This is a genomic window from Algoriphagus marinus, from assembly GCF_001936475.1.
GTDB classification, from domain to species: domain Bacteria; phylum Bacteroidota; class Bacteroidia; order Cytophagales; family Cyclobacteriaceae; genus Algoriphagus; species Algoriphagus marinus.
In genome coordinates, this window is the sequence record NZ_MSPQ01000006.1 from 173,015 (window position 1) to 288,357 (window position 115,343).

General features: G+C 39.7%; 92 protein-coding genes (2 of these 92 running past the window's edge). 29 read left to right on the forward strand and 63 right to left on the reverse strand.

Translation table 11 applies throughout. The features are described from left to right. From BVC88_RS11255 to BVC88_RS11315, 12 genes are all read right to left on the reverse strand, one after another. On the reverse strand, positions 1-559 hold the 5' end (the start) of the coding sequence (locus BVC88_RS11255) for an ABC transporter permease (protein WP_075350784.1). Its footprint begins 1,841 nt before the window's first position; 559 of the gene's 2,400 nt are visible here — the first part of the coding sequence; it begins with the start codon at positions 557-559; its stop codon lies beyond the left edge, outside the window. A gap of 243 nt (positions 560-802) precedes the next feature. Continuing rightward, complete coding sequence (locus BVC88_RS11260; RefSeq protein WP_075350785.1) at positions 803-2,152, reverse strand: Gfo/Idh/MocA family protein; 1,350 nt, start codon at positions 2,150-2,152, stop codon at positions 803-805. Positions 2,153-2,179: 27 nt separating this feature from the next. Next, positions 2,180-2,767: a 3-keto-disaccharide hydrolase gene (locus tag BVC88_RS11265; protein WP_245803633.1), complete on the reverse strand. Its 588-nt coding sequence runs from the start codon at positions 2,765-2,767 to the stop codon at positions 2,180-2,182. Between the two features lie 285 nt (positions 2,768-3,052). Then, positions 3,053-5,464, reverse strand: a complete 2,412-nt coding sequence (locus BVC88_RS11270; RefSeq protein ID WP_075350787.1) for an outer membrane beta-barrel family protein — start codon at positions 5,462-5,464, stop codon at positions 3,053-3,055. A 269-nt stretch (positions 5,465-5,733) separates the two neighbouring features. Beyond that, positions 5,734-8,145: an ABC transporter permease gene (locus BVC88_RS11275; RefSeq protein ID WP_075350788.1), complete on the reverse strand. Its 2,412-nt coding sequence runs from the start codon at positions 8,143-8,145 to the stop codon at positions 5,734-5,736. A 150-nt stretch (positions 8,146-8,295) separates the two neighbouring features. Continuing rightward, on the reverse strand, positions 8,296-10,707 hold the full coding sequence (locus BVC88_RS11280; protein WP_075350789.1) for an ABC transporter permease: 2,412 nt from the start codon (positions 10,705-10,707) through the stop codon (positions 8,296-8,298). 254 nt (positions 10,708-10,961) lie between these two features. Further along, on the reverse strand, positions 10,962-13,406 hold the full coding sequence (locus BVC88_RS11290; RefSeq protein WP_075350791.1) for an FtsX-like permease family protein: 2,445 nt from the start codon (positions 13,404-13,406) through the stop codon (positions 10,962-10,964). A 92-nt stretch (positions 13,407-13,498) separates the two neighbouring features. After that, positions 13,499-15,859 (reverse strand): ABC transporter permease, encoded by a 2,361-nt coding sequence (locus tag BVC88_RS11295; protein WP_075350792.1) that lies wholly within the window; start codon positions 15,857-15,859, stop codon positions 13,499-13,501. 151 nt (positions 15,860-16,010) lie between these two features. Continuing rightward, entirely contained in the window at positions 16,011-18,482 is a 2,472-nt protein-coding gene (locus BVC88_RS11300) for an ABC transporter permease (RefSeq protein WP_075350793.1), read from the reverse strand. 413 nt (positions 18,483-18,895) lie between these two features. Continuing rightward, positions 18,896-21,307 carry an ABC transporter permease gene (locus tag BVC88_RS11305; RefSeq protein WP_075350794.1) on the reverse strand — a complete coding sequence of 804 codons (2,412 nt, stop codon included), beginning with the start codon at positions 21,305-21,307 and terminating at the stop codon, positions 18,896-18,898. 335 nt (positions 21,308-21,642) lie between these two features. Beyond that, positions 21,643-22,218 (reverse strand): hypothetical protein, encoded by a 576-nt coding sequence (locus tag BVC88_RS11310; RefSeq protein ID WP_075350795.1) that lies wholly within the window; start codon positions 22,216-22,218, stop codon positions 21,643-21,645. A gap of 316 nt (positions 22,219-22,534) precedes the next feature. After that, positions 22,535-24,949, reverse strand: a complete 2,415-nt coding sequence (locus tag BVC88_RS11315) for an ABC transporter permease (protein WP_075350796.1) — start codon at positions 24,947-24,949, stop codon at positions 22,535-22,537. Positions 24,950-25,861: 912 nt separating this feature from the next. On the opposite strand from BVC88_RS11315, the gene BVC88_RS21025 reads away from it, so the two are divergent. The 7 genes from BVC88_RS21025 to BVC88_RS11345 all read left to right on the forward strand — a co-directional run bounded on the left by BVC88_RS21025 (position 25,862) and on the right by BVC88_RS11345 (position 29,444). Further along, positions 25,862-26,074, forward strand: coding sequence for an RNA polymerase sigma factor (locus BVC88_RS21025; protein WP_083639076.1), 213 nt, complete (start codon positions 25,862-25,864; stop codon positions 26,072-26,074). A gap of 4 nt (positions 26,075-26,078) precedes the next feature. Beyond that, the gene (locus BVC88_RS11320; protein ID WP_245803639.1) at positions 26,079-26,402 is read left to right on the forward strand and encodes an RNA polymerase sigma factor; all 324 of its coding nucleotides are present in this window, start codon (positions 26,079-26,081) and stop codon (positions 26,400-26,402) included. Positions 26,403-26,513: 111 nt separating this feature from the next. Next, positions 26,514-26,705 (forward strand): hypothetical protein, encoded by a 192-nt coding sequence (locus tag BVC88_RS11325; RefSeq protein ID WP_139316559.1) that lies wholly within the window; start codon positions 26,514-26,516, stop codon positions 26,703-26,705. After that, positions 26,698-27,183, forward strand: coding sequence for a hypothetical protein (locus BVC88_RS11330; protein WP_075350798.1), 486 nt, complete (start codon positions 26,698-26,700; stop codon positions 27,181-27,183). The genes BVC88_RS11325 and BVC88_RS11330 overlap by 8 nt, the downstream gene beginning before the upstream one ends. 189 nt (positions 27,184-27,372) lie before the next feature. Continuing rightward, positions 27,373-28,155 carry a YHYH protein gene (locus BVC88_RS11335; protein ID WP_075350799.1) on the forward strand — a complete coding sequence of 261 codons (783 nt, stop codon included), beginning with the start codon at positions 27,373-27,375 and terminating at the stop codon, positions 28,153-28,155. 115 nt (positions 28,156-28,270) lie between these two features. Next, positions 28,271-28,690: a toxin-antitoxin system YwqK family antitoxin gene (locus BVC88_RS21475; protein WP_217694755.1), complete on the forward strand. Its 420-nt coding sequence runs from the start codon at positions 28,271-28,273 to the stop codon at positions 28,688-28,690. A gap of 118 nt (positions 28,691-28,808) precedes the next feature. Beyond that, on the forward strand, positions 28,809-29,444 hold the full coding sequence (locus BVC88_RS11345; RefSeq protein ID WP_075350950.1) for an SCO family protein: 636 nt from the start codon (positions 28,809-28,811) through the stop codon (positions 29,442-29,444). Positions 29,445-29,856: 412 nt separating this feature from the next. On the opposite strand, the gene BVC88_RS11350 is transcribed toward BVC88_RS11345, so the two are convergent. From BVC88_RS11350 to BVC88_RS21335, 9 genes are all read right to left on the reverse strand, one after another. After that, a complete protein-coding gene (locus BVC88_RS11350) occupies positions 29,857-30,603 on the reverse strand; it encodes a DUF4097 family beta strand repeat-containing protein (protein ID WP_075350800.1) in 747 nt (248 codons plus the stop codon). Then, the gene (locus BVC88_RS11355; RefSeq protein WP_139316560.1) at positions 30,581-30,802 is read right to left on the reverse strand and encodes a hypothetical protein; all 222 of its coding nucleotides are present in this window, start codon (positions 30,800-30,802) and stop codon (positions 30,581-30,583) included. The genes BVC88_RS11350 and BVC88_RS11355 overlap by 23 nt, the downstream gene beginning before the upstream one ends. 233 nt (positions 30,803-31,035) lie before the next feature. Next, positions 31,036-32,022 carry an MlaD family protein gene (locus tag BVC88_RS11360; protein ID WP_075350802.1) on the reverse strand — a complete coding sequence of 329 codons (987 nt, stop codon included), beginning with the start codon at positions 32,020-32,022 and terminating at the stop codon, positions 31,036-31,038. A 1-nt stretch (position 32,023) separates the two neighbouring features. Then, positions 32,024-32,764 carry an ABC transporter ATP-binding protein gene (locus BVC88_RS11365; protein WP_075350803.1) on the reverse strand — a complete coding sequence of 247 codons (741 nt, stop codon included), beginning with the start codon at positions 32,762-32,764 and terminating at the stop codon, positions 32,024-32,026. A gap of 3 nt (positions 32,765-32,767) precedes the next feature. Beyond that, the gene (locus BVC88_RS11370; RefSeq protein ID WP_245803634.1) at positions 32,768-33,532 is read right to left on the reverse strand and encodes an MlaE family ABC transporter permease; all 765 of its coding nucleotides are present in this window, start codon (positions 33,530-33,532) and stop codon (positions 32,768-32,770) included. A gap of 179 nt (positions 33,533-33,711) precedes the next feature. Beyond that, the gene (locus tag BVC88_RS11375) at positions 33,712-36,138 is read right to left on the reverse strand and encodes an FtsX-like permease family protein (RefSeq protein ID WP_075350805.1); all 2,427 of its coding nucleotides are present in this window, start codon (positions 36,136-36,138) and stop codon (positions 33,712-33,714) included. Between the two features lie 104 nt (positions 36,139-36,242). After that, positions 36,243-36,932: a head GIN domain-containing protein gene (locus tag BVC88_RS11380; RefSeq protein ID WP_075350806.1), complete on the reverse strand. Its 690-nt coding sequence runs from the start codon at positions 36,930-36,932 to the stop codon at positions 36,243-36,245. A gap of 440 nt (positions 36,933-37,372) precedes the next feature. Continuing rightward, positions 37,373-39,775, reverse strand: coding sequence for an ABC transporter permease (locus BVC88_RS11390; RefSeq protein ID WP_075350808.1), 2,403 nt, complete (start codon positions 39,773-39,775; stop codon positions 37,373-37,375). Between the two features lie 89 nt (positions 39,776-39,864). After that, on the reverse strand, positions 39,865-40,014 hold the full coding sequence (locus BVC88_RS21335) for a hypothetical protein (RefSeq protein WP_175574407.1): 150 nt from the start codon (positions 40,012-40,014) through the stop codon (positions 39,865-39,867). A gap of 295 nt (positions 40,015-40,309) precedes the next feature. Between BVC88_RS21335 and BVC88_RS11395 the strand changes: the two genes are divergently transcribed. Beyond that, complete coding sequence (locus BVC88_RS11395; protein ID WP_075350809.1) at positions 40,310-41,041, forward strand: hypothetical protein; 732 nt, start codon at positions 40,310-40,312, stop codon at positions 41,039-41,041. A 401-nt stretch (positions 41,042-41,442) separates the two neighbouring features. Here the strand turns inward: BVC88_RS11395 and BVC88_RS11400 are convergent, their stop codons facing one another. The 6 genes from BVC88_RS11400 to BVC88_RS11425 form a co-directional block, all read right to left on the reverse strand. Further along, positions 41,443-43,896 carry an ABC transporter permease gene (locus BVC88_RS11400; protein ID WP_075350810.1) on the reverse strand — a complete coding sequence of 818 codons (2,454 nt, stop codon included), beginning with the start codon at positions 43,894-43,896 and terminating at the stop codon, positions 41,443-41,445. A 401-nt stretch (positions 43,897-44,297) separates the two neighbouring features. After that, positions 44,298-46,619, reverse strand: coding sequence for an ABC transporter permease (locus BVC88_RS11405; RefSeq protein ID WP_245803635.1), 2,322 nt, complete (start codon positions 46,617-46,619; stop codon positions 44,298-44,300). Positions 46,620-46,732: 113 nt separating this feature from the next. After that, entirely contained in the window at positions 46,733-47,098 is a 366-nt protein-coding gene (locus BVC88_RS11410) for a four helix bundle protein (RefSeq protein WP_075350812.1), read from the reverse strand. Positions 47,099-47,193: 95 nt separating this feature from the next. Beyond that, positions 47,194-47,889: an ABC transporter ATP-binding protein gene (locus BVC88_RS11415; protein WP_075350813.1), complete on the reverse strand. Its 696-nt coding sequence runs from the start codon at positions 47,887-47,889 to the stop codon at positions 47,194-47,196. A gap of 95 nt (positions 47,890-47,984) precedes the next feature. Further along, on the reverse strand, positions 47,985-48,353 hold the full coding sequence (locus BVC88_RS11420; protein WP_075350814.1) for a four helix bundle protein: 369 nt from the start codon (positions 48,351-48,353) through the stop codon (positions 47,985-47,987). Positions 48,354-48,482: 129 nt separating this feature from the next. Then, the gene (locus tag BVC88_RS11425) at positions 48,483-49,730 is read right to left on the reverse strand and encodes an efflux RND transporter periplasmic adaptor subunit (RefSeq protein ID WP_075350951.1); all 1,248 of its coding nucleotides are present in this window, start codon (positions 49,728-49,730) and stop codon (positions 48,483-48,485) included. A gap of 327 nt (positions 49,731-50,057) precedes the next feature. On the opposite strand from BVC88_RS11425, the gene BVC88_RS11430 reads away from it, so the two are divergent. Together BVC88_RS11430 and BVC88_RS11435 are read left to right on the forward strand one after the other, a co-directional pair. Then, positions 50,058-51,446, forward strand: coding sequence for a sigma-54-dependent transcriptional regulator (locus BVC88_RS11430; protein ID WP_075350815.1), 1,389 nt, complete (start codon positions 50,058-50,060; stop codon positions 51,444-51,446). Then, complete coding sequence (locus tag BVC88_RS11435) at positions 51,436-52,788, forward strand: sensor histidine kinase (protein WP_075350816.1); 1,353 nt, start codon at positions 51,436-51,438, stop codon at positions 52,786-52,788. The genes BVC88_RS11430 and BVC88_RS11435 overlap by 11 nt, the downstream gene beginning before the upstream one ends. A gap of 29 nt (positions 52,789-52,817) precedes the next feature. Here the strand turns inward: BVC88_RS11435 and BVC88_RS11440 are convergent, their stop codons facing one another. The 8 genes from BVC88_RS11440 to BVC88_RS11475 form a co-directional block, all read right to left on the reverse strand. Beyond that, entirely contained in the window at positions 52,818-54,437 is a 1,620-nt protein-coding gene (locus BVC88_RS11440) for a hypothetical protein (protein ID WP_075350817.1), read from the reverse strand. After that, positions 54,434-56,680, reverse strand: coding sequence for a hypothetical protein (locus BVC88_RS11445; protein ID WP_083639078.1), 2,247 nt, complete (start codon positions 56,678-56,680; stop codon positions 54,434-54,436). Before BVC88_RS11445 ends, BVC88_RS11440 begins: the two co-directional genes overlap by 4 nt. Further along, positions 56,611-57,786 carry a BatA domain-containing protein gene (locus BVC88_RS11450; protein WP_075350818.1) on the reverse strand — a complete coding sequence of 392 codons (1,176 nt, stop codon included), beginning with the start codon at positions 57,784-57,786 and terminating at the stop codon, positions 56,611-56,613. The genes BVC88_RS11445 and BVC88_RS11450 overlap by 70 nt, the downstream gene beginning before the upstream one ends. Continuing rightward, positions 57,783-58,652 (reverse strand): DUF58 domain-containing protein, encoded by an 870-nt coding sequence (locus BVC88_RS11455; protein WP_075350819.1) that lies wholly within the window; start codon positions 58,650-58,652, stop codon positions 57,783-57,785. The genes BVC88_RS11450 and BVC88_RS11455 overlap by 4 nt, the downstream gene beginning before the upstream one ends. Next, positions 58,639-59,637, reverse strand: a complete 999-nt coding sequence (locus BVC88_RS11460) for an AAA family ATPase (RefSeq protein ID WP_075350953.1) — start codon at positions 59,635-59,637, stop codon at positions 58,639-58,641. Before BVC88_RS11460 ends, BVC88_RS11455 begins: the two co-directional genes overlap by 14 nt. A gap of 2 nt (positions 59,638-59,639) precedes the next feature. Continuing rightward, positions 59,640-60,257, reverse strand: a complete 618-nt coding sequence (locus BVC88_RS11465) for a DUF4159 domain-containing protein (protein ID WP_075350820.1) — start codon at positions 60,255-60,257, stop codon at positions 59,640-59,642. Between the two features lie 278 nt (positions 60,258-60,535). Beyond that, positions 60,536-61,852, reverse strand: a complete 1,317-nt coding sequence (locus BVC88_RS11470) for a TldD/PmbA family protein (protein ID WP_075350821.1) — start codon at positions 61,850-61,852, stop codon at positions 60,536-60,538. Between the two features lie 17 nt (positions 61,853-61,869). After that, positions 61,870-63,513, reverse strand: a complete 1,644-nt coding sequence (locus BVC88_RS11475) for a TldD/PmbA family protein (RefSeq protein WP_075350822.1) — start codon at positions 63,511-63,513, stop codon at positions 61,870-61,872. 287 nt (positions 63,514-63,800) lie between these two features. Between BVC88_RS11475 and BVC88_RS11480 the strand changes: the two genes are divergently transcribed. Continuing rightward, complete coding sequence (locus tag BVC88_RS11480; protein WP_075350823.1) at positions 63,801-64,307, forward strand: tellurite resistance TerB family protein; 507 nt, start codon at positions 63,801-63,803, stop codon at positions 64,305-64,307. A 146-nt stretch (positions 64,308-64,453) separates the two neighbouring features. On the opposite strand, the gene BVC88_RS11485 is transcribed toward BVC88_RS11480, so the two are convergent. The 5 genes from BVC88_RS11485 to BVC88_RS11505 all read right to left on the reverse strand — a co-directional run bounded on the left by BVC88_RS11485 (position 64,454) and on the right by BVC88_RS11505 (position 70,777). Beyond that, positions 64,454-66,214 carry an APC family permease gene (locus BVC88_RS11485; RefSeq protein ID WP_075350824.1) on the reverse strand — a complete coding sequence of 587 codons (1,761 nt, stop codon included), beginning with the start codon at positions 66,212-66,214 and terminating at the stop codon, positions 64,454-64,456. A 467-nt stretch (positions 66,215-66,681) separates the two neighbouring features. After that, a complete protein-coding gene (locus tag BVC88_RS11490; protein ID WP_075350954.1) occupies positions 66,682-67,623 on the reverse strand; it encodes a tetratricopeptide repeat protein in 942 nt (313 codons plus the stop codon). A 40-nt stretch (positions 67,624-67,663) separates the two neighbouring features. Further along, on the reverse strand, positions 67,664-68,965 hold the full coding sequence (locus BVC88_RS11495) for an alpha/beta hydrolase family protein (protein WP_075350825.1): 1,302 nt from the start codon (positions 68,963-68,965) through the stop codon (positions 67,664-67,666). Between the two features lie 171 nt (positions 68,966-69,136). Further along, complete coding sequence (locus BVC88_RS11500) at positions 69,137-70,039, reverse strand: NAD-dependent epimerase/dehydratase family protein (protein ID WP_075350826.1); 903 nt, start codon at positions 70,037-70,039, stop codon at positions 69,137-69,139. Between the two features lie 102 nt (positions 70,040-70,141). Beyond that, the gene (locus BVC88_RS11505) at positions 70,142-70,777 is read right to left on the reverse strand and encodes an MOSC domain-containing protein (RefSeq protein ID WP_075350827.1); all 636 of its coding nucleotides are present in this window, start codon (positions 70,775-70,777) and stop codon (positions 70,142-70,144) included. Between the two features lie 258 nt (positions 70,778-71,035). On the opposite strand from BVC88_RS11505, the gene BVC88_RS11510 reads away from it, so the two are divergent. After that, positions 71,036-73,249, forward strand: a complete 2,214-nt coding sequence (locus tag BVC88_RS11510; protein ID WP_075350828.1) for a carbohydrate binding family 9 domain-containing protein — start codon at positions 71,036-71,038, stop codon at positions 73,247-73,249. Positions 73,250-73,393: 144 nt separating this feature from the next. Here the strand turns inward: BVC88_RS11510 and BVC88_RS11515 are convergent, their stop codons facing one another. The 11 genes from BVC88_RS11515 to BVC88_RS11565 form a co-directional block, all read right to left on the reverse strand. Next, positions 73,394-73,960 (reverse strand): class I SAM-dependent methyltransferase, encoded by a 567-nt coding sequence (locus BVC88_RS11515; protein ID WP_075350829.1) that lies wholly within the window; start codon positions 73,958-73,960, stop codon positions 73,394-73,396. 434 nt (positions 73,961-74,394) lie between these two features. After that, on the reverse strand, positions 74,395-75,105 hold the full coding sequence (locus tag BVC88_RS11520) for a DUF6090 family protein (protein WP_075350830.1): 711 nt from the start codon (positions 75,103-75,105) through the stop codon (positions 74,395-74,397). Positions 75,106-75,434: 329 nt separating this feature from the next. Further along, entirely contained in the window at positions 75,435-76,265 is an 831-nt protein-coding gene (locus BVC88_RS11525) for an alpha/beta hydrolase (RefSeq protein WP_075350831.1), read from the reverse strand. A 191-nt stretch (positions 76,266-76,456) separates the two neighbouring features. Beyond that, a complete protein-coding gene (locus tag BVC88_RS11530) occupies positions 76,457-77,710 on the reverse strand; it encodes an alpha/beta hydrolase-fold protein (RefSeq protein ID WP_075350832.1) in 1,254 nt (417 codons plus the stop codon). A 156-nt stretch (positions 77,711-77,866) separates the two neighbouring features. Then, positions 77,867-78,628: a DUF6090 family protein gene (locus BVC88_RS11535; RefSeq protein WP_139316562.1), complete on the reverse strand. Its 762-nt coding sequence runs from the start codon at positions 78,626-78,628 to the stop codon at positions 77,867-77,869. 210 nt (positions 78,629-78,838) lie between these two features. Beyond that, a complete protein-coding gene (locus BVC88_RS11540; RefSeq protein ID WP_075350834.1) occupies positions 78,839-79,234 on the reverse strand; it encodes a hypothetical protein in 396 nt (131 codons plus the stop codon). Positions 79,235-79,932: 698 nt separating this feature from the next. Then, positions 79,933-80,151, reverse strand: a complete 219-nt coding sequence (locus BVC88_RS11545; RefSeq protein ID WP_075350835.1) for a hypothetical protein — start codon at positions 80,149-80,151, stop codon at positions 79,933-79,935. Positions 80,152-80,161: 10 nt separating this feature from the next. Continuing rightward, positions 80,162-83,272, reverse strand: a complete 3,111-nt coding sequence (locus BVC88_RS11550) for a type I restriction endonuclease subunit R (RefSeq protein ID WP_075350836.1) — start codon at positions 83,270-83,272, stop codon at positions 80,162-80,164. After that, positions 83,272-84,321 (reverse strand): hypothetical protein, encoded by a 1,050-nt coding sequence (locus tag BVC88_RS11555; protein WP_075350837.1) that lies wholly within the window; start codon positions 84,319-84,321, stop codon positions 83,272-83,274. The genes BVC88_RS11550 and BVC88_RS11555 overlap by 1 nt, the downstream gene beginning before the upstream one ends. Beyond that, positions 84,314-85,552, reverse strand: a complete 1,239-nt coding sequence (locus tag BVC88_RS11560; RefSeq protein ID WP_075350838.1) for a restriction endonuclease subunit S — start codon at positions 85,550-85,552, stop codon at positions 84,314-84,316. The genes BVC88_RS11555 and BVC88_RS11560 overlap by 8 nt, the downstream gene beginning before the upstream one ends. Beyond that, positions 85,542-87,131: a class I SAM-dependent DNA methyltransferase gene (locus BVC88_RS11565; protein WP_075350839.1), complete on the reverse strand. Its 1,590-nt coding sequence runs from the start codon at positions 87,129-87,131 to the stop codon at positions 85,542-85,544. Before BVC88_RS11565 ends, BVC88_RS11560 begins: the two co-directional genes overlap by 11 nt. Before the next feature lie 320 nt (positions 87,132-87,451). Here BVC88_RS11565 and BVC88_RS11570 point away from each other — a divergent pair, with 320 nt between their 5' ends. After that, positions 87,452-87,976: a single-stranded DNA-binding protein gene (locus BVC88_RS11570; protein ID WP_317044971.1), complete on the forward strand. Its 525-nt coding sequence runs from the start codon at positions 87,452-87,454 to the stop codon at positions 87,974-87,976. Between the two features lie 274 nt (positions 87,977-88,250). Here the strand turns inward: BVC88_RS11570 and BVC88_RS11575 are convergent, their stop codons facing one another. From BVC88_RS11575 to BVC88_RS21340, 4 genes are all read right to left on the reverse strand, one after another. Continuing rightward, a complete protein-coding gene (locus BVC88_RS11575) occupies positions 88,251-89,030 on the reverse strand; it encodes a hypothetical protein (RefSeq protein ID WP_075350840.1) in 780 nt (259 codons plus the stop codon). A gap of 249 nt (positions 89,031-89,279) precedes the next feature. After that, a complete protein-coding gene (locus BVC88_RS11580) occupies positions 89,280-91,454 on the reverse strand; it encodes an acylase (RefSeq protein ID WP_075350841.1) in 2,175 nt (724 codons plus the stop codon). 65 nt (positions 91,455-91,519) lie between these two features. Further along, complete coding sequence (locus tag BVC88_RS11585; protein WP_075350842.1) at positions 91,520-92,410, reverse strand: aldo/keto reductase; 891 nt, start codon at positions 92,408-92,410, stop codon at positions 91,520-91,522. Between the two features lie 94 nt (positions 92,411-92,504). After that, a complete protein-coding gene (locus BVC88_RS21340; RefSeq protein WP_175574408.1) occupies positions 92,505-92,645 on the reverse strand; it encodes a hypothetical protein in 141 nt (46 codons plus the stop codon). A 224-nt stretch (positions 92,646-92,869) separates the two neighbouring features. Between BVC88_RS21340 and pfkA the strand changes: the two genes are divergently transcribed. After that, positions 92,870-93,844, forward strand: a complete 975-nt coding sequence (gene pfkA / locus BVC88_RS11590; protein ID WP_075350843.1) for a 6-phosphofructokinase — start codon at positions 92,870-92,872, stop codon at positions 93,842-93,844. A 2-nt stretch (positions 93,845-93,846) separates the two neighbouring features. Beyond that, the gene (locus BVC88_RS11595; protein ID WP_075350844.1) at positions 93,847-94,182 is read left to right on the forward strand and encodes a hypothetical protein; all 336 of its coding nucleotides are present in this window, start codon (positions 93,847-93,849) and stop codon (positions 94,180-94,182) included. Here the strand turns inward: BVC88_RS11595 and miaA are convergent. Further along, a complete protein-coding gene (gene miaA, locus BVC88_RS11600) occupies positions 94,170-95,078 on the reverse strand; it encodes a tRNA (adenosine(37)-N6)-dimethylallyltransferase MiaA (protein ID WP_075350845.1) in 909 nt (302 codons plus the stop codon). The genes BVC88_RS11595 and miaA overlap by 13 nt on opposite strands. 46 nt (positions 95,079-95,124) lie before the next feature. On the opposite strand from miaA, the gene BVC88_RS11605 reads away from it, so the two are divergent. From BVC88_RS11605 to BVC88_RS11625, 5 genes are read left to right on the forward strand one after another with little or no spacing between them, the layout of a single operon-like run. Further along, on the forward strand, positions 95,125-95,877 hold the full coding sequence (locus tag BVC88_RS11605) for a response regulator (RefSeq protein ID WP_075350846.1): 753 nt from the start codon (positions 95,125-95,127) through the stop codon (positions 95,875-95,877). After that, positions 95,874-96,251: a response regulator gene (locus BVC88_RS11610; protein ID WP_075350847.1), complete on the forward strand. Its 378-nt coding sequence runs from the start codon at positions 95,874-95,876 to the stop codon at positions 96,249-96,251. The genes BVC88_RS11605 and BVC88_RS11610 overlap by 4 nt, the downstream gene beginning before the upstream one ends. Before the next feature lie 3 nt (positions 96,252-96,254). Then, entirely contained in the window at positions 96,255-96,533 is a 279-nt protein-coding gene (locus tag BVC88_RS11615; protein ID WP_075350848.1) for a hypothetical protein, read from the forward strand. Next, positions 96,530-97,294: an MBL fold metallo-hydrolase gene (locus BVC88_RS11620; protein ID WP_075350849.1), complete on the forward strand. Its 765-nt coding sequence runs from the start codon at positions 96,530-96,532 to the stop codon at positions 97,292-97,294. Before BVC88_RS11615 ends, BVC88_RS11620 begins: the two co-directional genes overlap by 4 nt. Further along, positions 97,294-98,877 carry an NFACT RNA binding domain-containing protein gene (locus BVC88_RS11625; RefSeq protein WP_075350850.1) on the forward strand — a complete coding sequence of 528 codons (1,584 nt, stop codon included), beginning with the start codon at positions 97,294-97,296 and terminating at the stop codon, positions 98,875-98,877. Before BVC88_RS11620 ends, BVC88_RS11625 begins: the two co-directional genes overlap by 1 nt. On the opposite strand, the gene BVC88_RS11630 is transcribed toward BVC88_RS11625, so the two are convergent. From BVC88_RS11630 to BVC88_RS11655, 6 genes are all read right to left on the reverse strand, one after another. Next, on the reverse strand, positions 98,871-99,251 hold the full coding sequence (locus tag BVC88_RS11630; protein WP_075350851.1) for a hypothetical protein: 381 nt from the start codon (positions 99,249-99,251) through the stop codon (positions 98,871-98,873). The two genes, BVC88_RS11625 and BVC88_RS11630, sit on opposite strands and share 7 nt — an antisense overlap. Positions 99,252-99,257: 6 nt before the next feature. Then, complete coding sequence (locus BVC88_RS11635; protein WP_075350852.1) at positions 99,258-100,016, reverse strand: LytR/AlgR family response regulator transcription factor; 759 nt, start codon at positions 100,014-100,016, stop codon at positions 99,258-99,260. After that, positions 99,964-101,019, reverse strand: coding sequence for a sensor histidine kinase (locus tag BVC88_RS11640; protein WP_075350853.1), 1,056 nt, complete (start codon positions 101,017-101,019; stop codon positions 99,964-99,966). The genes BVC88_RS11635 and BVC88_RS11640 overlap by 53 nt, the downstream gene beginning before the upstream one ends. 157 nt (positions 101,020-101,176) lie before the next feature. Beyond that, a complete protein-coding gene (locus BVC88_RS11645) occupies positions 101,177-103,042 on the reverse strand; it encodes a fasciclin domain-containing protein (RefSeq protein ID WP_083639080.1) in 1,866 nt (621 codons plus the stop codon). A 175-nt stretch (positions 103,043-103,217) separates the two neighbouring features. Then, entirely contained in the window at positions 103,218-104,642 is a 1,425-nt protein-coding gene (pyk, locus tag BVC88_RS11650; protein ID WP_075350855.1) for a pyruvate kinase, read from the reverse strand. Between the two features lie 7 nt (positions 104,643-104,649). Then, the gene (locus tag BVC88_RS11655; RefSeq protein ID WP_075350856.1) at positions 104,650-105,078 is read right to left on the reverse strand and encodes an IPExxxVDY family protein; all 429 of its coding nucleotides are present in this window, start codon (positions 105,076-105,078) and stop codon (positions 104,650-104,652) included. Positions 105,079-105,230: 152 nt separating this feature from the next. On the opposite strand from BVC88_RS11655, the gene BVC88_RS11660 reads away from it, so the two are divergent. The 5 genes from BVC88_RS11660 to BVC88_RS11680 are packed head-to-tail and all read left to right on the forward strand — an operon-like array spanning position 105,231 to position 110,471. Beyond that, on the forward strand, positions 105,231-105,467 hold the full coding sequence (locus BVC88_RS11660) for an acyl carrier protein (protein ID WP_075350857.1): 237 nt from the start codon (positions 105,231-105,233) through the stop codon (positions 105,465-105,467). Positions 105,468-105,486: 19 nt separating this feature from the next. After that, positions 105,487-106,737, forward strand: coding sequence for a beta-ketoacyl-ACP synthase II (gene fabF / locus BVC88_RS11665; protein WP_075350858.1), 1,251 nt, complete (start codon positions 105,487-105,489; stop codon positions 106,735-106,737). An 8-nt stretch (positions 106,738-106,745) separates the two neighbouring features. Further along, positions 106,746-107,486 carry a ribonuclease III gene (gene rnc, locus BVC88_RS11670; RefSeq protein ID WP_075350859.1) on the forward strand — a complete coding sequence of 247 codons (741 nt, stop codon included), beginning with the start codon at positions 106,746-106,748 and terminating at the stop codon, positions 107,484-107,486. 32 nt (positions 107,487-107,518) lie between these two features. Then, positions 107,519-109,357, forward strand: a complete 1,839-nt coding sequence (gene nadE / locus BVC88_RS11675; RefSeq protein ID WP_075350860.1) for an NAD(+) synthase — start codon at positions 107,519-107,521, stop codon at positions 109,355-109,357. Between the two features lie 10 nt (positions 109,358-109,367). After that, a complete protein-coding gene (locus tag BVC88_RS11680; protein WP_075350861.1) occupies positions 109,368-110,471 on the forward strand; it encodes a prolipoprotein diacylglyceryl transferase in 1,104 nt (367 codons plus the stop codon). Here the strand turns inward: BVC88_RS11680 and yidD are convergent. Further along, a complete protein-coding gene (gene yidD, locus BVC88_RS11685; protein WP_075350862.1) occupies positions 110,468-110,692 on the reverse strand; it encodes a membrane protein insertion efficiency factor YidD in 225 nt (74 codons plus the stop codon). The two genes, BVC88_RS11680 and yidD, sit on opposite strands and share 4 nt — an antisense overlap. A gap of 63 nt (positions 110,693-110,755) precedes the next feature. Between yidD and BVC88_RS11690 the strand changes: the two genes are divergently transcribed. The 4 genes from BVC88_RS11690 to BVC88_RS11705 form a co-directional block, all read left to right on the forward strand. Further along, complete coding sequence (locus BVC88_RS11690) at positions 110,756-112,207, forward strand: hypothetical protein (RefSeq protein ID WP_245803636.1); 1,452 nt, start codon at positions 110,756-110,758, stop codon at positions 112,205-112,207. A 91-nt stretch (positions 112,208-112,298) separates the two neighbouring features. Continuing rightward, positions 112,299-113,114, forward strand: a complete 816-nt coding sequence (locus tag BVC88_RS11695; RefSeq protein WP_075350863.1) for a PorV/PorQ family protein — start codon at positions 112,299-112,301, stop codon at positions 113,112-113,114. Further along, on the forward strand, positions 113,114-115,222 hold the full coding sequence (locus BVC88_RS11700) for a ComEA family DNA-binding protein (protein ID WP_075350864.1): 2,109 nt from the start codon (positions 113,114-113,116) through the stop codon (positions 115,220-115,222). Before BVC88_RS11695 ends, BVC88_RS11700 begins: the two co-directional genes overlap by 1 nt. Before the next feature lie 64 nt (positions 115,223-115,286). After that, on the forward strand, positions 115,287-115,343 hold the beginning of the coding sequence (locus tag BVC88_RS11705) for a zinc-dependent metalloprotease (protein WP_075350957.1). 2,397 nt of this gene lie beyond the right edge of the window; 57 of the gene's 2,454 nt are visible here — the first part of the coding sequence; it begins with the start codon at positions 115,287-115,289; its stop codon lies off the right edge, out of view.

Genomic DNA, 115,343 nt, shown 5'->3' on the forward strand with positions numbered 1-115,343 from the left:
CTTCCATCACACCTGTGATCAAAAAGTCTTTACCATCAACTTTTAAAGATTTTCCCTCTGCATTAAAAGCCGACCCAAAATAGCGCTTAGCCGTTGATTCTGTTAAAACGATTTGATTTGGTTCAGAGAGAATTCCAGTCTTTTGGCCCGCGATCAGATCAAAATCGAAAACCTCAAAGAAATGCTCATCCACCATCGCATAGTGATTTTCTTCCTGACTTCCCTCACCTGCATCAATCATGACCGATGAAAAAATACTCAAATCGAAAATAAGCGTGGCATTTTCAACTTCCGGGAATTCCTCTAAAAGTGTAACAGGAAGTAAAGAAGGCGAAGAACCGACCAACTGAGATTCTCCATTGGAGACGAACTCCTGATTGATTTTATAGATTCGATCGTAGTCAGCATACATCCGATCGTAGCTCCACTCGTGGTTGATGTAAAGGGCTATAACGATAAAACTAACCAGAGCTACTGTCAGACCTAGCAAATTAATCCCAGTGTAAAGCTTCCGCTTTCTAAGGTTTCTGAAGGAAATTTTAAGGTAGTTTTTCCACATAATAAATTGGAAGATTTTAAAATTGAAATTATTTATCCGCCGTGGTGGATTGGAAGATTACCCATTCCTAAAATATCAATTTTACATTTTACATTTTAAATTCTACATTAATCAGTTCCACTTTTATGCCATAAAAAAAGCCCCTGAATTAGCTTCAGAGGCCTTTATTTAGATTTTCACTAGCTGTTTTCTCGAACATTTTTGTTCGGTGGCGGACAAATCAATTTGATTCTTCAGTTCTTTTTAAAACTTTCTGTATTTACCATTCAAAAACTTATTTGCCTTTTTCTCTGCAAACTTAGCTTTTCTACTATCCCAATGAAGGGTCTCATTTGGGAACCGACCAGCAATCACACCTAAGAGGATGGTTTCTGTCAATCGAGCAGAGTAATCAAATGGAGCGGTAGTCTCGGTTTTCCCAAGACAAGCATCCACAAATTGGTGGTAGTGCTTTTTACTCTCTGAAGCGTAATCTTTTACCGGCTTACCCAAGTTGAAAGACTCAATGTCCATTTCAACATATTTCCCATCAACAATTTTTCGAGGCAATTGCTGGAAATGTGGAAGTAATAGTCTTCCATTTTCTCCCAAAAACATAGCTCCTTGATCAGGAAGCTCATCTCCATTTGGCAGAATCAAATCCTCATGGGCTGGTGGAGCTCCTGGTCCATCATACCATACCCACTTCAATGTTTCGGTAGTATATGGCGTTTGAGGAAATTCGTAAGTCACAATATTATTCACCGGATAGCCAAAACCATTGGGCTCCCTGCATTCATTAACAATAGTGCGAGGTACATCAAGCTCAAGTGCGTTGTACGGGGTATCAAAAATATGGACACCCATATCCCCCAAGGTTCCACATCCATAATCAACTAACTGTCTCCAATTTCCAGGGTGATATACATTTTCTTTATACGGTCGCTCAGCCGAAGTTCCTAACCAAAGATTCCAATCCAAAGTCTCAGGGATCGGATCACTTCCAAGAGGCTCAGGACCATCGTAGCCCCAGTTTTTAGGAGACCAAGCACGAACCGTATGCACTTTGCCGATGATTCCAGATTGGATCAAGAGCGTAGCTAATTTATAATCATAAAAGGAGTGAACCTGAATCCCCATTTGGGTAACAAGATTTTTCTTTTTCGCCAAAGCCTTCATCTTTCGAGCTTCAGTCACATAATGAGTCAATGGCTTTTGACAATAAACAGGTTTATCCATCTTCATAGCCATCAATGATGCTGGAGCATGGGTATGGTCTGGAGTAGATACAATTACTGCATCAATTTCATTTTCCATATCCTTTAGCATAGTTCGGTAATCTCCATACGTCCGAGCATTTGGGAAAAGCTTCGATGCAGCAGCAATATTATTGACATCTACATCGCATAGTGCCGTGACATCTACCAATTCGTGTGAAGAAATAGCCTTCAGATCCTCCATCCCCATATTTCCAACTCCAATATGTGCGGTACGAAGTCTACCACCTGCTTTGACATTTGCCAGTGCAGCTGGAGTTAATGCTAATCCAAATAGTCCAAGACCTGTTTTCTTGATGAAATCCCGTCGGTCGATAAATGTGAATTTTTTACTCATATCCTTCTTTTTTTGATTCTTATATGCCTACAATTCCTTAATTCTGATGTTTTTGAAATGAACCACATCTCCATGACCCAAAAAGCCAATATGTCCTCTATCACGCTTGAGACCAGGATGATCCTGTCCATCCAATGTTCCATTTTTACTTGCTTCCAAATAGTCTCCTTCCAAGATCACTGTGCCATTTAGAATCACTGTAATTTTGGGATGCTGTACGATGACTTCTTGTTGATTCCATTCTCCAACAGGCTTTAAGAAGCCTTTTTTTGCCGGGATGACGCCATAGACTGAACCATGAAATTGGTATTCTTTCAGTCCTTTGTATTTGGAAGCGGTATTATCTAAGATCTGAATTTCCTTGCCTACATAGGCCGCATCGCCTTCTAATGGGGCATGAATTCCTAAACCATTATTAGCGCCGGGGGTTAGCTGAAATTCAAAGCGGAGAACAAAGTCTCTATATTCCTTTTCGGTGTAAAGATTTCCACCTCCTTTTCCTTTGGGGTCGATGATGATCAACCCGTTTTCTGATCGGTAGGATTCTTTATTCCCCACCCAACCATCTAGGTTTTTTCCGTTATAGAGTTGAGTAAAGCCTTTTTCATTTTCCATTTTTTGTCCAAATGAAACAAAAGAAAAAACGCAAAAAGTTAAAATGAGAGTGGTTAAAATGGGTTTGTTCATAAGTAAGAGGAATTAACTTCGGGATGTTACTCTTGAATCTTATCTGCAAGATAACTTTTCAGGGGAAATTCTCTTCGAAAAACTTACTTAAAAATATTTATTACACCAGTGGAGGTTTGTTGATTTTTTTGAAAAAGAAAACTTGTGGATTAGCAAAACAGAGCCAAGGGTTTAAACCCTTGGCTAATATTAAATCGAGACTAATGACTCGTCCTAAAACTTCCGGGTATATCCGATTCTTAGCACTTGTGTCTCGTAATAATCCGCACTGGTATAGCTAAAGTCATTTCCTTGAATGGTTCGATTGATCACCAAAGTATTGAATAGATCAGTGGCATTAAAAAAGACTTCACCTTTTCCATTCTGAATAACCCGCTTCAAACCTACATCTACTGAAAACCTGGAATCAATCCTACCTTGAGGAATCAAATCCGGAGCGAGATAAATGACAGAAACCTGTCCACTGAAGTTTTCCGAAAACTTAAACTTAGAATTCCATTTCACATTCCCAGAGAATACCTCCTGCTTCTCAGCCGTGAAAGTATGTGGCTTTGGATATAAGTTTTCTACTGTAAATGCATCAATCTGATTATGATAGCCAGTCAGGTTTAAATCAAAAGTATACCAGTCGTTCACTTCTTGATTCCAGATCAATTCAATTCCACTGTTATAGCTTTTATCTGCATTTTGGAAAATGGCATAGATCAATCGGCTGTCAGGAACTGTAGTGGAAATTCTCGTAATCGTACCATTAACCATCCGATGATAAATGGCGGAATATAAATAGCCGGAGTTCCAACCTGCCTTCCATCCTAACTCAAATGAATTGGTAAACTGGGGCTTTAAAGCTGGATTTCCGACTTTGATAATCTCAGCATCATCATATTTCGGGAAGATTCGAATGTCCACTTCATTAGGTCGATCTACTCTTCGATTATAGGAAAGCGTCAACTTATTGAAATCATTGACTTTATAAGAAATCCGGGTATTGGGGAAAGGTTGGAAATAGTTATAACCATCACTTTTGTAAGTTGGGTGATCTGGATTTACTTCATAATTCAGATTTACATACTCTACCCGAAGTCCGATCTCGGCTTCCAACTTTTTGGTTTCATAAATGTAGTTACCATAGACAGCTGGTATGGTCTCCCTATAGGTAGCAGCACCTCCAGCTAGTGAATCGATAGGCGAATTCAATCCCGGGAAAAACTGCATATTCGTCGGAATCCAACGTCTTCGCAACTTCATCCCCATCTCCAATCGGCCCTGCCTTAATGGTTTCACATAGTCTAGGGTCCAGTCCAAAACATTCTCATCTGACAATAACTTGAATGCGTCTTGGCCTACCGAATTGGGAAGTGTATTGGTGAAGAAATATTGCTCATCCTCTCGATGGAAGGTGTAATTCATCCCTGCTGAAAGTGTATGACCTGGATCAGAAAACTTGTGCTGAAAGGCTGCTGTAGCCATCACAGTCGTTTTCAATTCATCTTCAAGAAACTGCCAAAGTCTCAACTGCTCTGAATAATCAGCATTATAAAAAGGTTGATCCCCTCGATCAATAATTTTTTCGCTTCCAAAAAGTCCTGAAATGGTTAAAGTATTTGCAGAATTAATGGACCAATCCACGCCAGCCCGGGTGGTCAGAAAGTTCGTATTCCGATTCCGCTTAAGTTGCTGATTGATGATAGTACCATCATTATAGGTTCGGACGACAAACTCATTTTTATTTAGTGTCTGCGTGTAAAGATTATCAGCTTGAATGAAAAAATTCAGATCCTTTTTTCTGAAATTCAAAGAAAGCGATGGATTGATTTTTGGAGTATTCTGGTATTGTGGTCGAATACCCGGCAGATTTGCCTTCTTCTCCCACATAGCACCAAGACCGAGTGCTAAACCTACACTGCCATTTACACCTTGCTTTTGCTCTTTTTTCAGGATGATATTGATGATCCCTCCATTTCCATTTGTGTCAAACTTGGCCGAAGGATTATTGATGATTTCGATTTTCTCCACAGCTGAGGCAGGCAGATTATCCAAGCCGGTTTGATTTCCAAATCCAGTTAAGGCTGTTTGCTTGCCATCTATTAAAACAGTAATTCGATCATTGCCTCGGATCTGCACTTTCCCTTCCTGAATCGCCACTCCGGGGAGATTTTGCATGGCTTGAAGCACAGAACCACCTGTTTGGCTAATATTATCAGAAAGGTCGTAAGTCTTTTTATCCAGCTTGGTTCCGACCGCATCTTGCTGACCTACAACTTCCACTTCACCCAACTCCTGAAAAGAAGCCTTCAAACTCAACTCACCCAAATTTAAAAAGGGAGAATTTGACCCAACAAAAACCGGCACTTTCAACGATTCAAATCCGATAAAACTTGCCTCTAAAACATATTCACCAGAGTTCACATCATTGAGAACAAATAACCCAGCATCATCGGAAATTGAGCCCGTCACAAAAGTAGAATCACTAATTTTCTTCAGCAAAACATTCACATAGGGCAAAGGCTCTTGGGTAGTTTCTTCAATGATTTTTCCGGAGAGTTTGACTTTTATGGATTGGCAAAAAAGGTTGTTAAAACCTCCAAGGATTATAAAAATGAAAACCAAAATTGATTTTTTCATGAGGCATTGTATTCAAACATTCCAACAACTCAAAAATCGAAATAATTTAACACGGGTAATCACCTCCTAAATAAATTAAGGAGAAAATAAGACTGAATCGTGAATCATTGTTTCTTAAGCCCACTTAGCTCTCAATTCGAAAATTTAGGATTAGCTCAAACAATTAACCTCCTATCCTAAATCCAAAAAACCAACCTCAAAAATAATAGCTTTTCCATTTCTGGGTTGGTTTTTCAGACTTCTAATTTCAAACTTCTTACTTACATTTCTTACTCGCTTTTCAGCACCTTCGCAGGATTGCTTTGCGAAGCGATATAAGAATGCACTCCAACTATGATCAGGCAGATCGCCATTACTCCAAGTCCTGCTGCAGCAAAGATCAGGTAAGGCATCTCGATTCTGGTATTAAAGCCATTCAGCCAATCATTCAGGAAATAATAGGAAGGATACACCGCAAGTAAAAAAGCGACACCCACCAAAATCAAATAGTCTTTGGAGATCAGAAATAAGATCTGTTGCAAAGTGGCACCGAGTACTTTTCGGATGCTGATTTCCTTGGTACGCTGCGCTATGGTAAAGGAAGAAAGTCCAAACAATCCCATACAGCTAATCAAGATTGCCAAGCCACAGGCAAAGCCTAAAACATTCCTGATTTTGAGATCTTCAGCATAAAACTTCTCAATCTGCGAATCGAGAAAGCTAAAAGAAGCTTCTTCATTTGGATAGATCGATTGATAGATACTCTCAAGATTTTGCTTGGCTTCAGCCAAATTTTGATCACTAGAAAGCTTCACGCTTACCGTTTGGAAGTAAGTCGGTTCCCGCTTCATCAGCATCGGCCGGATTCCCTCGCGTAGTGTTCTCGAATGAAAATTCCCGATCACGCCTATGATTTTAAATTCTTTCCCTCCATGTCCGATCTGTAATCCAATCGCTTCCTCAATAGAATTAATTCCAGCTTCTTTCAGGAAATTTTCATTCACGATCAGCTCGTCATCACTTTTGATCGAGGCAGTTCCAGCTAACAGCGGAATTCCATTCACCCGCACAAAAGCCGAATCCACATTCATGACTTGGACGAAAATCTGCTTTTCTGTAGTGTCCACAGGAATGTAGGCATCTGAGGTCCAAAGACTGTTGGACGACACTAAACTCCCACTCAAACTGGAAGCGGCTACCGAAGACTCTTGGTTCATGCGATTTTGAAGTTGCAGCATTTTATCCGGATCAGACATAAAAGGCAATGAAGTATAGAGCACCGCTTCTTTGTCAAACCCCAAAGGCTGGCTCGTTACAAATTTGAGCTGAGAATTAAGCACCAAAACCAAAATGATAAATGAAATGGAAGAGGCGAATTGAAGCACGGTCAGGTTTTTCCGGAGGAAAGCTCCTAAAGAAAACTTACCCACTTTTGAAAATTCACCTTTCAAAGCCCGCTGTGCCTGGTATCCTGACAAAATCAAGGAAGGATAAATCCCCGTCACTAAAGTGAGCACAATTGGAAATGCCAAATAGAAAATCAAATTAGAACCTGATAAAAAATCTATTCTAAAATCTCCAGGTAGATAAGTAGAAAATGAAAGTCGTAACCCCTCCACCAGAACAAGTGCCAGTAAGGTACTGATCATTACCAGAAGAAAAGTCTCGGATAAAAATTGCAAAATCAACTCTCCTCTACTCCCTCCTATTGTCTTTCGGATCCCCACTTCTTTTGCCCGATTGATGGCTTGGGCGGTTTCAAGATTGATAAAATTCAAACTCGCCAGTACCAAAATGATCAAGCCGATAGAAATCAGGCCATTCAAAAAGACTTTGGAAACCTGATCATCAGCGTAGTTTTGCGAAAAGTGCATTTCTGCCAATGGCTCTGCAAAGAAACTTGTCTTAGAATCCTCATCCACTTCAAAATGCTTCTCGACTAAAGATTCAAAAGCTTTATCGATTGACCCAACATCCACACCTGGATTAAGCTTTACGAAAAGTTGGGAACTCGAATTGACGGAACCCCAAATATGCAGTCCGTACCATTCCTTGAGTTCGTCAGTTTGAATAGTACTTAGAGAAATGAAGTCATGAAAAATAAAATCAGAATTCTCTGTAAAGTCAGCAACTACACCTGTGATTTGTGCCGATATACTATCGGGATCAATAAACAAAAGTTCCTTCCCCAACACATCATCAGCGTCTGAACCCGGGAAATATTTGTGAAGACTAGCCTCTGAAATCACCAGACTGTTAGGCTGCTCCAATGCAGTTTTGGGATTACCAGCCAACCATGTCCTTGGAAAAATCTGAAAGAAACCGGCATCGGCATATGTGACAAAATTTGAACGCCCAAATGATCGATTGCTTGATGGATCAGCTACCAGGGTCTGATATCCTGTGTAAAGTCTTCCCTTTTGAGCGATACCGGGAATTTCATCTTGGATCACCTCACCCAACGGACCTGGAGTGCCGGAATTAGGAAAAGCTCCCCCATCGCCCCAATCTGTCATGGTATTGATGCGATAAATCCGCTCTACATCGGGATGAAAGCGATCAAAGCTATAGGAGTGAGTGACCACATTGAAAATCAAAAAGCAGATCGCTATCCCGATCGAAAGTCCAAGAATATGGATTGCAGATCTGACTTTATTTCGGAAGATGTTCCTCCAAGCGATTTTTAGATAGTTTTTGAGCATAGTTTAAAGGGTTGTCGTAGTTGTCGGGTTAGATTTCTTCATGATTTGGCATTCATCATTGGATATTTTTCATTTCTAAATCCCCGTTTAACTGTTTCAGGAATCTATTATCCCAATTTCCATCAGGATTCAAATCGTAAATCACAAATCCTATTCGCTTTTTAAGCTTTTAACTGGATTGGCAATGGCTGCTTTAATTGATTGAAAGCTTACTGTTAGCAATGCTAATAACAAAGCAAAACCTCCTGCAATTCCTACGATCCACCATTCGAAACTGATCCGATAGGCATAGTCTTCCAGCCATTGATTGACCGCAAACCATGAAATCGGAACAGCTAGGAGAATTGCCCAAAAGACCGGCTTAACGAAGTCTTTGGAAAGTAGCATCACCACTTTAGCCACTGATGCTCCCAATACTTTTCGAATTCCTATTTCCTTGACCCGCTGCTCGGTGGCGAATGAGGCCAAACCGAACAAGCCCAAGCAGGAAATCAAAATGGAAAGTATCGTCAGCAAGCCTACGATGTAATTCACCGTGCGGTCGGCCCGATACAGTTCCTCAAAATGGGTATTCAGAAAACTATATTCGAACTCTCTTTCCGGAAAATACTGGTTCCAAACAGTTTCGATAGCCACAATTGCCTCTTGGGCTTGTGAGCCGTTGATTTTAATAGAAATCTCAGCATAGCCCCAGTTTTCCTCCCGGACCATAAATAGCGTTTCGATCTTGTGATGAAGAGAATTGAAATTAAAATCTCTGACTACTCCGACGATCTGACCCAAAGAATCGGACCAACCAAAGCCAAAGGGCTTTCCGATTAACGATTCCAGAGTTGCATTTTCGCTTTCAGCCGAAAGCAATTCTTTGGCTAAGGATTCATTGATGATAAAGCCTTTCCCGCTTTCGGCTTTGTTGTTGGAGTTAAAGTTTCTTCCTGCTACCAATTCCATTTGGTACAGACTGACAAAGTCGGGATCCACGACAAGATGCGAAGTCGATAGCTCACGAGTATCTTCTTTTCCCTCAAAAATCATGGAGGTCTGGTGCAGATTATTCCCTAGTCTCTGACCTGAAGCTGATACACTTTGGACCGAAGAATTGCTTAGCAGTTGCTGTTTGAAAGGCTCATACTTTTCGATCGGCTGATTGCCAAAGGGGATCGTCACAATTTGATCATAGGCAAAACCCAAGTCTTTCTCCTGCATGTAGCTTAATTGCCTGCTTGCAAAAATAGTGGAGATGATCAAAAATATCGCAGCTGAAAACTGTACCACTACAAGCGAAGTCCTGAATCCTGATTTGTTCCCAATCTTCAGGTCTGCCCCTTTCAATATTCCCGCAGGTTTAAAACCTGATAAGTACAAGGCTGGGTAAAGACCTGACAAGATCCCAATCAAAACCGCTCCAGAAAGGATGTAAATCAAAGTAAATGGTTCCGATAGAATCGGAAATACGAGGGATCGCTGACTGAATTGATTAAGTGAAGGAAGGAAAAACCCAACCAATACCAAGGCAAAAAACATCGCTATCAAACTGATAAATATCGATTCACCGATGAACTGAAAATAAAGATTGGATTTCGTGGCGCCTGACACTTTTCTCACCCCGATTTCCATGGCGCGATTGATGGATTTAGCGGTGGAGAGATTGACAAAATTTAGCGCAGCAATCACCATGACCAGAATCGCGATGTAAAAAAAGATGCGAGTGTAGGCTTTGTCGAACTTCTGAAAATTAAGGTAATCATGCGTGATGTCCGAGGATCCGGCATGAACATCCGCTATGGGCTGAAGTAACAACTCGTAGCCATCCGCTTCTTTTTCATCCATGTGGGAAAGAAGATAATCCGGAAACTTCTTCTCCAACTCTTCAATATTCACATCCTCTCCCAATTCCAAGTAAGTAGTCAGCCAATTGCCTCCCCAGTTTTCTATAGCCTGTGGGCCAACATAGCTATTGAATGAGCTCAGTGCATCAAATTGTAAATGGGAGTTTTCCGGAAAATCTTCCATCACCCCAGTCACGGTGTAGGAAATGGTGTCTTGCGTTGCAAGCGATAAAACCTCACCAAGAGCCGGTCTATTTCCAAATATTTTCTCTACACTTTCCTGAGTCAAAATTATACTGAAAGGATCCTTGAGAGCAGTTTCCGGGTTTCCTTCGATGAGTTTAAAATCAAAAAGCTGGAAAAAGGAAGAGTCCGCCCATACGGTTTTTGAAAGGATGGTCTCCTTATTTTCATCTTTAACCTTGAGTTCCCCCGCCAAGCTTAGTCGTGTAAAATTCTTAATCTCCGGAAATTCCTCTAAAAGTGTTGGCCCCATGGGATACATGGACAGCGCTACCTTTTGGGGAGCGACCATTCCCTCCCAGTTCTGAACTTCATTTAGCCGATAAATATTTTTGCTGTGAAAGCTATCAAAATCCTGTTCATAATTCACAAAAAGCATAATCAATATGCAGACCGTCATACCGATTGACAAACCTGAAATATTCACAAAGGAATAAAGCTTATTTCTAAGCAGGTTCCTCCAGGCGATTTTAAAGTAGTTTTTGAACATTTTCTAATAATTATAAAATTGAAAAATTGAAAAATTTGAAGATTTTTGGTTCTTGGTTCTCGTCATTGCGAGGAAATCAACGAGTTTATCTTTTTATACTAACCTTTCCATTTCCGAAGCAATCTATTCCCGCAGACAGATTGCTTCGAGTTAGTTTGATTTATCTGAAAGAAACCAAAGTTCAAAACTCTCGCAATGACGAATAACGGAAGTCCGATATCGGTCATCCAACAACCGTTATCTGACATCAAGCATTATTCATCCTTCAACGTCTTTACTGGATTCGTATTTGTCACTCGAAAAGCCTGACCAGAGACAATCAATGCCGTAAATAGGATTCCTCCAAAAACAAGAAGTAAGAAGCTAAGCCAAGATGGCCATACCCGAACAGCAAACTGCTGAATCCAACTTTGCATTACATACAGGCTCAATGGCAAAGCAATCAAAACTCCTATGAATGTAATTATCAGGAACTCCTTATTAAACATCCAGCTGATACTCCAACTCGACGCCCCAAGCACCTTCCGAATTCCAATCTCTTTGGTGCGACCAGCAATTGACAAGGCCACCATGGCAAACAAACCCATTGATGCAATTAGGATAGCGATCGATGCAGCGATAAATACCATTTTCCCTAATCTCTCGTCAGCCTGATATTGAGCCTGAATCGTCTCATCCATAAACTCAAAATTGAAGGCCTCCCCTGGGAAAATTTTACTCCACTCCTCTTCTAAAAGAACCTTGAAGGATTCAAGATCTGCTCCGTTTGATCTTACCAAGACTTTTGGATTGGTGCTGGAACGAATATTCAAATTGCTAATTCCACTAAATACTGGCATTGGGGCTTTGGCTATCAAAACTGACTCAATCGGTTGATACAAGGAAGCGTGGTGAAAATCTTTCACCACACCCACGATTTCATGTGGTGCAAAACGAGTTCCTGGAATCATCTCAGCAGTAGGATCCTCCCATTCGAATGCATTAGCAAAAGTCTCATTTACGATAAAAGCACTGCTATCCGAACCCGCATCTATACTCAATTTCCTACCTTCAAGAAGCTCAAGACCCATGGTTTCAAAATAGTCTCCTGCCACAAAATTGACCCGGAAATTAAATTGACTGCCATCCTCCTTCGGAAATGCAACCTCCCAATAGGCATCATCACCATAAGTAGCCACAGTGATCGCTGCTGAGGCCACCTCAGATCTTCTAACCAAAGCCTGCCTATACATATCTGCTTTTTTAAAGCTTTCATGAAGCGAGGTGACAAAACTGGTAGAAGGAACATCTGGAACCTCTACAATAATGACTTCATCTTTGATAAAGCCCAAGTCATAAGAAGTGATGGCATTCATCTGATTGACCATAATCAAGGTGCTCGCAACCAGTACAAAGGAGATAAAAAACTGGAAAGCTACCAGACCTTTGCGAAGCCCCTGCTTACCAAAATGAATAGATAAATTCCCCTTCAAAACCTTTATCGGTCGCAATCCGGAAAGGAAAAATGCAGGATAAGCCCCGGCAATCCCCGTAATGACTACTACCAAAGCAAAAAGAATCAGTAATTGGAGAGGACCATAAACCAAATCGAGTTCTTTTTGGAAAAGATCATTGAATGTGGGCAGCAAAAGCTCGGCAAGCAATACACCGATAACGGTCGAAATCAGGGTAATGAGCATAGCTTCCATCAAGAATTGTAAAGTTAGTTGACCAAAGTTGGCACCCATTGTTTTTCTTACTCCCACTTCTTTGGCTCTACTCGTAGCCCTGCCGATTGCCATTGTGGTGAAATTGATGCATGCAATAAGCAAAACAAGTGAGGCAATTCCTGCCAAAATCCAGAGCAAAGATTCATTAGTGGTCTCTAAGCCTCCATTACCCGCACCTTGTGAAAAATGCATTTCAGAAATAGGGTGAAGCGTGAAATAAAATTCTCCTTCTACAAAATCATCGCCTAGGGCCTTTTTCATTACCGAATTCATGGATTCATGAATAGAAGTTACTTGATCAGGACTTCCTAATTTGGCAATGTTTGATCCCCAAACACTAAACCATGAAGTCCTACCTTCATCGTCGGAGAAAAAATCCATGTTTTCTACCGGCATCAGCATTTCAAATTGAAGTGTTGAATTTGCAGGTATATTCTTAAATAGCCCGGTGACCTGATAATCAATAAATTCATCCGCCATTTTCATTCGGATGGATTTCCCAATTGGATTGGCATCGCCAAAATATTTTTCAGAAGTCTCTTCTGTAATTACAACCTGATACTTATCTCGAAGCTGAGTAGTTCGATCGCCTTGCAAGAGCTCAAAATCAAAAATTTCTAAAAAATCAGGGTTAACCATCCGAAAGGACTGGCTCTGGGTACTTTCATCTGGAAGCATGGCTTGAACTCCCCCACTGATATATTGTGTAATTGCCTCAATTTGAGGGAATTCTTGACGAAATGTGGATTCCACAATCATGGGAGAACTAAAACTCTCCTGTATTTCACCTTCTACTAGTTCATGACTTTTGATCCTAAATATCCGATCACTTTCCTGGTGAAAATTGTCAAAACTCATTTCAAACTGTACAAAAAAGAAAATCAAAATACTGACTCCCAAACCCAGTGAAAGTCCAATCAAATTGATAGCTGTATGAAGTTTGTTCTTCAAGAGGTTTCTAACAGCGATTTTGAAATAGTTTTTAAGCATATCTAGTGTAGTTATTCTTACTAATTATTCCTCTAGTAAATTATCTTTTCGGTATTTTCATCTTTCTCCCTTCAGCCTTCAGACCTTCGTCACTATTCACTTTTAAGCGTCTTTGCAGGATTCACCAATGCTGCCTTGATCGCTTGCGAACTCACAGTCAATAAGGCAATGATTAAAGTCAAGCCACCTGTCCAAATAAAAACAGTCCATTTCAAATCTGTTCTATAAGCAAAAGTATTGAGCCAATCACTCATGAAATACCAAGTCACGGGAATGCCTATCACCACTGATATGAGCACCAATCGGGTAAATTCTGTAGAAATCAATCCTACCAAACTTGCCACGGTAGCTCCCATGACTTTGCGAACCGAGATTTCCTTTTTTCGCCGCTCTGCGATGAAAGTTGCTAAGCCAAATAATCCCATACAGGAAATGATCACCGCAATCCCCGTGAAAATCGAGGTTAAAAGCGCAGTTCTCTGTTGTGCCTGAAATTTTTTGGAATGCTGCTCATCCACAAATCTGTACTCAAATGGGGCATCTGGATTAAACTTATTAAAGATAGACTCCATTGAAGCCAAGGCATCTTGCAGATTTTCACCATCAGCAACTCGGATATGAATGAAATTTAAATCTCGTTCCGGTCCGATTACCACAATAGGTTTTACCTCATCAAAAGGAGAAGCCATTATAAAATCCTTTACCACTCCGACTACCGTAAATTCATAATCATCATCTTGGATAATTTGACCAATGGGATCTTCAAAGCCCATTATTTTGGCAGTTGTCTCATTTATAATGACCGAAAGACTGTCGCTTGTATAGGAATAAATATCAATATCTCTTCCAGCAATCAATTCTAGCCCAGCAGTCTCTACTAGACCCGCATCCGTCCCCATCCGATTAATGCTCGGCTTGAAGTCAGGATCCTTACCCTGCCACTTCATTTCATTAGTATCACTGTATACTTCTGTCAAAGGAGAAAAAGTATAGCTCACTGAGCTAATTGCAGGTAAAGCAAGTAATTCATTTCTTAATGCTGCTTTGTTATTTCTTATGTTTTGGGTCACAGGGTGAAAAATCAGGTTATCCTTGTTCAGTCCCAGATCGCGATCTTGAACGAAATTCATCTGATCACGCACGATCCATACGCTAGAAATCAAAATAACTACTACTGCAAACTGAAATACTACCAAAACTTCTCTTGGTCTTACACCAAAACCACGTCTACTATCCATTTTGGTTTTCAAAGCAATGGCTGGTCGATAAGCACTCATCAAAAATGCTGGATAGCTTCCAGCCAAAACTCCAATTACTAGTACATAAACAATCGAGGCTCCCCAAAAGAAGGGCTGAGTAAATGGATTGGCGAGATCTTGCCCGATAAGGTCTCTGAACCACGGAAATACCAATGAAACGAGCAATATGGCAAAGAGATAAGCGGAAATTGCGATCAGGGTAGATTCTGCTAGAAACTGCCCAATCAGCATTCCTTTGCCCGCTCCTGAGATTTTACGGATCCCCACTTCCTTAGAGCGTCGATCACTTTGGGCGGTGCTAAGATTTACAAAATTGATTCCGGCAATGAATAATACCAAAGCCGACACGATCCCAAACATCCGGATCAATTCAATTTTGCCACCGACAGATTGACCATTTTCAAATTTGGAATAGAGGTGCAAGTCTTCAAAAGGAAAAAGAAAATCTGAAATATCATCAAAGTCAGAGTTTTTTGCAGTGAAACCATTAAACTTTTCATTGAAGTCAACCAGCGAAGCGTCTTTTGTAAGCATTACAAATGTTCTGTAGGCGTTATTTCCCCAGAAATCATCTGACCAACCCATTTGATCAAGTTTTTTGAACGAGAAAAAAGCGGTAAAAGGGAAGTTGGTATTCTCAGGCAAATCTTTGATTATCGCCTTCACTTCCAAATCCATTTGCTTCTCCACGGTAACAGATTTTCCAATAGGGGATTCATCTCCAAAAAGTTTTTTCGCGACAGATTCTGTAAGCACTAGTGCATCTGGCTCTTCCATTGCCTGGACAGGATCGCCTTCTAAGGCTTCAAAACTGAACATTTTAAAAAATCCTGGCTCAGTAAATGTAGATTCTTCATAGAAACTATTCTCTCCAACTGTCAATAATTGTGGATCCCATTCTGTTATTCGAGCCACTTCTTCGACTTCAGGAAACTGATTTTTTAATGCTGGCGCATAAGGTGCCGGAGTATAATCCCAGGTAAAGGTTTCTCCCTGCATTTCAGCATTTCTCCAAACTGCAAACACCCGGTCCGAATTTTCATGAAATCGATCGACTGAAAGCTCAAACTGCACCCAAATCAAAATCAGAATTGAGGCAGCAATACCGATTCCTAAACCAACGATATTGATAAAAGCGTAGCCCTTACTTCGTTGAATATTTCTCCAGGCGATTTTAAAGTAGTTTTTTAGCATTGGTTAAAGGGTTGTCTTGGTTCGTTACTTCATAATTCATCATTCGACATTCATAATTCGATATTTCTCAATTTTAGCTTGGCTTTTAAACCCAGTTTGATGCTATCAAAAATCTCTTCCTTCGTAAATCGCACTTCTCTAATTTTAAATCCTATTCGCTCTTAATCGACTCCACCGGATTTGCATTGGCAGATTTCCAAGACTGAATCGACACCGTCAGCCAGGCGATCAGCATGGAGAAAGCGGCTGTTCCCAAGAAAAACCAAGGAGAAATACTGACTTTATTGGCAAATTGACTCAACCACTCTTCCATCAAATAATATCCCAATGGAAGAGAAATGAGCATGGCCACTCCGACAGGAATCAAGAATTCCAACGATAGCTTTTGAATAATCCCGAAAACAGAAGCTCCCAAAACTTTTCGGATACCGATTTCTTTCCGCTTACTCTCCGCTGTGAAAATGGAAAGTCCCAACAAGCCTAAACAGGAAATAAATAGCGTCAGGAATGCAAATGAACCCAAGATATTTCCAATCCGAGCTTCTTGCTCATATTGCAGCGCAATGGTGGTGTCTACAAAACTAAAATCAAAAGGAACTCCTGGTATTAATTCCTTCCATTTAGACTTGAGAACTTCAAGTTCTGCCGATCCAAAACCCTCTTCTACTCTTAAAAGTAAATAAGCACTTGCATCGAATGCCGAATTTTGAGAAGGAAAAAAGACTGTGGGGACAATTTCGTCTTTGAGATTCTGTGTATGGTAATCGGCTACCACTCCCACGACATTTCCCCGGTAATCTGAGAAAAGCTGGCCATTCTCTTCAGTATAGACTCTAACACCCATTCCAAGCGCTTGCTTAGGATTTTTTTTCATCCACTTCGCAGCTGATTCGTTGATCACTATTCCTAAGTCATCCATCGCAGCAAACTGCTCCCGCATCATTCGCTTGGCGCCTTGATCTGAAAATTCCTCACTGAAGGCTCTTCCAGAAATCTGCTGAATGCCTAGATTTTCAAAAAAACCTGCATCCACGTATTGAAGGTGAACATCAGCCTCTTCACCCTCTTTCATATCCGTATAGGAAAATGAAGGTGCCCACCCTACTTCAACACCGGGAATACTGCCAACAGCATTGATGGATAGGACTCCTGGAAGATTTTGAAGTTCATTTTTCAAAACCTGTATATTTCCTTTGGCTTGATTATTTAATGAAACAGTCATCAACCCTTTGTAATCAAAGCCCATATCTTCATTTTTCAAAAAACTATGTTGGAAATAAGCTACTCCACCACAGAAAACGAGTAAAGCGGAAAGTACAAACTGAAATACTACCAAAGACTTTCTCAAGGTCGATTTCCCTTTTGCCCCACCTGATTGTTTTAGAATCATCTCTGGCTTCAGACCTGAAAGGTAAAATGCCGGAAAAATCCCCGCCAACAGGGAAGAACTCACCCAAATAGCCAGGATAAATGAAGCAATTGCAGGATCAGAACTGATCTCAAAAGGAATTTGCACCCCAATCAAAGTACTTGTCAAGGGTAAAATCAAATACACTAAGCCCAAACCTACCAGCATTGCAATCGCATTAATCAAGAATGATTCCGTGAGAAACTGTCTGATCAGCTGTCCACGCTGGGCGCCATTGACTTTTCGAATCCCGATTTCCTTCATTCGCTTGATCGCTCGTGCTGTAGCCAAATTGATAAAATTGATACAGGCTAAAAGCAAAACAAATAAGCCAATGGACCCAAAAATATAAAGTGTCTGTCTCGACATGACAGGAGTCCATTCCCGATCATATCCAGCAGTGAGATGGATATCAGTTACCGGTTGGAGGTAATGTTGATAGCTTTTGGCTTCCTCTGGATTTCGATAGTTTCCATTGACTTCTTGAATTCGCTTACTGAGCTGTCCAGCATCTGCCAAAGGGGTGGTTTTGACATAGGTATAGCCTTGAGGCCACCAAAAACTACCAAAATCCGCATCCAGAGGGAAATAATTTTGAGATTTGAAAGAAGACATCCCGGTAATGAAATCAAATTTCATGTGCGTATTAGAAGGCAGATTTTCCAAAACTGCCTTAATCTCATAGCCCCTTCCATCTGATGTCAGGAGTGACTTCCCTACGGCTGGTTCATTCCCAAAATACTTTTTTGCCTTTTCTTCAGTAATAACGAGCTGGTTTGGGTTTTCGAAAACTCCATCCCATGATCCCTCGATAAGTTTAAATCCAAATACTTTTTCAAATCCTGCATCTGCAAAATAAAAATAGTCCTCTTTAAAACTCTCATCCGGTGCTATCCCATCCGGGGAAGTGAAGTAGACATTACTTGGCACCATCATGACCACCTCAGTCATTTCATCCTGAAATTCCTTGCGAAGCATGGGCGAGATGGCTCCACCTGTCCATGCCCATTGGCCAGAGTTATTTACATCTTGAACTACGCGATAGATTTGTCCACTTTCCTGATGAAACTGATCATAAGATTGCTCTTGCTTTACAAAAGCAAGCAAAATAAGGCAAGAAGCCAGGCCAATGGATAGGCCTAAAATATTGATCACAGAAAACGACTTCTGACGAAGTAAATTTCTCCAAGCGATTTTAAAGTAGTTTTTGAGCATATGGATCGCCTTTGCGAAGTTTAATTTCCCTTTATTTTTTATGTTCCCTTCCTTTGAATCCGAAGCAATTTCTTTCTGCTGAAAGATTGCTTCGACCCCATTGAATTATGATTTAAGAAAAGGTCTCGCTCCCGACAGCTGTACAGGAGACATTTACATTTCCACTTCTGTGCCATCAAAAAATAGCCTAAACACGCTAAAAATGGCTTTTTCAAAAATAAAGAATACCCCTCTCGAACAAAATCGTCCGCTCACGGGCAAAAGTAAAAAGTGTTATTCCCTCTTTACTTTTCATTGAAAAAGCCGAGAGGAACAAGACTGTCACTCCCGGCTTAAAGATCTTTTTTTTGATTTAGACTCTTTCATTAAAATTAACGAATCGATGATTCTTAATTTATTGGAAATTGCTCCGGTTACTCACTTTTCAAACTATTCACCGGGTTGGCCTGCGCAGCCTGATAAGCAATGATTCCAACAATAAAGGCGGTGAAAATGAATGTAGTCAGGCCAATGGATGCAAAGACGAATTGGTTGATATCAATCCGGTAGGCAAAATTTGAAAGCCAGGAGTTTGCAGCATAGAATGCAATTGGCCAAGCAATTAGCAAAGCAATCCCAACTAAAACCAGATATTCTTTGGTAGAAGATTGAATAATCGAAAACACGGATGCACCAAGTACTTTTCGGATTCCTATTTCCTTTTTCCGGGCCATTGTTAAGAAAATTGTGATCCCGATAATTCCCAAGGCCGCCAAAATCACCGCGATGATATTGAAATAAAGCAATAAATCTGCGGTTTGCCGATCCTGAGCATAGAGTTGAGCTACATTTTCGCTTAAATATTCCAGATCCAATGGAAAAGGCTCATTTAATTCATTGTAAATCGAATTCACTGCGGCTAATACTTCAGCAGCATTTTCAGGATAATAGGAAACGATACTTCTTCCATCCATTTCCAGATTTTCTGAAAGGGTCAAAAAATAAGGGGTTACTTTTTCATGCAATGAAAAAAGATTGATGTCTTCGAAAATACCCCCAATGGTAAATGGAAATCCTACCTGCCCGGTTTCTTCATTGGTATACTCCGGTTCGGTGATGACCTGCGTGCCGATCAAATCTTCTGCACGCACACCTTTTGCATTGGCAAATTTTTCTGCTGCAGTTCGGTTGATCAAAGTCGTCCGAGCACTTGGCGTTCCTGTCAATGTTGTTTTTAGCTCATATGCTTTTAAGCCTTCAAAATCCAAATACAATTGATTGGAATCATCAAAAACAGTTTCCAATCCTTCTAATTTATAGGTGCCTTGATTAAAGGTTTGGAGACCAAAAGAACTACCAGTGCCTACAGCTATTACTCCGGGGATTTGACGAAGTTTTTGTCGGAAAACGCCTTGATTTTCGGGTGAGGTATAGGCATATAAAATACCCTCCTTTTTGTACCCAATGTCTTTCCCTTCTACAAACTCCAGTTGCTGAGAAATCAAAAGCGAAACTGAACTAATCGCAATCAGAATCACGAACTGACTAATCACCAGATATTTTCGAATTGGAAACTGTTGAAAATTGGACTGCTTGAGATCTTCTTTGAATAAACTTACTGCCCCTCTCATACCCAGATAGATCGCAGGAGACAGACTCGCCAAAATTCCAATCATGACAGCCAGAATCAATAAAGTGACCAAAGTCATCGGTTCAGCAATCAGGTTATTGGAAATGTCAGTGCCCATTAGGCTATTGAACTGAGGAATCACTAAAGAAATCAAAAGCCCTACAAAAGGAATCGCAATTAAAGACAGTAAAACACCTTCTATTAAAAACTGCGTGGTAATCATGGAATTTTGGGCTCCCATGGCCTTGCGGACACCGATGGTTTTACTCTCTTTTGATTTGATCGCCAAAGTCAGGTTGGCGTAATTAAATAGTGTGATGATTAAAATGAATCCAGCAAAGAAGGAAATCATTGTAATGTAATTCTTGTTTCCGGGGGTTTTGGTTTCGTATAAAATATTGGAATTCAAGTGAATACTTTCAATCGGCTGAAGAAAGTGTTGGGAATACAATTCATCGGCGGCCAAACGAGGATTGAAAGTCGCAATAGTCGCATTTAATTGATTCTGAACTTCTTCGATACTACTATTCGGATTGGTTTGCAGGTAAATTCTACTTCCCCAATAATCGATTCGATCCTTACTAAGAGCTACAGAAAAATCAAAATGAGAATTTACCGGAACATCCTCTATGATCGCCGCCAATTCATAATCTTCTCCTCCTATTTGAATCGAACTATTGATTAATCCTGTTTGAGAAAAATAATCGGAGCCAAAAAGTTTTTCTGCTACTGAAGCCGTTAGAAGAGCTTTTCTTGATCCTTCAGAAAAATTATTCAAAGAACCCAAGACAGGTTTCCAGGAAAACATCTTCACAAAGCCTTCCGGTGTATTGGTGCTTAGAATCCCATCATTCTGAATCTGGCTCTCGCCGGATCGGATAAACTCAGTATAGGGGGATGTGATAAACTGGGTAACTTCTTCTATTCCCGGTGAGGATTTAAATGTTTGAGCTTGCCGTTCTTGCTCTTCTGCAGTTCCATCAGACCAATTTGGAAATCCAATGACGCTGTAATCCTGGGTTCTATATGTTCTTGCCAATCGATAAATCCGATCCGAGTTTTCATGAAAACCATCATAGCTGTTTTCGAAGTTGATGTAAGATATTCCTACATAGGCCACAAATAAACCAGCAACCAAACTCAACAAGTTTAGGAAAGTAAATCTTCGATTTCTTAGGTATCCCCGAAAAGCTATTTTTAAGTAGTTTTTTAACATGTCGAGCAAGTTGAAAATTTAAAATACCAGAATTTTTCCGGTCCTTTTATCAAGAAAAGATTTAACGCCATTGAGAGTATTAGATAATATAATAAATAGTTTTATCTGGTAGCTGCACATTCCTGAAACAAAAACTCGGAATGACGTCATCTTATTTGAAATGATATCTATTAAGATTCCACTTCTATGCCATCAAAAAATGGTCTGAATCCACTAAAAATGGCATTCGAAAAAATTAATCTTTTTGCCCTCGAACAAAATCGTCCGTCAACGGGCGAAAAATAAAAAAAAAGATCTTATTCTTAAATAGATCTCGTCCACTTCAAAAGTTGAAATTAAAGACTTAACCTCCTCATCACCAATTCGTCAATTTTTTCAAAAAGCTGTTTTGGGTGTCTGGTTCTCCAGGCAATATCATTCAACTTCCCTCCCATGACAAGGTATTGATCAATGCCATATTTACACATTTCTGACAACACATGATCACGCAAGTTTAAGACTGCAATCCATCCCTCCTCCAATTCATCTTGCCATTCATCGTAATAATCATCAGAATCCAAATCAGCGTGAAAGTTGAGCAAATTTTCACAGATCAAGATGTACTTATTGATCCCTTCTGCGATCATCAATTCAATCACCCCACGCTTCAGGGTCATGATGTCATTGTTCAAAAGGTCATTCCATTCTCCAAAAAGTTCGATTATGGCAAAACCATCATCGTAATCTGCAAAAACAACTTTTAGAAAAAGTGTTTCACTTCCGAAATTATCCCATTGAGGATGTATCAAAAAATTATAAATCTGATCTGTGAAGTGAACCTCACTATTCTCGTAACCAAAAAATGGGGACTGAGGGTCTTCTGAAGCTATATATAGGTTCCGCCAGTTATAGTATGGTTCGATAGTATGCATGCAAGGTTAACCATATTTCCATGGGTTTGGTTGCACTCAGCAATTAGGGTTTCGATTGTGGGATGGTCGGTTATCAGTTGTCGGTTGTCAGTTTGACCTTGCCTGATTTTGGTTGTCAATTATCGTCCCGATAGCTATCCGGAGTTGGTTCCTGGTTTTTGATTCTTGATTCTTACTACTTGATACTAGTCACTTGATACTTAGTACTCATTACCTGACTCTTGATTCTTGGTTCTCGGATCTTGGCTTTGCCGATTTTCAGCTTTCTCACTTCAATTTTCTGAATTAAATCTGAAATCTTATATCTTATATCCTCTCACTCGCTCTTCAAGCTTTCCACTGGATTCATCATTGCAGATCGAATCGATTGAAAACTCACAGTAATCATCGCAATCATCAAAGCCACAAGGCCAGTCACTGCAAAGTACCACCATTTCAGTTCGATTTTGAAGGCGAAATTCTCCAGCCAGGCATTGGATAAGTATAGACTAAGAGGAATAGAAATTAGAATCGCAAGCAAAACTGTCTTGCCAAAATCCTTCGAAAGCAAAGTAACTATACTCCAATCAGTTGCCCCCATTGTCTTGCGAATACCAATTTCCTTTGTTCGCTGTTCTGTCATAAAAGCAGTAAGACCATACAAACCAAGACAAGCTATAAATATTGCCAACAAGGCAAAACCTATGATGATGTTTGCCACACGCTCTTCCTTCTCATAATTCCGCTGAAAATCCTGATCCAAAAATGAATAGATAAATGGATCAGCTATATTGGTTTTATCCCAGATTGACTCTGCACTGGCTAGCACTTCGTTTGTATTAGCTCCTGCAAAATTAGCGATCAGGTAACCGCCTCTATTTTCCTTGATAAATGCATAGGGATTAATCTTGGTATGAAGACTTTGGTAGTTAAAATCCTTTACCACTCCTACGATTTCAAGAGTGTTTAACTCTCCTCTCCAATCGAAGTGAACCTTTCTTCCTACGGCATCATCCAGTTCATATCCCAAGGATTTTAAAGCTGACTCATTCAAAATTATCATTGGATATTCAAAGGTATACTCTTTGGTAAAAGATCTTCCTTCCAGTATTTGAAATCCAAGCGTCTCTATAAAATCATCGCCAACAAAAGCATTGGTGATATTGACTACATCGTCAACTGTTTTACCATCTGCATAATACATCATGCTCTCAATGCTCTCAATACCGGGATAAGTCGTTGCCAAGGTTACCGATTTTACACTTGAATTTTGCATTAAACCCGCTTTGAGCACATCATACTTTGAAACAGCATCCTCGCTCTTGAGCGGTAAGATCAATTGCTGTTCTTTATTGAAGCCTAGGTCTTGACTTTGGACAAAGTCCAACTGATTCTTGATCACAAAAACCATTAAGATCAGACAAGCTGAAATAGCAAACTGGAAAACAACGAGCACCTGACGAAGTGAAAAACCCGACAATTTCCCTTTGAATTTTCCTTTCAAAACAGAACTTGGTGTGAAAGCCGAGAGGAAAAAAGCAGGATAGGTTCCGGCGAGCAAACCAGCTACAATAGCCAGCAAGAAGATCGCAATTAAAGGGAATGATCGTTGGTATAAATCGAGCTCTTTGCCTGTCAAGTCATTGAAATAAGGCATCAAAAACGAAGCGAGAAGAAAAGCTATAATCAATCCAATCAGGGAAATGATTATAGATTCTCCCAAAAACTGTCCAACCAATCCCCCTTTTTTCGCGCCTAAAAGTTTCCGAATCCCCACTTCTTTTGATCGTTTTTCGGATCGGGCCGTGGCCAAATTCATAAAGTTGATACAAGCGATCAAAAGGATAAATCCTGCCACCAACCCAAACACATACAGAGTCGTCATATTACCAGTAACCCCTAGTTCATATTCTATATTGGAGTGTAAATAAATATCTTGCAAAGGTTGCAAGAACAGACTTTTCTCGACTCCCATAGCCTTCAAATCAGCTGCTCCATGCTTGTCAAAAAAAGCAGGAAGTTTGGCTTCAAAAACGTTGGGTTCTGTATTTGGCTTTAGCTTCACATAGGTGTAGAAGATATTGTTGGCAGCCCAACTCGTCATGCGCTTGACACCATTTCCAATGTCGTTATTTTCCATCGACAGGAAATAATTCGCATCGATATGGGATTGCCGGTTGCGATCTTCGAATACTCCCGTAATGGTATAATCGAAGTCTCCAAAAGGCAGACCGATAGTTATTGACTGATTCAAAGGATCGGTTTCTCCAAAAAACTTTTCGGCAAGCGAAGCAGATAGAATAACTGAATTAGGAGCTTGCAAAGCATTGGAGAGAATTCCTCTTACAAATTCATATTCTATAACATCAAAAAAGGTAGAATCCACATAGTACCCTTTGGTCTCATAAAATTGCTTGACTTCCCCATTGCTTTCACTTTTCAGAAGCATTTGGTCTAGTTCCGGGAACTTCATGATTCTTGTAGAATTCTCGACTTCCTCAAAATCATTTTTCAATCCTTCTGCCAGTGGGCCAGGACTTCCTGCCCATTTAGTATCAGGAGTTTCCAAGGCTACACGATAAATTCGATCTCCATCTTTAATGCTTTGATCGAACGACAATTCATCAAAAATAAATAGTCCGATCAGCAAACAAGCCGCCAAGCCTACAGCCATCCCCAACACATTGATCACTGTAAGCGACTTATGCTTTTTGAGGTTTCTTAGGGAAATTTTAATGTTATTTTTCAACATTTTAATAGAATTTGAAAATTGAAAGATTGAATATACTCGTCCTAGCGAAGGGCATCAGGATTGGATATGCCACAAGAGTCATCTTGCCCTGAAGCAATCTTTACACGCCCCTACTTCCACACCTCCTACTTCCCACTTCCAACCTCCAACTTCAATCCCATATTTATGCCATCCCAAAACCCTCAAAGCAGCATCCTCGGGCAAGAAAAGCGAAAAGTAATAAAATCAATCGGACAATTTTGTTCGCCAGTGGGCAATAAGGACTGAGGATCCCAGAACTTCGAAGGTTGTTTTTTAGGATTTGGCAGTTAGTTTTTTTTTGTTCTGCCTTTAAGATTTCTGATTTTAGCTTTCTGACTTCAAACTAATTTTCCCCGCTCGCCATAATTCACCTGTGTAACTAAATCTAACTAAGTATTTTGAGAAGCTTTTTGGAGGAGATCGAAGGTATTTTTTTTGTGGGACAAAAAGAATGAAAGGTACATCTACTTGTCCGATTTGGGCATATAGAAGCACAAAAGGTATAGCAATAAACAAGTTAGCAACAATGCCCTTTCTTAACCCGACAAATACTCCAAGACAACAAAATAGTGTTCGAAAAATCTCACTAATTAAGTTTCACCCCGAGGACAACTAATCATTTCTTTATACAACATGGACTTGAAAAATGAAAGATAGAATTGGGACTGGACTCGGCTGACGAGCAAAGACTCGTCTAAAAAATCCCCACCGCACGGCAACCTAAAATAATTCTCGCCAATGCCATTGGAACTTGCCATTGCCGCTTATGCTACCGCGACACCAGAGCAATGCCAAGAGCCAGACCAACCCCATAGCAAATCAATCTTTTGAATATTACCACTCAGGCAGTTAACTTTATAACAGAAATACAAATAATAAAAAAGAGTCTCAGTGACGGACAACGCTCATTTCGAATCAATTTACCACGAGTTCAAGAGCCTTGTCTTCAATGTTTGCCTGCACTATGTATTGAACAGAGAAGATGCACAGGATGTGGCGCAGGAAGTGTTTGTTAAAATCTATCACAATCTTCATAAGTATAATCCAGACGCAGCATCCTTAAAAAACCTGGATTTACCGTATAGCCATCAACCAGTCACTTGATTTTCTGAAAGCTAAAAAATCAAAGAAACGGTTTGGATTTTTAACTTCTCTATTTGGTTCTGATTCGAACGAACCAATCCATGATGTTGGGCTAGCAAACCATCCCGGGATCGAATTGGAGGATCGAGAAAGCTTGGAAAAGCTGATGCTTATTATCCAAAACTTGCCCGAAAAACAAAAAACTGCAATTATCTTAACTAAAATTGAGGACCGCCCTCAGCAAGAAGTAGCAGAAATCATGGGCACAAGTGTCAAAGCCGTGGAGTCTCTCATTCAGCGAGCAAAAGCACAAATCGAAAAACAATTGAAAAGGAGCGAAGGATTTTAAAAAATCTATCGTATTACATTACAACAAGAGGTTATGAACATCGACCAAAAATTGGAATCACTTAAGCGAATAAAAAGGGTGGAACCACCAGCTTTTTTATTTACACGCATTATGGAGCAGGTGAAACCAAAACCACAGGCACCTTTGACTTGGCGTTTAGCATTTGCAGGCGTATCTATCGCCATTTTCTGCATCAATGCATTCATTCTATTTAATTCTTCTGATTCCAAAGACAACATAAGCGTGGAAGTAATTGTAAATACTATGGAATTATCAACCTTAAACGACCTCTATCATGAGTAAAACAAAATTGCTTAGCATAGCGGTGATAGGCTTATTGATCCTCAACCTTTCCCTTATTGGTTTTCATTTCCTTAGAAAACCGATAAGACCACAAGATAGACCTATTGGACAAGCTCCTCCGGAACGTTTTCGACCACAAAATGAAATCATTGCAAGTCTGCGGTTTGATGACATTCAGGTGAAAAAATACGAAGTTCTGATTGATGAGCACCAAGAATCGGTAAAAGCACTTAACGATAGTATTCGGAATGTAAAAAGCCTGCTTTATCAAATGCTGAACTCAGAAAATGATGCTGCAAAAGATTCCCTAATTACAAAAATCGGCTCACTACAAAAGAATATTGAGCGAACGCATTACGAGCATTTCGTCGAAATAAAAAAACTTTGTAATACTGACCAGCTTAGAAATTTCGAAGAGTTGACCACCCGACTGGCGGGTTTCTTTGGCAGCACAGATCAAAATAGACCCAGAAAGTAATTGATTTAGAAGCGGGTTTTTTGTGTGGTAGTTTACCTTCTAATTCCCTATATCCTTTAGCATATCAACTTTTTTACCTCGAGCTAGCCGATTTTTCAAACCCGATGAAATAAAAATTTTACTAAAAAACGACCCACCCCGAAGGATTAGCCGAGTAAGCTCGTATCAGTGTATATAAACAACACTCTTATGACTAAACCTAATTCGATTTCAAAACTTTCTTCATTTGCCCTAGGCTTGATGCTCATAGTGATTGTCTCTTGCGGCAATGAAGATCCAGTCCCCTCCACTCCAGACCCTACCCCAGAGGGAGGCACAGTTTCTATCAAAGATGTAGTAAGTGCTAATTACAAAAGCGCTGTAACCCTAACAGTAGGAACTAGCAGTATTACACTTAGATCTGAAGGAGTACCTGACCATCCATCCCCTTATTGGGGAGAAGGAAATTCACTTTTCGAAGAACAAAGAGCTGGAGGAACCCTTAATCCCGGTCGCATAGCAACACAAAACTATTCCATGACTATTGAAATATTTCCTACAGAAGCTAGCTCCAAAGAAGCTACTTCATTAGGACCTATAGGTATGGCCTTGAACGGTGTTCCCATTTACAATGACAGGGAGGGTGGAAATGTACCAGTAGATGAAGGAGTTCTTGGCTCATTTGACAGGGCAGGTGCACATCCAGGGCCGGGAAATACCTACCATTACCATACCACAGGCGATTTTACAGGAAACGACAACGCTAATCTTATCGGGTTTTTAAGGGATGGTTTCCCCATCTATGGAAGAAAAGATGTAGATGGAAGTTATCCTTCGAATTTGGATTCACATGGCGGGCATGCGGGTACTACAGGAGAATTTAGTACTGCAATATACCACTATCATGCCTCCAACGTCGCCTACTTAAATTCAAGGTTCTACATTTTAAAAGCCGGAAGCTATCATGGTACTAAAGGCACCTTTACTAATTAAGGTTAGTTTTTTCGGTAGCATCCTAGTCTTATTTGTTAGCCTGGGATGCGCCGAAAAAAAAGAACAGGTTGACCAGCCATTCCTCTTTCCAGCTGTTGATATTTCGCAAATTCCCATGGACACGATTTCTTCTTTTGATTCAGATCTGCGATTGGACAATGGGATTTACTATTTTAAAGACAGGCCCTTCTCAGGCTTTATAAGGGAAGTTTATGAAAATGGCTCATTGAAAAACATAGGTTCTAATTACCTAGGAATGCAACATGGAATTACCAAAACGTATTATCCAGACGGAAGCTTGCGGGATAGTAGGAGTTACAAAGAAAACATTGGCTATGGTAGACACTATGGCTACTGGGCAAATGGAAATATGAAATTTGACTATACCTATTACTACGACAAACGCGAGGGAATACAAAAGCAATGGTATGAAAGCGGTAGTGCCTATGCATTTTTGAATTTTAAAGATGACAAGGAGTATGGGCTACAGCAAGCTTGGCGCGAAAACGGAAAGCCTACATCAACTACGAAGTGAGAGATGGGTTTCGCTACGGGCTACAAAAATCATCTTTGTGTTACACACTTGAAGATGAGAAAGTAAAATCCAGGGCACTCAAAGAAGTCGCTCTAAAGAAATAAAATCACCAATGCCCATGTCTCAACGCACCATCTTAAAATGTAGCTCATTTATTACCATAACCTTGGCTTTATTTGCTTGTCAATCAAAACCACAAAGAACACTTCCATATTACGATACGCCAGACTTCACACCCAAATGGGAGATAAATGAAAACTTTCATCAGATCAGGTCATTTAGTTTAGTCAACCAAGAGAACCAGACATTTACAGAGGCAGACATCGAAGGAAAAATATGCGTTGTGGATTTTTTCTTTACCTCTTGCCCTGGTATTTGTCCCAAAATGGCCGCCAACATGGTTGACTTGCAAAAGGTATTTTTGGATGATGACGAGATCTTATTGCTTTCACACAGCGTTACGCCAGACTTTGACAGCGTTTTTGTGCTCAAACAATACGCAGCCGAAAAGGGCGTTGACTTTTCCCGATGGAAATTGCTGACTGGGGAACGTAGTGAAATTTATGACCTTGGCAGGAAGTATTACTTTGTCGAAGAGGATGAAGGAATTCTTCGGACAGAAGACTATTTTCTACACACTGAGAATTTTATATTGATAGACAAGCAGCGCCACATCCGTGGCATTTATAATGGCCTTGACCCTAACAGTATCCAATCGCTTATAGCTGATATAAAAGTATTGGAAGCGGAGTAAGAAGAAGTGATTATTGGATTTTATTCATCTTCCCCTCTCTATGTAGTCAAATCCTTACTGTAGACTGGGTGGGATTTGTAATTCCACCCTAATATCGTTACCATTTGTAATGGGCAAAAAGCCTTCGAGGTGGAAAAAACCTCGAAGGTTAATCAAGCCCTCAACGATAAATCAAATACTTCCTCCTCATTTCCTAATAAACCGAAAGCTCTGGCTCCCAGCCTACTCGGATGGTTTCCATAGGAACATCGTCGATGAGTTGCTGTCTGAAGTCACCACGTCCAATCTGGATTTCGATGTTGTTCATTTGATGCAGGTCGGTGTCCGATGTCCAGTGTTGGTTGTCGGTTATCGGTCGACTCCTACTCCTTCCTCCAACTTCCTTACTTCCAACCTCCTACCTCCTGACTTCCTACTTCCCTTCAAACTCCAGATTAATACTTCCACCGGAGCTTTGCAAAGTCACGGGGATTCCACCTCCGTTGATTTTACCAATCACTTTATCCTTCTTTTGCTCTCCACTGAAATTACTAAGCGAAGTATTCACTCGACCGCCTCTAAGGTCTAAGTCTAATCCCAAACCCGTTGGAACAACCGCTGTAATACTTCCACCACTACTTTTCATTGTGAGCCCTTTTTCCAGATTGGATAGCTGAGCTTTAATCGAACCACCACTTGTGCTTGCATTAATACTTCCATCAATTTCCTCTAATGAAACAGAGCCTCCAGAAGAGCCAATCGAAATATCCCCTGCGACTTGACTGATTTTGACCGAACCTCCACTAGTCTGCACAGAAACATTTCCTCTAAATTCTTCTAAGCGTAAAGAGCCACCAGAGCTTCTTGTAACTAGCTCTCCCTCACTTTTAGACACTTTAATACTACCTCCACTTGTGTTAATTTCATGCTCTCCGGTAAGTTCAGCCAAAGAAATAGAGCCGCCACTTGAATTAATGTTTGTGGACATATTGTGAGGAACTGAGATTTTAAAAGCGAGATTTAATCGGTTATCCGAATTCCATCCCCAGCTTCCACTTTTCTTGGCTTTGAGCGAAATGGTATTTCCGTCTTGAGAAAAATCCAGGTCATACTCTTCCAAGAGTTCTTCTACTTCGGCATTTTCTCGATCTATTTCTTTACCCCTGAATTTGACATACATATCGATAGTAACTGTATTTCCCGATGTCCCGGAGACGGACTGAGGAGCCTGATGTTTCTACTTTGAGATCACCCGGACCATTGATAGAGAAACTTTGGCTTAAATAAGGCTCCCCCTCAAATTGAAAAGAAGTAGCATTAGTACAACTAGCAGTGACTAGAAAGAAAATTAAAACAAATAGCGATTGAAGATTTTTCATAGGTGGTTTTTTATAGTATTTCGATTTCTTTAATCCCACATTTATGCCATCCTAAAAGACTACCAGAGCTTTCTATTCCATCATTTTAGAAATCAAGGCATTTCTTAGACGGACACTTTTGTTCGCTGACGGGCAAAAAATCACCCACCTTTTAAAGTCAAAAATTTTATTTCATAAAGTAGAAAGGAATGGCAGTTGAAACCTTAAGAAAAAAAGACTACCTATTCCGAATTCTAATTATTGTTCTGCTCTGCTTTCTTTCTGGCTTTTTCCTGCTTCCTAAAGTACCCTCTAAACAAGAAATTCGACTTCATCGCCTCCATATTCTCATTTAACTTGTAGGTACTGGATTCGAGGTTCTGAAGTGTTTGATCTACTTGTTCACGAAAAACGGAATCTTGTAGGATCAAACCTGCTGTCCCTTCTCCATTTTGAATATTGTTGAGTAACTGATTCATACTCCCCATCATCTCTGCGGCCTCAGCACTGGTCTTTTGCAATTCGATCAAGGTTTCTTCAAAATTTGAATTCATCACACTATCCGTGAATAAGCTGTTCACTATTCCATCTCCTTTTTCAAATGAAGAAATGATGTTTTTGCCCGACTTTGTGATTTCCGCAGCATTTGCTCCTGCTATCTTAAATTCACGGATTGCGACATTAATGTCATTGATTAATTCCGGCTCAGACAATAAGGTCCAAAGCGCTTCACTTTCATTCAATTTTTCGGTAATCTGAGTAAGATTGATCAGGGTTTTTTCCAAATAATTTCCAGTTGAATTAAGCGTTTCCAGCATTTCGTCGGTATCGATCTGGGGCAAAGCATACAAGATATCTCCAGCGGACAGCGTAGGTGCATCTCCTTCCATTGGATTGATGTGAAGAATTTTATTCCCCATTAATCCATCTGTATTGATCGTAGTCTTTGAGTTGTTTTTGATAAAGGGCTGCATGGATTTATGGATCAAAAGCTCAACTTGGATGGTCGAGTCATTCAGCATTTGGATGGCACTTACTGTCCCGATATCCATTCCTTTGAAGCGGATATTATTGCCTGGCAAAAGACCGTTCACATTCTGCATTTCGGCAGTTACCTTGATAGAGGACCCGAAAATATTCTGATTTTTGCCAATGAGATAGAGCGAAAAAACCAGAAAAATCATACTGGCTAGTACTAAAGCTCCAAGTTTGGCATTCGCTATTTTTCGTTCTTTTTTCATTTTATCGAAAGAATTCACTGACTTTTGGATCAGTGTTTTTCATTAAGTTTTCATACGTATCAGCGACATAATTCCGTCCTTCAATCAGTGTAATTACCCGGTTGGATGTCATCCGAATGCAATTCATATCATGAGAAATGATCACAGAGGAGGCCTTATATTTTTTTTGGATAGAAATCATCAACTCACTGATTTCCCGCGCTGTGATCGGATCAAGACCTGTGGTCGGCTCATCATACAAAATCACCTTTGGTTTCAAAATCAAGGTCCTAGCCAACGCGATACGCTTTCGCATTCCTCCTGACAATTCTGCTGGCATCATATTGACCGTATGCGAAAGGCCAACATCTTCCAGCGCTTCCATGACCGCCTCTTCCGCCTGACTTTCCCGTTGTTCTTTTGTCCAATGTCTTCTCAAAGGAAACTCGAGATTCTCTCTGACAGTCATCGAATCATAAAGCGCATTACTTTGAAAAAGGAAACCAATATCTTTTCTCAGCAAATCCATTTCGTCCTGATCCATCATGCTGATATCATGGTCCAACACCATAATATCACCTGAGTCTGCATCTATCAATTTAATGATGCATTTGATCAAAACAGATTTTCCTGAACCAGACTTACCCAGAATTACAAGGTTTTCACCTGGAGCCAAACTCATATCAAAGTCCCTCAACACATGGTTTTCACCAAAAGACTTGTTCAGTTTAGATATCGCTATAATGCTTTTAGAAGGCTCCATATATTAAGTCAATCCTAATAAATCTGTAACCTGAACTGCAATCAAATCCAATATAAAAACCAATAAAGAGGCTACAATTACTGCAGTAGTAGCTGATCTCCCTACGCCTTCTGTACCCTTCTTAGAATTATAACCTTTATAGCACCCTACTATTCCAATTCCAAAACCAAAGAAAAATGTCTTAATCAATGAGGGAATAAAATCACCATAACTCAGGGCATCAAATGCCTGAAACCAGTAAAGAGACCAGCTAACGGACCCCTTCATATTAACCCCCAAATACCCTCCATAAATTGAAATTGCAATGGCCAAACTGGAAAGTACAGGTACCATTAAAGTAGAGGCCATTACCCTTGTGACTACCAGGTATTTGAAAGGATTGGTTCCTGATACTTCCATCGCATCAATCTGCTCCGTCACTCGCATTGAACCCAATTCGGCACCGATACCAGAACCAATTTTACCTGCACAAATCAGGGCAGTGATCACTGGAGAAATTTCCCTGACTAGAGATACGGAAACCATGGATGGGAGAAGCGATTCGGCTCCAAATTCCAGCAGTGTAGGGCGAGATTGAATCGTCAATACCAGTCCCATAATAAATGCTGTGATACTGACGAGCGTAAAACTCTTGTATCCAATCCAAAAACACTGATTAATGAATTCTTCGTACTCCTGTCGGGGCTTAGTGATTTCCTTGAAGAACCTTCCCGTAAACCTGGCTATATCCCCTACTTCTGTGAAAAATGGTTTGTCAATCGCTTTCAAGATTCAAGTCGTTAATTAAACACTATAAGTTGAGAATAGCATCCAAGAATCCCTGAGAGCAAAATCACTCGAAATACTGATATATATCAGTTTTACTTCAAAGTTATTTTGTCCATTTCGCCTATTTTTTTGTGTTTAATAAAAAAAGCTTCTAAAAACTTATGGGGAAAATAGGCAATTTACTCGCTCTTGATACTTTTCACCGGGTCAGCCCAAGCAGCTTTTAATGATTGTGACATAACCGTAATGCCGGCGATCAACCCTGCAATCAATCCAGCAAATAGGAATACAGTCCAACTGATCCCAATATGGAAGGCAAAATCTTCCAACCAGGAATTCATTCCAAACCAAGAAACTGGAATGGCAATCAAAAATCCAATCCCAACCAATTTCAGAAAGTCCTTTCCGAGCAAAAGCAAAATGTTCCCAGTCTCCGCTCCCATCACTTTCCGAATGCCGATTTCTCGTGTTCGCTGTGCTGTCGCAAAAGTAACCAAGCCCAATAAGCCCAAAATAGAAATCAAAACCGCAAGTCCTGAAAAGAAGGTAAAAATGGTTTTTACTCGCTGTTCAGCTGCATACTGTTCGTTAAATCCTTGGTCTACAAATCTAGGCTCAAAAGGAAAATTAGGACGAAGTGTAGCCCATTCTTCTTTCAAATAAGCCAAGGTCTCTTCTCGTTGAGAAGCATCGATCTTGATGCTCATCAAGTTGTTTCCATTTTGTCCTATTTCAAAAACAATAGGAACAATCGGCTGATGAAGACTTTCAAAATGAAAATCCTTCATAACTCCAGTAATAAAACCTCTTTTGCTCCCATAATAAAACTGCTTTCCAATTGCCTCTTCTGCACTTTCCCAGCCGATCTCTCGAACTGCTGTTTCATTCAGGATAAATGCCTCGGTAGAATCGCTGGCTCGCAAGACATCGAAGTCTCTTCCGGCAACCAGTGGAATCCCGTAGGTTTTAAGGAAATTATGCCCTACATCAATATCAGCAATTCGGATTTCCAATTGAGTGATTTCCCCGTCTAACTCTGCTGAAGCTCCTTGATTATCCAATAATCTGCCTGATGGAGCACGACTGGAAATTGTAACTGATTTTATTCCGGGGTGATTTTCCAATCTATCCTGCACAAGCAGTAAGTTTTGCTCGATCTGAGGACTTGCTGGAAGTAGGACGATATCCTCTTTCTCAAAGCCGAGGTCCTTGCTTTGCATGAAATCTAATTGATTCACAACCACCAATACCGCCACGATCAGCACCACAGAGACTGCAAACTGTCCAACCACCAAAACTGAACGGAATCGTTCATGACCTTTACCCGCTTTGAAAGCTCCTTTTAGCACTTTCCCCGGTTGAAAGCCTGAAAGGAAAAGCGCTGGATAACTCCCTGAAATCAAGCCCACAAGTACAATTAATCCTATTATTCCCAGCAGGAATTCGGGGTGTTGGAAAAAGTTGAGGCTAAGTTGCTTCTCTGTAAAATCTGAAAATATCGGGAGAAAGAAATACACTAGGATCAATGCCAGCAGCATCGAAATCGTCGTCAGCATAAAGGATTCACCCATAAACTGTCGGATCAGATTACTTTTATCCGCACCCATCACTTTCCGAAGCCCCACTTCCATCGATCTCAATGAAGAACGTGCTGTGGATAAATTCATGAAATTGATACATGCAATCAAGAGAATAAACAGTGCAACGGCCAAATAGATATACACATAAGCGATATCTCCATTGGCTTCGATTTCCGTGTCGAGATTAGAATACAGGTGAATATCTTCCAAAGGCCACAAATAGAGCTTCGTACCTTCTGACATTGGAGTTCCTGATCTTGTCTCCCCCATATGCCTATCTATCAGCGTGGGCAATTTATCCTCAAAAGCCTGACGATCTACCCCTTCATTCAGCAATAAATAGGTAGAAAAGCTATTTCCCCCAAAATTGCTCATGAAAGCTTCTTGTCCTCCAAAAAACATGATCACTGGTTGCATGGAAGCTAAAAATGTAGGATGAAAGTGGGAATTATCAGGGAAGTCCTCAAAGACTCCACTTACCAAGGCTGTGAATTCAGCACCTCCCAAACCAAGTCTCAACTCCTGCCCCATGGCGGATTCATCTCCAAAATACTTCTTAGCCATACTCTCTGACACAAGCACTCCATTGCCTTGCTGCAATGCTTTTTTCGCATCGCCTTCCAAGACATTGATCGAGAAAATATCAAAAATCTCAGGGTCAGCAAAAGTGAAATGATCTTCAATAAATTTCTTATCCTCATGCATCACGAGTGGATCAGATTCAAGCATTCGTGTCACCGCTTCCACCTCTTCCGGGAAATCTGACTGAATCAGTGGTGCAAATGGTGGTGCTGTATGACCCAAATGAAGGCTGACCTCACCATCAGGATTAAACCATGCTCGGGAAACCCGGACGATTCGATCTGCTTTGGTATTCCATTTATCATAACTCAACTCATGCTGTACAAACAAAAAAATCAAAATACTCACGGCCATACCTACTGCCAATCCAAATACATTGATAAACATGTATAATGGATTTTTACGAGTATTCCGAAGCAGGATTTTGAAATAGTTTTTGAGCATATTTTCTATAGATTTTAAAATTGGAAGATTGAAAAATTCTTAATTAGAGAAGTAGGAATTCTATTTTTAGACAAACACCTTCCTACTTCCTGACTTCCAACTTCCTACCTTTTAATCACCTTGCTCGAACCCGAGCTAGCAATTTTTTGATTAGTTGGATTTCCTTTGTAATACACATTCCCTGATCCAGAGGATCCCACGGTCAAGTTCCCATTGACTCCAATAGAGGTAGTTCCAGATCCTGACTTTCCTATTTTCACATCACCGGCCATCAAATCCAAAGCTTCGAATTCGCCGGAACCTGATTGTCCAATACTTGCCCTATCTGCACTTCCACCTTCTATAGTTACTTTGCCGGAACCACTCATTCCTACATTCAAAGCCTCTGTTTGAAGCATTTTCATCTGAATATTTCCAGAACCTGATTGACCAATACTGAATTTTCTGGAGTTGATATTTGATTGCAAAATCATTTTTCCTGAACCGCTAACTCCGACGCTTTCCAACTCTTTTACAGTCACATAAGCTGTAAAATTCACGTTATTCCAATTACCTTTTTCCAGTTTGATTTTCAAAACTCCACCATCTACTTCGGTAATCACCTTGTTTAAATCAAAACCTTTAGATTCCAGACGAACTTCATCTTTGTTTCCGATGGTGACAAAGACATCCCAATTACCTCCCGATTCAATTCCTTTAAAAGTTCCCGGTGTACGAGTTTCAGTTTGTGCTTGAGCAGTAAAGCCTACCAAAAAAAGTAGGATAATGAGTGAAGCGATTTTTGTGAGTTTCATGATGTTGGTTGTTTTTATATGATGAAATTAATTTCAGAGATTGTGCCAAGGGAAAATCAGCCTTGATTATACAAATTGAGCAGTTTTAATCTTAAACCCTGTCCGATCGTTTACGATTTTGACCGTAAGCGAACAAAAAAGAAAGCTCCTTGTACCCAGTTCAACCTAATCTTACGATTCTTACCTCCGGCTTTAAGCGTTCCAAATCTTCAGTAAAATTTCCCCAGGTAATTTTCAAAAGCACTCATTTCTTAGATGCAGCAAAAGTCGAGTTGGTTGCTTCAGCTCAAAAAAAAATCGCAACTACTAAACCCAAAAAATATTCAGCTATTCGAGAGTTGCAATCTCGATTTCCAATCCTAGGATTTCTAATCCTTCAAAAAACAAATCAATAAAACCGAGATTAAAGGCTTGAATAAATCTCATAAACCCCAATTCCTCTACTCATCTCTCATGGCATCTACAGGATTTGCCCAAGCAGCTTTGATCGCTTGTGACCCTACGGTAATCAAGGCAATTACTAGCGTTACAATTCCCGCAAAGCCAAAAGTCCAAACCGAAAGACCTGCCTTATAAGGGAAATCTGACTGCCAGGACTCCATGGCAAACCATGCGATAGGAAATGCAAAAATCATGGCCACCGCTACCAAAATCACGAAGTCTTTGGAAATCAAATTTAAAAGGCTCTGGGTACTTGCTCCCATCACTTTGCGAATCCCGATCTCTTTGGTTCGCTGCTGCACCGCATAAGCTGCCAAACCGAATAGACCTAGGCAAGAAATCAAAATCGCTAAAATCCCAGCTATGGTAAATGCCAAGCTTAATTGAGATTCTTGTTCATATTGAGCGGCAAACGCCTCATCCATGAAAGAATAGCTGAAAGGATTTCCCGGAAAAACTGACTCATAGGTTTTTTGAGCTAATGCAATTGCCTCTTTCATTTGAGCCGGATCTACCACCAAAGTGAAAAAACCATCCGCTTCTGAAGCCAAGAAAATCATGGGTTTGATTGGCTCACGTAGAGACATGTGATGGTAATCTTTCGTCACTCCGATCACCTCAAAAGGCTTTCCCCAAAGTATATTTTGTCCCACGGCAGCTTCCGGACTTTCATATCCCAATTGTGCAGCTGAAGATTCGTTGAGCATCACTTTATTAAGATTGTTCCAATTTTGAGTTGCTTCATCGGATGTAAAATTTCTTCCTGCCAACACCTCGATTTCATAAGTGGGAATAAACTGCTCATCAATAATAAACATGCTGTAATTGTAATCCTTATCCTCAGGTCTTGCCACCAAAGGACTGATTCCTCCTGCGGAGAAATTATATCCCTGACCAGGAAGATTATTGGATCCAGCTATTGCTTTCACAAAAGTTTGGGCTTTTAAACTTTGCTTGAAGGCATTCATTTTCGAAGACCGGTTTTCACCTACATCATTTGGTCCTGCTACTACCAGCTTCTGATCCACATTCATACCCAGACTTTGCGTCTGCATAAATGATAATTGATCTCGAATTACAAGCGTGCAAACGATGATACCAATCGAAATCACAAACTGAAATACCACCAATGATTTTCGGAGCCATTGACTTTCAGGCTTGAATTTTAATTGGGATTTCTTCTCAAATTTCCCGGAAAGCAATACCACATAAAACCCTGAAATCAAAGCACATAATCCAATGATTGCAGCAATAATCAAAACGGTTTGTGGAGTTTGTAATGCCCCAAACCAAATGGCTGTTCCAAAAATATTGGATGTAAACGGAGCAAGGAGATATACAAAAAGTATGGAAATGGCCAATGAACTCAGGAGAAGTACTAACGTCTCCATCATAAACTGTTGAGCCAACTGCCATGATTGTGCGCCTAAGACTTTCCTCATTTTGATCTCTTTTATTCGAGTTAAAATATTGGCTGAAGAAAGATTAAGGTAATTCACATAAGCAATCCCAAGGATCAAAATCGCAATCGCTAAAAACACCAAAACTGATCCCATTTTAGAAGAAGTGGGTAGTGGATCTGAAATAGAGGAACCCAGATGGATACTTGGAAGATCTTGAAGAATTATTGAAGTGGCCTCCCCATTTGGTGTTTTTCGAATAAACTCCGTCAATTGATCCGACAGCGAATTGGGATCAGCTCCCTCTTTTGTCAAGACAAATAAGTTGACAAAACCGGAATCAAAACCATTTGGATCAGCCCATTCATTTCCTGATCGGTTTGAGGGATTCTCTAAGGTGTGAATGGATAAAAATATATCCCCTGTAATATCTGATGTGGATGGAATTGATTCTAAAACTCCAGAAACTGCAAATTCTTGCTTGCCAAATTGGTTGCTCAATAGGAAAGTTTTGCCCAAGGGATCTGTATTTCCAAAGAATTTATCAGAAATAGCCTGAGTAATCACAGCAGTATTTGTAGCATTCAGATCAGCAGTTCCTCTTGAAATAGGAAAAGAAAAGGTTTGAAAAAAATCTCCTTCAACAAAACTGATCGCATCCTCTTTAAAAAACAGATCAGTTTCAGGAATTGCAATCAAGCCTCCGCCAATGTATCCTGCAATTCTCCCGGAAGATTCTATATCCGGAAAATTAGCCTCCAAAACTCCCGCATAGCCAGGTGGAAGGTATGTTTCAAACTCACCATTCCCCTCACTAACCACAACTCTGAAGATCCGGTCTTTATTGGCATGAAAGTCATTGTAACTCCACTCCGTGACCACATAAGCAAAAAGCCCCAAGAAAGTCACCAAGCCAATTACCAATCCAGTTAAATTAACAAAAGTAAAAAGTCGGCGCTTGGAAAGACTTCTAAAAGCAATTTTGAGGTAGTTTATAAACATAGCTGATTCTATTATCCCATTGAATATTAAAAAATAGAAAGATTGAATCTACCCTCATTATGAGGCATAAAGCTTTTCTTTTTTATTAATCAAGAATCCACTTTCATGCCATCCAAAAACTGGCGAATCAATGCTTTAGGATAGAATAAGCAGGAAATACCTGAAACCAATCGGACAAAATTGTTCGCCTGCGGTCGAATCTCCCACAAGGTTTCTGTCTTTTGCTTTTTCAATTCCATTCTAGGTTTCCTGAATTCCTTTCTTATTCGAAAGAGAATCCAATTATTATTTTCCTCTCCTCTTGATTCATTTGCGAACCTAAGTTTATCGAGGTATTTTTCAGAAGCTTTTTAGAGGAGATCGATGGGATTTTTTTGAAGGACAATAAGTCCATAAGCTGCAAATATCCAACCCTTGTGGAGGAAAGAGGAATTAATAATTAAGTTATGTGTCATAAAATAAACTGAGTAGTTAAAAAACGAGAAATCTAAAAATCTTTCAGAGTAATAATCTTAATACAATAGGAAATCAAAAATGAAGGAAACTATCGTAGAAACGACTAAAAAAATTAAGTTCGATAATGCTGGATATTATGCTCTAGGATTAATAGTTCTTGCAATTTTAGGTTTTTGGCCAACCTACTTTTCAAAATTCTTTGATGGAACAGCGGACTTCAATTTTTATTTTCATTTTCATTTTGCGTTGTCATCATTATGGATAGCGCTATTGATAGTTCAACCCATACTCATCAAAAAAAAGAAACTGTCGATTCATAGACAAATTGGTAAATTAAGTTTTGCCATTTTACCCTTGTTCTTAATATCAGTGATCTTACTAAAACACTATCTAATTGGGGGTGAAGTTACTGAAGGTTCAGGGGCCAGTATGTGGTTTCTATTTAAAAACATAATTATTATTGGTGTCATGTATATCATTGCAATGGCAAATCGGCGCAATGTGCAAATCCATGCTCGTGCTATGATTGCAACCGGCATCGTATTTATTGAGCCAACTTTAGGTCGTTTTATTATCATTACCTTATTACCAGAAATCGATTTTATGATTGGGTTGGGAATTACGTTTCTCATAATGTATATCCCAATTATTTCACTCATCATTATTGAAAGAAAACAAACCAGCGGTCGCTGGGTATTTCCATTTTTTTTAATACTATTATTGGTATTTCATGGTCTCTTTTTCTTTCAAGTAAGTTTTCCATTATTAGATTCAATTGCAAATTGGTTTGTAAGATTACCAATTACATAAAAATGTGAAGTTTAATAAAATACGAACGCACACACAATGGCTTTAAGTAATTGCCTGTTCTTGCCTACTTCTACATCCCCAGTCTGAGTGTAATCAGATTGTTCGGCTCAGCGTAGTTTGCCTTCCCTACTGTCCTGCCCAAGGCCACTTACCCATTATCCAAAAGACCCTTACCAAAAACAAAGAAACCTTCGAGGTTTTAAAAACCTCAAAGGTTCATTCTAGCACTTTTTTAGAATTTAGATTTTTGGCTGGGGATTGCTTCTTCGCCTGTGGCGGATCGCAATGACGGTCACTTTTAGCATCAGTTCGTGAAGACACGAACTAGGGCGAATGACGATCAAATCAGAAGGTTGGCAATGACTAAATCTTATATCCTACATCTAAAATCTTAAATCAATTTACTCGCTTTTAAGAGAATTTACCGGATTCGCAGTAGCAGCTTTGATCGATTGATAACTAGTAGTCAGCAAGGCGATCATAATCGCAAACAGGCCTGCACCTAAGAACACTTGCCAACCCAAATCCTGTTTGAACTGGTAATCCTCCAACCATTTCGTCATTGCCCACCAAGCGATAGGAGTGGCAATCAAAAACGCAATAAATACAAGTTTAGCAAACTCCTTGGATAGAAGTAATATGATACTCCCTATGCTAGACCCAAGGACTTTTCTAATTCCTATTTCTTTGGTTCGCTGCTCTGCTGTAAAAGCTGTCAAGGCAAACAATCCCAAACATGCAATCACGATAGCAAAGCCAGCAAATATCCCAAAAACCTTCCCTAAGCGCGTTTCGGATGCATACATATTCCCAAATCGATCATCTAGGAAAGAATAGGTAAAAGGTTGTCCTGGTGCCATTTCATTCCATTTCGCTTCTATGAAACTTACTACCTCATCCGTATTATTGGAGTTGAATCTAAAGGACGCAATCCCTCTCGGCTTTTCGCTGAGGAAAATCATGACCGAGCCAATATTTTCCTTAAGAGATTCAAAATGAAAATTCTTCACGATTCCAACCACTGTCCTGCCTTGGAGATCTTCAAAGTCGATATTATTTGTATCTCCTGCTAAAGAATAAATCTTCTGTCCTATGGGATCACCTTCAAAATTGAATTTTTGGGCAGCAGTTTCGTTAAGGATTACAGCATTTGAATCGGAAGGAAATTGAACTGAAAAATCTCTTCCTTCAACCATTTCCATCCCTAAAGTCTGTATGTAATGGTAATCCACTTGCCAGTTTTGCAAACTGACTAAATTCTCTGTCTGCTTTGGATCTTTTCCTTCTACCCACCATGGAGTATCACTCCTCCAAGTGCCAGAAACTGGCAGAAAACCTGTAATCGTCCCTGATTCCATCATACTGTTTGATAGTATCTCTCTCTTGAAAGTTTCTGCCTGATCACCTAAAGCGTAAATATCATCCACAGTGATAATCTGCTCTTTATTAAAACCTATTTTCTTATTCTGTATATAATTCAACTGATTAAAAACGCCTATTGTGGCTATGATCAAAATGATAGAAATCGCAAATTGGAAAACCACCAAAGAGCTTCGAATCATTCCACTTTTCATTCCCAGAGACACTTGCCCTTTTAGGATACTGATGGGTTTGAAACCAGACAGGAAAAAGGAAGGATAAATCCCAGCCAAAAGCCCTGTTCCGATTGCCCCGAGGATTAAGACCCCATAAGAGGTCAATTGGAAAATCGGCATTTCCAGTGACCTACCGGCCAAATCATTAAAGATTGGTAGCAAAAATGCCACAACAGGAATTGCAATTAAGAATGAAATCACGCTGAGCAAAATGGACTCCATCAAAAACTGTCGAATCAAATGGGAACGAAAAGAACCCATCACTTTCCTGATTCCAACTTCCTTAGCCCGATTTGAGGATCTCGCAGTAGAAAGATTCATGAAATTGATACAGGCGATGAGCAAAATGAACAAGGCAATTGCTACAAATAGATAGACGTAGGTGATATTGAAATTAGGTTCGAACTCTCCCATAAAATCACTCTTCAAGTGAATATCAAGCATGGGCTGTATGTCAAATTCAATCTTACCTCCATTTTCAGTCAAAGTTTCCATTGTAGCTCCCTCTCCAAAAATCTGACTTATATCAGGCTCAATATGAGTCTTGATGACTGAGGGAAGTTTTGCGTTCAAATTCTCGGGATCAGAGCCTTCTCTAAGTTTAAAGTAGGTTTGAAAATTGTTACTGAGCCAAGTAGTACCCTTAGCCTCTTCCAAACCTTCCATTGCTAATAAAAAATCAAAGTGAAAGTGACTATTCTCAGGAATGTCCTCATAAACTCCTGTAATTCTGAAGTCCTCCTCATTATCTAAAATCAAGGATTTCCCAATGGCACTTTCACCTGGGAAATATTTTTCAGCTGTACTTTGACTGATAGCCATGGTATTGGGTTCGGCTAAAACCCCTTCCACATTCCCTTCGAGTAGCGGCACTCCAAAAACTTTAAAGAAGTCTCTTCCAGCCCAGATTACATTATTTTCCTTGATATTTTGATCTACCTTCTTTACTAAATAGGACCCCCTTTGCCTGAAATGAACAGCTGCTTCTACTTCAGGGAAATCCTCTGGCATGGCTTCTGCCATTGGGGCCGGAGCCAAAACCATATTCCAATGATTTCCTCCAAAAACAATATCGGCATGGACTCTATAAATCCGATCAGCATCTTTAAAGTGTTTGTCGTAGGAGAGCTCGTTTACCACAAAAAGAGTAATGATAATACAAACAGCAACTCCTACTGAAAGCCCGAGAATATTTATAAAAGTGTAAAACTTGTGTTTACGCAAATTGCGAAAAGCGATAGTTAGATAATTCTTAATCATATCAAATAGAATTTACGATTGACTACAATAGTGTAGCATAACATATTCAGGATTGATGCCAGTTAAAAAAAAGCCTTCTGGATACCAGAAAGCTCGTTTTCTAATTTTTCATATCAATAAGTTCGTACAGTATTGTTCGCCTTCGGGCAAAACCTCCACCAAGGATTGAAGCCTTTCGTATAATTGAATTTCCGCGGTCGAATTTCTACTCTAATCCTCTTCTTTATCTGGAGACAAAGTAAGCTGCACCAATCAGCCATACAGATTGCTTTGGATTTGGAAAGTGTAAGGAAATCTAGCAAGGTGGAAATCTTAGCTCATTGCAGCTTTACTGGGGACGAAGAAATCCCTCCTGCTACGAGCTCCAAATCTGAAATCTTACCTCTTAAATCTCAAATCCCTTACTCGCTTTTTAAACTATCAACAGGGTTGGCACTTGCCGCTTTGAAAGCCTGAAGACCAACCGTAAGGATTGCGATAAAAATCAAAACCAAACCAGAACCTGCAAAAATCCACCAGCTCAGATTGGTCTGATAGGCATAGGTTTTCAACCAGTTATCAGCAAAGTACCAAGCAACTGGCACTGCAATAAGGATTGAAACCAGAATTAGCTTTACAAAATCTTTGGATACCAAAGTCAAGATTCCAGCTGTAGAAGCTCCCATTACTTTTCGTACTCCTATCTCCTTTTTTCGCTTCTCTGCCGTAAATGCAGCAAGACCAAATAATCCAAGACAACTCAAAAAAATCGCCATTAAACCGAAGTACTTTGCCAGCTTGGAAACTCGCTGCTCGGAAGCGTAAAGCATTTGATAATCCTCATCCATAAAGGAATAATCCATCGCTTGCGCCGTTTGCTTCAGGAAAATCGCATCAATTTCAGCAATGGTTTCCTGTTGATTTTGGGGACTGATTCTTACCATAATTCGCTGCGCAAATGTTGGGTCGTATTTCAGGAAAGCCGGTTTAACACTTTCCTTCAAAGACTCAAAATTGAAATCCTTCACCACTCCAATTACTTCTTTATCATCTCCCCAAAGGTTTACAATTTGTCCGATAGGGTCCTCAAAACCAATGGTACGAACGGCCGCTTCATTCAAAATTATTTTAGAACCTTCATCTCCAAAGTCCGAAGAAAAAGCTCTGCCATCCATCATTTCAAACCCCATGGTCTCGATCAAGCCCATATTGATCGATACATTTTCGAATTTTACCTGCTCATCAGGATTTTTTCCTTCCCATGAAAGTCCGATTGTCGAGCTGCTCAAGCCTACCAACGGATGACTCAAACTAGATGCATTCTCCACTCCTGGAGATTTCCTAAGCTCTGCCAAAAAGGAATCCAGCTGATTGGGATTTACTCCTGAAGCGTTGATCTGAAGGAGCTGACTTTGATTATAGCCTAGATTTTGGTTTTGAATATAAGACATCTGCTTACTGATTACTGAAATACCGATGATCAGCAAAAGCGAAATAGCAAACTGAAAAACTACCAAGCCTTTTCTGGCAAGTAACTCCCCAAAACTTCCCTTGATATTAGATTTCATCACCTCTACTGGCTTGAACTTGGAGAGATAAACTGCTGGATAAATTCCAGCCAAAAAGCTTGTTAACAGCCAAATACCAACTAAAATCAGAATCAATTCAGGTTGAAATGAAATGCTTAGAGATTTGGAAGTCACCTGATTAAAAAATGGTTGTAGAACGAATGTTGCCACTATTGCAACCAGCAAAGCCAAAAAAGTCAACAGCAATGATTCCACCATAAACTGTCCAAAAAGACCAGATCGGCTTGCTCCCATAGATTTTTTGACCCCGATTTCCTTTAATCGACTCATCGATCTCGCCGTAGTCAGGTTCATAAAGTTGATGCAGGCGATGATCAAAATAAAGATGGCGATAGCTGAAAAAAGCCTCACATAGCTAATCCTTCCGCCAGCTACTTTTCCATCTTCATAGGTTCCATACAGATAAGTATCTCCATAATTCTGCACAAAAACCGACACATTGCTCCCCTCGGCTTTAGCTTTGATGAATCCTGCAATTTGCTCGTTAAAAGAGGCTATGTCTGTTTCAGGCCGTAGTAACACATAAGTACTTGCATTGAAGTTACCCCAATGCATACTTTCGCCAAGCATTTGTTTGAAGTAAGAAAAGGATAAAAAGTAGTCTGCCTTATCCAAATCATAGGGGCCGAAATCCTTGTAAACTCCAGTCACCTCTACCTCATTATGAAAGTCAAAAACCTGCCATTTTACCGATTTACCGATCGCCTCTTTCGGCGAACCAAACAGCTTCGTAGCCATAGTTTCTGATAAGGCCAGGCTATTGATGCCTGTCATAACCTGACTCGGACTGCCGGCTACAAAATCAACAGAAAAAACATCGAAGTAGGACTGATCAACAAACAAACCAGCACCAGTCATCTTTGTGCTCCCATTTTCGAAAGCAACTCCATCAATAAATGGCGAAGCCCCTACTGCTAATTCCACTTGAGAAAGCTCGGCCTTCATTGCTTCTGCCATTTCACCCGGGGTTACACCCCAAGTTATAATACCTCCACTGTTATCGTGATTGGTCATCACCGCATAAATCCGATCAATCTTCTCGTGATTACGACTGATACTCAGTTCATCCTTTACCCAAAGCATGATCAGTACCACGGTAGTCAGGCCCATCGCCAATCCAAAAAGATTGATGAAGAAGATGCTTTTGAACTTCATGAAGTTCCGAAAAGCGAGAAGGATTTGGTGGCGGAGCATAGGAGGTTGGGAAGTTGGAGGTTGGAAGTGGGAGGTCGGAAGTGGGAAGTTGAAAGTTGGAAGTTGGATAGTGCTTATTTCGTATTTGAGCTTAAGGTATTTCTAAATGCGGCTATACTATTCATTAGGTCAAAAGCCTGTTTATAGCAATTTTGAAAGGTTTCCTCATTTATATAAGCTCTTAGTTTGGCTTTATGAAGACAGGTTACAACCTCGGCAAGTGATCTTAAAGAGTAACCTACAAATTTTCTAAATTCAACTTGGGAGTTACCTGTTGCACCCTCCGCTATATTCAATGCGATGGAATCTACGGCCCTTCGAATCTGTGATGTGAGATTATATAATTCTTCTTTTGGAAAAGTTTTCGAGAGTTCAAAAACTACTTCTCCAAAAACCATAGAAGTTTGCCAAATACGAAGTTTCTCAAATTTAAAATCCATAGAAAATTATAATTAGGTTGAAATTTTTAATATTACCAGAAAGTTATCGGCACACTTTTCAACTTCCAACCTCCTTACTTCCTACTTCCCTACTTCTAAACATGAAACTGCTCCCGGATATTCTCCGTCACGACTTTTCCATCAAATAGATTAATGATTCGGTGCGCATAGTTAGCGTCATGTGGAGAGTGCGTTACCATCACAATAGTAGTTCCCTCATTATTCAATTCTTCAAGAAGTCGCATTACTTCCTCACCATTGGTAGAATCCAAGTTACCTGTAGGCTCATCGGCAAGGATCACGGATGGCTTAGCCACAATCGCTCTGGCAATAGCCACACGCTGCTGCTGACCACCGGAAAGTTGCTGCGGGAAGTGATTGCGTCGGTGCATGATATTCATTCGACCTAGGACTTCTTCCACTTTCTGCTTTCGCTCATCTGACGGGATTTTCAGATAAAGTAGTGGTAGCTCCACATTTTCAAATACCGTTAATTCATCGATTAGGTTGAAAGACTGGAATACAAATCCGATGTTACCTTTTCTCAATGAAGAACGCTGCCGCTCCGAAAACTTGGCCACCTCTTGATCCAAAAAGTAATACTCTCCCCCATCCGGATTATCCAGAAGACCGATAATATTCAAAAGCGTGGACTTGCCACAACCTGAAGGACCCATAATGGCTACGAATTCACCCTTTTTGATTTCAATTTGAATTCCGTCCAGCGCGGTGGTTTCTACCTCCTCGGTGGCGTACATTTTTCTGAGATTTACTGTTTTGATTACGTTCATGGTTGTATGATGTTAGGTGTCGGATGTCCGATGACCGATGTGGCCCTGACTCCAATCATTGTTAATGTTAGTTATGTTAATTGAATTGGAATTCATTAGGTGATTTTTGATCTAAATGATTGCATCATATTCATTAGATGAAATGATTCGGCATATAGCTTATCAAACTGATCTTGATTTATGTATTTTCTTTTTTGAGCTTTATGTAGGCAGGTAACTACTTCAGCTAATGATCGAGTAGAATACCCAATAAACTTTTTGAATTCTGGGTTTGACTGAGAGATTGAACCTTCAGCTATATTCAAAGCAATGGAATCTGCAGCCCTTCTTGCTTGAGAAATTAAATTATAGAGTTCATCCTTGGGAAAACCCTTAGAGATATTAAATATATCCTCTCCAAAATCCATTGCTTTTTGCCAAATCTGGAGCTTTTCAAATTTGAAGTTAGGTTCATATTCTCCCATAAAATCCTAATTTTTAATTGAATAACAATTCTCAATAAAACATCTGATACCTGACATCTGAAACCGGTCATCAGACACTTGACATCGGTCATCGGTCATCCGACATCTGACATCCGACACCCGTCTCCCCTACCTCAACTCCAGCACCTCATTCTTTCCAAAATTCTCGTAGCCACTGACGATCACTTTTTCACCTTCAGTCAAGCCTTCAAGAATTTCATAGAATTCAGGATTTTTTCTACCCAAACGAATATTTCTTTTCTCCGCATTTCCTGCAGCGTTTATAACAAATACCCAGTTTCCTCCTGTATCCTTAAAGAAGCCACCGGTTGGTAAGAGTAAGCTCTGCTCACTGTCACCCAACTCCAATCTGATTCGCACACTTTGACCTCTTCGGATTCCTTGGGGGCTTTCTCCTGTAAACTTCATATCTACTTCAAATCTTCCATTCGTAATCGTCGGATAGATCTTCATAATTTCCAATTCATGATCTACTCCGCTCAAGGTGAATTTTCCACGGAGACCTTGACCGATTCTAGGAAGGTATAATTCATCTATTGGCACTCTTACTTTGAATTCATCCAAAACATCGATCTGTCCATAACGCTCTCCGGAGTTAATCGCCTGACCGATTTCTATCTGCTCCATGGCCAATTGACCTGAAATGGGTGCTTTGATTACCAGATTATTGAGAATCTGACCAACTCCATTCAGAGAGGCATTCATTCTATTTTCAGACTGTCTTAGCTGGGCCAGCTGATAGGACCTTGCAATTGAGTCACTTTTGTATGATTTGTAGGTCAATTCCTTTCTTTTCAAGTTATACTCATACTGCTCCGCTACTTCTTCAAATTCTCTGTCTGAAACCAATTTCTTTTCGTGAAGCTCTTTAAATCTTTTATACTGTGGCTCCAGCAAACTGATTTGATAATCAATTTCTGCCAATTGCCCTTGTTGGCTTAAATCATTTTGATCCAAGAAAAGACGGGTTTGTCGAAGGTTATTGATTTGCTCATATAACATCGTCTCCCGCTGCATCACATCTAATTGAAGATTGGAATTAGCCATGATCAAAATCGTATCTCCTACGTCTACCAGTGCGCCAGATTCCCTCACCAAAGCTGCGACCATTCCACCTTCGACAGCGTCAAGGAAGAAAGTCTGAGCAGGTTCAATCTGTCCAGATACTAAAATGTAATCTGTAAATTCACCAGTAGTCACTGTGGCAATACTCAAACGGTCCTTCTCCACATTCATCGTGGAGCGATGATCTGCAAAGCCTATTTGATAAATAATTGCCGCTACTACGAGCACTCCTCCTGCGATCATTGCGATCTTTTTCGGAGTCCATGTCTTCTTTTCTATTTTTCGATCCATTGTGTGTGTTTTCCTTTTCAGGGCTATCCCCTTTATGCCAAATGGCATGCCATGCAAAAAATAGCCGTTGGATGCTTCTTTGGGTGATTTCAACAAAAACGAGATTCCTTAACGCGAACATTTTCGTCCGAAAGCGAACAAAAGCTATCAAAGTCGGATATTTTTCCCTTAACTTAATTGAAGATTTATAATAGCCAAAATCTGCTCAAATCGTCCGAAAATGACATATTTTATCCATTTTAAAGTGCAATTGTTTTTCGGTATGCTTTTGGAACAACAGGAAATCGAATCCGGGATATATTTCCCCAAGGAAAAAAATCATTTACTATGAACGAGCAACGAATCGGGAAAATCTTAATCATTGACGATAATGAAGATTTGCTAAAGGCAGCTAAAATTTTTCTGAAGCGGCATTTCGCACAGGTAGATACAGAAACCAACCCTGATCTACTCCCTATCCTGACTCATAATGAAAACTATGACGTGATCTTACTGGACATGAACTTCACCAAAGATGTGAGTTCGGGTCAAGAAGGTTTCTATTGGTTGGATCGGATTTTGGAATTGGATCCATCAGCTGTGGTGGTATTGATCACTGCCTATGGAGATGTGAATCTCGCAGTCAAAGCCATCAAAGAAGGTGCGACAGACTTTGTGTTGAAGCCTTGGGAAAATGAGCGACTGCTCGCTACACTCAATTCCGCCCTTCAACTCCGGAGAAAAAAGCTGGAGGTAGATCTGCTAAAAGATCAAAAAGCCACCATGCAGCAGGATATCGACAATAAATTCAAGGATATTATCGGTCAAAGTGCATCCATGCAAAAGGTTTTTGAAACTATCGAACGTGTGGCCGTCACCGATGCTAACGTCTTGATTCTAGGAGAAAATGGTACCGGTAAGGAATTAATTGCAAGAGCTATTCACCGACATTCCAAGCGAAGTCGGGAAGCATTCGTTGGAGTGGATCTGGGCTCGATTACGCAGACGCTGTTTGAATCCGAGCTTTTCGGACATAAAAAAGGTGCTTTCACGGACGCCAAAGAAGATCGTGCCGGTCGCTTTGAGCAGGCGCATAAAGGCACACTTTTCCTGGATGAAATCGGAAATCTACCTTTGCCACTTCAGGCCAAATTATTAGCAGCTTTACAAAATAGAGAAGTCACGAGAGTGGGTGCAAATCGGCCAGTAGAAGTAAATATTCGATTGATTTCGGCTACGAATATGCCGATTCATAACATGGTCTATGACAATACCTTCCGGCAGGATTTATTATATCGAATCAATACCATCGAAATCCAACTTCCTCCCCTCAGGGAACGGATCGAGGACATTCCACTTTTGGCTGATCATTTTATCGCCTACTATTCTAAAAAGTATAATAAAGATATTCGAAAGGCGTCGGAACCACTGATCAAGCGGATGTCGAAATACCATTGGCCGGGAAATATCCGAGAACTTCAGCATAGCATTGAGCGAGCTGTAATTATGAGCAATCATAATGTTTTGCAACCTGAGGATCTTTTCTTACAGAAAATCCAAAATCATGAAAAATCTGAAGAATCAGTAAATCTGGAGCATTTGAATATTGAAGATGTGGAACGAATTCTGATCCGGAAAGCATTACAAAAGCATAATGGGCATATCACTAGAGCCGCTGAAGAATTGGGATTGACGCGATCATCTCTTTACCGAAGACTGGAGAAATATGGTTTATAGGCGGTTTTCCATTGGCGTAGCCATTCGCCTGATCCTGATTATTCTATGCCTTTACCTTGGTCTTTGGCTGTATTATCGACAAGAGCTTTGGCTGGCACCGGCGATTTTGGGCTTAGTCGCTTTCATTCAAATTGGGGAATTGATCTATTATGTCAATTCTGTCAATCATAAGCTTGCCCGTTTTCTCGACTCCATTCGATACAATGATTTCTCGAGTTCCTTCACTTCGGATTCTCAGATGGGAGGTTCTTTTCGAGAGGTCAACGTAGCCTTCAATGAGGTGATGGATGTCTTCAAAAAGACCCGAGCAGAAAAAGAAGAGCAAATGCTTTTCCTTCAAGTCATTATTCAACATATCAATACAGGTATTATTTCCTTCAATTCGGAGGGGAAAATTGGAGTAATAAATAATGCGGCAAAACACTTGCTCCAGATTCCTCAATTCCGGGATATCTCAGATTTAGGTAAGCTCTCAACCCAACTTCTCAAAGAAGTAATGGATATGAAACCCGGACAGCGGATTTCTCAAAAAGTAAATTCAAACCTCCATCTAATCATACAATCCACTTCTCTTAAGATGGGAGGCCAAAGCTGGACTTTGCTTTCACTACAAAACATCAACGCCGAACTACAATCGAATGAACTCGAAGCTTGGCAGAATCTCACCAAAGTACTTCGCCATGAAATCATGAATTCGATCACGCCAATCTCAAGTTTGGTGGAATCGCTTCGGACTATTCTAGATGAAGATAGCTACGTGCAGCAAGAAGGATTTTTAATTAAAAGAGACGGTTTCCAGGATATTCAAGAAGGTTTGGATACTATCGCAAACCGAAGTAAAGGTTTGGTGAGTTTTGTAAATGCTTACCGGGACTACACGAATATTCCATTGCCGGAAAAGGAACTGGTTAATATTCAAGGTCTTTTCGAAAAAGTGCTTAATCTGATGAAGGAGGACTTAAAAGCCAATGAGGTAGAGGTTCAAAGCGAGATCCAACCAGGAACATTGGAGATTCATTGCGATCCAGATCAGATCATGATGATCCTAATCAACCTGATCAAAAACGCATCAGAATCTCTGACTAACCAGGCCAATCGGATTATATTTTTGAGAGCCATTTCTCAAGGCGATCTCGGATCGATTATTCAAGTGGAAGATCATGGCCCAGGGATAGTTCCTGAGGCACTTGAGCGGATTTTTGTACCTTTCTATACTACCAAGAAAACAGGATCCGGGATTGGGTTAGCCATTTCAAGACAGATAATGAATCTCCACCGAGGAAGTCTTCAAGTGATATCAATCCCAAATGAGCGAACAGTTTTCACGCTGAATTTCAGGTAATCCACAAATAAATTCTTTGAAAAACCCTATCAATCCCAAAGCTTTGGCTCCAGCCAAATTAAGGTAAGCAGGAAGAGTAGAATAAGTCCCCAGGCCCAAAATGGAATAGGATATTTACTGGAATTAATTACTGAAGAGGAGGAAATCCAAGACTGAGATTTGAGAAAAGCTGCTCTTTTTTGCTGTGCTAAAATACTAGGCCAATCATTCATCCCTGAAATATATACCTCTCCTATCTCCCCAAGTTTTACCCATCCGGAATCCAGAGAGACAAAGTCCAAAGTTTTAGTTTTTGGATTTACCAGAGACTGACTTATTGAAAGGGTGTCTTTTCCGAAGATCAGATTATCAACAGAATCACTTGAATTAAGAGAAATGGTCTCATATTCTCCCCAAAAAACAGGCGCACTAACTCCCCAATTGGATTGATTTTCAGGCCGTAGTTCTCCAAGAATCTTTTCCCATAATTTATCGTAACTCGCCGAATCTCCGGCCTGTGTGATCGAGAAAGTAGAAGTCAGCAAACTGGTTACTATTTTAGAATCTCCAACTCGCTGTGCAGCAATTGAATTTTCAAAAAGGCTTTCCTGCAAGATCTTTTCTTGGAAGGTGAAGGGTAAAGCCTCCAGTCCACCTATAATTTCTCGGTTTTCCGCAGTTCCGGTTTTTAAAACTTCAAAATTGGTTTCGAAGACCTTATTCAGTATATCAATTTCTTTCTGAGGATCATTCAAATTAAGCAGAAGCAAGGAAGCTGCACGTCGGATTTGATTTTGGATTTTGGTATTTGAGAGTTGTGAAGGATCAATGACAAATACATCAATGGAATCGAGCGGACCGCTTCCTGTCAACAACTCTGAATCTTTCGAAAGGCGAATTTCTTCCTGAACTTGTTCCCCTTTCCCAATCAAATAACGACTTAGCGTTCGAATCTCAGGCCCAGGAAAGCCTACTTGAACTTGGTAACTAAGCCGCGCTGCGGGCAAAACATAAAACTGAATCTCGCCCAAAACCAATTCTCCTAATCTCAGCTCTAGTTCATTTCTCCCCAAAATGGAAACGGGAAAATCCAACTCCAAACTGTTACGATCAGAGTCAATTTCAATCTCTTCCAATTCGTTTCCTTCTTGGAAAATCGAGATTGTAGAACCTGTGCTTAAATCCATCTTCAATCGGATTTTCTGGACCTCGCCTTGATAAAGAATTCCTTTCCAATCCAAAAACTCAGGTTCTGTTGTCGAACTTGGGATAATCCAATCCAAAGATTTAGCACGAATAGAATAAAGAAAATCCTTCGAAAAGTTTTTTCCCAAAAGAATCAGCGAATCGGAATTGGATTGAAAATCATCAATCGAAATCACCTTCTCTACTCCTATGCTATCTTTCCAAAAGTCTATTTCACTTTTATCAAGCTCCTCGGAAACAAGCAAAATAGGACTTGAAATCTGCTCAGAACTCCAAACCGGATTCAGCATAAAAGTCAGCAATGCAAAAAACAAAAGTGCATTCAAGAGCTGTTTAATCCCTTTTCGTTTGGAAGAGAAATCAGATCTCTGAATCCGAATGATTTGAAAAATCAGCAATAAACTGATTCCTATTCCAAAAATCCAGGTAAAAAGCGGGGAGACAATCGGTTCAAAATCCATCATCTTAGTTTTGCCCAAAATGCCTGTTGCAATTCTTTTTCTGCCTGAAAGGAAGCATCAAGCTTTGAATCCTTAGCTACCAATGGATAGAGCTTTTTAAGCAAGTCAGACTTACCTTCATCGCTTAGCCTTCCGGTACTCAATTCCTGCAAATGAATTAAAACCGACCACTCCGAAAGACCGGAATACTGTATCCGCTCGGTCCAAAGCTGGCCTAAGCGTTGGATTTTCAATTGATCTTCTGCTCTTAATTCGGTTTGAGGAAGCATCCCCAAAACAGTTGCCGCCAATGGCGCCAACTGCTTTTCCCTAGCAATCTGCTCTTTAAGGATCACCGCATCTATTTTTTCTAAATTCCCGGACATTCGCTTTTCTTCCTCTTTGATTGGGGGAGGATCGTAGTTTGTTCGCTTTACATAAACCCGTGATTTTTGCTGAACGGTTTTCAGGTATTCTAAGGCTTTTTCTTGATAGGGCAAGGCTTTCTCCGGTTCGAAAAGTCTCAAATAAAGCTCTGATTGCCACATTTGCTCTAAGGCCATTTTCAACATATTTTTCGTCGATGCCTCGTAGAACGTATTCATTTCCTCATCCTCGTGATTGTGAAGATAGGAATCCAAAATCCCTCCAAGTCCTCCGTCTTCCGAGTTTGAATGCTCTTCATGAACTTCTATTTTTTCAGGTTCGGCGACCGGATTGGGCAGACCAACAGCCCCCTCATCTTCATGGTCATGATCATGTCGAAATCCTGCCAGCAAATCTTCCGGATCTTCTTGTTCCATGGTCCCTCCTCCAGCTGAGTTCTCAAATTCCTCACCTAAATATTGCCCATAGCGCAAGCGGAGCAACTTTTGATCATAGCCTATTTCATTGGAAGTGACATTGAAAGCTCGCTCGGCAATAGACTTTTTAGAAGCAATAAGCTTCTCCGTATCAATAATAATCTGTCGCTGACTTCGGAAATAATCCGGCATCACATGGATTGCCATTCCCATCACTTGTTCCTCAGTCATTCCTGTGCTATCCACAAAATTCAGAAAATAAGTATCCGATCTGGAAAAATTTGGTTCGGGTCGCCTGTTGTCTATCGCTGCCCAATAATAATACAATTCATCACCAGGCTTGAAATCCAAGGCTTTTAAATCCAGATTCAGGTCGATTTTTGAGGCTTTGAAATTCTTTTGTTGAATCGAAATTCGAGTCTCCCGGAATTTCACATTCTCCCCGGAGCCCCGAGCCAAGGTGGCGACTAGATAGACTTCTTTGACCAAAAAATCATCGCTGAGCTGAGCTTCCACTTTTTTGGACAAACCGTCTTTGTGAAAGTGGTAGGCGTACAATTCCTTTTCTGACGGGGTAATAATTGGAGCTAAATCTTCAATTGCCTCAATCTGAAAAAACGCAGATTCATAAACCAACAAATCGCCATTATAGGCCTGAATGGCATAAATCCCCGATGAATTCAACTGATCCGAAAGTGCAAAATCAGTCGTACTTTTTTCAAAAGCTAAAGAATCCCGAAGTGAATTGATCAGAAAAACTTGTAGCTCTGGATTGGAAAAGCGAAGTGACCAAGAAAGTCTCGAACCCTTCAATGCAGTAATCTGAAGTGAACTTTGGGAGCTTTCAGGAATTCCGGAATACGAAGGCGGACTAATTCGTATCGAGATTTCTTCCAAAGAAACTGCCAGGTCCTCCAAGGAATCCGGAAGAGAAATACGGTTTTTCCGTTCCAGGATTGATTCAGGTGAAGACTTTTCAGGAATGATTTTGGAAACTCCAAATACAAGCAAGGGTAACAGAAGCAGCAAAAAGAAAGGGGCAACTTTCCGGAAATCTATTCCTGCCGGATCGGCATTCATCTGAGCTTCGACTCGATCCAATTGCAATTGCTCGGCAATATTCAAGTCGATTTTATCCAACAATTCAAGACTGAACTCCAAGCCTTTGGTATGCTGATGTAAATGGGAAATGGCGGCCTTTCGATGATTTGCAAAACCACCCAATAAATAAAACGACAGGATAGCGATCAGTTTCCCAAGAAGAATCGCCCATGTCAAAGAAGTTTCTAAAACCATAAACAAGCCAAAAAAGCTCAACCCAATCAATGCTGATTTAAGCAAAATCATACCAAAGATTTGCTTTTCAATTCGGGCGATATGGGATTGCAGCGATTTCAAATTCCTTGTTTGAAAGCTAAGTAACGTTCGATCATCAAAGTCCCCAAAAGCAAAGCCATCAGCCATTCGTTGAGATTGGCTTTTTGAGGATTAGAATTTTTGGGCTTCAACAAAAACCGATCAGAAATCCTTTCTGAATTAAGTGGCGTTGATTTTTGATTTATGCCGAGATGATTTAAGAATTTCCCCAAAATCAATTCCGGCAATTGCCCGTTTCGGATCAATTCAGATTCATCAAAAATCAGTGAATTGGCAAAAATGACTTGATTTTCAGACTCAGGATATTCAATCAAATTCGAGAAAAAGTAAAGCTTTTCAAGATCAAGTTTTCCAAGTGCTTTGTTTGAAAATACTAAAGCAGCTGAATCCAAACTCTCGGTTATCTGAAATTCGAATCCATAAACTTCCGAAATGGATGATAACGCAGCTTCTATAAATTGCCTTTCATTCTCTGAATTTTGAATCAGAACAGGAATCGACTTCTCAGAATAATCAAAAGTTGGATTTTCTCCTTCACCAACATTAACCGAGTCTAAAACCCCAGCCTCATTTAATGCGAAGACTCGATTCAATCTAGTTTTAAGGAATTGAGTTTTGGACCTCCCGGCGGAAGCTTCTCCAATCTGGAAAGTTGGTAAAACTGGACTCGAATAAAAATCAGAAGAAAGTGCCAAGTTTGAATTGGGTAAATACAAAATCAGCGAATCCAACTCCTCCGGCAATTGATCCAACGTGCTTTGAAGATTGGAATTAGAAATATCTTCAAGGCCAAAAAGGGCATCAAGCGTGGTGATTTCTTTTGAAGGATTATCGGCCAAAAGCACCAATTCTTCTCGTTCAATTGCCTGCTGAATTTCAAATCGAAACTCCTCCCAAAGGGCTTTTTCACCAGTCAGAACATGTGCGATTTTCTTTTCTTGTGTTGTTGGATTACCTATCCAAAAAAGCTGCGCTAAAAGGAGAACCAACAAACCAATAAGCAAAATACGAAGTGCCAATAGCAGCCAATTTTCAAGTTTGAATCCTTTGGAAACCTGATTTTCATCGACATTCAAAAATTCCATCGCAGCCCAGGCAATCGTCTTCCCCTTCTTCCCATTCCAGAGGTGGATCAAAATCGGAATGCTGATCGCCAACAATCCCCAAAGCGCTATGGGATTCAGAAAACTCATGAGAAACTTCGCTCGTCTAAAAATCGGCTGATCACCTCAGAAATGGAGTCCGATAGTTTCACTTGGTAATAATGCACCTGAGGATGCTGAAATGACTTTTCAAGCTTTTCTAAATAAGCGGAAATTGCGACCTGGTAATTCCTACGAACAGAATCACCATCTAGAGTAACTACTTGATCGCTCTCCAAATCATAAAATTTCAAATTTCCTTTTTGATTAAAATTGAGTTCTTGATCTCCCAAAATCTGAAATAACACAATCTCTTTTTTTGGATGTCGCATTTGCTCCACAATATCAATCCACTCAGATTCCTTTTGCAAAAAATCCGAAACGAAAATAATCAGTTCCTTCTGTTTGGATTTCAATTCCGGGAAATCTTGTTGCCTTATTGGCCAGCTACCCGCGGCTTTCTCCTCTTCCAAATGATAAATAATCCGTTGAAAAGCTTTCGGTGACGGGGCAACTTTTTGAGTGACTTTCCCTTCCTGAAAAGTAAAAAACGAAAGCGAATCCCCCTGCTGATTACCCAAATAAGCCAAAGAGGCAATCAGACTATTGGCATAATCCAGGCGTTTAATTCCATTTTCAGCGTAATTCATGGAGCCGGAAAGGTCCAATAAAATCCGGATATTCAGGTGACTTTCAGTTTGAGACTCCTTGATCATATGCTTTCCTGAGCGGGAAAAATACTTCCAGTCGATCCGCTTTGGATCATCTCCTGGTTCGTAGTAGCGATATTGCTCAAACTCGCTCCCCACACCTACCCGTTTCCCAAAATGTACCCCATGCTTGAGTTGCTCGCTGATAATCTTGGCAGCAAGTTTTAAATTATTTAGCCGTACTATTTCAAGGTTACTGGCGTGCATGAATTTGGGAGGCTTCCAGGATTTTCTGAATGATCAAGTCAGGTGAAATGTTTTCTGCTTCAGCACGGAAATGTAGGGAAAGCCGATGTCTCAATACCGGAAATGCCAGTTTCTCGAGATCCTCCGGAATCACCGAAAAGCGACCTTTCACCAATGCACGCGCTTTGGCACAAAGTACGAGAGATTGACCTGCCCGTGTTCCTGCTCCCCATTCCACGTAGCTTTTCACCGCATCCACATTGGATTCTGCAGGACGCGTAGATCGGATGAGTCTATTGATTTTAGCAAGCAATTCTGAATCAATATGCACTTCTCGCGTAAGTTGCTGAAGCTTTTTGATCTCAGAAGTAGTAAAAACCAGCTCAGGCTTTGCTCGGTATGTTCCGGTTGTCTTTTCCAAAACTTCCAATTCCTCCCTTTCCGAAGGATAGCCCAATTTGATATACAAAAGAAAACGATCCAGCTGTGCCTCCGGAAGTGGATAGGTTCCTGCTTGCTCGATGGGATTTTGCGTAGCAATGATCAAAAATGGATCAGGTAAAGAATGATGCTGACCTCCATAAGTGACCATCTTTTCTTGCATAGCTTCCAGCAAAGCTGCCTGTGTTTTGGGTGGAGTTCGGTTGATTTCGTCAGCCAAAACCATATTGGCGAAGATTGGCCCTCGATTAAATTGGAAGAATTTCTTTCCAGTCTCATGATCTTCTTCCAGAATCTCAGTTCCCAAAATATCACCAGGCATCAAATCGGGGGTAAACTGAATTCGTTTGAAATTCATTTCCATCACTTCAGAAATTGACTTGACCATCAGCGTTTTTGCTAATCCCGGCACTCCTTCTAGCAAGCAATGTCCACCTGCAAAAAGGGTGATGATGATTTCCTCAATGACTTCCTCCTGCCCGACAATCGTTTTTGCAATCTCCTTTTTCAACAAAGGAATTTTATCGACGAGCGCTTTATAATTAGCTAATTCTTCCTTTTCCAAAATCAATAAGTTAAAGCGTAAACCACGATGTTGACGCCAAATTTGGTATTGTCTTCCTTCAGAAATCGTTTGTTTCTAAAGTCGTAATCCCATTCACATCCATAGTCCTTATTGCTATATAAGACGCCAATCCGACCATTGATAACTACTGCTTTGAGGTAATCGTGAATCAGATCATCGCCCCAACCGTTGAGCTCAAAGGAAGTAGCCGGTGGGCCATCTTCAAATTTGAAGAATGCGGTATAAATGGAATGGTTATTTGGGATTTTTTGTAGCGCATTTGCGCCAAATGTCTTTGCCATTTCCGCTTCAAATGATTTAGCGAAAAGTCCATCGATGTCATGATTGCAGTCGTCCGCAAATACAAAACCTCCATTTTCGACATAAGTCTTAAAGTTCTTTCGCTCCTCAGCGGAAAACTCTACGAGCTTATGCCCGCTGAGGTAGCAAAAAGGACTCTTGAAAATCTCCGCACTACTCAACTCCACCACTTTCTCCTGCTGATCGACGGGAATGGTGGTGTACTCGATCAGTGAATTCAATAGATTCGATGGCATTCGCTGATCTGTATCCCAGTTTCCTGAGTTGTATTTTAATCTTGTAAAGAAGAAATCACTCATTCAGTTGGCAGTTTTCAGTCGGAAGTTCTCAGTTGGCAGTTTGCAGTGTGCAGTACGCAGTCGTCTCCTGTACAGCTGTCGGGAGCGAGGATTGCGATAGAATCTAAATTCATTACATCTCTTTCAAATCCGAAGCAATCTTTTTTAGCTGGCAGTTTTCAGGCGGCAGTCGCCATTGCAAACTGCACACTTCTAGCTGAAATAAAACCTTCGAGGTCTGGAAAAGACCTCAAAGGTTAAGAATCTGCTCGCTGAAAATTGGATACTGCTTACTGTAATTATACTGCGTCTGACAAACTTGTAAATGTAAAGTCTCTGATTTTCATTGCCGGAATCAAGTCACCGCCAACCCGCTGCTGTTGCCCTAAGGCTTCAATATTATTGAGCATGATGATTGGGCTTTCGTTGAATCGGAAGTTCTTTACAGGGAACTTAATCTTTCCATTTTCGATGTAAAAGGTACCATCTCTGGTTAATCCCGTGAAAAGAAGCGTCTGTGGATCTACGCCTCGGATATACCAGAAACGCGTCACCAAAATCCCTCTTTCTGTAGAGCTAATCATATCAGCCAGGGATTGATTCCCTCCTTCAAAGATCACTCCACTTGGTCTACCTACTGGCTGAACACCTTGCTTTTCTGCCCAATAGCGGGAATAATACAAGTTTTTAACCACTCCGTTTTCAACCCATTTTACTGGCTTTTGTGGATAGCCCTCATTGTCCCATGGAGCACCCGGAATAATTGGATTTGAAGGGTCTGAATAAATATTCACACGCTCATCAAATAGCTTCTCCCCAATTCTTGTTCCTCCACCCTTTTTGCTCATAAAGCTTCTGCCCTCATCTGCACTTCTGGCATCCAGACTTCGGGTCAATAAACCCATCAAATCTCCTGCTGCTGTCGGCTCCAAGATTACGGTGTATTTTCCGGGCTCGATTGCCTGTGCATTGACAGAAGCCTGCGCTTTTTGCATCGCAATATTGGTGACCTCCCTTGAGTTTAATAAGTTCACGTCATTGTAATCACGAATCGCATAACCAGATCCTAATCCATCGGCTGTTCGGACGGTCACGGAGAAATCCACGGAAGTACTCTTGTTATAGCCAAACATTCCTTTGCTATTTCCCATGGCTGTAAATCCGGAAAAGTCTTCCAAATATCCAGCTGCAACAAGATTTTTCTCTCCGCTTGGTCCCATGCTATCTGCACCAATCTGTGCCCGATAATCTGGATTGATATCATCTGTGCTTTGCACAAAAGTTTTGGATTCCGGATAATCCTGAGGTCCGAGCATAGGCATATACTCCGGATTTTCCGGAGCCAGCATCGCGATTTCCTCTGCTCTTGCCACAGCCTTTCGGAGTGATTCATCATCAAGTTCATTGATACTTGATGAGCCAGACTTTTTCCCGTAAACGGAAGTGATATTCAGCCCGATTTCATTTGTTTCTCCGCTGGTGCTGACATTGTTACGAGCATAACGGATATTCCCAGTTCTTCCCCCGGATAGCGTGACTTCTGTTTCGTCAGCTTTGGCGTAAGAAAGAACTTTATCTATAATTTTCTTCGCTTCTTCTTGTGTTAAAATTGCCATAATTCTCGCGTTGGGGGTTAAATATTTCTTCCGGTGTTAATCACATTGACTGCGTCAAATCGAGTCGTCGAACTGCCGTGAGATACTGCAGAGCTTTGCGAAGGCTGTCCTTTGCCATCGAAAAATGAACCGAAGAATTTGTAATCATCTTTGTCACAAATCTGAGAACAAGAATTCCAAAACTCCTGCGTATTTGACTGGTAAGCCACATCCTCCAGCATTCCTACGATTTCACCATTTTTGATTTCATAGAATAATTGACCTCCAAACTGGAAATTATAACGCTGCTGATCGATGGAGTAGGATCCTCTTCCCAGAATATAAATCCCCTTTTCAACATCTTTCACCATTTCTGCTACACTGAGCTTTTCGGTACCCGGCTTCAGCGACACATTTGGCATTCTCTGGAATTGTACTGAGCTCCAGTTATCTGCAAAGCAACATCCATTTGATTCTTTTTCGCCCAGGATTTTCACTTGATCACGAATCGCCTGATAATTGACCAAAATTCCATCTTTGATCAAATCCCACTCCTTACATTTCACTCCCTCGTCATCATAGCCAGTATTACCTAGGGAGAAAGGTTGAGTTTTATCTGCAACGATATTCACTTTGTCAGAACCGTATTTGAAATTACCGGATTTCCACTTGTCCAAAGTGGCAAAACTGGTTCCTGCATAATTCGCCTCATAGCCTAATACACGGTCCAATTCCAATGGATGACCTACTGATTCGTGAATAGTCAAACCCAGGTGATCAGGGTCAAGGACTAAATCATATTTGCCAGGAACAACGGATTTTGCAGTCAATTTCTGCTGAGCATGTTTAGCTGCGTTTACAGCATCTTCAAGCATGTCATAGGAATTTCTATAACTATTAAATCCAGCTGGATTCATTGACTTATCTTTTGCCAGGCCATCGAGGTATTCATAGCCCATGCCCATTGGAGCGCTTAGCGCTTGCCTGCTTCGGAATCCTCCGGAAGTTTTGTTTACTGCGGTTACGGTGAAGTTTGGCCAGATTCTATGAATATCCTGATCAATGTATGATCCATCAGTAGATGCAAAATACTTCTGCTCATTGATCATAAAGAGTGCAGAGTTCACAAAGGCTGCTCCGTTGTCCAAAGCCGCATTGTTGACACCCAATAATAAATCTATCTTTTCTTTGACTGGAACCTCAATTGCATTCTTTTGGATTGGTGTTTTCCAAGTCACATCTCCATATCCTGGAACTGGCGCCAGTTCAACAGGTTCTTTTTGAAGTTTGGAATTTGCTTTTGCAATTGCTACGGCAGTTTCTGCGCAGGCTTTGATCCCTTCAGGGGTAACGTCTGAAGTGGAAGAAAAGCCCCAAGTGCCATTGGCAATTACTCGGATTCCAACACCAAAAGACTCAGCATTGGTGATGTTTTGAACATTTTTTTCTCGGGTGAAAAGGAATTGCTGTAAGTATCTACCGATTCGAACATCTGTATAAGTTGCGCCTTTCGCACGAGCAGCCTCCAAGGCCACATTTGAAAGCATTTTCTTAGCAGCTACATCGATCCCGGGTTCGAGTAACGTCTCAGCTGAGACAGGATTGCCCAGCATGACCAAACCGGAAGTTGCCAGTGCGCCCAGCCCCATTCCGGAGAGTTGGATAAAATCTCTTCTTTTCAATTGATCTATGGATTAAAGTGAGTGTAATTATTCTAAATCGTCTTTTCGATTCATCGAGATGGAAAGTATCCCTAAATCGGCAGTATGGCAAATAAAAATACAGACTCGGTAAAAAAATCGGTTAAATAAGGCTTATTCATCGCCTGAAAAATGAATTCAGACTAAATATCATCCCATTCGGATTTACAAAAATCATTTTTTTTAATAAAAAAGAATAAAAAATACCCTGTACAGGGTATAAGATGGCGACCAACTTTCCTTATTTTAGAAAAATAAAATTTCAGAATATGACTAGCAAAACCCAAAAACCATTCAATCATCTCAAAGGAATTATTTATGGAATCAGCGGTGACGGAAGAATCACCAGAGGAGAATTTGACGAGATGAAACTCTGGTGTCAAGCCCATGAAGGACTCAGCACTGAATCCCCATTTAAAGAATTCTATTCTGAGATTAAAGAAATCTTGGACGGAGGCACAATGACTTCTGAGGAAATATGGGAACTGAAGGCGATTCTCGATAAGCATGAAGCCCATCTCAGCAATTCAGAAAGTGATGATGCAAAACTTCAGTTTCTCCAAGGTTTATGCTACGGGATTTTAGCCGACGAGGAAATCAATAAATACGAAGTGGATATGCTTCGAAAGTGGCTTGAAGAAAACAATACCGTTCTTGATCAGAAGCCCTTTAAGGATTTACATCAACTTCTAACTGAGGTAATGGCCGATAATAAAGTAGATGTGGAAGAGTATAAAAGACTGAAAAGCTATTTTATGGAAGTGCTAAAGATGTGAATGAAAACAACTTCTAAACTTTTTTAAAAAATACTCTAAATATCTTTAATCAACTTTTTAAAAAATATTGATTATCAGTACTTAAAACAAAATCAGGACCAAATAAACACTGTCCTGATTTTGTTTTCTAACATGGCAAAATAAGATTAAATAATCAGTCTTACACCGCCCAATTCTTCAACCCTATAAGGGAAGCGATCACCTGGAGAACCTATAAACATAAAGTTTATTGGGATATTCCATTCCTTAGATAATCTATTAATCAAGGGAGGACCAAAATTATCATCCAACTCAATAAAATCAATCTTGATTTTTGGATATTCCCGATCAATCACATTTATATCATTCCTGAATTGCTCTGTAATTGGATTCCCGTTTTTTGTGGCTGTGACCACTTTCAATTTTCTTGTATGCTCATTTCTTTGAATGTACAGCATCACCTTGTTTAAGGTTTCCACATCATCATCCTTTGTGAAATAGACAAACTCCTGAGAGTTTATTTCATTGATCAAGGAAAGTATATTCTTATCAACTTTAAAAACTAATGCCCTAAATGGATCAAAGATGGTGTGCATCAGTTTCAACAAGAATTTCAGCAATACCGTCCGATTCAGCATGATCACAATAAATACAACGGAAGGAACAAAATATTCCAGAAAGACGGAGAAATTACTAGGTACCCCCTCAATCGGCTCCATTAATATATTGCCGGCCAAAGCCACAAAAACAGCAATAATTGCGGTGAAAATCCCTAGCCAACCTGCCTTTTCGGGTCTAGGCAATCTGGCACGTCTGACTTTCAAGAGGATATTGCCTATCCCAAATAATGCCATCACAGACAAGAAAGAAATGGTATAAACTCCAGCTAAAAGCTTCACATCTCCATTTGTAATCAATAAAACTGAAATGGTTAGGATCAGGAAAATGATGATAATACGATAAGAACTTCCTCTACTGTTTTTCTTTAGAAAAAACTGGGGTAAGACTCGATCTAGCGCCATTCGTTCCAATAAACCCGTCACCCCAACAAAGCTGGTGAGAACTGCTCCACTTAAGACTAAAAAGGCGTCAATTCCAATAACAATAGCCAACCAATCTCCACCCACATGGGATGCCATTTCGATTAGTAAGGTGTTTTGGTATGAATCACTTTGTAAAATCGGCAATGCAAATAATGCGAGCGCAAAAACCGCAGTAAGCGGATTTATAATGCTTACTATAATCCACATATTTTTAAGTGTCTTTGGGAACACACCTTTTTGCTGCTCTTCTACAAAGTTGGCAGAGCTCTCAAACCCAGAAACGCCCAACATGGAAGCTGCAAATCCCAGGAATATAGCATTTGTAATACTTCCTCCAGTGGTGGGGAAACTCCAATTTTCCAGGAAAATTGCAACACCGTTTGAAAAAAGAAAAACCAAAATAAACCCACTCAACAGCACAAAAGAACCCAAATGGAAGAGGAAAATGCCTATGGCTACTTTTGCAGATTCTGATACTCCCCCGATGGTCAAAGCCCCAAAAAGACCAAGCAATATGATAGTAGCAATGATAATAGGAATCGCTGGTATCAAATGGTGTAGGTAATGGATCGCTTCATTTGCAGAAATAACGGCTGTAGCCATATAAGACAACAAGGTCAAGGTGGCAGCAAATGAAGCTACAGATTTACTTGTAGTATTGAGTAAGGCATTGTAAGCACCACCATTGAGCGGCAAGGCGCCAACGACTTCGCCATAGATCTTCCGAAAAAGAAAGAGTACAAGAGAGACAATAAGTAAAGTAATCCAGGCATATTGCCCAGCAAATGCAATTGCTAAAGCCGACACATATAAAACGGAAGAACTGATGTCGTTTCCACAAATTGCAGTAGATGCCAAAACAGATAGCTTCTTATGTTTTTTCATAATTCTATGTCGTTTTTTCAGTTGTGAAGACTCCTACTTGGAAATCTTCAAGCTACAAAAGAAAATATTGTGAATAACCACAAAATAGAATGCCTGTAATAAACTGATTTTTAAACTTACTACTCCTCAATCCATTCCAATCAAAGAGTAAGGCAGAACAGTTTTTTGAATTGAAACATTAATATAAAGTAAATAAAGCATGGTTCCTATGGCCAAAAATCACCCAGGCCCCACAACAGAAACCGCTCATAGAATCAGTAATCTCAGTTGATTCTTACTTTCAAATCAGAATCAATTCTCAATTAAATTTGATGAAATCTTCAATATTTAAAGACTAATTGGAGTATTCATTAACTAGAAAAAAATAAGGAGAATAGGGATTTAATGGGTTCGGTTGTATAGCCTATACTTTTAAGGATTATGTAAATTTGATGGAACTTACTAGAATGACAGCTTGGCATTTCTCCTTACTTTTTTGAAAAATATTGAATCAAATCACTCTCTGCGGCAAGGTATCCAAAGGAAGAAAAGGCTTTCTCCTCCACAAGTTCCTGCATCAATTGCTTGGCTCGGAGTGTATCTCCATGATACAAATACCAATTGGCTACTCCGTAGCTAACCGCATCATTGGAAGGATTGCCGGGACCTTCCTGGGTGAGGGAGTCCACCGGAACCCAACCTTTGTAAAGATGACAAAGATCTGCATAGCTCTGGTTTTCGATCACAGTAGAATCTCGGTTGATCGGAGCTAAAAGAGAATCCGCTTTTGTGGGATTACCCAGACGCTGCTGGATCATATACAACCAATGCGTAGCAGACACAATATTATCATAGTGATTTCCACTTTCACGACAGCGGAGGTAGGCAGTATAGGCCTTTTCATAGTCATGAGTGAGGTAATAAGCTAACCCCAAGTGGTACCAGATATTACCATGAAGCGTGCTAACTGGGATATTCTGAGCATTAGGCATGCCGTCTGGTTCGATCTCATTTTCAGTTCCTTCAATAAGACTTACAGCTTGTTCAAAATCGGCAATCGCTCGATCATATTCCCGTAAACTAATGTAGCGATGTCCTCGATGCCGGTATAGCCGAGGTTCATTTGGAAACTTCTCAATGCCTTTGGTATAAATTGCAATGGCTTCTTGATACTGTCCGAGATAGGCCGTCCTTCGTCCATACCAAATGAGCGCATCCACATCTTCTGGGTTTGCTTCGAAAGTTGCTTTCGCCTCTTCATATTTCGCCAAAGTATTCTCGCTTGGAATCGGAATGATGAAAGTCTTTCCTAGCGGAGTAGTGAAAATGCTATCTCTTTGAAATTCGACTTCCATTTCCGTGGAGCTATTTTGCTTACAGGAAAAAGTGAGAAAAGATACAAGAAGGAGGATTGGAAGGTAGGTTCGCATCGGATAATGGTTGATTGATTTTGGAAAGCTTCTATTTTCTCTACTTAGCTGATTGATAGTCCAGCTCCAAACCAATGGAGGTTCGCGGCTTAAATCCCGGCCAAACTTTCTTTTTAGCCTCATCAGAAAGGTATAAATAGGATTTGTAATCTTCCTTCCCTTTGAGATGAATCCCAAGAAAAGCAGTGACAAAGTGTTGATTGATGTTATTAATTCTACGCATATCCCAAACCGAATCTGCATATCTTAGGTATTCATCAATCGGTCTACCTGCTTCCAAAGCTGCTGCAGGAGGAGGGTTTGGAGCTGTATTATGCCGCGCATCAATGTAAGTCAGTAAGAAACGCTCTGAATTAACTGCTCCTTCATAGATAGCTTTGGTACCATCCTCATAGCCTGAGATATCATCCTTGCTCCCCGCTATAAACAGAGAAGGGATTTTAATTCCGGCGAGTCCTTCCGCATTCCATACTCCCCGCTGCATTCCCCATGGCGCAAAAGCAACCACGACCTTGATCCGAGGATCAATTGAAGCCTGAAATTCAGGATTTCCGATAGTTCGCTTTTCGAGTGCCTTACTCCCACTGGTCATCGATCCAAAAAGCTGGGAAGCCTGTGGGCTGTATCCTGCTCCTACCACGTTGATGGCACCGTAACCTCCCATTGAATACCCAATTATGGCGGAATTGTCAGTATCAACAACGCCATTTAAAAAGGAATCGCTCTGTTTTGATATTCTTGCGATTTCATTCAGCACAAAGAGATCGTCCAAAGATCGATTAAGCAGGGTACTTTGAAATCCCGCAGCATCTCTGAAGGTAGCCTCCGTATGATCTATTGCTACTACGACATATCCTTTGGAAGCCAAATTCTCTGTCAAATAAGTCATCAAGTAGCGGGAACCCGTGTAGCCATGAGATACAATCACGAGTGGAAATGAACCTGCAGAAGTTATAGGTTTTGCATTTCGGGTGGCGCGACCTAGGAAAGTGAAAGGAACGATTGGTCTGGTAGGCGAACCGTTTTGCCCCATCACTTCGTCGTAAGAGATCAGGTCAGTTGCCACAGCAATGGCTGGATACCACACCTCAATCTTCAACGGTCTATTGTAAAGCGAGTCGCCTCCCTTCCCATAATTGAGAATATCGAGTTGATTTTCGTGGATCAAGTCCAAAGTCTGCACTCCCACTGCATACTCCCCTCTTGCCGCTAATTCTGGTGCGTCGGGTAACATGTCCCCGTAGACAAAGGGCTTGGCTGCTGACTGCGCAAAGGTTGAATTGAGCGAAATCGCAAAAATGAAAAAACTTAGTAATCCTTGAAATAGATATTTTTTGGTCATTTTGATACAATTTGAATAGTGGATGATTTACTAACTCTGGCGAAATAACTTAAGACTCAATCTTGAAGATAAGCATTACTAAAACTAAGAAAGACCCATCGAAATGGATTAAAATTTTTCCGCTTATTTTTTCGAATTCAGCATTAAAAGAAAAAAATCAAGAAGTAAAAATCACTCCCCCTTCACATACTTTCTCCAATTATGCTGCTCTTTGAAGCCTAAGACCTCTTTTATTTTCCGATTGGAAAATAAGGCTTCATGCTCGCCTAGTTCACGGGTAATCGGAACTCCCGGAAAAAAGCGTTCAGCCAATTCCTTGCTTGGAATAATTGCTCCGTTGTGATCGTTTCCCGCATTGAAAACCTGATAACCCAAACCATCTTTTTTCAGACATAAATCTACGATTTGGCCCAAATCACGCGCATCGATGTAACAGAAAGCATTCCTACGGCGAACTTCAGGATTCTTGAAATAATGGGGAAACAACTCTTGGTATTCATGAGGCTCAATCACATTTCCAATCCGAAGGGCGTAAATATCAACCCCCGAGCGTCGCTGAAAACTTCTAGCAGTTTTTTCATTGACCACTTTTGATAACCCATAGCTATCCATTGGATCCACATCGTATTCTTCTTCCAGTGGAAGCGAATGAGGATTGGTTTGACCATCTGAGAAGCAAATCCCATAAGTAGTCTCCGAGGAGGCAATGATGATCTTCTTGATCCCAAGTTTGACCGCTGCCTCGATCACATTGTAGGTTCCAATGGTATTTACGCGAAAAGTTTCATTATCCGGATTGATCAAAATTCTTGCTACAGCAGCAAAATGTACCACAGCATCGAATTTTGGAACACCAGTTCCTGGTTCCAGTTCCCCAAAGTTGGCATATGAACTCATGGCATTAAACATCTGGCCAGAATCCGTGATGTCGGCAATAAGATTATCTACCCCAGGATAATCCAGAGGTTTTAAGTCCACATTCATCACCCGGTGACCTTGTTCGATTAGATAGGGAATGACATGCTTCCCTGCTTTTCCTGAGCCGCCTGTAAATAGTATTCGCATCTTTTTCATGGGGGGGTTGGGTATGGTGAGGATTTTAAAACTTGGGTTTAAAAGCAGAATTTAGGATAAAACTATAAAAAATGAGCTTTCGGGGAAATGAAACAATCCTTTCTATTTCAGAAAAGATTCAAACCAAATTCGCTTTTTAGGAGGGATAGCTTTACTATTTGCAGCAATTCTCACCAATTCAAGGTCTTTTTCTTTGGCATGGACCAGTTGAAATAGATCGGCAACTGTCATGCTTTTTTCGGGGCGTTCAACCAGTTTAAATTCATCACCGACTGTGACATAACCTTCCTCCAGAATACTCAGATAGGTGCCTCCGAAACCATGTTGGATAAATTGCTTGATCACTTGTTGAGTCCCAAATTTATGGCCCAGTTTGTAGCAAGGTTCTCGGTACTGGGACACTTGCACCAAGGCCTCTCCCACTTGATAGATATCTTCCAGAAAAACCTTTGTTTCATCAAATCCTGCGACAGTTAGATTTTCACCAAACATTCCCCAGCTCCAGTCGAGGTCAGGGTATTCGTTTTTCCAATAGGGATACTGCTCAGCCGAAAAAACATAACAGGCCTTGTAATAACCTCCATGATTCAAACGATTGGAGATTTCATCGGTCAAGACATCGTTTTTCGTCAGGAAAAGGGCTTGGTCAGTAGGCAATTTGTAAATCCCTGTCTTTTCCTCTTTTCCATTCCAAATAAAAGTCGTCGGCTTGCCAATATTGGTAGAGATTATTTTCATTTCTGGGAGATTATTTTTTTTAAAAATAGCTTCGGATTCTAATTTATCAAATTAGTAGTATCGAAGGCCAGTGGTCTTACAAGATCTCCAAACCAGCAGGATATCTAACGTTTTATCCTTGAAAAATGTCGCTTAAATAAAATAATAACCTAATTCAAACTTGTTTTAGACCACTGAGTTTAAAGCGAACACCAACCAATAGGAACCGCTGAAATAAATTTTGTTCAGAGGCTAATCCGATTCGAATAGTTTTACACCATGTTTAGAAAGGCACTCTTCCTTTTGGGACTTGTATTTTGCACTACTGCTGTAATTGGCCAAGACCTTCTATTTAAGAAAATAAATACCCCCATTCGAATCGATGGAGAGATTGACGAAATATGGGCTGAAGCGGATTCTGCCTATGATTGGATGCAGTACTTCCCCTATGATTCCTCTTTGGCAGTAAACCAGTCAGTGGCAAAAGTGCTATATGATGATAAAAATGTTTACATCCTGGGAGTGATGTACAGTGCTTCAGAAGACCGTGAATATGTCACTCCTTCACTCAGAAGAGATTTTAGAGGAGCTGCAAATGATAACTTTACAGTCATCTTGGATACCTTCCAAGACAGAACTAATGCCTTTACTTTTGGTATTAACCCTTTTGGAGTTCGAAGAGAGGGCTTGGTGTCCAATGGAGGAAGTGGTGAAAGTTCATTGAGCCTAGACTGGGATAATGTCTGGAAAGGCGAAGCTAAGATTTATAAAGGGTACTGGGTAGCTGAAATTGCCATTCCCTTAAACTCCCTGAGATTTAATGAGGGCCAGAAAAACTGGAATATCAATTTCTACAGAATTGACAGTGAATATGCTGAAAGATCCACATGGGCACCTATTCAGCGAAATTTCACCCTATTTAATCTAGCTTCGCTAAGAGAGGCCGAGTGGGAAGAACCGACCAAAAGAAGTGGTAAAAACATATCCTTCATTCCATTTTTAGCAGGCAACTATAATCAGGATTTTGATGAGGGGCTAAATGCCCAAAAAGGCCTAAATGCTGGTTTTGATTTAAAGTATGGAATCACCCCAGGCCTGAATCTAGACCTTACCGTAAACCCTGATTTTTCTCAAGTAGAGGTAGATCAACAAGTCACAAATCTAGATCGATTTGAGATTTTCTTTCCGGAGCGTAGACAGTTCTTTTTAGAAAATGCAGATCTATTTGCCAATTATGGTCAGCGAGGAAACACGCCCTTTTTCAGTAGAAGAATAGGTGTATCACGCGACGAAAGTACCGGGCAGAATATTGAATCTGCTATACCCCTGGGGCTACGACTCAGTGGAAAAGTCAATGACAATCTTCGGGTGGGTGTCTTGAGTATGCAAGTAGCGGATGACCAGTCGGCTAGTTTGCCTTCATACAATTATTCCATGGTTTCACTTCAGCAAAAAGTCTTTGCCAGATCGAATATTTCTGCTTTCCTGGTCAATAAGCAGACCTTTGAAAGTCCAAAAGAATACAGCGATAGCCTTTACAACGAGTGGGACAGAACCTTTGGAGCAGAATATAATCTGGCTTCTGCGGACAATAAAATAACCGGGAAGTTTTTCTACCATCAAAATATCAATCAAGCAAAGGTGGATAGTGCCTTCACAACGGGCATGGATTTGCAGTACAGCGTACCTGAATGGTCACTCAATATGCGCGCGCAAGTAATCGGTGCGAATTATGCCCCGGAAGTTGGCTTTGTCCGAAGAAGGGATATTCAGCAACTAGCAATGACTTATCGTAGAAGTTTCTTCCCTTCATCTGGAGGAATCCAACGGCATGGTCCAGGTTTGGATTTCGATATTCTGGGAAATGACACCTACGGTATGCTTGACTGGGATGCAAATATCCTCTATGATATCACTTGGCGTTCTTCAGCTCAATTTTCAATGCGATTACGTAGGCAATACACCTATCTTTTCAACGGTTTTGACCCCAGTGGCACTGATGGAGTTCCCCTTCCTGCTAATACCGAATACACTACTAATCTGATAATAGCCCGATATCAGTCTGATGAGCGGAAGAAATTATCGTATGAGCTAAGTACGCGATCAGGAGAATATTTTAATGGCATGCGCTGGAATCTCGAAGGAAGTATTCAGTGGCGCTATCAGCCATTGGGTTTTACAAGCATCGATTTTGCATACAATGGCATCAGATTGCCAGCTCCCTATAATGACGCAAACCTTTTCCTGATCGGCCCAAGATTTGACTTTACCTTCAGCAAATCACTCTTTTGGACAACCTTTGTCCAATACAATAGTCAAATCGATAACGTAAATATCAATTCGCGTTTACAGTGGAGATTCGCACCTGTTTCGGATATTTTTCTGGTTTACACGGATAATTACCTAGCGGAAAGTCAGGAAGGCTTTATTCAATTCGGTGGCTCAAAATCTCGAGCAATAGTCTTTAAGATGACCTACTGGCTAAATTTGTAGTATGCTCCTTACGGTCTGAAGCTATTCACCTTTGCAGGCTAGAAAGCTTTGTTGTCTGGCAAAAAATAATGCTTTTGGCAAATGGTATATTATACTCAGTGTCCAGCCTAGGATTGTGTTTGGCGTTGAGTGTAATTAGTATTTTTATTTTTCAACTATAATCATTCTATAGTCCGTCTCTGACTTGTGTCCACTTTCTTTATCCTCAAAAGTGTATTTGAATTTTTTATCATCAAGCCTTTTAAGTTGCTTTTCAACGTCAATTGCTTGATTGAGAAATTGAACTTTGTCACCTGTGTCCTGTATACAAACGACAAGCAAACTCCCATTTTTGATTTGCGAGATGATTTTTTGAATTAGTCCAATTTCCTTGTCACGATCTTTTTTGGCAAAGTGAAACATACTGTCCAATAGGATAATATCGAATTCGCTAAATCTGTCAAAAGCATAAATGTCACCAACTTGTCCAACCAAATTTAAGTTTTCATCTTGTCCGACTTGGTTCATTTGATCAATCCCGACTTTTGAGTTATCAATCCCTGTCACGGAATACCCCATTCTGGCAAGTGGAATTGCGTCCCTCCCCTGTCCACAACCTAAGTCGATTACTTTTCCTTTTTTAGAGTAGTCAGCAAAAAAAGCTATTAATTCTGGATAAGGTTTTCCGAATAAATCTTCCGTCTGATAGTACTTGTCGTAGGCAATTGACATTCTGGTTATTTTTGAAGAACAAGGGTTAATCTATGAAAATAGGCAGTTATTAGGAAGTGAACTTTCGATTAATCGCAAAGTTCGATGACAAAAAGTAAAATTGAGTTTCTCATTTTTGAATTGTTCAAACGACAGAGAAAAGTCACCTCTTTAGGCAGTTAAGTGGCCAGCTTTGACTTTGTAGGAAGGCACTTGGTAAATAGAAATATACCTGTGGAATCTCTGGTATATATTGGAAAAACTATTGCTCGTAAGCATGATCGTACTTTTGTTATTATTTTATATGTATATCCGCTTTTCTGCCAATAAATAGCTAAAAGCAATAAAAGAAGGGGTTAAAGCTAGCATCGATGCTGCTTCTGACACCGGTCTTCGGTCTTCTAGCCAAATGAGCAAAGAATTTTAGGTTACTGGCAAGATTGTGGATAATCATATTATTTTAATTCTTCATCAATCAATTCTAAAATTTCTAAATTATTTATTCTGATACCTTTTAGTTCTTGTATATAATTATAGGAATAAGAGAGCAGTCGTCCCGTGTATATGGCAAAGAGCGGATCTTTAAATAAACCATAGAAATCATATGTGAAGTTACCCCTGTTATCATTTAAAATGTTTTTATTTAATTCTCCAGCCTTCAAATAATTATCTAATAATCTTAGATAGGGGTCTTTAGCAAAATCTCGGACACTTTCGATTTCTTCATAGGAATCTAAAACCAAGTCTTCCCAACTAAACAACAATTCTATTAAGCGCTCATTTTTAATTAAATGTATATCTCCTGACGATACGGCAGAACGCAAGGCCCCATTAATAGGGTTGTAACTATATCCATATCCACCATGGTTAAGGCTAGTTTTTAAAACAGTATTGTCTTTGATATAATCTATAGAATCGATAAGATCTTTTGATTCCCTAAATTTCTTTAAGCTTTGTTCTTGGTAGTAATATACAGTGTCTAACCTTGTTAGGTTAGCTTCAAACTCAGCTTTTAAGGCTAATAATACTTTCTGTTTTTGTTTGGTGTTTATACTGTCGTTTCTCCATTCATTCAATTGAATGGCTATTAAAATTCCAATAACGACAAGTATAATTTCACCAATGGCATAAATCAGATATTTACTGAATTTGTTTTCAGTCAGCATTTTTTGACGGATTTTTCTAAAAAATTTTATCTGATTATCCGCTTCTTTGCCAATAGTGCAAGAATGCCTCGACTTCGCTCGGCCACCGGGTTTCAGGTTATTAAAGGGAGGGGAGGAAAATGCGGCCCAGCCGCATTTTCCTCCCCTCCCTTAAAAACAAAAACTAACGGACACCGAGCGAAGTCGAGGTGAAACTTAATAAAATTTGGCTACTGGCAGAATTGCGGATATACATAAAATTTTAGCATTGATTATTGGTTGGAACAGATACCTAACTTAATCCATTTTTTCTGATCACCCAGCAAAAAGTCAGTTCTTGCAGCCTGTTGTTATTTTTTTTCAGCTTTAAATATTTTTTCGAACGCGTTATATACAGCACTGTGCAAAGCGTCTCCATGTGTTTTGTCTTCCAAAAATTCGTAAAACAATTGCTTGTTCTCCTTTTGATTATTCGATAGTTTATCAAACAGTTCCTTGGCAGTTCGTTCCATTATTTCGCCTTCTTTTCCTCCAGCTACATAGATCGATTTATTTGAATCAGAGGAAGCCGATTGTGCTCCCAGTAGTTTTTCATCATCCCACCACAAGCTAGGGCTCACAATGATATAATTATCAAATAATTCTGGCTTTTTAAATAGAATTTCTGTGGCTAAGAGGCCGCCTAAGGATTGACCAATAATGGTTTTGACCTCAGTGGTTCTAAACGTTGAATCAATAAATGGCTGTAACTCCTGCTGTAAAAAGGCTATGAAATTTTCGGATTTTCCTGAAGTAGGAAATTCGCTTTGGTCAAGTTCATTTTGGGAAGGATAGGTAAAGTCTCTTACCCTATCCACATTTCCAATTCCAACCACTATGGATTCCGGGATCATATTAATCCAAGAAAAAGAACCAAACTGAACTATCCCGGAAATGTGAATAAAGTCTTCATCCTTAGAACCATCAAGTAAATAAATCACAGGATAGTTTTTGCTGCTATCCTCTGAATAGGTCAAGGGCAAATAAATATTTAAGTCCCTTGCTTCCCCCAATACAATAGATTCAATTTTAATGGATTTACCTATTGTAAACTCAGTTTCACTAACTATCTCCGGCAGTGTTTGACCAATGGAAATACAACTGATCAATAACAGGGATATGGATAGTATCTTTTGTTTCATTCGATGCTTTTCTCATATTAGGTAATGGTTTGGAGCTTTGCTATAAAGCACCATTCGGAGGACATCGCTTTTAATATACCATTCCGAAAGCATTTGGAATTGATTCGAGTTAAGATGTTCAATTAACCACTTCAACAGCTGTTGAGCCAAACGCATTTTGCACGAAAACCCAGTTGTTAGTCACTGCCTTTTTATTTTTTTAATGCTTTAGATATCCTATCAATTTTTTCTTGAGAATAGTCATTATCGCCTAATTCCAGTGCTTTTCTATAGAACTCTACTGCTTTCAGGGAGTCTCCAACAGCCAGGTAACAATCTCCTCTTGAATCGTAGACATTATCACTAGTTGGAAAATTGGCAATATTAAGATCGAATAAGTTAGCTGCCTGATCAAACTTTTTGTCCTGCAGGTAGCGGTTCCCAAGTCTATTAATCAACGACTCATCAGGCTTGTTTTCGTATCCCATTTTTTGTGATACGTTTTCATAGTGGGATTTCACCATTTCCAAAGCCTCATCGGTGGAGAATAATTCTGTATACAGTATCTCATACCTCACCTTGAAATCATACCAATCAAATAAAAATCGTAAGCCATCATATTCTGTAATCAGTGGAATACTAAAATGATTTTCTTCTGGGTAGTATTTCCATTCAAAATTTAATCCATTGTCCTTCTTTTCTAATGATTTTGAAAATTTCAATACGGATCGAATGTGTGTTGAAGTTCCTAAGGTATCCTCTTCAACAGTAGCATAGTCTTGCCCGCCAATCATCGTATTTGCGATACCTACAAAAAGTCCCTTATTAGAATAATCATTCACTGATAACAGGGTGTCTACAGTTTCCATATAGGCCATATTATCCCACCAAAAACTTGGATCAATTGCCAAATAATTGTTGAAAAGATGGCTTCTGGTGGTGAGGGCATGTATCACACTAAGTCCCCCAAATGAATGTCCCACATACGTTCGATAAGAGCTTGTTGGATAGGTGCTGTCAACATAGGGAATCAACTCATCCTCGATAAAATCAAGAAAAGCAGTACCTCCACCACTGTCATATTCAAGTTTATTTCCGGTGCGATAATCAATATCAACTTTAGTAGGTATTAAATCGCGACTTCTATTTGTATTTAGAATAGCAATAACAATCATTTCCGGAAGAACCTTTGAATTGGTACTCAATTGTTTCATCAAACCGGTTACTGTATTAAAATTTCCGTCACCATCCAGTACATATAAGACAGGATACTTTTTGCCTTCCTGATAGTTCACGGGTAGATGTACCAATATTTTTCTGGTTTCTCCAAGAATATCAGATTGGAGTGAGTCAATGTGGCCAATTGTGATTTGATTGTCATTACTTAATGCTGAGCCAGTTTTGTTTGCCTGATCACATCCAATAGCCATGAAGGCTATAATTAAAAGTATAAAAGTATTTTTCATATTACGTTGATTTGTTGCCGCTAACGGTTTGGCGCTTGGCCAAGGTGGGAATTATTAGGTAAAATGTTTATAGAAAAAACAGATGTTTGATAAACCACAAAAATGTCGTGCGAGAGATGAAACTCCTGCCTGGGAATAGCTACTGTTGTCCTTTAGTTATTTGTTTAATTCATTATTGACTATAGTTATTGTTGAGTCAGCACTTATAATTAAGTCATTCATGTTTTTTATCGAAGTTTTTAATGTGGTTGCTTTCCAACTATGATAGGCTTCAAGTTGGAGAAAAATCTTAGGAATATTAGCTCGAATATTCAATTCTTCAGATAGTTCTGGTTGACTATCAATTCTCTTGCGATAATAAGAATATCCTGACATGGTAATTTGCCCAATCATATCAATCATTGTAGCGGCGTTTGTATTATTACCACTAATCAGCTCTTTTTGAAAATCTAAATAATTTGTTAGGCTATTATTGATGTTTTGAGGAAATAAACTGATATCTCCAGTGCTAATAAGTGTCTTGATTGTATTTGTTTTAAAGAATAAATTTATTCCTCCTATCTGAAGCTGACTTATATTTTCTAAACTTGTCTCTAGATTTAATGCTCCTTTTTGAAATTCTTTTTCATACTCTGCATATTTTTTCAAGATAGCTTCAAAATTGTCAATTCTATTTTTACAATAATCCTTATCAGTTTTTAAATCTACTAGAAGCTGACGATAATAAATTTTCCTTTTTTCTTCTGTTTTTCTATTTTCATTCCAATTATTAATGCTCAAAGCAATTAATATCCCAATGACAACAAGTACAATTTCACCAATTGCGTATTTAAAATACCTGCCTGTCTGGCTGGAAGACTTGCTGGTTTTTGCTTCCGAAAGCAATCTCTGTCTAATTATTCTAAAGAATTTTATCATTAATTAGTGATTTATTACACTGGTCTAGTGTATGAGCAGTGGCCGATTAAAAAGAACTTCAGTTTCAGTTTGGCTCTGACTTTTATTTAATGCATTGACCTTTGTTTTAGCACTGAACCCGCTGTTTATTATACACTTATGGGCTGGTTTTCTTCTTATTTTTTTTGGTTTTGCTTCAATTCTGTACAAAATAAACTCAAGACAAGAAGATTAATTTCTACCAATAATCTTTTTAGTACCCTGAGCAAGGTAAGCACCAATTATTGCAGGAACAGAATATACGGCATAAAAAATGAATTCAATTGGGAGCATATTGTGCGATGATGGATCAACAATCATTTCAAATATTGCCATTATTGGGAAAAGGGCCATCGTTGATAAACCAATTTTCCAACTGGATAACTTACTCAATAATTTCACACCAAAACCGCTTAAGAACAACAGGCCAAAACTCCAACTTGAAATCCCTTCAATTCCGGTTCTAATCAAGGGAAACAATGGAGAATCATACTGTCTTAAATCAGGTAGAAAAAATGTTGGAAGCACTATAGAAATAACACCTAAAATTGAGGCTAGCAAGTAAATCCAAATAACGTTTTTTTTCATGTGTTTATAATTTGATTATTAATGGCCACATGGAATCTTCGCAATACTTTCCCGATAATTATCGGGACATCCCAGTGTGTGACTTTTTAGTCATGCTCGATTTCATGTGTTTATAATTTGATTTTTAAAGGCCATATAGCCTACCCCGTCCCGATACATATCGGGATTGTTTCGGGGGAACCTTCGCATCTATTTTAATCATACCTCTGTGTGTGACTTTTTAGTCATGCTCGATTTCATAATGTAATTATTATTTCTTACTAATCTTGCTTTTCAGTATCACCCCGTTTTTTTAAAATGGTCTCTAGACTCCATTTGTAATACTAAGTTTTTATAAAAGTTCTCTCTAACTGTTTAGAAGTGTCATAAAAGAATTCGACGGCACTCTTGTCTATGTCATTTCGTTGTTTCCTTTTATAAACTTGCGCACGGCAGTCTCGGCTATGCATAGTGCGGGGTTAAAACGCACTCCACTTTCGGATTAGCACTATGTTTATTTATATTCAATATATTCAAATTTAGCACTTTAGCCCGCATTACGCTTATACATTGTTGTGTGCTGCCCTTTTTTCTTTCCGTCTGTTTTTCAGTCATTTCCTTTCGGTTTGTCGTGCGTTGGCTTGGTGGCTCTTTTGCAAAACTTGGCTTTAGCGTGGGCTTGTGCGGTTTTGCAAATGTGCCTCCAAATGCGTTGGCAATTATTTGTCTTTATTAAGTTTTAAATGCTGTCTAACTTCTTTAATTCCAATTGTCCAACGTAAGTCAGAATGTCCCATTTCATCAAGTTGAACAACAAGCTGTTTTTCTTTCTCATACTTGTGAATCACTTTCCAATAAAGGCCGTGATTGCTTTGCGAAGGTTTTGAGTCGAAATAAACTTCATCACCTACATTGATATCTTCTATTTTGTATTCCATAGAATCCGATTTATTGATTTGATGAAAAATCGTCTGCTATCATTTTTGCTTGTTCTAAAATTGTCTTTACGGCTTGGTCTTGCTTCTCTGGTGGATAGCCATATTTTTTTAAAATCCTTTTTATCATTACTCGCATTTTGGCTTGTACGCTTTCTTTCTTGTCCCAGTCTATGGTTACAGAATTTTTTACGCTTATTACCAATTCTCTTGCAATGGTTTTTAAAATATCGTCTCCTAAAATTTGAACTGCACTGTCGCTTACTTCCAAAGCGTCATAAAATGCCAATTCTCTAAAGTCAAGGTTTAGGTTTTCGCCACGTTTGTCGGCTTCTTTGATTTCTTTGGCAAGTCTTATCAGTTCTTCTATGATTTCGGCTGCTGTGATGGCGTTGTTTTGATAACGCTTGATAGCATCAGCCAACATTTCAGAAAATTTCTTGCTCTGTATGATGTTTCTCTGTGAACGCTGTTTGATTTCGTCATTGAGCAATCTGCGAAGAAGTTCTAAAGCAAGGTTCTTTCTCGGCATATCTTTCAGTTCTGCCATAAACTCGTCTGAAAGAATGTTCAAGCCTGATATTTCAGGATTTTGCAAACCTGCTGCTTGGAAAATGTCAATGACTTCTGTTGAAATCAAAGCATCTGAAATGATTTGTCTGATAGCTGTTTCTACTTCTTCATCACTTCGCTTTTTATTGCTTTCTCTTAGCTTAGAAATTCTTGCTTTGATGGCTTGAAAGAAGCTCAAATCATCTCTTATTTCAAGGGCTTTAGGATGCGGAACGGAAATGGCAAATGCTTTGGAAAGATTGGAAACATTGGTGCTAAACCGTTCTTGTCCTTTGTCTAATCCTAAAATGAAGTCTGTTGCATCAAGTAAGAAAGTGAGTTTTTCTCTTGGCTGTAAAGTGAAAAAGCTTTTGTAGTCGAAACCGTGGAATAAGTCCACCACGATTTCATACAGTTCTTCCATTTTGGCAACTGCTTCTTCCTGGTCAAATTCAATTTTGCCTTTTCCACCGCTTGACGTGTAAACACTCAATGCCTTTTTCAAATCTTGTGCAATGCCCAAATAGTCCACAATCAAACCACCTTCTTTGTCTTTGAAAACTCGGTTTACTCGGGCAATGGCTTGCATCAAGTTGTGTCCTGTCATTGGCTTGTCCACATACAAAGTATGCAAACAAGGTGCGTCAAAACCTGTGAGCCACATATCACGAACCAATACCAATTTCAAAGGGTCTTTCGGGTCTCGTAAACGGTCGCCAATGGCTTTTCTTCTTGGTTTGTTGCGGATATGTTCTTGCCAATCCAAAGGGTCGGAAGATGAACCTGTCATTATCACTTTGATAACGCCTTTGTCGTCATCACCGCTGTACCATTCAGGACGGATTTTGATGATTTCATTGTGCAATGCCACACAAATTCTGCGGCTCATATTCACAATCATTCCTTTGCCGTCAAATACTTCACTTCGCTGCTCAAAGTGTTTTACAATGTCGGCTGCTACTTGTTGCAAACGCTTTTCACTTCCCACAATGGCTTCTTGCTGTGTCCATTTGGCAAAGCGTTGTTGGCGTTCGGTGAGTTCGTCTTCTTCGGTTACTTCTTCAATGCGTTGGTCTATGATTTTTTGTTCTTCAGGGTCAAGTTCTATTTTGGCTAAACGGCTTTCATAGAAAATGCGAACAGTTGCCCCATCTTCAACAGCTTGTTGTATATCGTAAATGTCCACATACTCGCCAAAAATAGCTTGTGTGTTCTTGTCTTCCTTTTCAATCGGTGTGCCTGTAAAACCAATAAACGAAGCATTGGGCAAAGCATCACGCATATGACGAGCATAGCCGTCTATAAAATCGTATTGGCTTCTGTGTGCTTCATCTGCAATTACCACAATGTTTCTTCTGTCTGAAAGTTTGGGGTAAGTGCCGCCTTTTTCATCAGGCATAAATTTCTGGATAGTGGTAAAAACCACACCACCTGAAGCAACAGTTAGTAAAGATTGCAAATGACTTCTGCTTTCTGCTTGTACTGGCGTTTGCCTGATTAATTGTTGGCAATTGCTGAATGTCTCAAAAAGTTGTTGGTCAAGGTCGTTTCGGTCGGTGAGTACTACAATAGTCGGGTTGTTGAGTTGTGGCGTTACCACCATTTTACCCGAATAGAAAACCATACTCAAACTCTTTCCGCTTCCTTGCGTGTGCCAAACTACACCCGCTCTTTGGTCGCCTGAAAATGATGCGGCTTTGATGGTGGAATAAATGGCTTTATTTACCGCATAGTATTGATGGTAAGCGGCAATTTTTTTCAGTGATTTCTCTTTCGTTTTCTCAAAAACAATAAAGTAGCGGATTAAATCAATGATGGTTTTCTTGTCCAACATTCCGCTCAACACTACATCCATTTCAATATTGGCGGTAGGTGTTGGAAACAGGGTTGAGTTATAAAGACTATCGTTGGGTTCGGCTACGCTATTTTCGGGTTGTGTTTCAGGAATTTTCCAACCGCTGAAACGGCTCCAATCGCTGGTGATGGTTCCTGCTTTGGCAAACCAACCATCTGTAACAATTAAAAAGCTGTTGTAATTGAAAAGGGTAGGAATGGCTTGTTTGTAGGTCATCAACTGATTGTAAGCGGCTTTTAGGTCGGCTTTTTCATCTGTTGCGTTTTTGATTTCTATCACTACCAAAGGCAAACCATTGATAAACACTATAACATCAGGGCGTTTGTTGTTGTGGTTTTCAATGATGGTAAATTGATTGACTGCCGTAAAATCGTTGTTTTCGGGATTTTGAAAATCTATCAACCATACTTTAAAGGTTTTGATTTGTTCGCCATCTCTTCCTTTTACATCAACGCCTTCGGTGATGAGTTTATGAAATGCTTCGTTGTTGGCTAACAGATTGGTAAAAGGAACTCGTGCCACATTTCTTGCGGCTTCTTCTCGTATATCGGCAGGAATTTCAGGATTGATTTTGTCAATAGCGGCTTGCAAACGACTGGTTAATACAACTTCATTGTAAGCCCGCTCAATGCTTGCACCATTTAGTATGTCATAGCCTTGCTCTCGCAACGTTTGCAAAGCCATTTGTTCTATTTCTTCTTCTGTTAATATGTTCATTATGGCACAATTAAATTGATTAAAACTGCTTGCTCTCCATCAAAACGAGCTTGCAGTGGGTCAAATGAAATTTCATCACGTTTGGTAATTGGCTCAAACCAATACTTGCCTTCCTTTTTGCCTTTGAAAAAACTCAAATAGGTTTCTCTGCCTACTCCGTCTTTAAGAAAATGCAGGAAAGGCGAAAGACTGAAAATTTCATTATCCCATTTTATAAAAAGTTGTTCTTGTCCAAGTCCTAATACGAAAGCCTGATTTGCTGCAAAGTCAAAATCACCAAATTCTTTGTTCAGATAATGTCCGTTAAATTCTTCGCATCTGCACTTGGTTGTATAGCTTTCAAATCTCAAAATTTTGCATTCTGCTAAAAACTCCGTCATCATCAACATTTCTTTGAAAAGTGGAATGACTTGTAAAAGTTCTGCTTCGGCTTCTTCTCTCGTGGGTGCAGTATGGTGTGAAATATCATTTCTAATGTCTTGCAAAGCCAAAAGTTTGTCCAACAAATCGGGTTCTATTTCTTCGCATTTCAAACCCAAACCATTGGCTCTGGAATATTCAACAACTGCTTTTATGTTTTGAATTTTGATTTTGAGGGCATCAGAAATCAGGCGGTCGGTATTGAAGTTTCTGTAAACGGGACCTGTTGGGCTTGTGCCCACCAAAACCTGTGCGGCTTTCAGGTCAATTGCTTTATGTCTGATTTCTCCCCAAACAATGGCATACAACACAAAAGCAATAGATTCCCAAGTGTCTTTCAGATGCAGTAATTTCCTAACTGGGTCTGATGCTCCTTCGCCTTTTTCTGACAGTCTGAAATTGTAAGCAATGCAAGACGGGTATTGATTGTAAACCGTGTCTTTTAATCTTTCAAATTCGGTGTCTTGAAATTCCTGATAGGCTTCTACATAGCCGATTGGCTCCATTTCATAAAGAATGCGGCTTGGTAAAAATTCAGTTCCTGCAATTTGAATTGTACCTACTTCGTCCAACGATTCATTAAATCGCTGATACCTTTCGTGTTCATATGGAAATTCACTATCAGCCATTTACTTTTATTTCGCCCGACATCAATTTGGGTAACAAACTATCTCGAGTGGTTTTTAAAGTTTCACTTTCTGCAAGGTTGTCTAATATCTTTTCAAACATTGGTTTTACGGTTTTACCAAATGCTTCAATCAATTCGGCAGGTGGAATAACTGCCCGAATGCTCTCAATGGCTGATGCACTGATATTGGGCTGTGCACTTCCTAAAGCCGAATTTTGAATGGCTGTTTGGTAGGTGTCTGTTGAAAGCAACAAGTACATAAAAAGATTGCCGAAGGCAATTTTCTCTTGAAACATTCCTACTCGTTGATTGAGCCAAAGGTTTTTTTCAGTCAATGGTACTAAACCAATTTTACCAACTTCTGCTCCTGTCATTGCAATCAACAAAGAGCCGCTTTCAATCTTGAATTTTGTATCTAAGGATGAAACCACCGAAGCATCTACAAAATCGGTGTTTTGAATATCAACTACATTGCCGCTGATGTTTTTGATTTTGATGATGCCAACTTCTCCCTGCTCTTGAAAATCTTTGCTCTTAAAAGCATAGCCATTTTGAACGTAGCATATTTCACCAATTCCGTTTATGCTCCAACTCTCAGGAATTTCTCCAAACTCGCTGTGCTTTAGGTTACCGTCAGCATTGGGATAGTTGAAATTGACAAACCATTCCTTAAAAAGCGTTCGGGCTATTTCTTCAAGGGTTTGGTTGGTGGCAAGGTTGTTTTCGATTTTGTCGTCAATGGATGAAAGAATGTGAGCAATATTGTGTTGAACTTCAATGGATGGAATTGAGATTTTTAAATCTTTAATCATTCCTGCATTTAAATTCGGCTGTGCTCCACCTATTGCCATTCCTGCAATTTCTTCAAATCTTGAAAGTAAGTGATAGTAGATGAAGTTATAGTTTGCTAATTCAGAATTCACGATTAGATTACAACAGGCTTGATTTGTTGTTAAAGGAATTTTGTTAACTGCAATTCGTCCTGCTGTTGCACCATACATTGCTACTATCACAGCATTTTCAGGTATCCATTTGGCTGATGAATTACTTAGCCCTTCTTCTGTAATAAATGTTTCTGTTTTATAAATTCTATTGAAAGTTACTTCTTGAGTTTTCAGCCAAGGAATATTTCCACCGTAGTACTCTTTTTTTTGCGTATTAGGTGTTCCGCCTGATGTGATTTTTGTGCAAAGTTCTTCTAAACGAACTGCTTTCCACTCGTTAAAACTCATATCCAATTCCTTTTAAGTTTTCACGAATGGTATTTTCTAACTCATTGTCCTTGGCAAATTGGTCGGCAAGTTTGGTGGTAAGCGTTTGCATTTTTTCATCAAAAGGCATAGCGTCTATTTCTTCTTCTTCCGTACCCACATATCTGCCCGGCATCAACACATAATTGTTTTGTATCACTTCTTCCATTGTGGCAGATTTACAAAAGCCCGCAATATCTTCATAGCCGCCATTTGGGTTTCTCCATCTGTGGTAAGTGCCGCTTATCAGGTCAATGTCTTCTTGCTTGAGTATGCGGTTTCTACGGTTTATCATCACACCCAATTTTCGGGCATCAATAAACAGGATGTCGTTTTCACGGTTTCTAAACTTGCCGTTGGTTTTGTTCTTAGCCAAAAACCACAAGGAAGCGGCAATGGTGGTATTGTAAAACAAGTTGGCTGGTAGCGTAACCATACAGTCCACCAATCGGGCTTCAATCATATTTTTTCTAATCTCGCCTTCGCTGCCTGTGTTGCTGTTCATACTTCCATTTGCCAATACAATACCTGCCGTACCGTTGGGGCTAAGTTTATGAATGAAGTGTTGCAACCAAGCGTAGTTGGCATTGCCTGTGGGCGGTATGCCGTATTTCCATCTTTTGTCGTCTCGCAGTTGTTCGCCTTTCCAATCGCTGATATTAAACGGTGGATTGGCAATGATATAATCTGCTTTCAGGTCGGGGTGTAAGTCGTTGGTAAAAGTGTCTCCAAATTGTATGTTGGCATCTATGCCCCGAATGGCAAGGTTCATCTTCGCCAATTTTACAGTTGTCGGGTTGCTCTCTTGTCCGTAAATACTCAGGTCGCCAATTTTCCCTTGGTGGTTCTCAATGAATTTTTCGCTTTGCACAAACATTCCACCACTACCACAACAGCCGTCATAAATTCTGCCTTTGTAGGGTTCAAGCATTTCTACCAATAGTTTTACAATGCTTTGCGGTGTGTAGAACTGTCCACCGTTTTTGCCTTCGGCATCTGCAAACATTCCCAAAAAGTATTCATACACTTGCCCGAGTAAGTCTTTGCCTTGGTGTCCTTCGCCCCCAAAACCAATTTTACTAATCAGGTCAATGAGTTCTCCCAATCGTTGCTTGTCAAGGTCAGGGTCAGCATAGTTTTTTGGTAATACGCCTTTCAAGCTGTCATTGATTTTCTCAATGCTGTCCATTGCTTGGTCAATCAGAATACCGATTTCAGGTTGTTTAGCATTGTCTCTCAAAAAAGTCCAACGAGCTTTCTCAGGAACATAAAATACATTTTCAGCCAAATACTCGTCTGGGTCTTCGGGGTCAGCTCCTTGATATTTTTTTTGAAGATTACGTAATTCAGCAGCTTCTTCAGCCTCCATTCCCTTAACATCCAATTCTTCAAATGTTGAATATGCTTTTAGCTTTTGATGTAATTCGTCAAATGCATCTGAAATGTATTTCAGGAAAATAAGCCCTAAAACAACGTGCTTGTATTCAGCCGCATCCATATTACTTCGCAATTTATCAGCTGCAGCCCAAAGGGTCTTTTCAATTTCTCTTATATCACTCATTTACGTTGTATTTCAATTTTTTTAATGGTCAAAGTTAATTTGTAAATGCCTGTTATTCTGTCCAACCGTTTCAGTTGTCGGACAGTACATTGGGGCAAAAGCAAATTTGCTGCATTGTGTTAGCATAGAGCGTTGGGATTCAGCTCTTTTGATTTTGCTGAAGCGTTGGCATTTTGTCTTTCATTTTTCTGTTTGTTTGTTATCGGTTGTGTCGGTTATTAGGGTTGCACACAACATAAAATACCCGCAATTGCGGCTATTTCCGTTATATCCTCCCTAAACCTAAAAACTTTTTTTCATTAAGTACCTATCTAGTTTACATGAAATCCACAATTATCCGACAACAAACGGATACAATCGGATACAAATGGATCAATACCGACTTAGCTTGGACTGACCCTGCAACTTTGGACCATAAGTTTTTCCTCTGGCGAAAACGACAAACAAATCTTCTAACCAAAACAACAAACATTATGAATGCGCTAAGAAACAAAGTTCAGCTAATCGGTCACATGGGTTCCAAAATCGAATTGAAAACCCTTGAAAGTGGCAAAATCCTAGGTAACGTCAATATCGCTACCAACGAAACCTACAAAAATCAAAAAGGTGAGAAAATCACCGAAACCACCTGGCACAGACTGGTGATCTGGGGCAAGAACGCAGAGCTACTTGACAAGTATACGGACAAGGGTTCGGAGATCGCCATCGAAGGCAAAATCAGCAATCGGGACTATACGGATAAGGAGGGCGTGAAGCGCTACATCACCGAAATCGTGGTGAATGAAGTCCTACTGTTGGGCAACTCGGAGAAAAAAGAAAAAATGGAAGCAGATCTTCCATTCTAATCATCCACATTATTTTTTAAAAGGCAGGAGGATCGTTCTTCCTGCCTTTTTTTTGGATTTGATTCGAGTCTCAAAACTCAAATTCGAAAATAGGTATATCCGCAATTTCACCAGTAAAATGTATAAAGCGACTTAATGTATGGTTAACACTAGCATCGCTGGTACTTCTTCCGATGGCTATCGGAAGGACATCCAGCCTGATAAGCAAAGAAAAAAAAACAAGGCATCATTGCGGATAATCAGATTCGAAAATTATCATCCTCCGAAATCCCAATCAACTCTGCTCCTCCAGGCTGTAAAAAGATAGCGGCAACTGGACTTGATTTTCCTGAAGGCGCTGAAGTTTCACCCAAACTTCCTGATCCTTTTGGATTTGCTTGTATTCATTCGCTTGAAGCCGCGAGGCATTCTTATCCAGTTTGATAAAACCCACAAAGTCTCCGAAAGCTAATTTCGCAAAATACCCATGTTGGTTTTTTCCTGTCACAGTCACTTTTAAGGTAGTCTGATCCTCATAGTGATCTCTCAATAATTGGAAATTTGGGCTGAACTTTCGATCAATCAGGATCGCACTTAGTTTTTCCAAATTATGGGTTTGAGTTAGTTTGAAACCTACGAGTTGATTCACTCTGGATTCATACGTTTTTTCCAGATCGATTTCCCATTTCGAAATTGGTAGTGGCAGGTAAATATTAGTATTCGTATGAACCACAAACCAAGCATCATCCTCCAATTTCTTTAAGGTACCCTGAAGAACTCCTTTGGCTTCAGATTCATCGGCCAAAGCAGTTCTTTTGGCATTGCTTACAAAATTCACCTCCGAGGCAAATGCTCCTAATTCGGGATCTGGAGATTTGGCAGGCATAAAAGTCACTTCATCACCGGAAGAATAGTTATGCACCCTATCAATTTTTCCTTCCCGCTTTAATTCTTTCTGCCGCTTCCGGTCATTTTTAAAAAAGAAAGTATCTCCTTTTTCGCTTTCAATAAATCCATAGTTTCTGTCCTCTAAATAACGAACTACCTGACCGCTTATTCTTTCTCGTTCTTTCATTTTGCAAAGGTACAAAAGGAAATCATTCCCGATCTCATCAAATACTGGATTGGGAATGGTAAATAATCTGCAAAAGTAGAATTCTGGGGGAAATCAAAATCAGAGTTAGAAGCTAACTCTGGTTTTAAAAATAAAAACCCAGGGTTAAAACCCAGGGCTAATTATAAGGCAGCTTTGAAGTGATTTTTCAATTATCTAATCTTTAAAATGTTTTCAAACTTCTCACTTTAGCCTTCTGACTTCAAAACACTACCGCTTTCCTGGATTGTACTTCTCCTTCATCCGCTTCTCCACATCCTCCCGATAAAATGCCACATCCTTAAAGTTTGCATCTGCATAGCGCTGCGCCTGATCGTAAAAATGCGGGGAATTTGGATCTGCACTTTGGCCACCGGCAAGCATGCTTTTGGCTTTTACTTTTTCACCAAACTCTACCACCGCCACAAAGCTATTTCCACGGTAACCATACAAGCGCTTGGTATCTTCAGTAGCTCTTGCGCCATATGCCGCCAAAGCTCCCCAAGTCCCCGAGGCTAATCCCACTGGAATGTAAGGCTTGCTATCATCAAACTTCAGATCGATATCTCCCGTCAAACGCTGGAATCTATTGATTTCTCCCCACGGAGTATTCCAACTTCCAAAGTCTGCATTCATCGCTTCAAGAGTCTGCGAAAAAGTAGCCAATAATTCGGTTGCATTTGGATTAGGCGCCTCTCCCCTGTCTGCATTGAAAGGAATCAGGTAATTGATATTCCCATGATTTCGCATAAAATTCATCCCGAAGAAATGCGCCAAAGACATGGCTACAGATTCTTTGGAAGTCCTGTAATCCCAATCCTTAAGGATCTCGATCGGCTCAGTCAAGTTTGGATCTGCTCCTCCTACTTGGTCATAAGCTTTCATCAACATTGGAATCAAGACTTCAAATGCCGGCAAATAAGGATCATACGCCAAGTCGATAAAGCTATCCAAAGTCAGATTCTTAGCATCCTTCAAAACTTTTACCGCATGAAGTGCACGGTAATTCTCCTGATCCGGAGCCATATATTTTGGATAGTCAGACTGCTTAGGGCTAAACTCTCCCGCTGCGGTAAAAGGTGTAGAGTTGGTGTTTTGAATCCAGCCTGTTCCGGGATTCAAGATCAAAATACTTTCATCTACTGTGTGGATTCCAGTCCAATCTGTCTTCGGATCTGAACCATCTACAGGGCGCTGGAAGTCAAACGAATCGTCGCGCTTCGGGATGAAATTACCATGGAAGTAGGCAATATTTCCTTCAGCATCTGCAAATACAGTATTGTTTGAAGAGTTGGTTCGGATATCCATCATCTTTTTGAATTCGGCATAGTTCCCCAATTTCGTTCGAGTATAACTTTGCGTCAATGCATTGACCGGATCCCAATTGATTTTGGTTGCCACCCATTTGTCATCGATTTTATGGGTAATCGGACCATGATGCGTTCGGTAAAAAGTGAAAGTCTTTTCTTTCAGTTCTTCGCCTTCCTTATATTTCAAAGTGATGTCTTGGGAAATTACATCCCGCATTTCATCTCCATATTGATATTGGAATTTGCCATCTTTTTCAGAAACATTTTCGACAAACTCATCTATAAAATCGACGAAAGTAGAGGTGTGAATCCAGCCGGTTTTTTCATTGAAACCCTGGTAAACAAAAAACTGCCCCCAAGTCACCGCTCCATAAGCATTCAGACCTTCTTCACTGACTACATGGACTTCAGGTCGGAAGTAAAATGAAGTATGCGGGTTGATCAACAGCATTGCATTTCCTGATTCGGTCAATTCACCTGCTACTGCTATTCCATTAGATCCTTTTGGTTCATCCAACATTTCCTGGTGATTGAGTCCATTTCCATACTCATTAAGCGCCAAAGCCTTATTTTCCTCATAAAAAGCTTTGATCCTGCGAGTCGGGATCTGCTCAATATCTCCACCGATAGAACCCTCAGAGAAAAACATCGGCATCCAAGGTTCGTAATGCGTGATCACCTGAGGCGTCACTTCTGGGTGCGTTTCCAGATAGTAATTTACCCCATCAGCAAAAGCCTGACACAGGGCTTTCAACCAATCCGGAGCTTTTTCATAAGCCGCTTTGGCTTCTGCCTCGGTCATGTAGAGATTTGCCCGGAGATCAGAATAAATCGCTTCCTCCCCTTCCAGCTCCGCTAATCGACCAGTCGCCCAGATATAGTTTCGCTCCACTCTTCTGAAATCGTCTTCGCACTGCGCGTAGAGCAAGCCAAAAACCACGTCTGCGTCGGTTTTCCCATAAATGTGGGGAACACCAAAATCATCGCGGATGATTTCTACTTGCTCGGCTTTTGTTTCCAGATCGGATTTGGGAGCAGTATTTTGACAGGAAAAGATAAAACTGGCTAGAATAATTAGCGAAAGGAATTTCTTCATTGGGAGATATATTTCTTTGAAAGCTTGAAAGTAAACGAATCTTGCTGACTCAGCAAATGGAATTTTTATCGGTGGGAATCGTAGTGATTAGCGGGAAATTTTTGCTGAAATAGATTCAGAGCTTCTTTAGAAATGGTTTGGCTTTGCTCATATCCTGCCAGCATTTTTTCAACCTGTTCCACTGAACTTGCTCCAATCACCAGAGATGCAACTACCGATTGAGACAATCCAAAACGGATCAACAGAGATTCAGGAGAGAAATTCTGGCCTTTCACATAATCCTGAAACCCTTTCACTTGATTCGCATCATAATCGAGGAATGGCTTAGGCATCTTATCGATTAATAATCCTTTGGCAAATGCACCTCTAACCAAAACCTTGGTAGAACTTTTTTCAATCGCCGGAAATGCCGATTCCTCAGGCCTACGGTCGAGTGGATTGTATTGCATCATGATGGTGGCAGGATTACTTCTGGATAAAACCTCTCGAATCACATTTGGGCGAATCGAAGAAATTCCAAAAGCTCGGATTTTGCCTTGTGTTTTCAAGATTTCAAAAGCTTCCAAAGTCTCATCCCAGGGATCTTCTATCGTCCCACCATGGAGTTGATAGAGGTCAATGTAGTCAGTTTGGAGGCGGGAAAGGCTGTGTTCCACCGCTTTGAGAATGTAACTTTTCCTTGGATTCCAATCCCAGCCCGAGCCATCTGCCCGCATCTCATTACCAACTTTCGTGGCAAGAATTACCTGGTTCCGAATACCTTTAATCGCTTGACATACGGCTTTTTCATTCCATCCTTGATTATACAAATCGGCTGTATCCAGAAAATTAATTCCTCCCGAAATCGCAGCTTCAATAACTGACTTGAAAGAATTCGACTCAGGGTCAAGGGACATACAGCCAAGTCCAATCTCGCTTAGCTTGATTCCAGATTCTGAAAGTGCTCTATATTTCATGTGTTTATAATTTTTCTATTTGGCCACATGGAATCTCGCATTTCGAATAATCATCCCACTGTGCGACGTTATCGTCATGCTCGATTTCATCTGTTTATAATTGTTTTTTTAAGGCCATATAGCCTGTCCCTTCCCGATGCATATCGGGATTGTTTCGGGAGGAATCTCGCATAGCTGTCCAGATGGATATCGGGACATGCCAGCGTGTGAAGTTTTTCTCCTTGCTCGATTTCAATCAAACAAATTCCCAATTTTAAGCTTCTAATCAAAAAATCGCGTTATGTCCCAATATTTAAAATTTTATTAATTCACTAAATCAAGTTCGATCGCGCTTTAATCCCTATTTTTGGGCACTTAAACCTATTTAAATCAAATCAAGCATATTTGATGATCCACACATTTGGATAATTATCCGTGTTGAGAAGTTCAATATGACCCTTGAAAATCAATTGTAACCAGATGAAAAAAATCGCAGTTTTTACTTCAGGCGGAGATAGTCCCGGAATGAATGCTTGTGTCAGAGCAGTAGTCCGAACAGCTATCTTTAAAGGCCTTGAAGTCTATGGAATCTATCGTGGATATGAGGGAATGATTGAAGGCGACATCAGACGAATGCAGTCTTACTCAGTGAGTAATATCGTTCAGCGAGGTGGTACAATTCTTAAATCCGCACGATCTCAAGAGTTTAGAACTCCTGAAGGAAGAAAGAAAGCCTACGAAAATCTAAAGGAATTTGGAATAGAAGGTGTCGTTGCTATAGGTGGTGATGGGACTTTTACCGGTGCAAAAATATTCTTTGAAGAATATGGTATTCCTACCGTCGGCTGTCCTGGAACCATTGACAACGACCTCTACGGAACGGATTATACGATTGGTTTTGATACTGCGGTAAATACTGCTTTGGAAGCTATTGATAAAATCAGGGATACGGCTGCGGCACACGACCGGATTTTCTTTATTGAAGTAATGGGCCGAGATGCTGGATTCATAGCAGTGGAGTCTGGAATCGGAGGCGGAGCAGAATTTGTGATGGTCCCAGAAACTAAAACAGATCTAAACCAAGTTGTAAAATCATTGAAGAACCCTCGGAAAAGCAAATCCTCCAGCATCATAGTTGTCGCTGAGGGAGATGACGAGGGAAATGCCGAAGTGATTATGCAAAAGGTAAAAGAAAAGGTCAATAACAAAAATAAAGATTTCAAAGTCACTACACTGGGACATATTCAGCGAGGAGGCAATCCAACTGCCAGAGATCGTGTATTAGCCAGTAGATGTGGAATGGCTGCTGTGGAAGGTTTGCTTTCCGGCCATCAATTCCACATGGCAGGAGTAGTCAATCAGGAGATTCGCTACACTCCATTTGCAGATTGCATCGGCAAAACCAAGCCACTCAATCCTGATCACTTGAAACTTATAGATATCTTAAATATTTAATAATGGGGTTCATTCCTATATTTCTTACAATGGGAGGAGCAATCCTCCTGTTTTTTCTGACAGTCAAAAACACCCTACAGCGGAAAGCCAATCTACAGCGAGAGCTACTTTTCAAGCTAAAATCTCTCAATCCGGAGTTGGGTTTACTTATAGGCGAAACACAAAAGCCTGAAGAACTGATCAGTTTGCTAAAAAGCCAAGAGCTAAAAAAAGGTCTTGCTGAAAAAGCCTCAGATCTTATCCTGGAAATGAAAATAAATCGACACCAATACAATCAGCTAATCAAAAAAGGCCCTTACAACTGGGTAGCAAAAATAGCTGGTTTTCAGGAGATTTGATCAGAAATAAAATTGAGTATATCAACCTGATTTTCAGGATTAAACCATTTTATATCTGGATCTTTTTTAAACCAGGTCAATTGTCTTTTTGCATATCTTCTGGAGTTTCGTTTCAGAAGTCGTATAGCTTCAGCTCGATCATATTTTCCTTCTAAAAAATCAAAGATCTCGGTATAGCCCAGTGTCTGTAATGAGTTCAGATGACGTTTCCCAAAGAGCGCATCCGCTTCGTCAAAAAGTCCAGCCTGAATCATCTGATCCATCCGCTTCTCAATTCTTTCATACAATTCTGGCCTTGGCCTTTCCAAGCCAATTTTTATCACTTTAAACGGTCTATCTACTTTCTTTTTAATTCTAAATGAACTAAAAGGCCTCCCTGTTCCCCGAATCACTTCCAATGCTCGCATCAGTCGCTGGGGATTAAGCTGATCCACCACTTCAAAATAATCGGGATCCATTTTCTGAACTTCAGACTGGAGAAAAGCAATCCCTTTTTCCTGATAATCTTCAATAACCTGTTCACGAATCCGAGATTCGATGGTGGGCATTTCATCCAAACCATTGACTACAGCATCTGCAAAAAGTCCAGATCCACCGGTCATTATTACCACATTGTTTTTAGCAAAAAGTTGTTCTAAAAGCGCAATAGCATCCTGCTCAAACTGTTTGACATCGTAGTCCTCCTCAATTGAACGGGAATTAATAAAATGATGTGGAACTGCTCTCAACTCTTCTGAAGTAGGCTTGGCAGTTCCCAAATTCATTTCCCTGTAAAACTGCCTACTGTCGCAGGAAAGAATTTCAGTTTGATACTTTTTGGCAAGATTGATACACAACTCCGTCTTACCCACTGCTGTGGGACCTACAATAAGAATCAAATAATTCTGTGATTTCAATTTATTTTTGTCTTACTTATTTGTTGAGAATTTCAAAGGTAAATAAATGAAAAGCAAAAAGGTCCTTATCGTAGAAGACAATGATCTGAACCGAAAGCTATTTGAGAATTTGATCGGGCAATATTGGACCTATAAAAGTGCGATAAATGGGATTGAAGCGATTAATTTGCTTAACCAAGAAAACTTTGACTTGATCTTGATGGATATTCAGATGCCTAAAATGGATGGAATCTCCACCTTGAAAAAAATCCGTCAATTGGAATTGAGCACTTCCCCTATTGTAGCAGTTTCGGCTTATGGAGAAGAGTCTAATAAAGCAGAGTTTTTACAAATGGGGTTTGATGATTTTTTGACTAAACCCATCCGCACAAAACGGTTTTTGGAAACATTGAAAATTCATTTAGAAACCGGATTGAAAGAAACTCCATACTCGGATCAAAAAGAAGTACCTAATGTTCTTCTTGACCAAAGTGTAGTTTCCCAATTGATGAAATACAATTCTAAAGAAACTGTTAAAAAGATTTTAAATGACTTTGTAGTAGAATTAACTAAACTGATAAAAAAATATCATGAGGCTATAAACTCAAAAAACACCAATGAACTGGCGGAGATTTTTCATATCTTAAAAGGAAACTCCGGAACAATTGGTGCAAATTCTATTTATCTCATTGCTATTGACTTAGAAGCATTTACCAAAAAAGAAGATTGGCCGGAAGTAGAAATTTTATTTTCAAAACTGGAAAAAGAGAAAAAATTGTTTGAAAATTTTATTAAAGAAGCAGCTATTTTTGAAATATGAGCGATCAAAAAAGAATTCTTGTTGGAGAGGACAGTTCCATTATCATTAATTTGACCCGAAGTGTCTTGGCTTTCGAAAATTATGAAATGAAGGCAGCCAGAAATGGGAAACAAGTCTTAGAATTGTTGGAAAAAGAGGATTTTGACTTGATTTTAATGGATTTGAATATGCCAGTCCTCGATGGAATAGAATGTACAAAAGCAATTCGTGCGCTCTCGGATCCTGTTAAGTCAAATTTGCCGATCATTGCTATCTCGGGAAATATCAACAATTACACAATAGATGAATTTCGGAAAATCGGATTTAATGAATTCATTCAGAAGCCTCTTGATTTTGATGTGGTCCTGGCCACTGTAAAAAAATACCTGAGCTAAAGCATGGCCATCAAGTACACAAAACATTTCTTGGACAAATTAGAGAATCTCTTTGCCGCCTCAGAATATATGCTGAGGTATGAAAAAGGGAACTTCAAATCCGGTTATTGTGTCTTGAATGAGAACAAAATTGTGATCGTGAACAAATATTTCCCCTTAGAAGGTAAAATAAACGCCTTAATCGACATTCTGACTGAATTGAATTTCAATCCCCAGGATTTTTCTGATAAATCCAATCAAGACTTTTTGACCGAACTTAGACAAACTCAACTTAAGTTTTGAAAGTAACCCTACTTGGTACCGGAACTTCCCAAGGAGTGCCAGTCATTGGCTGTTCCTGCAACATATGTAAATCATTGGATTTTCGCGATAAGCGATTTAGGTCTTCCATCCATATTGAAGTGAATGGAGTGAGTTTGGTGATTGATACGGGTCCGGATTTCCGAATGCAAATGCTCAGAGCGGATATTCAAAAAGTAGACGCAGTGCTTTTGACACACGAGCATAAAGACCATACCGCAGGTTTGGATGATATTCGCCCATTTAATTTCAAGCAAAAAAAAGATATGCCTGTTTTTGGCAGGTATCAAGTGCTAGAACAGATTAAGCGTGAATTTGCCTATATTTTTTCAGGGAATAGATATCCGGGAGTTCCTCAAGTGGAAGCAGTCGAAATCGATACAAACCCTTTTGTAGTTTCCAAAATCCAAATTATTCCGATTCCGGTCATGCATTACAAGCTCCCTGTTTTGGGATTTAGAATTAAAGACTTCACATACATCACCGACGCCAACTTCATCTCGGATGAATCTCTAAAACTTATAGAAGGAACTGATATTTTGGTGTTGAACGCGCTTCAAAAAGATTCCCATATTTCCCATTTCACCCTTGATGAGGCTATTTCAATGGCTCAAAAAATAGGAGCTAGACAGACATATTTTACGCATATATCGCATCGAATGGGACTTCACGCCGAAGTAGATCAAGAACTACCCGCAGGGATTTCTTTGGGATATGACGGGCTGGAGATATCTTTACCTTAATGCATCTTAATTACCATTTCCTAAAATTCCTTTGTCCTGAATTAGATCGGCTTTTTCGTGGAAAAGAAGTCACGGCCTGTTTTTCGCAAAACAAGAATGAGCTTATCCTCGAGGCAAAAGATGAAAATGGAACGCAATACCTAAAAGCGCATCTCAACCCTCCCCAAATTTATTTGGCTTTCCCAGATGACTTTAAACGAGCCAAAAGGAACAGTATGAACTTCTTTAAGGAGCTCATTGGAGAAAAAATCACAGGCTGCGAGCTCCTTTCTTTTGAGCGGGCTTTTTATTTTTCAATGGATTCCGGGAAAAAATTACTTTTCAAACTTCATGGGAATCGGAGCAATGTGCTTATGTATTTACCAGAAGCTAATGTCCCTGAAAAAACTTTTCGAAATGAATTAGTGGAGGACAAATCTCTAGATTGGAATGAGCTTGAAAAAGATCTTGACTTAAGTTTCGATCAATTTGAAAAACTGGAAGGCAATGCCTCCAAATTCCTCCCGACCTTAGGAACTTTCCCAAGACGATGGCTCAAAGATCAAGGCTACCTGGATTCCAATCTTTTACAGAGATGGGAAATGATGGTGGAGTTGATGGATATGCTGGAGACACCGCTTTTTTCTTTGGTAGAAGAATCAGGAGAAGTTCGACTGAGCCTTCTTCCTGAGGCGGATTCGATCAGTACATTTTCGAATCCAGTTCAGGCAGTAAATGAGCTTTACTACCAAGCCTTGATCAAAGGAAGTTTTGAAAAAGAAAAAAACACCTTACTCAAAAAATATCAAGAGCAACTCAAAAGACAGACATCATACATTGAGAAATCGAGTCAAAAACTCCTGGAATTAAGAGATTCTGCCCCTCCATCTAACCTTGCCGACGTGGTAATGGCAAATTTGCATCTGTTTGAAAATGGAAAATCCGAGGTTGAGCTATTTGATTTTTATAGCGGAAAACAGGTAAAAGTCGCTTTGAAACCAAATCAGAAACCACAGGATTTTGCAGCTTCACTCTATCGAAAAAGCAAAAACAGAAAGCTGGAATGGAAACAAATTGAAAAAACGATCGAAAATAAAAGGGCTGTTTCTGAGGCTTTGAAATCGAAAATAGATGCACTTATCGCAATTGATGATTATCGAGGACTGAAAGAATTCAAGAAGAAACATGGGGAAGACAAAGCCATACAAAAAGAGACAGAAAGCCTTCCTTTCAAAGTTTTTGAACTGGAAGGATATACGATTTGGGTAGGGAAATCAGCCCAATCCAATGATGATATGCTTCGGGAATATGCTAAAAAAGATGACCTATGGCTTCATGCCAGAATGGTATCAGGCTCACATGTATTGGTCAAAAACGCTGTGAATCACCCTGCTCCCACTCGAGTATTGGAAGCTGCCGCACAACTAGCCGCATTCTATTCTAAAAACAAAACTGAATCATTGGCTCCTGTAATCTACACTCCGGTAAAATTTGTAAGAAAAGTAAAGGGATCTGCGCCAGGCTCTGTAGTAGTGGAAAAAGAAAAGGTCATTCTAGTACAACCAGCCGGACCCGAAGTTCTATTCGGAAAAGAAATTCAATAACTATTTGGATAATAATTTGGCGGTGGAGCGGGTGCCCCGAGGCTGATTTTCTTAAATCCTTTCACCAAGATAAAGGTTCCGGCAATTCCAGTGGCACCACCTACATACAGTAATGTTTTCCCCAAATCCGGTTCTGTACCCAGCAATTGCCCACCAATAATTGTTACCGTATACCCAATAGTGGCCACCAAAATTCCGGTTTTAAGCTGTTTTTGAGAATTATGTAAGTTGAGCTTTACTTCATAAATCTCCTGATCCAGCTCAATAACAGCCCTTTTTAATGAATCAATCGAAGGCAAATTTGATGTTTGACCTTTTGCAATAAAACAGAATCCCAAGACTAAGCTCAGCGTCAATAAGAATGCTTTCAGCATAAAATTTTATTGATTAATCCAATTTTTGAATTCATTCACCCGCTCACGAGCGACCACAATGGCTTCCTCACTTTTAGAATTCATCCCTAAAACTAAGCGCCCATTATGGTAAGGCCGGATTTCTACAAGTGAATCGAGATTAATGATCATTGATCTATTGACACGATAAAACTTCATTGGATCTAACAAACTGGATTCCAACTCATTTAGCGAATAATCAATCAACATTCGCTGCTGTGATCCATTCTCAATCAAATATGTCATCCCACCTTCAGAATAAAAATAACTTACCTGATCGACTGTTACAAACGAAAATCGATTTCCAGTTTTAGTAAGGAATCTTTTTTTATAAGATTTTTGGGAATAATTAATCAAAAAGTCTTTTACAAATTCACCAGACAATGCTTTAAGAGGAGTTTGAATAGCTTTTTGACAAGCTTTCACTAATCGATCTTCTTCGATAGGTTTCAATACATAATCAATGCAGTTGTGATCGAAAGATTGCAACGCGTACTGATCATATGCTGTGATAAAAATGACTGGTGTATTAATTTTTTTTCCTTCAAAAGCCTGGAAACTTAATCCATCTGCAAGATGAATGTCACAAAAAATCAAATCGACCTGAGGAAATAAATCTAAACTTGCTTGAAATTCTTTTATACTCTGAGCCGTATCCAAAATCTTCCACTCGGGAAAGTTTTTTGCCAAAATGCTACTTATTCGCTGCTGAGCTAAAGGTTCGTCTTCTACTAAAAGTATGTTCATCGGTTTCTATTAATGGTAATATGACCTTGAATGAGTCTTTCACATCTTCGACTTGGATAGACAAATTAAGAAACCTATATCTCTCGGATATGTTTTGAAGTCCTATGCCTGTTGACTCCTCTGATACATTTTTTGGCTGCTTCAGATTAAAAACTTCTATCTGTTTACAATCACTTTTAATTTTGATCTGAAGTGGCTCTTTGAGAGTAAAATAATTATGCTTTACAGCATTTTCGACTAATAATTGCAAAACAGCTGGAGGAATTAACTTGTCTTTACAGTTTGAATCAAGCTCCATTTTAAAAGACAAAGAATCCTTGAATCGAATAGAAAGCAGTTCGATGTAATTTTTTAAAAAATCCAATTCTTCAGTTATCGTCACTAGTTCTTGATTCTGATTATTCAGAATATACCTGTAAATAATGCTCAATCGCTGCAAGTAAGCATCAGCCTGTTTGACGTCTTCATGGATCAAAACAGAAAGAGCACTCAGATTATTGAAAAAAAAGTGGGGGTTTAATTGGGTATTGATTGATTCCAGCTTTGCCTGAGTTGTGAGCGTTTTCAGTTTTTCGGCCTCAAGCGCCTTTTCGTTGAATTTATTATTGAAGAAGAAAATAGCATTCACACAATTTAAAAAAAGATTGATTCGAAAAGTGAACCCAAGCGTGAGCAAGAAATTTTGAAATGAAAAAGCAAATGGTCCTCCAAATATTACCCCAGTAATTTCTACAGAGATTAAAGCAATCATTGTTACCAGAATCAGACTTGTAGAAAACTGAAGAATTAAAGGATGAACAACTTTAACTCTAGGAAGGATGAATTTCTCAATACCGAGATTCACATACCAAACGGAATAAGCCAGAAAAATGACTACATAAAAAAGATCTCGAGATGGAAGTTCTGCCTGATACAGGCGGTCACCCTCCAAGGTCACAATATTCCAGAAGGAATAAAGCCCCAATAATCCTGCAAAAATAAAATTAAATCGATGTTTAAACATATGCTACTCTCTCCACTAACTATCTACAATTTTCTTGTTTAGAATTTGATTAGTGAGCCATTTAATAGAAGGAAAAAACTCACTTTTTAGAGTGGAAATAAAAGGGACAGAATTTCTGCCCCTTTTGATTTGGAAGTTAAATAACTTGTTGGTTTGATTACAAAGTTGGAAGTAAAACCCCATCTATGACATGTACAACTCCATTTTCTATGGCTACATCAGCCGCAATCACTGAATATACATTTCCTGCTTTGTCAGTAACTTTCACTGTATTTCCTGTTCTGTTTACCAGTAACATTTCACCTGCAAGAGTCGGTACCATTTGGTCACCTTCTGCAAGATCAAAAGAGAAAGCTGTAGCTGGTACCACATGGAAACCAAGCACTTTAGTCACCGCGTCTACACCCAAAGCATCGATTAACGCTTGCAATGAGTTCAGATTCAAACTTGAAAGAAGGTTCAAGAAAGCCTGATTTGTAGGGGCAAAAACTGTAATAGCATCTGCATCAAGCAAAGTTCCACCAAGTCCTGCTGCAGTCACTGCATCAAGTAAGACGGTAAGATTCGCCGCAGTAGCTGCTTCTACTACATTAGGCAAGCTGTACTCAGGAAGAAGTACTCCATCAATAACATGCACTACACCATTTTCAATTGCTACGTCAGCAGCAACAACGTTAGCAGTGTTTCCAAGAGCATCTGTTACAGTTACTCCAGAGGAAGATTTGGTCACTGTAAGATTTTGGCCTGCAAGAGTTGTAAATGTATTGGTCGCCGCTAAGTCTGTTGAGAAAGCAACTGCCGGTACCACATGGAATCCTAAAATCGTTTGAAGATTCTCGATTCCTCCGATTTTGGCTACCAACTGATTTAAGTTAGTTGCGCCGAAGGCAGTCAAAGCTGCATTAAATGCATCATTAGTAGGTGCAAAGACTGTAATTGCGTCGGCATTTAGCAGTGCTCCTCCTAGATCTGCTGCAGTCACTGCTGCAAGCAAAGTGGTTAACCCTGCTGCATTTGCAGCTTCCACTACTGTTGGCAACATCAAATCAGGAAGCATCATTCCATTGATTACATGAACAACACCATTTGAAATCTCTACATCAGCAGCAACAACTTGAGCGGTTCTTCCTAAAGCGTCTGTTACAGTTACAGTCGATCCTGATTTAGTGACTGTAATATTTTGTCCTGAAAGTGTTGTGAATGAATTAGTAGCTGCTAAATCTCCTGAGAAAGCAACAGCAGGTACTACGTGAAAACCTAGAACTTTTTCCAAATTGGCAGCTCCACCAATTTTAATCACCAATTCATTTAGATCGACTGCATTAAAGACGTCCAATGCTGCAGCAAAAGCTTCATTTGTAGGAGCAAAAACAGTAATTGCTCCAGCAGAAAGAAGTGCGTCAGGCAATCCTGGAACTGCAGTAACAGCAGCAAGTAAAGTTGTTAATCCTGCGTCAGTAGCAGCTTCAACCAAATTTGGCTTTGGTAATTCGATGCTTGGAATCAATACTCTATCGATAACATGAACTACACCATTTTCAATTTCAATATCACCTTGAGTCACTCTTGCTGTATTTCCAGCAGCATCAATGACAGTAATAGCTCCACCATTGTTATTGACAGTTAGTTGCTGGTTAGCAAGGGTAGTGAATGTGTTTGTCTCTCTAAGTTGATCCGAAAAAGCTGCAGCTGGCACTACGTGAAAACCTAACACAGTTTGAAGGTTCATTGCACCACCTAACTTGGCTACTAAATCATTTAAATCTGTAGCACCAAACTGAACAAGCGCATTTGCAAATGCTTCATTCGTAGGAGCAAAAACTGTGATCGCATTTTGATCCTGAAGAGCTGCTTCTAACCCTGGGATAGCGCGGATAGAAGTTACTAGAGTTGTTAAACCTGCATCTTGAGATGCTTCAATGAGTGTAGGATAAGGGATAGGCCCTTGATAATCATCACTCACACAGGATAGCACTGTTGCGAACAATGCTCCTAAAAAGAGGAATTTGAATAGTTTAGTCATAGTTTGATTTGGTTATTTATGACTTCTTAACTAGCCTATCGCAAATTGGATTTGTGTTTCATGATGAACTGTCAGATTTCCAAGTTGAACTGTAGAATGGCATCAGTGAATTGTCCTGAAACAAAAAAGAGATTCATTTCTGAATCTCTTTTAATCTATTTTTTTGGCTTTTATCCTATTCCACCACGTGAACCTTGAGCATATTTGTTCTACCCTTTGATTTCAAAGGCATACTCGCAGTGTTAATAATCACATCACCTGCATTCACATGACCATCAGATTTAAGTTTATTCTCAATATCTGTGAAAGTAGCATCCGTAGAAATTTGATTGCTATATAAATATGCTCTTACTCCCCAAACGAGGCTCATTTGTGTCAACAATTGCTTATTTCTTGTAAATACAAAAATATTAGCCAATGGTCGATGCGAAGCAATTCTAAAACCTGTAAATCCGGAAGAAGTAATTCCTACTATAGCTTTTGCTTTCACATTTCGGGAAAGTCTTGAAGCCATTAACAATAGATTATTGCTTAGAAAAGTCTCGTCTTCTTCAGGGATTTTATAAAGGTTATGATAGATGTCTGCGTTTTCCTCAAGATAACTGATGATGCTACTCATCGCTTTCACTGCATTTACAGGATATTTTCCAGAGGCAGTTTCAGCAGAGAGCATCACAGCATCTGCCCCATCTAATACCGCATTTGCAACGTCGTTAGTCTCGGCACGGGTTGGTCTAGGATTAACGATCATACTCTCCATCATCTGGGTAGCTATGATCACAGGTTTACAAGCGAGCTTACACTTTTCCACGATTCTCTTTTGCCAAAGAGGGACAATCTCCATTGGAACTTCAACTCCCAAATCTCCTCTTGCCACCATTATTGCGTCAGTTTCAGCGATGATCGAATCTATATTTTCCAAAGCCTCAGGCTTTTCAATTTTAGCTACGATTTTACAAACTTTTCCTGCTGCTTCTATCCTATTTCTTAGATCAATGATATCCTCTGCTGTTCTTACAAATGAAAGTGCGATCCAATCTACATCTTGACTCAAGCCAAAAATCAAATCCTCTTTATCTTTATCTGTAAGAGACGGAGCGCTGACTTTAGTATTTGGGAGGTTTATCCCCTTTCTTGATTTTAGGATTCCTCCATGAATAACTGTACAGTTGACATTTTTACCATCAGTGTTATTTACCAATACTTCAAGATTACCGTCGTCAATCAAAATTCTATCTCCCGATATAACATCGTTCGGTAAGTTTTGGTAGACTGTGCTGACTAAAGAGCTTGTCCCAACGACTGGATCATTGGTGATGGTGATTTGATCACCTGGATTGATTTGGACTCCATTATTTTCTACTTCCCCAACCCGTATTTTTGGTCCTTGAAGATCTTGAAGAATTCCCAGATGAGTATTCAACTCATCGTTGACACGCCTGATGATTTGGATGACTTCTTGGTGGATTTCATGCGAACCATGAGAAAAATTTAATCGAAACACATTAGCTCCTGCAGCTGCCAAGCTTTTTATTGTTTCATAATTATTTGATGCGGGACCGATCGTCGCAAGGATTTTGGTCTTGTTGAAATTACTCATTAGATTATTAGTAGGTTAATAGGTTTTCTTTTGATTTTAATTTAGATACGTCTAGTTTCATCACATTCTGAACCAATGGATTTAGAGCAAGCTTCTCAGCAAATGTATTAATACTTATCTGAAAGGTCTCGTCTTGAACCAAAAGGAAATAATCCATAGATCTGAGTTCAGGGATAAGATAAGAAATCTGATTTGTTGAATTCAGCGCTTTATTTTTGAGAAGTTGAACAAAACCATGTGGCAAAGAAAGAAAATATTGTGAGATTTTTAGGGAAGGTCCATTGTAAAAATCAAGTTCCAAATCTTCCACTTTTACTAAATTAAGTTCGAGCTCCCGGTTGATTAACCAAGCAGCCTTATAGTCCTTTACAGGGGAGACAAGCCCCAAAAGGTCAAAATCATACGCATGTTCAACTATTAATTTGGACTTCTTCATTAGGGAAGAAAATGAATCAAAACAAAGTTAGAAATAAAAATTCAACGGGAATAGTTGGCAATTTGCATAAAAATTTACTTCGATCTTTTCTTTGCCAATTAGGTTTTAAATATATTTCTTTGCGTAGTGTTATTAACTAAACTGATCACAAAATGTCTGAAATTGCACAAAAAGTAAAAGCCATCATCGTTGACAAACTTGGCGTAGAAGAGTCTGAAGTCACTTTAGAAGCAAGCTTCACCAATGATCTTGGTGCTGATTCTCTTGATACTGTAGAATTAATCATGGAATTCGAAAAGGAGTTCAATCTTTCTATTCCTGACGATCAAGCTGAGCAAATCGGAACAGTTGGACAGGCTGTCTCTTATTTGGAGGCAAACGTTAAATAATAATTTATAAATTCATTCCATGAATTTAAAAAGAGTTGTTGTAACAGGCATAGGTGCTCTCACACCGATAGGTAATACCGCTCCGGAGTTTTGGAAAGGTCTTTCTAATGGTGTGAGCGGTGCTGCGCCTATTACTAAATTCGATGCCTCTCTATTCAAAACACAATTTGCATGCGAAGTCAAAAATTTTGACATCGAGCAATTTATTGATAGAAAAGAGGCGCGCAAAATGGATCCTTTCACTCAGTTTGCCATGGTTGCAGCCGATGAGGCTATGGTAGATTCAGGATTAGATCTTGAAAAAATTGATAAATCAAGAGCCGGGGTAATCTGGGGATCTGGAATTGGAGGCTTGCGCACATTTCAAGACGAAGTGACTGCATTCGCCCAAGGTGATGGTACTCCTAGATTTAATCCTTTCTTCATCCCGAAGATGATTGCTGATATCAGCGCAGGCTTTATCTCAATTAAATACGGTTTTCGTGGTCCAAACTTCGTCACCGTCTCTGCCTGTGCTTCTGCTACAAATGCCCTGATTGATGCATTCAATTACATCAGACTTGGTAAAGCCGATATTTTTATCAGCGGTGGATCTGAAGCTGCAGTCACTGAGGCCGGAATTGGTGGTTTTAATGCCATGAAAGCACTCTCTCAAAGAAATGAATCTCCTGAAACAGCTTCCCGACCATTTGATAAAGATCGAGATGGGTTTGTTTTAGGTGAAGGTGCTGGTGCATTGATTTTGGAAGAATATGAATTCGCCAAAGCTCGTGGCGCAAGAATTTACGCTGAACTTGTAGGAGGAGGAATGACTGCTGATGCTAATCACATCACTGCGCCGCATCCTGAAGGTCTTGGAGCTAGCAGTGTGATGAAAATCGCATTGGAGGATGCCAATATTTCACCGGAAGCGATTGATTATGTAAATGTTCATGGCACTTCCACACCTTTGGGCGATGTGAGTGAAACCAAAGCGATAGAAACTGTTTTTGGAGAACATGCTTACAAGATGAACATCAGCAGTACTAAATCAATGACTGGTCACTTATTAGGAGCTGCAGGAGCAATAGAAGCAATTGCATGTATCTATGCTATGAACAATAGCTTAGTCCCTCCGACGATCAATCACTTTACGGATGATGAGAGTTTTGATAAGCGTTTAAACTTAACTTTCAATACTGCGCAGAAAAGAGAAATCAATTATGCGTTGAGCAACACTTTTGGATTTGGCGGACATAACTGTTCGGTCATTTTCAAAAAATATAATTAATCCCAGTTTTGAAATTGTTTCAAAGACTTGGAATACAGTTTTTTTTCCTAAACGAAAAAGACAAAAGGCTTGCTTCTTTCATCAAAGTGATGATCGGAAGCAGGCCTTTTAATTTATCGCTATACAAATTATCCCTGACTCCCTCAGGACTTAGCGAAGAAACAACCAAAGGATTTAGAATATCCAACGAACGGCTGGAATTTTTAGGAGATGCTATTCTCGGTTCGGTGGTAGCAGAATATCTTTTTTTGAAATACCCATACAGGGACGAAGGGTTTCTGACTGAAACACGATCCAAACTTGTCAACCGAGAAAATCTAAATCATACCGGTATTAAAATCGGATTAAAAAAGATTTTGGACATGGAGATCGGTGACCGGAATTTTACTGGGAACAAGTCCCTTTTTGGTGATATTTTGGAGGCATTCATCGGCGCTGTCTATTTGGATAAAGGATACAAATTCACGAAATCATTTATTCTGAATCGAATCTTACTTCATATGGATTTGGATGATATGATAGCCACTACCACCAACTACAAAAGCAAGATCATCGAATGGTCTCAAAAAGTCAATAAACAGATTGAATACAAAGTGGTTGCCATAAATGGAAACCAGCGCTTCAAAGAATTTATCGTGGCCCTTCATGTAGAAAATGAATCAATAGCTCAAGGGAAAGGGCCCACCAAGAAGAAAGCAGAGCAAGAAGCCTCAAAAAATGCTTGCGAAATCCTCAAAATTGCAACTTAAGCGAGTAAATTTACAGAATACATATCTTACGAATGCCCTCTATAAAAATTGCCGCTGCTACACTTAATCAGACTCCACTAGATTGGAAAGGGAATCTGGATCGAATCAAAAAAGGGATAGAAAAAGCTAAGAATGAACAAGTTGAAATCCTTTGCTTTCCGGAGCTTTCTATCACAGGCTATGGAAGTGAAGATCTTTTTTTAAGCTATTGGTATCCACGTAAAGCATTAACGCAGCTAGCACAGCTCATTCCTTACTGTACAGACATAACTGTAGCAGTGGGTTTGCCTGTTCGGATTCAAGACAAAGTTTATAATACAGTTGCCATAATAGAAAATGCGAAACTTAAAGGATTCGTAGCAAAGCAGTTTATGGCAATTGATGGAGTTCATTACGAGTTTCGATGGTTTACACCTTGGATGGCAAACGAGCAAATTCAATTGGAATTTGAAGGAGAAAAATATCCATTTGGGGATTTGACTTTTCATCACAAAGGGATCCATTATGGATTTGAAATCTGTGAAGATGCCTGGCGGGGAGACATTCGCCCTGGATATAGGCTTTGCGATCGGAAAGTAGATTTAATCTATAATCCAAGTGCAAGTCATTTTGCGATGGGGAAAAGTACTTTGAGAGAGGAACTAGTTACTCAAAGTTCAAAGACTTTTGATTGCTACTATTGTTATGTGAATCTCCTTGGAAATGAGGCTGGAAAAATGATTTTTGATGGCGAAATCATGCTTGCTAAGTCTGGTGATTTAATTGCTAAAAATGGTCTTTTATCATATCAAGACGTCCAAGTAAAATCTTTTTTCCTTTCTTCAGAAAAGCAAGAAATCACCCCGATACTTTCTAAAGAGGAAGAATTTGTACAAGCTGCATCTCTTGGGCTTTTTGATTATTTAAGGAAAAGCCGATCAAAGGGCTTTGTACTTTCGTTATCTGGCGGCGCAGATTCTTCGACCATTGCCATTTTAGTATCTGAAATGGTGAAAAGAGGAATAAAGGAATTAGGTTTAGAATCATTTATTCAAAAAACAGGGATTTCGATTTCGTTAAAAGGCGATAATCCTGAGAAAGAGATTGTAGGGGAAATATTGACTACAGCCTACCAAGGCACTTCAAATTCCTCAAACGAGACTTTTCAAAGTGCTGAAAAACTTGCAGAAAGTATAGGTGCAAAATTCTACAATTGGACAATCGACGAAGAGATTAACTCCTACACTAGAAAGATTGAGAAGGCAATTGGTCGGAAATTAACTTGGGAGACCGACGATATTACGCTACAGAATATCCAAGCCCGAACTCGATCCCCAATCATCTGGATGCTCGCAAATATTAATAATGCCCTTTTACTTTCTACTTCAAACAGAAGCGAGGGTGATGTTGGCTATACCACCATGGATGGAGATACTAGTGGAAGCATTTCTCCGATCGCAGCTGTAGATAAATTCTTCATCCTGAACTGGCTTACTTGGGCAGAAAAAAATCTAGACCAGCCTGGGCTTAAGTGGGTAAACGCCCTTCAACCTAGTGCAGAACTACGGCCTTTGGAACGATCACAAACGGATGAAAAAGATCTTATGCCTTATTCAGTTATAGTAGAAATCGAAAAATTAGCCATTAAAGATCGAAGATCACCACAAGATGTGTATTTGATTTTAAATGACGAACTCGATCTGGATCCAACAGTACTGAAGGGTTATATCAAAAAATTCTTCCAACTTTGGTCCCGAAACCAATGGAAAAGAGAACGATTTGCACCTTCTTTCCACCTAGATGAGTTTAGTGTGGACCCTAAAACGTGGTACAGATTCCCAATCCTCTCAGGAGGATATAAAGAAGAACTCGAACAATTAGAACAACTCTAATCACCAAATTATGCTTGAATCTATTCTAAGTTACGTAGTGTGGGATCCAAACCCGGCAGTTTTTCCAGGTTTTGAACGACTACGATGGTATAGTTTGTGTTTTGCTTTGGGCTTTATTATCTCACAGCAATTCATGGTTTATTTTTTTCGTAAAGAAGGTCAAGATGAAAACCTAGTCGATAAACTGACCATTTATATGGTTTTAGCGACTATCATAGGCGCTAGACTTGGTCACGTTCTATTTTATGAGCCAGAGAAATACCTCAGCAATCCAATCGATATTCTGAAAGTTTGGGAAGGTGGCTTGGCCAGTCACGGAGCTGCAATAGCAATTTTAATAGCACTTTGGATCTATGCAAAAAAGACTCCTGGACAAAGCTACTTATGGGTAGTAGATCGAATCGTGATTGTCACCGCAATGACTGGTGCACTCATTCGATTCGGAAATTTGATGAATTCGGAAATAGGCGGAAAGGAGACATTAACGGACAATGGCTTCGTATATGCTTGGCATATTGAAGAATTACTTCAATCTTTAAAAGTTCCTGTGGAATCAATCGAAGCCTACAAACCATCTGATCGTCAAGGAGAATTGCAAGGGAATGGAATAGTCCCTATGAACATTGATATAGAAATCAATAAAGGTCCTTATGACCTAGCTGATCTCGAGAATACGCTAAGAAGAGACATTAAATACGCACTGACTCAGTTTAATTCGTCCAAAAATTATTATGCAGAACAAGTAGAAACACCGCTCGATTTGACAATAGTAGATCAAGGAGATCGCTATTTGGCGACGGTAAAGACCTTTGGCAAAGCTAAACATCCCACCCAGATTTATGAATCGGTTTCATATTTCATCATTTTCTTGATCTTATTAGCCATTTGGAATCATTACCGCGAGAGAACACCAGAGGGATTACTCCTTGGGCTTTTCTTGATTAGTGTATTTGGAATGCGATTTGTTTGGGAGTTTTTCAAAGAAAATCAAGTTGACTTTGAAGAATCAATGGCTTTCAACATGGGCCAACTTCTAAGTGTTCCTCTTGTGGTTGGGGGTATTATTTTGGTAATACTTGCCTTAAAAAAGGGACCTAAACCATTGAAAAATTAAGGGACAGGATCATGGCCATGTCCACCCCAAGGATTGCAACTAATAATACGCTTGATTCCCAGCCAGCCTCCTTTGAAAACTCCGTGTTTCAAAATGGCCTCTTTGGTATATTGGCTGCAAGTGGGAGTATATCTACAACTTGCAGGAAAAAGTGGAGAAATAGTGTATTGATATACCAAAACTGGAAATATTGCTATCTTTCGAACGATGGTCTTAAACATGATTTGATTTTAAATTAGAGGCAATCTATCATTCAACCAAAAATACTTCATTCCGATTCCATCTTGCTATCTAAGCGACTACATATCACCTTCTTTTTTTCTGCCATCATTTTGATTTTCGGAATAACAGTTCCGCTTCCTAGTTTGGCGCAAAATGATACTTCACTGGCACCTTCTCTTGAACGCAAAGTAAGGGTGAATAATATCTTTATTATAGGAAATGAAAAAACTAAAAAATCAATCATTTTACGAGAATTGGATTTTGTTACTGACTACTATTACGATTGGGATACACTTCTTGAAATTTTGGTCGCCGATCAGAAGAAAATTTATAATCTGAGACTATTTACCTCAGTAGAGATTACCCCACTTGTAATAGATGAAGAAGAAATCGAAGTCCTCATCACAGTAAAAGAGCGCTGGTATCTCCTTCCTCAATTGATATTCCAACTGGCAGACAGGAATTTTGCAGAATGGTGGACGAATCAAAACAGAGACTTCTCAAGGGTGAATTTTGGGCTTCGACTAAGTCATTCAAATGTCGCAGGCAGAAACGAAAAACTGAGGTTTTCGGGACAACTGGGTTTCACAAGAGCATTGGATATTCAATACAGTAAGCCATATATCGATAAAAAACAGAAACATGGTTTGGCATTTCAGTTGAATTTCAATGAGAATAAAACCATTCCAATAAAATCAGAATTTAACAGACAAGTATTCTATACCTCAGAAGATGAAAGGATACTGCGTAAAAACTTTGGAGCTGCTGTCAGATATACTTACCGTAGAAGTTTCTATAATTTCCATTTTTTTACACTAGGTTATACTAATACTTCTATAGATCCTGAAATATTGGTACAGAATCCCTCCTACTTTCAAAATGGAGAGACACAACTTCAGTATCTCTTTGGAACTTATATTTTCAGACATGATCGACGAGACAATGTAGCTTATGCCACGGATGGAGAATTACTTCAACTTTCGATTACCAAATACGGGATCTTTTTTGTTGAGGATTTGGATGAAGTAGAGGTAAGTATGACGGCCAATAAATACTTCAAATTTAATGACCGTTTCAATTTCAATACAGGGTTAACTGCAGACTGGTTTCTAAGTCAAAGTCAACCTTATACTTTGGTTCGCGGAATCGGATATTCCCCTGATTTCATTAGAGGTTATGAGTTGAATGTAGTCGAGGGACAGCAACTCTATGTTCATAAAAACAGTTTCCGCTGGAAAATCTTTGATAAGGAATATGATATTTCGAGATTTTCTAAACTGGAACAGTTTAGCACTATTCCAATCCGATTATATTGGAGTGCCAATTTTGACCATGGTTATGTCACTGATCGAAATAAAATCCCTGAGAATTCCAGATTGACAAACACCTATCTATTCGGTTATGGAATGGGTATAGATTTGGTTGGATTCTATGATTCAGTGCTCAGATTTGAATATTCTCTTAACAATAGCGGCGAGGGTAATTTCTTTTTCAATTTCAAGACTCCTTTCTAATCCTTTTTTTGAATTCTTTTTTCTGGAAAAATCTGGATTTAGTTGAAAATTAAATTTTTTAACTAAATTCAACATCAAATTTTTTCCAACTATGAAGCATTCAATTTTTCTAAGCTTCCTTTTCCTGCTTTCGGCAAGTGCTTTTGCCCAAACAGACCCCTTAACTCAAGTCCACGGAGCTCAAAATCAAAGTCTTGGAAATATCCGAGTTTTTGGTTCCACTGCTTGGAGCTACTTCAATAATCCGGGCGTTCTTGCCAAGTTAGAAACTGACCAAATTGTCGTCGGATATGATCATCGATTTGGTCTTAATGAACTCAATACATATGATTTAGCTGCCTCACTCCGAAGTAATTTCGGCACTTTCGGGTTTGGAGTTACTCGATTTGGAGGAAAACTATTCAATCAACAATCTCTGGGAATTGCGTTTGCAAATCAATTAGGAATAGTAAGTTTTGGAGGTAAAATAGAGTGGTTCCAAACACAAATCGAAGGGTTTGGATCTGGAAATAGTTTGATTTTCAGTTTAGGAGGAATCGCAGAATTAGACCCAAAACTGAGTTTAGGCGCGACTATTGGAAACCTAACAAGGGGAAAGTTGGGTAAAAACAGTGATCAAAGACTTCCAACAGGAATAAGTCTTGGTTTGGCTTATAACCCAATTGATCAACTTCAATTTTTTGCAGAAGTAGAAAAGGATATACAAATCTCAGCAGTTTACAAATTCGGATTAGACTATCAATTAAAGGAATGGATTGCCCTTCGAACCGGAATAAATTCCAATCCTGCTAAAATCTTTTTTGGTTTAGGCCTCAAGCATGAAAGATTTGGGATCGACTTTGGCTATGGTCAAAACAATCCTTTGGGAAGTACTTCTCATCTAAGCTTATCTTATTCTTGGGACTGATGGGGCGCATTCGAGAAATAGCATTTGTCGCAGTGATAAGTATAATCTATGCTGAAGCAAAAGCTCAAGTACCTCCAAAGGTTGCAATTGATCAAGAGCAACTAATTGAACGACTCTTTCCTGTACAAGATGAAGATATTGATTACGAGGCCATTTATGAGGTCCTCTTTCAGCTTTATTCGAATCCGATTGATATTAATAAGGCAGATTCAGAGATCCTTCAAGCCAGTTACCTTTTGAGTCCCGAACAGATCAGCAACTTAATTAGCTATCGGAATGATTTTGGGGAATTTATTTCGCTGTACGAACTTCAGGCAGTTCCTGGTTTTGACTCCAACACCATTGATCAAATCATTCCTTTCTTAACTCTAGGAAATGAAAGTTCAAATAAAACTCAATCGTTTTGGAAGAGAGTAAAAATGGAGGAACAAGCTTATTTTTTATTTCGCCATCGGAGAGTTTGGGAAACCCGAAGCGGATTTACTCCTGCTGATACCAGCTCAACAGGAAGAATTTCTTCAAGATATTTGGGGGATCCAAATGACCTCTACTTTCGGTTTCGAATTCAACATGCAAGAGATTTCAGTTTGGGTCTGACCTTAGACAAAGATGCTGGCGAGCAGTTTACCTGGGATAGGAAAAGTGCCAGATATGGGTTCAATTTTCTTTCCTTTCATTTTACCAGATACAACATGGGAAGGTGGAAAGCAGTAAGCTTAGGAGACTTTCAGGTTTCATTTGGCCAAGGGCTAGTTTTTGGAGCAGGATATTCACTTGGGAAAGGAGCAGAAACAGTCCCTACAATTCGGAGAAGTAGTGTAGGAATCACCCCTTACACGGCAGCTTTAGAATTCGGTTTTTTTAGAGGAGTCGGGGCAACTTACCGTTATAAAAACTGGCAAAGTACAATTATTGCCTCTTACGCTTCTCGAGATGGTCGAATCGGTGCAGCTCTCGACACATTGGAAAACACGACCGAGTTTATTTCTTCCTTTAATCAAAGTGGACTTCATCGCACTCCAAGCGAACTGGCAACTAAAAATCAATTTAAGGAATTGAACTTTGGCACCAACTTACAATACAGCAACATGAATGGGAAGTTTCATTCAGGCGTAAACTATTTGCTAACTAACTTTGATCAACCTTGGCAGAGAAGCTTGACGCCCTATAATCAATACGAATTTAGAGGAAAAACCAATTCCATCAGAAGCCTTTATGCAAGCTATAATTGGAAGAATTTTTTCCTGTTTGGAGAGTCTGCAACCTCTCAATCAGGAGGAAATGGAACCGTATTAGGTTTCATCTCAAGTTTAAGTAAGCAGGTAGATTTTTCATTTTTATGGAGAAAATACGATCGGGATTTCCATAGCTTCTATGGAAATGCATTCGCAGAGGGCACACGACCAATTAACGAAAGAGGGGTTTATTTAGGGTTACAAATCAAACCAACTTTAAAATGGAAGATCAATTCCTATTATGATTTTTTCAAATTTCCCTGGCTTAGATATCGAATCTATGCCCCATCAAGTGGATATGAATGGCTCAATCGAATCACTTACCAACCAAATCGGAATTTGATCGCCTTTTTTCAAATCAGAAAAGAACAAAAAGAAAGAAATATTCCAGACTCTGGGGAACCAGCTTTGAACTACCGCATACAGACTATCCAAAAAACGAATGGCCTTTTGAGTCTTGAATATCAAATCAGCAAAGACCTATTTATCCGATCTAGAATTCTCTTTAGCAAGGTAGAATTCAATAGTAAGGTCACTTCAGGGTTTATGATTTTACAGGATGTTCAATACAGCTTTGGGGCTTTTAGAGTGACGGGGAGAGTTGGGCTTTTTGATGCCGAAGAGTATGAAAACAGGTTATATACCTTTGAGAATAATGTCCTATGGACTTTCTCAGTCCCGGCTTATTTTGGTCAGGGAATGCGGTATTACCTAGTCGGACAATATCAATTTAACAGTCAGCTAACTGGGTATCTTAGATTTGCCAGAACCAGTTATACAGATCGTGAAGAAATCAGTTCGGGTCTTCAAAAGATTTCAAAACCATATCAGACTGAAAGCACATTTTTGATACGATACCTATTACATCGCTAAATTTCCATCAATGGTAGGTTTTCGACTCTGTTTTTTTCTAATTTCGAAACAAACCGAAAAATCCATGAAAAGAATACTACAGACCACGCTATTGCTTCTTTTTAGCCTTAATCTTGCTTTG

Coding starts and splice junctions, on each gene's coding strand:
- BVC88_RS11535 (WP_139316562.1), bottom strand. CDS start 78,628: ATGATAAAATTCTTTAGAATAATTAGACAGAGATTGCTTTCGGAAGCA.
- BVC88_RS11295 (WP_075350792.1), bottom strand. CDS start 15,859: ATGCTAAAAAACTACTTTAAAATCGCCTGGAGAAATATTCAACGAAGT.
- BVC88_RS11335 (WP_075350799.1), top strand. CDS start 27,373: ATGACTAAACCTAATTCGATTTCAAAACTTTCTTCATTTGCCCTAGGC.
- BVC88_RS11380 (WP_075350806.1), bottom strand. CDS start 36,932: ATGAAACTCACAAAAATCGCTTCACTCATTATCCTACTTTTTTTGGTA.
- BVC88_RS11465 (WP_075350820.1), bottom strand. CDS start 60,257: ATGAGTGATTTCTTCTTTACAAGATTAAAATACAACTCAGGAAACTGG.
- BVC88_RS11625 (WP_075350850.1), top strand. CDS start 97,294: ATGCATCTTAATTACCATTTCCTAAAATTCCTTTGTCCTGAATTAGAT.
- BVC88_RS11375 (WP_075350805.1), bottom strand. CDS start 36,138: ATGCTCAAAAACTATTTCAAAATCCTGCTTCGGAATACTCGTAAAAAT.
- BVC88_RS11495 (WP_075350825.1), bottom strand. CDS start 68,965: ATGACCAAAAAATATCTATTTCAAGGATTACTAAGTTTTTTCATTTTT.
- yidD (WP_075350862.1), bottom strand. CDS start 110,692: ATGTTTAAGACCATCGTTCGAAAGATAGCAATATTTCCAGTTTTGGTA.
- nadE (WP_075350860.1), top strand. CDS start 107,519: ATGCCCTCTATAAAAATTGCCGCTGCTACACTTAATCAGACTCCACTA.
- BVC88_RS11355 (WP_139316560.1), bottom strand. CDS start 30,802: ATGAAAAATCTTCAATCGCTATTTGTTTTAATTTTCTTTCTAGTCACT.
- BVC88_RS11330 (WP_075350798.1), top strand. CDS start 26,698: ATGAGTAAAACAAAATTGCTTAGCATAGCGGTGATAGGCTTATTGATC.
- BVC88_RS11480 (WP_075350823.1), top strand. CDS start 63,801: ATGACTAGCAAAACCCAAAAACCATTCAATCATCTCAAAGGAATTATT.
- BVC88_RS11450 (WP_075350818.1), bottom strand. CDS start 57,786: ATGAGTTTTCTGAATCCCATAGCGCTTTGGGGATTGTTGGCGATCAGC.
- BVC88_RS11510 (WP_075350828.1), top strand. CDS start 71,036: ATGTTTAGAAAGGCACTCTTCCTTTTGGGACTTGTATTTTGCACTACT.
- BVC88_RS11565 (WP_075350839.1), bottom strand. CDS start 87,131: ATGAGTGATATAAGAGAAATTGAAAAGACCCTTTGGGCTGCAGCTGAT.
- BVC88_RS11545 (WP_075350835.1), bottom strand. CDS start 80,151: ATGGAATACAAAATAGAAGATATCAATGTAGGTGATGAAGTTTATTTC.
- BVC88_RS11260 (WP_075350785.1), bottom strand. CDS start 2,152: ATGAGTAAAAAATTCACATTTATCGACCGACGGGATTTCATCAAGAAA.
- BVC88_RS11445 (WP_083639078.1), bottom strand. CDS start 56,680: ATGGCTGATGGCTTTGCTTTTGGGGACTTTGATGATCGAACGTTACTT.
- BVC88_RS11645 (WP_083639080.1), bottom strand. CDS start 103,042: ATGACTAAACTATTCAAATTCCTCTTTTTAGGAGCATTGTTCGCAACA.
- BVC88_RS11400 (WP_075350810.1), bottom strand. CDS start 43,896: ATGATTAAGAATTATCTAACTATCGCTTTTCGCAATTTGCGTAAACAC.
- pyk (WP_075350855.1), bottom strand. CDS start 104,642: ATGAGTAATTTCAACAAGACCAAAATCCTTGCGACGATCGGTCCCGCA.
- BVC88_RS11525 (WP_075350831.1), bottom strand. CDS start 76,265: ATGAAACAAAAGATACTATCCATATCCCTGTTATTGATCAGTTGTATT.
- BVC88_RS11605 (WP_075350846.1), top strand. CDS start 95,125: ATGAAAAGCAAAAAGGTCCTTATCGTAGAAGACAATGATCTGAACCGA.
- BVC88_RS11290 (WP_075350791.1), bottom strand. CDS start 13,406: ATGCTTAAAAACTATTTCAAAATCGCTGTTAGAAACCTCTTGAAGAAC.
- BVC88_RS11405 (WP_245803635.1), bottom strand. CDS start 46,619: ATGAAGTTCAAAAGCATCTTCTTCATCAATCTTTTTGGATTGGCGATG.
- BVC88_RS21475 (WP_217694755.1), top strand. CDS start 28,271: ATGGACACGATTTCTTCTTTTGATTCAGATCTGCGATTGGACAATGGG.
- BVC88_RS11395 (WP_075350809.1), top strand. CDS start 40,310: ATGAAGGAAACTATCGTAGAAACGACTAAAAAAATTAAGTTCGATAAT.
- BVC88_RS11640 (WP_075350853.1), bottom strand. CDS start 101,019: ATGTTTAAACATCGATTTAATTTTATTTTTGCAGGATTATTGGGGCTT.
- BVC88_RS11430 (WP_075350815.1), top strand. CDS start 50,058: ATGAACGAGCAACGAATCGGGAAAATCTTAATCATTGACGATAATGAA.
- BVC88_RS11470 (WP_075350821.1), bottom strand. CDS start 61,852: ATGGCAATTTTAACACAAGAAGAAGCGAAGAAAATTATAGATAAAGTT.
- BVC88_RS11415 (WP_075350813.1), bottom strand. CDS start 47,889: ATGAACGTAATCAAAACAGTAAATCTCAGAAAAATGTACGCCACCGAG.
- BVC88_RS11325 (WP_139316559.1), top strand. CDS start 26,514: ATGGAGCAGGTGAAACCAAAACCACAGGCACCTTTGACTTGGCGTTTA.
- BVC88_RS11560 (WP_075350838.1), bottom strand. CDS start 85,552: ATGAGTTTTAACGAGTGGAAAGCAGTTCGTTTAGAAGAACTTTGCACA.
- BVC88_RS11500 (WP_075350826.1), bottom strand. CDS start 70,039: ATGAAAAAGATGCGAATACTATTTACAGGCGGCTCAGGAAAAGCAGGG.
- BVC88_RS11485 (WP_075350824.1), bottom strand. CDS start 66,214: ATGAAAAAACATAAGAAGCTATCTGTTTTGGCATCTACTGCAATTTGT.
- BVC88_RS11610 (WP_075350847.1), top strand. CDS start 95,874: ATGAGCGATCAAAAAAGAATTCTTGTTGGAGAGGACAGTTCCATTATC.
- BVC88_RS11595 (WP_075350844.1), top strand. CDS start 93,847: ATGGGGTTCATTCCTATATTTCTTACAATGGGAGGAGCAATCCTCCTG.
- BVC88_RS11435 (WP_075350816.1), top strand. CDS start 51,436: ATGGTTTATAGGCGGTTTTCCATTGGCGTAGCCATTCGCCTGATCCTG.
- BVC88_RS11360 (WP_075350802.1), bottom strand. CDS start 32,022: ATGAAAAAAGAACGAAAAATAGCGAATGCCAAACTTGGAGCTTTAGTA.
- BVC88_RS11440 (WP_075350817.1), bottom strand. CDS start 54,437: ATGATGGATTTTGAACCGATTGTCTCCCCGCTTTTTACCTGGATTTTT.
- pfkA (WP_075350843.1), top strand. CDS start 92,870: ATGAAAAAAATCGCAGTTTTTACTTCAGGCGGAGATAGTCCCGGAATG.
- BVC88_RS11540 (WP_075350834.1), bottom strand. CDS start 79,234: ATGAAAAAAAACGTTATTTGGATTTACTTGCTAGCCTCAATTTTAGGT.
- BVC88_RS11365 (WP_075350803.1), bottom strand. CDS start 32,764: ATGGAGCCTTCTAAAAGCATTATAGCGATATCTAAACTGAACAAGTCT.
- BVC88_RS11490 (WP_075350954.1), bottom strand. CDS start 67,623: ATGCGAACCTACCTTCCAATCCTCCTTCTTGTATCTTTTCTCACTTTT.
- BVC88_RS11660 (WP_075350857.1), top strand. CDS start 105,231: ATGTCTGAAATTGCACAAAAAGTAAAAGCCATCATCGTTGACAAACTT.
- BVC88_RS11630 (WP_075350851.1), bottom strand. CDS start 99,251: ATGCTGAAAGCATTCTTATTGACGCTGAGCTTAGTCTTGGGATTCTGT.
- BVC88_RS11345 (WP_075350950.1), top strand. CDS start 28,809: ATGTCTCAACGCACCATCTTAAAATGTAGCTCATTTATTACCATAACC.
- BVC88_RS11520 (WP_075350830.1), bottom strand. CDS start 75,105: ATGCTGACTGAAAACAAATTCAGTAAATATCTGATTTATGCCATTGGT.
- BVC88_RS11575 (WP_075350840.1), bottom strand. CDS start 89,030: ATGAAAGAACGAGAAAGAATAAGCGGTCAGGTAGTTCGTTATTTAGAG.
- BVC88_RS11550 (WP_075350836.1), bottom strand. CDS start 83,272: ATGAACATATTAACAGAAGAAGAAATAGAACAAATGGCTTTGCAAACG.
- BVC88_RS11580 (WP_075350841.1), bottom strand. CDS start 91,454: ATGAAGAAATTCCTTTCGCTAATTATTCTAGCCAGTTTTATCTTTTCC.
- BVC88_RS11515 (WP_075350829.1), bottom strand. CDS start 73,960: ATGTCAATTGCCTACGACAAGTACTATCAGACGGAAGATTTATTCGGA.
- BVC88_RS11425 (WP_075350951.1), bottom strand. CDS start 49,730: ATGGATCGAAAAATAGAAAAGAAGACATGGACTCCGAAAAAGATCGCA.
- BVC88_RS11275 (WP_075350788.1), bottom strand. CDS start 8,145: ATGCTCAAAAACTATCTAAAAATCGCTTGGAGGAACATCTTCCGAAAT.
- BVC88_RS11420 (WP_075350814.1), bottom strand. CDS start 48,353: ATGGGAGAATATGAACCTAACTTCAAATTTGAAAAGCTCCAGATTTGG.
- fabF (WP_075350858.1), top strand. CDS start 105,487: ATGAATTTAAAAAGAGTTGTTGTAACAGGCATAGGTGCTCTCACACCG.
- BVC88_RS11315 (WP_075350796.1), bottom strand. CDS start 24,949: ATGTTGAAAAATAACATTAAAATTTCCCTAAGAAACCTCAAAAAGCAT.
- BVC88_RS11530 (WP_075350832.1), bottom strand. CDS start 77,710: ATGAAAAATACTTTTATACTTTTAATTATAGCCTTCATGGCTATTGGA.
- BVC88_RS11505 (WP_075350827.1), bottom strand. CDS start 70,777: ATGAAAATAATCTCTACCAATATTGGCAAGCCGACGACTTTTATTTGG.
- BVC88_RS11280 (WP_075350789.1), bottom strand. CDS start 10,707: ATGTTCAAAAACTACTTTAAAATCGCCTGGAGGAACCTGCTTAGAAAT.
- BVC88_RS11390 (WP_075350808.1), bottom strand. CDS start 39,775: ATGTTTATAAACTACCTCAAAATTGCTTTTAGAAGTCTTTCCAAGCGC.
- BVC88_RS11455 (WP_075350819.1), bottom strand. CDS start 58,652: ATGCACGCCAGTAACCTTGAAATAGTACGGCTAAATAATTTAAAACTT.
- BVC88_RS11305 (WP_075350794.1), bottom strand. CDS start 21,307: ATGTTAAAAAACTACTTAAAAATAGCTTTTCGGGGATACCTAAGAAAT.
- BVC88_RS21335 (WP_175574407.1), bottom strand. CDS start 40,014: ATGGAATTGAAAAAGCAAAAGACAGAAACCTTGTGGGAGATTCGACCG.
- BVC88_RS11570 (WP_317044971.1), top strand. CDS start 87,452: ATGAAATCCACAATTATCCGACAACAAACGGATACAATCGGATACAAA.
- BVC88_RS11310 (WP_075350795.1), bottom strand. CDS start 22,218: ATGCATACTATCGAACCATACTATAACTGGCGGAACCTATATATAGCT.
- BVC88_RS11300 (WP_075350793.1), bottom strand. CDS start 18,482: ATGCTCAAAAACTACTTTAAAATCGCTTGGAGAAATTTACTTCGTCAG.
- BVC88_RS11555 (WP_075350837.1), bottom strand. CDS start 84,321: ATGGCTGATAGTGAATTTCCATATGAACACGAAAGGTATCAGCGATTT.
- BVC88_RS11585 (WP_075350842.1), bottom strand. CDS start 92,410: ATGAAATATAGAGCACTTTCAGAATCTGGAATCAAGCTAAGCGAGATT.
- BVC88_RS11350 (WP_075350800.1), bottom strand. CDS start 30,603: ATGTATGTCAAATTCAGGGGTAAAGAAATAGATCGAGAAAATGCCGAA.
- BVC88_RS11270 (WP_075350787.1), bottom strand. CDS start 5,464: ATGAAAAAATCAATTTTGGTTTTCATTTTTATAATCCTTGGAGGTTTT.
- BVC88_RS11655 (WP_075350856.1), bottom strand. CDS start 105,078: ATGAAGAAGTCCAAATTAATAGTTGAACATGCGTATGATTTTGACCTT.
- BVC88_RS11615 (WP_075350848.1), top strand. CDS start 96,255: ATGGCCATCAAGTACACAAAACATTTCTTGGACAAATTAGAGAATCTC.
- BVC88_RS11695 (WP_075350863.1), top strand. CDS start 112,299: ATGAAGCATTCAATTTTTCTAAGCTTCCTTTTCCTGCTTTCGGCAAGT.
- BVC88_RS11700 (WP_075350864.1), top strand. CDS start 113,114: ATGGGGCGCATTCGAGAAATAGCATTTGTCGCAGTGATAAGTATAATC.
- BVC88_RS11680 (WP_075350861.1), top strand. CDS start 109,368: ATGCTTGAATCTATTCTAAGTTACGTAGTGTGGGATCCAAACCCGGCA.
- BVC88_RS11410 (WP_075350812.1), bottom strand. CDS start 47,098: ATGGATTTTAAATTTGAGAAACTTCGTATTTGGCAAACTTCTATGGTT.
- BVC88_RS11265 (WP_245803633.1), bottom strand. CDS start 2,767: ATGGAAAATGAAAAAGGCTTTACTCAACTCTATAACGGAAAAAACCTA.
- BVC88_RS11635 (WP_075350852.1), bottom strand. CDS start 100,016: ATGAACATACTTTTAGTAGAAGACGAACCTTTAGCTCAGCAGCGAATA.